The organism is Sporocytophaga myxococcoides (assembly GCF_000775915.1).
Lineage (GTDB): Bacteria > Bacteroidota > Bacteroidia > Cytophagales > Cytophagaceae > Sporocytophaga > Sporocytophaga myxococcoides_A.
In genome coordinates this window covers 346,030-461,372 of sequence record NZ_BBLT01000003.1, presented here as the reverse complement: position 1 = coordinate 461,372, position 115,343 = coordinate 346,030, and the positions used below count along the sequence as shown (strand labels likewise).

The following is a 115,343-nucleotide window of genomic DNA, read 5'->3' as shown; positions in this document are numbered from 1 at the left end:
AATCAAATGCTTTCTCAGATTTTTATGGCAGGTTTTGAAATTGCAGAAGTTACTTGTCCAACTAAATATTTTAAAGAAGCTTCTTCAATCAACTTTAAAAGAAGTTCTATATATGGCTTAGGAGTATTGAAAGTTTCTCTGACTCACTTCTTCCACAAGCTGGGAATTATCAAATCTCCCATTTATTCAAAATAAATCATTATCAGGGTAAACGGCGATAGAATAAAAAGCCGTTTTTCCCTCCTATTTTTTCAACTCCCGGAGCTTTTTCCAGGTCTCCTTCACGTCCTACTTTGGTTATAAAATAGGCTGGCTTGTCTAACTTTCCTGTTAACAAAACATTTAAATCAACGGGATTTCCATTATTATATCCAGGTTTTCTTTGAGAATAGAAATATTGAGCATAACTCTTATACCCGACTACTTCAACATATACATCCTTTCCTTGCAAGCTTTCAAAAAATTCAATGGCAGCTGCCTGTGAATATTTTTCAACTTTGGGAACTACCAATGCCATTGACAGCTCTATAACTATCATTGTTGAACAACAGATTAGAATTGCTGCACGGGTAACCTGGTCCTTTGATAAAAGCACAAGAGCAACGATAACAGCAATCAGGTAAAAGGCCCCTGCAAGAGATTCAAAGCCGGACCAATGAACTACAGCATCCATGTTCGCTCTCGCAAAACGGTCTGGAAATAATTTATCCAGAGGTAATTTATCCTTAAACTTATAGAACAAAGGAAGAAGGATTAAAGCGAGGCTTACAGTAATGCCAATAACACCAAAACTTATATTAAAATACTTTTTTAAGCGCAACTTTCTGGTATCTATTTTATATAGGGCATAAGCAGCTAAGAAAGTAATCGGGAAATAACAGAAAGAAGAATAGTGCACTATTTTAGTTTTTACTATGGAAAACAAAATAAGTACAACTAAAAGAGAAATGGTTATCCATAACTTCAAATCCTTCTGTCTGTACGTGTCAGTATATACTTTACCAAATGATTTATAGACAAACAAGGAAGCTGGAAAACAGCCTAGTAACAATACTACAAAATGATAGTAAAACGGCCCCCCGTGGCCTGCATCCTGGGTTTTGAATAAACGAATCTGATAGTCTATAAACTCTTCAATAAACCAAAAACCGTTTTTAATAATTTCTAAGCCAAACCATAGAAAAGCAACCAGGCCTGCAGTAAAGAAAAACATCGCAATTTCTGTAAACTTGAAAACACCCGGCTTTCTTCTAACTGCCATAAAGGATAAAGAAACAAGTATAGCTATCAGCATTGCAACGGGGCCTTTAGTCAATACGCCCAGGCCGATAAAAATTCCGGCTAACAAAATTTCAACTCTTCTTTTTCCTCCTTTCTGATAATCCTCTGAAGCTACTAAACTCAGAAAGTAAATTCCCAGAAATATACAAAGGTTAAATAGTGGGTCAATAATTCCGGATTTAAAATAAAAATGGGGCAAAAAGGATCCGGCATAAAACATTACCCAGAACAACCCAAATTTTAAATCAAACTCTTTTGTTCCTATTTTAAAGATAGCAAGAAGAGTAATAATACCAATTATGGCATTCGGGAAACGCGCTGCGAATTCATTAAATCCAAACAAATGCATGCTTGCTGCTTGCAACCAGAAGAATAGTGGAGGCTTCTCCCAGAAAGGCTGGTAGTTGATTTGAACCCGGAAATAATCCCCGCTAAGAATCATTTCCCTTGAAGACTCTGCAAAGTTTATTTCATCCCAATCAAATAGATGCACACTCCCCAGAAACGGTAAAAATAAAACAGCCCCGGCCAGAGCAATTATAAGGTAATAGGGAAGATAACGCAGATACATAGATCTAGGAGTTTAGCTTATAAATTGGTTTATCGGCAAAAGGCTTATTCTTAAGACTGCTGTAATTTTCAAAATAGTAAATAACAATAACAGAAATCAATACTCCTATAGCAGCACCAAAGTATGTATCAATAAAGAAATGCTGCATCATATAAACCCTCGAAAGTGTAACCATAAATGCCATTACAAAATAAAATACCTGAACGATTTTATTCTTAGCAAAATAAGCGAGTACTATAAACAAAGTAAACGCGCCGGAAGAGTGTCCGGAAGGAAAGCTATGAAGGGAATATATTTCTATATTTTCTATATAATATAAATCAGGAACATCCTTCAGATAAGCTTTAGGTCTTAATACATCACTAAAAATTGTACGCTTTAGGCTTTGAACAATAATAGTGCTGACTATTAATGAAACACTAGCAACTATTCCATAATAAATCTTTCTGAAGAAAAGGATTATAATAATGCAGATAGGAAGAATTCCTTCACCAAACATTGTTATAATCTGGAAAAATTCGTCAAGGAATGGTGTGTGAAACTGATTGACAAAAATCTCAATCGGACCTTTAAAAAAAAGGAATAAGAGAACAGCTCCTGTTATTAAATACAGTAGAAATAAATAAAAGAAATATCCCGTATTTTTCAATACGTTTAACAAAGCGCTGCTCTCAAAATATATGTATAAACTAATTTATTCTATTAGCAGAAAGGCTAATTCTCATCGTTCTCCTCTTCAATATCATCTTCCTCTGTGATGGGATGACCTTTCTTCAAATCTTCTCTTCCTCTAAGTTTCTTATCATCAACATTCTTATCAAGGAAGTCATTAACCTTGTCCAGATCAAAACTGGATACAATTTCTCCAAACGTATTCACTCTGATATCAAAACCATCGAGTTCTTTATTTACCTTTGGTTTTTCTCTTTTAGCTGCTTTTCTTTTAGCCATAGCTTTAAGCTTTTACATGTTCGCTGAGAACCTGCAAAGCTGAATCTATCCGACTAACTGTTTCTTTAACTCCTAACACCTCAATAATCTGCATCAAGTCAGGACCAGAACCTGCTCCTGTAATTGCCAATCTTAATGCCTGAAGCATTTTACCAATCTTGACTCCGTTTTTATCAAGCACTTGGTTGAGTAAATCTTTTGCTCGATCTGCGCTTACTTCAGATTCTTTTTTCAGTTCGTCTTTAAACTCAACAATGATGTTCACAGCCTCATTGGTCCACTTAGAATTAACCACTGCCGTGTCATAATGTTCAGGTTTATTGAAGAAGAAACGGCCTTCTTCCCAGAAGTCTTTAGGGAAGGTAACACGTTCTTTTAACAATTCGATGATTCTGGAGATTTTAGAAGCATCAAACTTTATCCCCTTAGCATTTAATTGTCCTGTAAGATAACCTGATAATTCTTCTGCAGTTTTTGCCTTAAGATACTGTTGATTGAACCATTTAGCTTTATTAATATCGAATTTGGTACCTGATTTTCCAATTCTTTCTGGACTAAATGCTTGAATCAATTCTTCCATGGAAAACAACTCCTGTTGGGTACCTGGGTTCCAACCTAAAAAAGCAAGGAAATTAACCACAGCTTCAGGTAAATAACCTTCCTCTCGGAACCCTATAATTTTTTCAGTCTTACCATCTTCAGGATTTGTAAACTCCCAATTTAAAGGGAAAATCGGAAACCCATGTTTCTCCGCATCTCTTTTACTAAGCTTTCCATTACCATCTGGTTTCAACAGAAGTGGAAGGTGCGCAAACTGAGGCATAGTTGATTCCCACCCTAAAAATTTATAAATAAGAACATGGGTAGGGGCACTTGGCAACCATTCTTCACCACGAATTACATGTGTAATACCCATTAAATGATCATCAACTATATTAGCCAGGTGGTAAGTAGGCATTCCATCGGACTTCATCAGAATCTTGTCATCCAGAGAAGAAGAGTGAACCATTACCCAACCTCTGATCATATCGTTAAGACGAATTTCTTCTTTTCGGGGAACTTTTAAACGAATTACATAAGGATCTCCGGAAGCCAGTCTCTTCTTCACTTCATCTTCAGGAAGAGTAAGTGAATTTTTCATTGTAGCTCTGGTTATCGCGTTATATTGAGGAGAAGCTACTTTCGCTGCTTTAAGTCTCTCACGCATTGCATCCAGCTCTTCAGACGTATCAAATGCATAATATGCATTGCCTTCCTCCACAAGCTTTAATGCATACTGCATGTATAAAGCCTTTCTTTCCGACTGACGATATGGTCCATTAGGTCCTCCCTCCCTTATTCCTTCATCAAGCTTGATTCCAATCCAATCCAAAGCCTCCAGAATATACTCTTCAGCACCTGGTACAAAGCGATTTTGATCAGTATCCTCTATTCGGAGTAACATTTTTCCATTATGCTTCTTGGCAAAAAGATAATTATACAATGCTGTTCTGACACCACCTATATGCAGTGCTCCCGTTGGGCTCGGAGCAAATCTCACTCTGACTTCTCTTTCCATATTCCTATATCCTCTTCGGTATTATTTTAACAAGTAAATTAAATTTAAGATTTCTCTTAGTTATTCTGTCACAGCGATGCAGGAAATCTCAACATTAGCGTCTTTTGGCAATCTGCTCACTTCAACCGTTTCTCTTGCCGGAGGCTCTGAACTAAAATATTCTCCATATACCTGATTGACAGCTACAAAATTATTCAAATCCTTTACGAAAATGGTAGTTTTTACCACATTAGAATAATTCAGGCCTGCGGTTTTTAAAATTTCTCCGAGATTTTTCATTACCCTGTGAGTTTCTTCCTGAATAGTTTTGTTATCCATAGCTCCTGTTTCAGGAATCAATGCAATTTGTCCGGAAATATACAAGGTATTGCCAGCTTTAACTGCCTGGCTGTATGGTCCTATCGGGGCAGGGGCTGATTGACTGTTTATTATTTTCTTGGCCATAATTTCTGAATTAGGGTCTAAAAATAGCTTAAAAAAGTTTTTTATCCGAAATAATGACCCTTTAGATAAAAAAAAAGGGAACTTTTATGTTCCCTTTTTCTAAAATTTTATTCAACTGTTACTGACTTAGCCAGATTTCTAGGCTGATCCACATTACAGCCACGCATCACAGCAATATGATAGGATAAAAGCTGGAGCGGAACCACAGATATGATAGGCATCAAAAACTCATGTGTTCCAGGCACTTCGATCACAAAATCTGCCATAGCCTCTATTTGTTTATCCCCTTCGGTAACAATAGCTATTACTTTTCCCTTTCTTGCTCTGACTTCCTGAATATTACTTACAATTTTTTCATAAGTCTGATCTTTTGTAGCTATAACCATTACAGGCATTTCTTCATCAATCAGGGCAATTGGACCATGTTTCATTTCAGCTGCAGGATAGCCTTCTGCATGGATATATGATATTTCTTTCAACTTGAGAGCTCCTTCCAAAGCAACAGGGAAATTAGCTCCTCTTCCAAGATAAAGGAAGTTCCTTGCATCCTTAAATATTGAGGAAATATATTTAATCTGCTCGTTAGTTTTCAGAGCTTTTTCGACTTTCACTGGAAGATTTTCCAAATCAACCAAAAGCTGATGAAACAGACTTTCTTTGATAGTCCCTCTTCGATGACCAACAATAATAGCCATCATTGTAAGCACTGTAACCTGAGCTGTAAACGCTTTTGTACTTGCAACCCCGATTTCAGGACCTGCATGCAGATACGCTCCCTCATGTGAGGCTCTCGCAATTGAAGAACCTACAACATTACAAACTCCAAATATAATCGCTCCTTTCGCCTTGGCTAGTTCAATAGCTGCCAGAGTATCTGCAGTTTCTCCACTTTGAGATATTGCAATTACAACATCCCCTTCTTTAATAATGGGATTTCTATATCTGAATTCAGATGCATATTCCACCTCAACAGGTATCCTGGCAAATTCTTCAAAAATATACTCCGCCACAAGCCCTGCATGCCATGATGTTCCACAGCCAAGAATGATGATTCTGTCAGCATTAACAAGTTTATTCAGATACTGCCTGATTCCTCCAAGTGCTAAATGAGCTTGTTCAGAAATGACCCTTCCTCTGAGACAATCCTTAATTGATTTTGGCTGCTCAAATATTTCCTTGAGCATAAAATGCTCATACCCCCCTTTTTCAATCTGATCTAGCTCAAGATCAAGTCTCTGTATATAAGGAGTAGTCTGAACATCTTCAATAGTCTTAATACTTAATCGTCCATCTTTAATTACTGCAATTTCAAGATCATTAAGATAGACAACCTCATTCGTATATTCAATGATAGGAGACGCATCAGATGCTATGAAAAATTCACCTTGGCCAAGGCCAATTACCAATGGGCTTCCTTTTCTTGCTGCGATCAGTTGATTCGGATCGTCTTTAGAAATAATAACAATAGCATAAGCCCCCACTACTTTTGTAAGAGCAAGCCTTACCGCTTCTTCAAGAGAACATTGATTGTTATCTCTGATATCCTCTATGAAATGGATAAAAACCTCTGAATCCGTCTCACTTAAAAACACATGTCCCCTTTGTTCCAGATCCAATTTAAGCGAGGCATAATTTTCAATGATTCCATTATGGATGATAGCAAGTTCTCTTTTACCGGAAAAGTGCGGGTGAGCATTCACATCATTAGGAACCCCATGAGTAGCCCAACGTGTGTGACCTATTCCTATATTACTATCAACTTTCTGATCTTTTAGGTATTCTTCAAGCTCGCTTACTTTACCTTTCTTCTTATAAACATTCAGGTTACCGTTTAAAAGGGCTATTCCAGCACTATCATATCCTCTGTATTCAAGTCGCTTAAGACCTTTTATTAAAATCGGTGTAGCTTCTTTATTTCCAACGTAAGCAACAATTCCACACATCTTTCTTTCAATGGGGGGTTAAATTAACAGATCAGTTTTTATTCTAACTTGATTTTACTTTACGATCGTATAATATATGTTCAATTTTATTCGATCAGCTTCTATTGAAGGGTCATTTTTCAAAACCGACCTGTCAAGACTATAAAAATTCAGTGGCCCGCCTTCAACTGTTCCATCATTATATTTTAAAATAGTCTCCGAAGCACCCACTAAAAATGGTCTCAATACAATTTTTTTATCTGCCACTGCCTGCAGATATGATCCAATGGAAAATTTATAAAGCTTATTCACGTAATCAAAATAAGAATTGGCAGGATTTTCTGTTCCATATTGGTACACACCATTTGCCTGAACAGCTGCTGAAATATTGTTAAGTTTTAACATCTTTCCATTTTCACCTGTCTGATATAAATTCATACGAGGTATAGGATAACCAAAAGAATTGGTTTGGTCAGTTTTTATTACAATTTCAGCTTTATTAATAATGATTTGCTCTCCTTCTTTCATTTCCGTCAGAAAACTTTCCAATCCAGGGAAAGAAAGCTTTGTCATTACACCTGTCCCTGCCTGTGCATAAGACAAGTTTCCGGTAATTGCAGCCCCATAACTTTGGTTGCCCAATCCTGCAATCGGCGTTCCCGATCGGTCAGCTTCTATTGTATAAAATTTTGGATTATTATAAGTGAAGTTTAAAGTTACCGAGGAGTAAGTCTGATCATTATGATAATAAATCCTTATTCCGCTAAATGTAGTCGAACCGGGAGCCAAATAAAATCGCCTAACTACAGCATCCTTATTTTCTGCAACTAAAGCAACTCCTTTGCAGTAGTTCAACAAAGCAGCATCTGAAGTAATTCCATTTTCAATAATCCCTTTTGCAAATTGTTCATCTAAAAGCCTGACAGTATATGACGAAGGCACTGATTTATTAGCAGGGAAGTTAAATGTTGCCAGTTTTTTACCTAAATCATAAGGAATTTCAGGAGATGTAGCTTTATAAACAGCAGCAGAGTCCAATGTTCCGCTCAACTGATATACAGAAATAGTCTGGTCTACCCGACTGGCACTAGTAGTATCTCCAAAATAACCACTTGGAAGCAACGAAAATACAGCACTATCAAATACTGGATTGTTACCAAAGCCGAAACTTCCTGCCCTATTATATCTTAATTGCCCAAAAGTTTTGGCAGTTATTCTTCCAAAAACAGGATCTTTTGACTGTCCGACCAGGCCATATACGTTAGTCAGTACGGAAGTATTTGAACTATTTACCGTAACTATTTTAGAGGTAACTATTGAATCATTAACTAAAACCGTGCTGGTCTGGGCAATTAAAGAATCATTAAACTTTAAATCTGTCTGTAAATCAGGAGGCTGTAAGCTATACCCTATCCTTGACGGCTCTTTTTTACAGGAAAAAATAATAAGGGCTGCAAGTAAAAACAGCAGCCCTGATTTTTTAGTTAATAAGTTCATTATAAAAATTATAGTAGCTTTCAAAATTGTCATCTTCCTCCAGGACATTAATTTTCTTTTCTTTTTCGAAGCTGTTAAAAAGTTTATTCAAACTTTCGCTATAGGATTCTTCAGCCTTTAAAACTGCGTCAGCATACTCAATTCCCATTTTCACAAAACCTTCAAAATCAGCAGATTTTAAATGAGAAAGCATTTTATCCTCAATATCAAGCATTTTAACTTTTTCCAGCAAGTCTTTATCAAACTTATAATTAAACGAATTATTATAAATTGTAAATACAGACTTAGTAGCTTTAAAAACGGGATCTTGTTTGTATCTTGTTTTAAGGTAAAGAGGGATTAAACTTGTCATCCAATCATTGCAGTGGATTATGTCAGGTGACCAGCCAAGTTTTTTTACAGTTTCGAGAACGCCTTTACAAAAGAAAATTGCTCTTTCGTCATTATCCGGATAGAATTTATTTTCTTTATCAACGAAGACATGTTTTCTTTGAAAATAATCCTCATTATCAATAAAATAAACCTGAAGTTTTGCATTAGGGATTGAGGCAACTTTGATAATCAGTGGTTTCTCTTCATCGCCGACTGCGATGTTGATTCCGGACAACCTTACAACCTCATGCAATCTGTTTTTTCGTTCATTGATCACTCCAAATCTAGGAATTAAAATCCTAATTTCCATCCCCTTTTCCTGCATTGCTTGTGGCAGCTTCCGAACAAAATCCGCTACCTCAGTTACCTGTAAGAATGGATTTATTTCGGCTGCAACATAAAGAATTCGAAGTCTAGACATATTTTGCGAGAGATTTGGTTAAAATCAAACTAAATAGTTTACGGGCCCACGAAATTACAAAATTTTTTCTCAATTTTCAAGGAATTTATAGTATTAACTGCTTATTTTGCCCAATTTTATTTTGTTTATATCGTGATATGGAAATAATTAAGGAACCTTCTGAACTACTTAAATATATTAAAAGAAGAAAACCGGAATATAAAAGTATCGGTTTTGTACCTACCATGGGTGCACTTCACCAGGGGCATATCTCTTTAATAGAATGCTCCAAAAGGGAAAATGATTTTACCATTTGCAGCATATTCGTCAATCCAATTCAGTTTAATAACGCACAAGACTTCATTTTATATCCAAAAAATTTGGAAGAAGATTTTAAAATGCTGGAAAATGCCGGATGTGACCTTCTATTTATGCCTTCTGCTGAATCAATGTATATTGAGGAGCCAAGGATAAAAATTGACTTTGGTTCTCTAGAACTTGTTATGGAAGGGAAATTCAGGCCAGGGCATTTTAATGGAGTTGCAATAGTTGTCGCAAAATTATTTCATATTGTACAACCTGACATTAGTTATTTTGGACAGAAAGATTTGCAGCAATATTTAATTATAAAGCAAATGGTGAAGGATCTTACTTTTCCTATAGAGCTCAAATCATGCCCGGTAATAAGGGAAAAAGACGGACTGGCAATGTCTTCAAGGAATCAGCGCTTGACGCCAAAAGGAAGAAACGTAGCTGCAAAGTTAAATGAATCGCTCCTGCTGGCTGCCAAACTGCTAGAAAACTCTTCTGTTGAAAATACGAAAGCCAAAGTCAGAGATTTTTACAAAAATATAAAAGAGATAAAACTAGAATATTTTGAAATTACTGATAGTGAAACTTTAATGCCTATAAAGGATGTTAAGGAGCACAAAGGAATTGCGATATGTGTTGCTGCATACGTTGATGGCGTTCGCCTTATAGACAATATCTTAATTTAAATTTACAATCAAAGTTACCATACCTCCTTTTTAGCGAAATGCAAATTCAAGTATTAAAATCAAAAATTCACAGAGTAAAGGTTACTCAGGCAGAGCTCCATTATGTAGGAAGTATTACCATAGATGAAGACCTGATGAATGCCTCTAATATAATTGAAAATGAAAAAGTTCAGATTGTAAATATTAATAATGGAGAACGCTTTGAAACCTATGTAATTACGGGCCCGAGAGGAAGTGGAGTGATTTGCCTGAACGGCCCTGCAGCCAGAAAAGTACAGGTTGGTGATATAATTATTATTATTTCGTATGCGGGAATGGACTTCGAAGATGCTAAAATCTGGAAGCCTACCGTTATATTCCCGGACCAGAACAATAAACTTATCTGATATTCATGTCTTCGCTTATTAAAAATATAATTAAGTACTCTTTAACACTGGCTTTAGCTGTTGCTCTCGTTTTTTATGTCCTGAGCACAGTCAACGTTACAGAAATGATCAACAAAGTGAAACAAGCAAAGCTTTCCTGGGTAATTCTTGGCGTCTCAATTAATCTTCTTAGTCACTTTTCAAGAGCCAGAAGATGGAACCTTCTTTTGGAGCCAATGGGATATAAACCCAAAACAAGCCGAACCTTTGTAGCTGTAATGGTCGGATATTTCGCCAATCTATTTCTTCCAAGAATGGGGGAAATCTCCAGATGCGCAGTATTAAAAAGAACAGATCATGTGCCTATTGACAAAGCTTTTGGCACAGTCGTAGCAGAGAGGGCTTTTGACTTCATTTGTCTAATCGTACTTATAGGCCTATCACTGATACTTGAATTTAACAGGCTAACGACTTTTTTTTCAGAAAAGGTATTTAATAAAACAACTCCTACAGCGGAAGCAGGTCTTATCTCAAACCCGTTTCTCTGGGGAAGTGGAATTTTGGGGCTATGCGCCATTTTTTTCGTAATTTTTCTAGAAAAAATTAAAAATTTAATTATTTATCAAAAAATACTGTCATTTATCAAAGGCGTACTTGAAGGGATTTTCAGCATCAGGAATTTAAAGAGAAAAAACGAGTTTATTTTTCATACAATCTTTATCTGGTTATGTTATTATTTTATGACATACCTGGTATTCTTTTCCTTAGAGGCTACATCCTCCCTCAGTCCAGCTGCTGGCTTAGTATTATTAGTTGTAGGAGGGCTTGGCATGTCAGCTCCTGTCCAGGGCGGTTTTGGTGCATTCCATGAATTTGTAAGCTCAGCACTGGAGGGATTTTATAATTTAAGCAAATTAGACGGATTAGCATTTGCTGTAGTAATACACACCTCCCAGACTTTAGCAGTAATTATAGTGGGAGGAGCTGCAGTAATAGCTGCCCTTTTTCTATCAAGAAAAACACAAATTGATGACCTCAGATAAAATACAAACCTGGGAAAGCATTATCCCAGAAGTAAAATCATGGAAGGAAAGTGGGGAAAAAGTAGTTTTTACTAATGGTTGCTTTGATATTCTTCACCTTGGCCATGCTGATTATTTAGAAAAATCCAGATCACTGGGAGACAGACTTATTGTTGGAGTAAATACGGATGCTTCAGTAAGAAAATTAAAAGGTCCGGAAAGACCTGTCAACCCCGAATATGCCAGAGCCCGCCTGCTTGCTGCATTGGAATTTGTGGATGCTGTCATTTTGTTCGATGAAGACACGCCTTTTGAGCTAATTAGTCATGTAATTCCTGACATTTTGGTCAAAGGAGACGATTATAAAATTGAGAATATTGTTGGTGCGGATATTGTTATAAAACATGGAGGTGAAGTCAAAACCATTAATTTAGTTGATGGCTTTTCTACCACCGGAATTATTGGAAAGATCAAAACTCATAACAAGTAAAAAATCCATAGTCAACAATGTTATATGTTATTGCTATTGTCACTATGCTGGCAAGCTGGCTGGTAAGTGCACGCCTTAAAAGTAAATTCAGTCAATATTCACAGATTCCTTTGCAATCTGGTGTGAGTGGTCAGGAAGCTGCCCTACAAATGCTGCGGGGAAACGGAATTAATGATGTAAAAATCATCTCAGTAGAAGGAGAACTTACTGACCATTACAACCCAGCTAACAAAACCGTAAATCTTAGCCATGATGTCTATTATGGTAGAAATGCGGCAGCCGTTGCCGTTGCTACCCATGAATGTGGACATGCTGTGCAACATGCTACTGCATACAGCATGCTAAAATTTAGATCTGCACTGGTTCCGGTTCAAAATGTCAGTGCCCGAATTCTCAACGTAATCATGCTTGTATTGGTCTTCGGCGGCGTTCTGGCAGGAGGAACAGGTGTTTTGCCCTATGTTTTACTTATCATAATTGGTTGCAATCTTGTACTAACACTTTTTGCGGTTATTACCCTTCCCGTAGAATTTGATGCAAGCAGAAGAGCACTAGCCTGGACAGAAAAATCTGGTATTGTTACCACCAGAGAACATGAAATGGCAAAAGATGCATTATGGTGGGCTGCAATGACTTATGTAGTAGCTGCAGCAGGAGCAATGGCACAGCTGTTATATTTCCTTAGTCTCTTCATGGGTAGGAGGAATGATTAAAACACAAAAAAGTACACTGTAACCAAATCAAAAAATTCCAAAAGCGATTCTCAGAAGAATCGCTTTTTTTTATTCAAACTTTAATCCAATTCTTTTAAATTCCGTTATTTAACGAAACTAACACCCTAACAAGAAAAAGTATGGATTTTCAGTTGACAGAAGAGCAAAAAGCAGTACAGCAAGCAGCAAGAGATTTTGCCCAAACAGAGCTTTTACCTGGCGTAATAGAACGTGATGAACATCAGAAATTCCCTGCAGAACAAATAAAAAAACTGGCAGAACTAGGCTTTATGGGCATGATGGTAGATCCAAAATATGGCGGCAGCGGTATGGATACGATTTCTTATGTTCTGGCAATGGAAGAAATTTCTAAAATAGATGCATCTGTTTCCGTATGTATGTCAGTTAATAATTCTCTTGTTTGCTGGGGTTTAGAAAAGTTTGGAACAGAAGCTCAAAAGCAAAAATACCTCATTCCTCTTGCTAAAGGAGAAATCATAGGTGCATTTTGTCTTTCAGAGCCAGAAGCAGGATCAGATGCTACATCTCAAAGGACTACAGCAGAGGATATGGGTGACTATTACCTTTTAAACGGCACTAAAAACTGGATAACAAATGGCAACACCGCCTCTGTTTATATAGTCATTGCTCAGACTGACAAAGAAAAAGGACACAAAGGAATCAACGCTTTGATTGTAGAAAAAGGGATGCCAGGATTTGAGGTTGGAAAAAAAGAAAACAAATTGGGAATCAGAGGTTCTGACACACACTCTCTGATGTTTAATAATGTAAAAATTCCAAAAGAGAACAGGATAGGTGAAAACGGATTCGGCTTCAACTTCGCAATGAAAACCCTAAATGGAGGAAGGATCGGAATAGCATCCCAGGCATTAGGTATTGCATCTGGCGCATTGGAATTTTCATTGAAATATGCACAGGAAAGAAAATCCTTTGGCAAGGAAATTTTTCAACATCAGGCCATTCAGTTTAAGCTCGCTGAAATGGCTACCAAAATAGATGCCGCAAGAATGCTCTGCTTTAAGGCTGCCTATCTGAAAGATCAAGGTAAAGATTATACCAAAGCAGCGGCAATGGCAAAACTTTATGCTTCAGAAGTTGCTATGTATGCAACAGTAGAAGCTGTTCAAATCCATGGAGGATATGGTTTTGTTAAAGAATTTCACGTGGAAAGACTTATGAGAGATGCAAAAATCACCCAGATTTATGAAGGGACCTCAGAAATTCAGAAAATTGTAATATCCAGAGATTTATTGAAAAATTAATATTTTAACTATTTTTTTTAATTTTTCAATATTGATAAAATATTATTCAACATTAATTATTGAGAAAATTATTTGATATTCTTTTTTTTATATATTAGATTTGTACAAATTTGAAAAAATAAGGAATTATATTTTTTTCATATTTTTTTACAAATAAAAACAGGAATCAGGTAATGGAAGATTATAACAAAATCATCGAATCCCTGGGTGTTCGATTTATAAAATCGAAGAATATTAAAATTCTTCAATCTCTAACAGTTGAAAACTTTTATGATGTAGGTAATACGATCTACCTGCTTCATAAAGGAGAAATCTCTTTTGGAGATGAGAAACAAAAAGTTAATGAGGGTGACCTTCTATTTATACCTGGAGGAAGGCTGACTTCTGTAACCTACGGAAAGTTCAACCCTATGAAGTTGACTAATGAAGATTTGCTGAATAACAGAGACAAATTCTTCAGTTCATTAACAGACAAAAGTATCATTGGACAAGATGAAGATTCTTTCAGTTATATCACTTTTGAAGCAAAGGTATTTGATTCGGTTAACTTTTTTGCCTCCCTTGATATTCCTGCATTTATCATCAGCAACCAGCCAAAACTTGCTGAATATATCATTGAGACCATCAAAGAGGATCTTTCAAATAATCCAGGTAAAGAAAGGGTAATAAAGCTAAATACTGAACGTGTTGTAGTTGAAATCATCAGATACATTCTGGAGAAAAGATTATTTGTGGAGCAACTTGCAACAAATAGTACATACTTCAAAGACCCTCGTCTTATCGATATTTTTGCATTTATTAAGAAACATCTTGGAGGAGATCTGTCAAATAAAGTACTGGCTAATGTGGCAAACGTTTCGGAAGATTATGTAGGCCAATACTTCAAAATGCTTACAGGGATTAACCCTCAGGATTATATCGAATATCAGAGAATGGAGATGGCAGTAAACCTGCTTAGGACTTCTAAAAAGAGTATTCGTGAAATAGGAAGAGAAGTAGGATACAAAGACACCGCTTACTTCTGCAGAAGGTTCAAGATGATGTTTGGAATACCAGCGGGAAAAATGAGAAGAAGAGAGTCTCTTATGAACATATAAAAATAAAAAGTCGCTTGTTGAACAAGCGACTTTTTATTTTATGCAATTTTTGTTCTAATGATTTTTTTCTTGTGAAGCATTCAGCTCTCTTTTCATTGCAGCTATCTTACCAATTAGTCCTGGATTCTTTTCGATAGCATTACCTACAACTATTACATCAGCTCCTGCTTTCATTATCTTAACTGCAGTTTCTGCATCTCTTATCCCCCCTCCCACAATTAAAGGCAGATTTACATTCTGGACCACCTGCTCTACCATCTCTCCACTTATCGACCTTAAGGCTCCACTACCACCTTCCAGGTATATCAGCTTTAAACCAAGCATCTCGCCTGCAATAGCTGTACAAGCAGCTATTTCCGGCTTATCATACGGTATCGGAGTAGTATTACTGATATAAGAAACTGTTGTAGGCTTTCCGCAATCAACCAGCATATATCCTGTAGATATAACTTCCAAACCAGACCTTTTAAGTAAAGGCGCTGCTACCACATGTTGCCCTATGAGATATTCAGGATTTCTCCCTGAAATCAGGCTTAACAACAATATGGCATCAGCATTGGGATAAATCTGAAGGTTACTTCCCGGAAATATTGCAACAGGAATTGAACTTTGATTTTTTATAATGCTAATGGTCCTCTCCATATCACCACTAGTCATAAGACTTCCACCAATGAAAAAATAATCTACACCTTCTTCCTCTGCGGATCTGACAATACTCAGACATTTTTGATCATCAATTTTGTCCGGATCCAAAAGAACTGCAAATGATTTTAACCCTTTTTTTTTCTTTTCTATTAAGTCTTGATACAAAAAACTCATTTTTTAATTTCTATACCTTTAAGATAAGCGTTTAGCTTCTCTTTTACGATGGACATGAGGAAAAGCAATATCTGATCTTTAATCATTCTTACAATTTCAGACTCTTTTCCAGGCTCTCTGAGGACCACCTCTGTAACGCCATTTCCAGATTGCCTTATCACTTTTGGCTTTCTGGATGAAAAAATTCCTCTGGTTACAAGGTACGCTACTGCAAATGCACCTCCGACCAAAAGAAGCCCCATTCCGATTTTTTTTGCCTCAGTTGCCATAGAAGAAATTTTTTTATCCATTTCCTCTTTGTGAAAATCTGTTTCCTTAAGCAAAATCTCCCTTTGCCTATGGACATCCTCTAAAATATATTGTGGACTCTTCATGGATTACTTTTTGGTGAGAATATGTAACAATAAATCCCGGATCTTCCGGTGTAAAAAGCCTTTAGTAATATTGGATGCGAGTATTATTACCACAAGAAAAAAGAAAACAGTCATGACCACATACCCCATATAACTGCTATCAAGCAAGTAATTCAAATAACTTCCAAGCGCTAGACTAAAAAATAACAGCATCATTAAAAACATAAATGCAAGCAAAAAAAGAATTGAGAGTGAAGCAACTATATTAGATGCTTTCTCCATCATTTCCAGCTTAAAAAGCTGTATACGTTTATCAACGTATCCTTTTATATTATCAAACAATCCTTCCAACTTGAGAAATTTTAAAAAGGCATTTTCCATGAATTGACAAAAATATCCGTTAGTAAGTTAATAACTTTTCTGTAAAACTTATGTTAAAAAAAAGAATCAACAATTTGTAACGGAGGCATTCCTGGAAGTACGTTTAATCTGTTTTTCCCATTTATTACAAAATTTAAAGTTACCCCATAAGTTGGGGTAATAATATTAAGCTTGTCATTTGCCCCTGCATTTGCAGATGGGTAATAGTTAGTATCTCTTAAAGCAAAAAGCCCGATATATATACCTTTTATTGCTTCAAAGTAAACATCGATCCTTAAAACAGTTTTATTGATAAATCTCTTTCTAAATATGGAATATTCATCTCCCCCAATTTCTCTTATCTTAAAAGCTCTATAAGAAGCCATAAAACCAAGCTGCCTCTCTTTAACCTTTATAGATTTATGAAGCCCCCCAAGCAATGCAATCATTCCCAGGTCATTTACAGGTGCATTTATATGTTTTCTATACTCCAGAGTTGCTAATTTTATAAAGTCAATATTTTTAATTTTTCCTTGATGCTCAACATTAAATCCAGTATACGACAATCCATTTACCTGACTTCTTGCTAATTTCTGACTTAATCCACCCGACCATTTTTCAGAAATCTGAAATTGAACACCTATACCTAAATCCACTGAATTTAATTTATTAAAAGGAGAAAAATCTCTGATATAGAATCCCTCCTGATAACTTCCACTACTCTCAATATAAATATAAGTCCCTGATTGAAAATAGCAATTACCTGAAATGGAGGCTCTGAATGTATTAGGATGATAGAATTTTGAAACACCCTGTGCCCCAACCTCTGTGCTTATATAAATGAAAAAAATAATTATTAGGTACCGCATATTCAAAGATAAAACAAAAGACCCTCATTTTTTATTGTGAAAAAATGAGGGTCCCGAAAATTTATTTTACAAATATTAATTAGAGTCAGAGTCATTATCTGAATCTGAATCAGAAATTTTTAAAGATTTTCTCTTATGTCTTAACACTTTAGCCTTTACATAGAATATAATTTCCTCAGCAATATTTGTCACATAATCTCCTACTCTTTCCATCTTTCTGATAATGGTAAGAAAATAAATTGCTTGCATAACCTTCTCAGGATCACTCTGATTTTTAAGATAATCAGTCATGATCTGATTTGCATTAAGATTTATTTCATCCATTAGCTCATCTTTGGAGAATAAAGTTCTCGCCAGCTTGGTATTATCTGTTTCAAAAGATTCACTAAGAATCGAAAGCATTTCAAGTGCTGTGTCTGTCATCTCTTTGAATCTTATCTTTTCTATAAGATCCGCATCATAAGAATTTTCACACTTGGTAACGTACTGAGCTATTCCCTTGGCGTTATCACCTATTCTCTCAAGATCTGACACCATTTTAAGTGATGCCACAACAAATCTTAAATCAATTGCAACAGGATTAAACAGAGCAAGGATATGTTCTCCTTTTGCATCTATTTTAAGTTCACTACCATTTACCCGCTTCTCGTTTTTGATTACTTCTTTGGCAAGATCTTTATCAAAACTATAAAAAGATGAAATAGCCTTGTCAAGCTGACCTCTCACAAGATAGGTCATATCTATAAGTTCGCTTTTTAATTCGCCGAGTTCGGTTTCTAATAGATTCATTGTTGCTCTTTTGGTTGTATATAACGTTAAAAATTAATTTTTGATTAACCAAAACGTCCTGTTATGTAATTCTGTGTTCTTTCTTTCTTAGGGTTTGTAAACAGAGTTCTGGTATCATCATATTCTATAAGGTCTCCCATATAAAAGAAGGCAGTCTTGTCACTGGTTCTGGAAGCCTGCTGCATATTATGAGTTACTATAAGAATAGTATAATTAGCTTTTAAGCTGTAAATCAATTCCTCTATTTTTATTGAAGATATCGGATCAAGAGCAGAAGCAGGCTCATCCATCAATAAAACAGACGGCTCTACAGCAAGGGCTCTTGCTATGCACAGTCTCTGTTGCTGTCCTCCTGAAAGTGCCAAAGCAGATTTTTTGAGTTTATCCTTTACTTCATCCCAAAGTGCTGCACCTCTTAAAGAGGATTCTACTTTTTCTTCAATGAGAGCGTTATCCTTAACCCCATTAACCCTGAGGCCATAAGCAACATTTTCGAAAATAGATTTTGGGAACGGATTAGGCTTTTGAAACACCATACCTACGGTCTTTCTCAACTCATTCACATTGATTTTGGGGTGATAAATATCAACTCCCTCTATCATAATCTCCCCTTCAACGCGGGCATTCTCAATCAGGTCGTTCATCCTGTTGAAACATCTGAGGAACGTGGACTTTCCGCATCCGGAAGGGCCGATCAACGCTGTTACGGTATTTTTCTTGATGGAAAGAGTAACCCCTTTCAATACATGGTCAGAACCGTAGTAAACGTGGACGTTCTTGGCTTCAATTTTCATGATTTATATTCCAAAGAAATTCTTTCAAACAATAATTTTACCACTTTACTTTTTTCTGCCATTTATGTCTTATATAAACGGCAATTCCATTCATAATAAATGTTATACTCAATAAAATGATAATGGCTGCTGCTGCATTCTCAGAAAACTCTTTCTGTGGTCTGCTCACCCAGTTAAATATTTGTATGGGCAGTACAGTAAATGAATCCATAACACTTTCAGGAACGAAAGGCACAAAAGTAAGAGCTCCGATTACTATCAGAGGAGCTGTTTCTCCAATTGCACGGGAAAGAGAAAGAATTACCCCTGTGAAAATTCCTGATACTGCTGCCGGCAGTACCTGATACCAGATGGTTTGCCATTTGGATGCCCCAAGAGCATAAGATCCCTCTCTGATGGAATATGGAACAGCTTTTAAGGCCTCTCTGGTAGATACGATTATAATTGGCAAAATTAATAAAGACAAGGTCAATGCACCAGTAAGAACGCTCTCCCCAAGTTTCAAAGCACGAGCAAAGAGCTCTAAACCAAGCAGACCATAGATAATAGAGGGTACACCTGCCAGGTTTGCTATATTAATTTCTATAATGTTTGAAAGCCTGCTTCTTTTATTATACTCTTCAAGGTACAAACCTGCTGATATTCCAACAGGAAAGGCTATAACAGCAGTAAGAACCATAATCCAGAGCGTGCCTACCCATGCAGTATAAATACCTGCTCTGGCGGCTCTTCTACTTGGAAGGCCCATAATAAAATCCCAATCCAGACGACTTAATCCTCTGTATAAAACATCACCTAATAATAACATTAATACTACAACTCCAATGAGTGTGCAGAAAAGGCCAAAGTATTTGAATGCCTGATCCTGGTATTCATATACTCTTGTATTGCTAAAATACTTAAGCCTTTTTTTAATCTTACCTTTTCCCTTTTTGCCCATTTCCTATCTGTGATGTTTCTGAAATTTTTTCTTAAGCCAAAAGCTTATATTATTTAATATAAGTGTAACAACAAATAAGGTCATACCGACAGCAAAAATGGTCCTATACTCCACACTATCATGAGGTACATCTCCCAGACTCACCTGTACGATATAGGTAGTCATGGTTTCGATAGGAACAGTAGGGTCAAATGTAAGACGAGGTTGCTGACCAGCAGCAATGGCTACAATCATTGTTTCTCCAATTGCTCTGGAAATAGCCAATATGATAGAAACCGAGATCCCTGAAAATGCGGAAGGAACAATAACCTTCCAGGAAGTTTGAAACTTAGTAGCTCCGAGAGCAAAAGAGCCTTCTCTTAAAGATTTAGGCACAGCATAAAGTGCATCTTCACTTAAAGATGATACCAGAGGTAAAATCATGATTCCCATTACGATACCGGGCGATAAAGCATTAAAGCCTGCAAGTGTGGGAATTACCTTCTGAAACATTGGAGTAACAAATACCAGAGCGAAGTAACCATAAACTACAGTGGGTACTGCAGCAAGAATCTCCAGCATTGGCTTTACGAGATTTCTGACTGTTTTGTGTGAATATTCGCTAAGATAAACAGCTATTGTAAGTCCCAGAGGAACTGCTACAATAGTTGCAATTAGTGTGGTAAGCAACGTTCCTGATAGCAGTGGAAGAATTCCAAATCTCTGATTGCTGAAAAGAGGAGTCCATTCTGTGTCTGTTAAAAACTCAATCAGACTAACTTCTTTGAAAAACCCAATGGTTTCAAAAATTAAAACTCCTATAATGCCTACAGTCGTGAATATTGTTAGCAGACTGCAGGCCAACAAGAGTTTTTCAATAATTGTTTCTCTAAGTTTCATTATAAATAATTAAGAAGTTCTGATTATTTCAGAACTTCTTCAAGTTTTACTCCAACTGTTGATTCCTTATTAAGGAATACTGAACCTGTCTTTTTCTCTTTGAATCTCTTCTTTACCAATTCGTAGACTTCTTTGCTCAAAGGAATATATTTTGCATCCGGCACCAGTTCTACAGCATTGTCTATGTAAAAGTGTACAAAGCTATCCAAAGAAGAATTTGACTCTGCATTATTTTTATTTACATAAATAAACAAAGGTCTAGACAGAGGTTGATAAGTACCATTCATTACAGTTTCATCAGATGCAAGTATCGGCCCTTTTCCGTTCTCGTCATTCTTATCATCTATAGGAATAAGCTTTAGTTTCTCTTTATTCTCTGTAAAATAAGCGAGACCGAAATATCCTAATGCAAATTTATCAGTAGATATACCCTGTACGAGAACATTGTCATCTTCACTGGCAGTATAATCGCCTCTGCTGGCTTTAGTCTTTCCAATTATTGCCTCTGTAAAATAATCAAATGTTCCGGACTCATGACCAGCTCCAAAAAGATGAATTTCTTCATTTGGCCAGTTTGGTCTGATCTGATTCCATTTCACTATTTTGCCCTGGGCTTCGGGTTCCCAGATTTTCTTCAGTTCTTCAACGGTGAGATAGTCAACCCAGTTATTCTGAGGATTTACAACAACTGCCAACCCATCATAGGCGATTGGTAATTCAATATACTCAATCTTGGCTGCTTTACAGGCGCTGTCTTCAGATTTTTTAATCGGCCTTGAAGCTTCTGCTATATCAATTTCTGAACGTACAAACTTCTTAAATCCTCCGCCAGTTCCTGAGACTCCGATTGTTACTTTCACTTTAGGATTTTCAACCCTAAATTCCTCTGCTGAAGCTTCTGTAATAGGATAAACAGTGCTAGACCCATCGATCTCGACCGTACCGGTAAGTTTTTCCGAAGCTTCTTCAGAATTTTTTTTAGGACCACATCCCCAAAAAGATGCAGCAATTACCGAAAATATAACGGCGCCGCTAAAAATGATTTTTCTCATAATTGATAGCAAATTAGGCAAATTTAAATATTCGAATGTTAAGAAATTGTTAAGCTTTTTTAATCCAGAAGTTGTCATAATTTATTTCCTCATTGTAAAGTCTTTACAAAAATGATGTGGATAAATTAAAGATTATTCTAATAATTGAACTGTAATTGAAGTCTCAAAAGATTTCCTTTTTGATGATTGTTTGGCTTTTTTGAATCTTCGAACGTGCGGTCTGACATCATGTAAGCTATAGTAAACTCCAAAGCTGAATTAATTTGATATTCAACCCCGAATTCAAGTTCTTTAGCAACATAACTTCTTGCATCCTGCTCAATTTTTTTTCCTCCGTTATAATATTGGGCTCTTAGATAAGGTATAAAAACCATTTTTCTAACCTTTTGCAGGAACATTACCTGAGCATATCCTCCGTCAAGAGGTCTTCTCTTTACTGAAAAAACACCATTATCATTTGTGAATCTAGGTCCCATGCCCCAGTTGTACTCCACCTGAAAACCTATTGGCTGAGGATAAACGACTATGTATCCGTCGATTCTCTGTTCTTGAATATTGGTAGGTGACACGACATCCACATTTTTAATTTCTTTTGTATTAAAATATCCTGTAAAGCCACTTACTCCTGCTTCAATGTATTGGCCGGAACTAAGCTTGAAAGGATAAGAAGCTTTAGCTATAACGTGCTGGGCATTTCCATACTCCAACCTGTTCGTTGTCTGACCGTTAAAGAATCCGCCCCCCAATACTCCATAATCCCCAGATCCTTTTAGCCCAGAAGAAACAAGATACTTGTACCTTTCTTTTATCTTTGGAGGGGTAAAGTAAAATAATACCGCCATATCCCGCTCGTTGTACATACCACTATTAATCGCATCAGAACGATCAAAAGCTATCCGGTTTTGACTTGACTGCACATTATCAAATCCAAAAGGAACTTTACTCAGACCAACTCTGGCTCTTAAAGATTTAGACTCGTTAAGAAATATATCAGCATAAAGGTCTCTAAGTTGAAGGAAATTCATTCCATTTACAGAAGATGCGGAACCGTTAATTAAGGAATTGGTAGCAAGGTCCGTCTGGATATACATATAAACTCTAGGATGAATATCACCATAAAATGTAAGACGAGCTCTTCTGAAAAACAACCCTCCTCCATCACCAATAGACCTATCACATTGATCACACTTTAGCTGGCCATTGGTCTCGAGCAACCTATTATAACGTATTTGGGTATATCCTCTTAATGAAAATGTCTCATACCATTTTTTCTTGGTTTCTTTTACTTCAACAGACTTTTCTTGTTTGTAAGCGGATGAATCAGACGCGTTTTGACTGAATAATACAAATGGTGTAAATAAGAGAATAAAAAATAGGGCACTTAACTTCTTGTTCATAATTTTTGGTGGCTAATAAAATCGAGAACAAATTTTGAAATAATAATTGACCTTAACCACCCTCTAACACAGTGTTAACTCAAGCTTAACACTGGCATTACAATTACATAATATATAATTAACAATTTCTTAACATTGAATTTATCATCACTAACTTTCAATCAATTACAACTTCTCAAAAAATCCCTGTACCAAAGTCCTGATTCTTTAATAGTTCGTTTCTGAGTATCAAAGTCAACATGAACAATACCAAATCTGGGATGAAAACCTTCAGCCCATTCAAAATTATCTGTAAGTGTCCAGATAAAATAACCTTCGACGTTTACCCCTTCTTTCTTTGCTCTCAGCACTTGTCTTATATTATCCTGAATGAATTTAAGCCTTTGAGAATCCCGAACCTTCCCATCAAAAATAACATCATTAAAAGCAGCTCCATTTTCAGTCACCATCAATCTCTTGATATTCGGATATGCCTGAAATTTCTTAAGCATGTGGTAAATCGCTTCCGGGTAAACCTCCCATTTCATCAATGTATAGGGTACTTTTCTTTCCTTTGCCCCTACAATACTTGCCTGTAAATAGGGAGTCCACCAAGAGTATTTAACAATTTCCCTTGTATAGTTCTGTATCCCGATGAAATCAAAATCGAAAGGCATATTATTTTCATCATCAGCTTTAATGAACTTTTCTACATTGAGCAAAGGTTTTCTAAGTTCTTTTGGATAACCCAGGCCAAGTATTGGCTCTACATAGAGGCGGTTCAACAAAGCATCTACACGAATGGCTGCTTGTACATCTTTGTCCCTTTCTGATACAGGCTCTATGTAAGAACATGAAAATGTAGTACCAATCTCAGCATCTTTAACTAACTCCCTCAGCCTTCTGCCTCCTTCTCCCATAGCTAGAACTGCATGATGCATTGCCGGAACAAAATTTTTCATTCCTCTTCTACCAGGTGCATGAATACCAAGGAAATAGCCTGCACCAGTGAAAACCATTGGTTCATTTAATACCATCCATTTTTTTACCCTATCCCCGAAATGCTTTGCACATAATTCAGCATAGTCACCAAACCAATAAAGGATGTCTCTGTTTGTCCATCCACCCATCAATTCCAGTTCATGAGGAAGATCCCAATGGTATAAAGTTACCCATGGTTCAATTCCCTGAGAAAGGCAACAATCAATTAGTCTGTCGTAGTAATCGATTCCTTTCCTGTTCACATAAAAATGACCAGAGGGAAGTATTCTGGGCCACGACAATGAAAATCTGAAGTTGGGAATATTTAATAATTTCAGCAAACTTATGTCCTCGCTGTAGCGATTGTAAAAGTCGCAAGCAGTGTTACCCGTATGTTCATTAAGGACATTACCTTTTTTATTGGTAAATATATCCCATATTGAGTGGCCCTTGCCTTCTGCATCATGGGCACCTTCAATCTGATATGCAGAAACAGCAACACCCCAGCAAAACTCTTCCCCAAAATCTCTTCTTTCCAAAATTTATCCAACAGATCTATTTTAAACTAATGGCATTCTCCAATACCTTATCAATAATGTTTTCTGTAATATCAGGATATTCCACTTTGACTCCACGCTGTTTACCAACCCAATGAACTATTGTTTCCAGGTGTTTTTTCTTTAATGATTTAATAACTGGAATTCCCATTGACATAAGCGCCGCAGCATTATAGTGCTGTTCATACTGATTTTTCATTGGAATTACCATCAGTTTCTTACCCAGGTACAATGCCTCGGCAGGAGTTTCAAAACCAGCGCCACAAAGAACGCCTTCAGACGAAGCAATACTTTTGACAAATGCTTCATTATTGATAGGTTTGATGTTCAGATTTTTTTCTTTCCATGGCTTTTTGGAATGTTTAGAAAACACTTCCCATTTTACATCTTTCACCTTCGAAAGCACTTTAATCAACCGTTCGTCATTATAAGCAGGAAGATATACTGTATAGTGCCCGTTATTGCAAGGATCAATTTCTCTTACTTCCTTTCTGATCACCGGAGTGAAAATATTCTCGTCAAAAGCTTCAAAATGAAATCCATAATGATGAGTGGCGGGGGCATATTTTTTAAGGATAAAACTTCCCAGATGGTCTGTATGATCAGGTTTAGGAACCTTAGGAGAAAGGACTGCAGATTGATGGCTAAGCGCTATGCATGGTCTCCTTTTCAGATGACAAGCCCAGGCACTCACAGGTTCAAAATCATTAATTACTATATCGTATTTTTCAATAGGAATTTCCCGGAGCTCGGAAAAAAACTTCTTACTATTATTCTTTAAATAAGTATTTATAAGATCTACCCCCCCAGATTTTCCGAATATAAAACTCAAACCCTGATATTTATATTTAACTGGATAGGGCAACATTACATCTGCTTGAATGCCACTTACCAGGATGTCTAGATCACCTCGGCTTTGTAATATAGGGATAATATCGCGGGCACGACTTAAATGGCCATTTCCGGTTCCCTGAATAGCATATAATATTTTCATACAGGTATTAGAAAACGTCTTTTTATCTTGCTGCCTTTCAGAGCAAAATAAAGGATAGTAACACGGTACTGTAATACAACAGATTGTAGTCTTATGTATAATTCAAATAGTGTTTTCATATGTTTAAATTATAACCGCTTATTGTTTTTTTTCTTATCTCAATTTCTGCTTTCAAATGGATAATGTCCATATCAAATAAATCCGTTCCTTCTTCTTCCTCTTCTTCAGCGATGTCCTCAGCAAGGCTATAATCCGCATAGTGAATGATATTCCAGTTCCCTTCAAAATCTTCTACTAATGCACTGAGGCTTTCCACCCAATCACCTGAATTCATATAGATTGTTCCATTAATATTTTTTATAGCCGGCTGATGAATATGTCCGCAAATAATGCCATCACATTTTTTAATTTTAGCAAGACAAATGATTTCATTTTCAAACTCAGAGATATAGGAGACTGCTTTCTTTACCTTCCCCTTAACTGCCTGAGATAAGGAATAGTATGGCAAGCCTCTTTTCATGCGATAGCTATTATAGCGCTGATTGAGCCATAACAGAAAGGTATAACCAATATCGCCAAGCTTAGCAATCCACTTAAGGTTAGTAGTTACTGAATCAAAAACATCACCATGAACAACATAAAATCTTTTATCACCGGAAGTGATGATGTAATCTTTTTGAACAGAGATATTACCAAATCTGAAAGGGATAATGTTATCCAGAAAGTCGTCATGATTTCCCCTGAGGTATATGACTTTTGTGTCATACTTTTCGATAGCTCTAAGTATCCTTTTAAAGAATTTGGTATGATGTTTTTTCCATGCTCCAAACTTTTTCAGTTGCCATCCATCAATAATATCACCGTTGAGAATGAGTTCATCACAGGAATTATATTTTAGAAAAGAGGTAACCTCTTTAGCCTTGGACCCTGAAGTTCCAAGGTGTATATCCGAAATTACGATGGTTCTGTAATGCATAACCACTGTTGTTTATTTGAATAACAATAAGGACAAGGAAAAGCATGTTAAGAAAAGACTATAATATCATTAAGTTTGGGTAAACTCTATTCACTGCTCTCAAACTTGTAGCCAATACCCTTAATGGTGTTAATGTAATTTTCGCCAATTTTCTCTCTTATCTTCCTGATATGGACATCAATTGTTCTGGAGACTACAAAAATGTCATCTCCCCAGATTTTCTTAAGCAGATCATCTCTGTTAAAAACTTTATTGGGGTGAGAACACAGAAAGAAAAGAAGCTCAAACTCTTTTTTAGTCAGTGCAACCTTCTCATTGTTTTTCAGGACTGTATAACTTTCTTTATTGATTGTTATGTCTTTAAATGAAACAATTTTCCCACTTTTTTCTTCTATTAATCCCCTTTTGAAAATTGCTGAAATCCTACTTAATAGCGCTCTAGGCTTGATAGGTTTTGTAATAAAATCATTACCACCTACTTCAAAAGCAGCAACTTCAGAATATTCTTCCGAGCGGGCTGTTAAGAAAATAATGTGCGTGTTCTCTGTACCCTCCATAGCCCTGATTTGTCTGCATGTCTCAATTCCATCAATTGTGGGCATCATTATATCTAATAAGATCATGTCAGGAGCAAAGGATTTAACACAATTTATCGCATCCTTACCATTGCTGGCAGATTTAGTCAGATAGCCTTCTTTCCTGAGGTTGTAATCCAATATTTCGACAATGGCGGGCTCATCGTCTACTATAAGTATTTTGTATTTTTTGCTTTCGTTCATGCCTCTTTTCTGGATGGCATGGTAAAAATAAATACAGGATGTTCCCTTAATATTACTGAAGTATTAAGGAATTGTTAACTGGTCTCTTTTGTGTTTATTTATGAGCCAATTCATTCAGCTTAATATTAATTCAATACCATAACCCTTGCGAAATATTTTTTATTTGCAGTCAACACTTGCACATAATATTCACCTGAAGCAAGGCTTAATTCGGCGAGGTTAAGCTTAATAGATTTTCCACACAAAAGAGCCATGTTCTTCCTGAAGATGATCCGATTTCTCTCATCATATAAAGTTACTGTAACTATTCCATTTAAATATCCTTTAAATCTCATCTGAATTTTATCTGAACTAGGATTTGGAATAGCAACCATTTCTCCGGCAAAAGAGCTTTCTTTAACAAACACAGGATCATCTTCAATCTGAAAGATTTCTATTGCATTTACCTGAGGGTTTCCTTTTTGTCTAAAAAAATTTATATTTAAAATCTTATCATCTACTTCGACTACACAAGTTTTTTTCATAGCCCTCATACCTGCCTCCGCATAAATGTCAAAATTTTCAAGCGCCATTAAATTTTCTACTTTAACATGAAAAATTTGCTGGTCTGGTCCCGTTACTTCTCCATTGACCTTTTGAGCAAAATAAAGATTTACTTTATACTTTCCGTTCTGAGGAACTGGAAATTTCATGATCAAGGATTTATTTTCTAGTAAGCTAAGTCTATTGTCTCCAAAAAGTAAATCCGGTGCACCGGTTGGATTTTCACCGGTCCACATATTACTTCCAGTTGTATAATTCGCACTGTTTGCATCAAGATAAGGGGCCGGAGCTTCCTGCATATCTGCAGCCCATTCCATTGGAAGATCTTTAACAACCGGTCCTCCTGAATTAACCCTGTAAAGCATTTTATTTACCAGAATCGTAATATATATTGTGTCGCTGCCACCATAACTATCAGAAGCTATTATATACACATTCTCAAATACTCCTGTCTCCATCAACGGTGTAAGAGAAACAGATGCGTTACCTCCTCCAGTATAGGTAAGTTTGGCAAAGGCAGGCAGATTTGCCCCGACTATGGATACAGTTTCTTCATCGCAAAACGTCATTGATGTATCCAGCGTCTCTCCCTGATCAACTTTCAGCAACATGTACTTTTCACTTACAAATGGGTTTTCTTCCAAGGATATACCTCCGATACCAGCCATGGAAGAATAACTTCCAAAGAAACAGACAAGTATCAATACTAAAAATTTAGTTAAAAGATTTGTATCCATAGTATTCTATCCAAAGTATTCAAGGACTAATAGAAGAACCTGATGAAAATGAATTTTGTTAGAAGCGACTGTTTAAGTCTTAAAGGACAAGGATTTGATAAGAAAACTAATGAAATTGAAAAATTGAAAAGGGGTAGATAATTAAGTAGAGAGGGGCTAAAAAAAATAATTTTATATGCTATCTACAAAGAATTAAACCAACAGGCTTTCACCGTTATAGTTTCAAAATCTGTTCATATCTAAAACAACAGTTTATATGATCGTTAACTAGTCCTGCAGCCTGCATGTACGCATAACAAATAGTAGATCCAACGAAAGTGAACCCTCTCTTTTTTAACGCTTTGCTCATTGCATCACTTTCTTTGCTAGTAGCTGGCACCTCACTAATACTCTTTCTACTATTGACGATCGTTTTATCTCCTACAAAGCTCCATATATATTTATCAAAGGAACCAAACTCCTTTTGAATTTCAAGGAAGGCTTTGGCATTTTTAACAGTTCCAAAAACTTTGAGTCGGTTACGAATAATAGAAGGGTCCGATAAAAGCTTTTCAAGTTGAGCATCTGTCATTTTCGCAACTTTATTTACATCAAAGTCCGCAAAAGCTTTCCGGAATGCCTCTCGCTTATAAAGGACTGTTTTCCAGCTCAATCCTGCCTGAAATGTATCCAAAACAAGAAACTCAAAATGTTTCTGATCATCATGAACAGGCACTCCCCATTCCTCATCATGGTATGCAACCATTAATGGATCATTTTTCGTCCATCCGCATCGGTTTTTCATATTCCAAAGTTTCAACAATTAATTAATTACTTATGACCTCCACAGCATTTTAAAGGCCAGAAAAGCACTATGGTAAACTTATGATTATATACCTGAAAAAAGGTAAGTTGCATACCCTAACTTACAATTATGTATGCTAAAATTACTGGTGAAGATTCTTAAATACAATTACTTCCTTGAAATAATGATCTTTTAATTTTACTTTAGCTCTTTGATCTATTACATTTTATCATTAATTTCAATAGATTTTTTTGAATATTTAATAGGGAAAATATTTCAGGAAATCAATCACCCAGAACTGGGCAATGAATTATAATCTTTCTTAAGATCAGTTAAAAATTACATAACCTCTGAACAGCTAAGAGGGCAAGGTATTTAAATCTGAAACAAAACCTTGACAATTGGATATTAACAGAAGTATTTTTTATATCCATTGAGATTAAAATAAATGGATAATTTATAATAAAAGGCTATTACTAAATAGAGGATTTAAAAATCAGGTTTATGATGCATGCTTTATATTATTTCTTACTTTTCGCGAGTAGTCTCATTACATTCTTTCTGCTTTTTCCGTTTCTAACAGTTCTTGTTTCACTGTTAGTTAGAGAAAAAAAATTTCAGAAAAGCTCTGAGCAAAAGGATTTCGGCATTATCATAACTGCTTATAAAAATTTACTGATCACACGTCCACTTATAGAATCAATACTTGAACAGGGATATGACACTTTCCAAATATACCTTATTGCAGATGATTGTTCTGCAGAGCAGATATTAACCATTCCTGAAAACCCTAAACTCAAAATCTGTCTTCCGCCTAAAAAGCTTGGGTCTAAAGTCCGTTCCCTTATTTTTGGAATGAGCCAGACCATCAGAAATCATGATGCCATAATAGTTATGGATGCAGATAACCTTATGCATCCTGATTTTCTTACTGTTGCCAACAATTATATGGGTGCAGGATATACTGCTATTCAGGGAAAAAGGGTTGCTAAAAACCTGGATTCTACTACTGCCTGTCTGGATGCAACAGGCGAACTATATTTTAACTACACTCAAAAGCTTGTACCCTGGATATTAAACTCTTCTGCAAATATTGCTGGCTCCGGGATGGTAATCGAAACCGAACTCTTTAAGAAATACCTCTCCTCTCCGAGAATTCGTGAAAACAGTGAAGGTCTCATTATTGCGGAGGATAAAATTCTTCAAAATTTTCTGGTAGGGAATAACATTCAGATAGCATTTGCAAAAGATGCCCTTGTTTATGATGAAAAAATATCCAAATCAGATCAATTGGTAAGACAAAGATCCAGATGGCTTAGATCATATTTTGAAAACACCCAATATTCTCTTCAATTGATTCTATCCGGAATAGAAAGATTCTCTTTCAATAAATTCTTTTTCGGCATTATGACATTATCTCCGCCGCTTTTTATTCTTATTTTCTCCTGTGCAATTCTATTTGTCATAAATCTTTTATTGTTCCCTCCACTTTCAATTATGATGTTTTCAGGGGGGGGTATCTTTGTTTTGAATTTTTTATGGGTACTTTACCTGGGAAATGCGCCTAAAGCGATATGGTCAAATCTTTATGGCATACCGGCATTTATAACCTATCAGGTTCTGGCACTTTTCACCATGAAAAAAGCTGGCAAGGACTTTCTAGTTACCGAACAGGTAAAAATGGTTTCCCTTAAAGAATTAGAGGTCGAAAGAGAGAAAAATCCGGTTCAACAGGAATAAAAAAATTCAGAGAATAGAATCTTCCTGAATTTGTTAAATTCGTCCAGTAGGGCATCATTGATAAAGGGCCTGTTGCAACAAGGACAATTTTATGATTTTTGACTTCAGACTTAAGGTATTTTATACAGTTTCTCAAAAACTAAGCTTTACTAAAGCCGCTCAGGAGCTTTTCATTTCACAGCCCGCCGTTACTAAGCATATCAAAGAACTGGAAGAACAAACCGGGTTGGCGCTTTTTAAAAGGCATGGGAACAATATTACCTTAACTCCTGCAGGACAGGTATTATTAAAACATGCCCAACAAATTTTCAAGGTTTATGCAGCACTTGAAAATGATCTTTCCCAACTTCAAAATCCGGAAAGCGGAACAATAAGAATAGGAGCCAGTACTACACTTGCACAATATGTTTTACCAAAAATATTGGCACTCTTCAAGGCTGCGCATCCTTCCATTCAGCTTCATTTTGTAAGTGGTAACAGTGAATTTATTGAGCAACAGATAATCTCAGAACAAATAGATGTTGCTATTGTGGAAGGTATTTCTCATCATCCTCAAATTGCCTATGAGGCATTTGCGAAAGACGAAATTGTTTTGGTCGCTCATGCGAAAAGCAAAATAGGGCAACGGGGAGAATTAAAGCCAACTCAATTAACAACATTGCCACTTATACTCAGAGAGCAAGGTTCCGGAACCCTGGATGTAATTTTAAAAGCTTTGGATAAAGATAAAATAACGCTGAAAGATCTTAAAATAGAACTTCAGCTTGAAAGCACAGAAGCAATTAAACATTATCTTCTATACTCTGAATCTGCAGCATTTATTTCTATTCATGCAATAGGAAATGAGCTTAAAAACAAAGAACTCGTTATTCTGGAAGTTAAAGGGCTAGACATTTACAGGACTTTCCAATTTATACACCTTCATGGAAAAACGTCCAGACTTACAGACCTTTTTAAAAGATTTTGCAATAGCCATTATAACTTTTAGTTATCCCATATAAGTTTTTTTGATTGGTAAATTATCTAGGAATCATTCAATTTTGTTTCATAAACAAGGAGGAAAAATGGCTATTTTAATTACTGAAGAATGCATTAACTGTGGGGCTTGCGAGCCCGAATGTCCCAATACTGCGATTTATGAAAACGGTGCGGAATGGAATTATTCAAAAGGCACAAGTCTTACGGAAATTGAACTTGAAGATGGGGCTCATATTGATGCGAGTTTAATGAATGAGCCTATTTCAAATGATTTCTTCTATATAGTGCCTAATAAATGTACAGAATGTACAGGTTTTCACGAAGAGCCTCAATGCGCTGCAGTTTGTCCTGTAGACTGTTGTGTGCCTGACCCTGATTTTCAGGAAACTCAGGAAATATTACTAGCCAAAAAAGCCTGGCTGCATAACGAAAATTAAGCTGCTCCAATATAGTCCGTGGTTGCATATGCAATTGCGGACTTCCTTTTAATTCCAGTTAAGTTGCGCTCTTGAATTCCAATATGTCCTGGGCTCTTCCTTGAAACTTTCTAAAATTGCAATATCCTTGTCATCCAGCACAATTTTTAATGATTCTACATTCGATTTCAATTGTTCCTCAGTCGATGCCCCACTAAGGACTACATTAGCCCAATCCTGATTTAATACATATGCCATAGATAAGGAATCAATTCCGCACCTATATTTAACAGCCAGCTTATCTAATATTTCCTTTTTATTTTTAAAAGATAAGTCCACATTTCGATTGGTCAGTCTACCATTAGCCAGCACTTCCTTTACAATGATTCCACAACCATTGGCTGAAGCTTTTTTCAGAACATCTGTTGAAGATTGCTCAAGCAAGTTCCACGTTACCTGAACTGACTGAAAAAGCCTGCCTCCGCCACTTTGAATATTCAACGCTTTATCCAGCGTCTCACCCTGACCAGTACCACTCAGTGAAAGGCCGATTATTACCCCTGATTCCTTTAACTGCCACAACTTCTCAAGAACTTCTTTATTATCAAGAACTCCACTGTCTAATGTGGCCGAATGAATATGATAGACTGATAGATAATCTCCTAATAGCTTTTTAGATTCAGGATACTGACGAGTAAGCACATCAACAGAATGTTCTTTCACTTCATGCTTTTCAGCATTAACTTTCCAATCAGCCGTATATGTATAACCCCATTTGGAACCAACAATAAAATCCTTCCTTTCCCTGTTTCCTTCTATCCAATGAGACAAAAATTCTTCTCCTCTGCCATAACTCCTTGCCACATCAAAGTACCTGATTCCAAGTCTATAAGCGAAATCCAGCATTTTTACTGTCTGTGATTGCATCGCTTTAATATCATAATCAAAGTTAAGATCCTTCCCATGTCCGATATTGATATAACCCGGCCTTCCTAATGCAGCAAGCCCGAGACCTATGCGAGATACCATTAACCTCGTTGAGCCAAATCTTATTAAGTCCATTTTCACAAAAATAACTAAAGAAGTTTTTATCTCTTCACATGGCTTTTTAAAAGGATAAAAAAATGGACGCTAAAACCTTAAAATTCTAATTTTTCTTTACAGGATCATAATGCCTAATATTTTTTTTCAAAATAATTTTATATGGTTCAATGTAGATTTTATCCATCTTCGCTTCCGGTTTATCTAGTCTTCAAAACCGCAAACCCAGATAAAAAAAGAAGTGTCTTACGTCTTCCAACTACCTGATGCAAACTTTAATTTACAATTTCCGGTATCCCCATCGTTGCCTTAACATTATCAACTTCTTTAATCTTGAGAAAAGGTTTAATTATATTTATAGTAACATTCTGTTTTCTTGCTATTTGTGCACTTCTTTGGAAAGAATATTTTAGATACAGCCTTCCAACAAGTGTCCCATCCAACTATAAATTTGTAAATGCAGGGCTTTATACCTCTTTATTCAAAGAATATAAAGATCCAATACTCCTTCATTTTTTCAATCCTAAATGCCCATGTTCGAAATTTAACTCATCATATATTCAATCTCTGCATAGGAGATACAAAGATCGTATAACCTTTTTTGCTGTTGTTGAACAAGCCCATATAAAAGATTATAAGGACCAATTCGACTTCAAACTCATTACAGATGACGGCTCCATTGCAGATACCTTTGGAGTCTATGCTACTCCACAAGCTGTAATCCTTAAAGACGGTAAATTAATATACCGGGGGAATTATAATAAGGCACGTTTTTGCACTGACAAAGACACTTATTTTCCAGAAATCATACTAGACTCTTTATTAAACAACAAGCAATTGCCCAATATGCCTTCGGCAGCGTCTCAAGCATATGGATGCAATCTTAACTCAGATCTTAATTTCATTACTACTCCATGATTACTTCTAGTAAAAACTCTGCAGAACTTGTGAATATCAAACCTCAATTTCTCAGTTATTCTCTTATTTCTTTATTTATACTTGGACTTGCTCTTTCATTTGTATACGATACATTTCTGATTGCCATTATAGTAGGATCTTTGAATCTTATCATGTATTTCTCAACTTTGACTCTGGCTCCAGACAAATTATGGTATCAGTATGTTGGAAGTTTATCTTTGGGAATTTTTATGGCCCAGTTTATATATCAGATGCATGGTATGATTGAAATGCATTTCTTCGCATTTATTGGATCAATCATTCTTATATACTATAGGAACTGGAAGAATCAAATACCCTTGGCGATTTTAGTCATAGTTCATCATGCCCTTTTCGGATACCTGCAGTATACTGGCATGAAAGAAGTTTACTTTACCACCGCAGACTACATGCCTTTAACCACCTTTATTATCCATGCATCACTTGCTGCAATCATTTTTTTTCTATGCGGATATTGGAGTTACGAATTTGAGACATCTGCGAAAATCAGTCTTGCTTCTAATGCAAAACTTACAAGGCAGCTAGAAATTATAAATAAAGGAATCGAATTTGCTGAAAACATTGCAAACGGCAACCTGGAAAAGGAATTTAAAGCTGAAGAAGAAGACAAGCTAGGATTGGCGCTGATAAGGATGCATAAATACATATCCGAAGCAACCCAAAAGACCGAAAATGAAAACTTTGTAAATATTGGTATTGCCAAAATATCCGAGTTAATAAGAGCTAATGACAAAAAATTAGATGACTTGTCTGATAAAGCAATTTCATTTCTTACAAAATATATTGGGGCCAATCAAGGATCACTTTTTATATTAAACGATTATGAAAACGATAAGTATCTTGAATTGATGGGCTGTTATGCTTACGGACAGAAAAAATATATTAAAACTTCAATACTTCCAGGAGAAGGTTTAGCTGGTCAATGTTACCTTGAAAAAGACCTTATCATTCTATCTGATGTACCAAAGGACTATATCCGGATTACCTCTGGCCTTGGGGAAGCTTTGCCAAGATTTGTTGTTATCTGCCCTCTTATGGTAAATGATACGGTTTATGGTGTAATGGAATTTGCCTGTTTCGAAAAAATAGAAAGTCATAAAATCGAGTTATTGAAAAAGGTCGGTGAAAGTCTGGCCGCTTCTATCACTTCTTTGAGGACTAATCTTCAAACCCAAAAGCTGCTTCACGAGACCCAGGTCCAGACTGAATCTATGCGTGAACAGGAAGAGGAGCTGAGACAAAATCTGGAAGAACTCAATGCTTCTCAGGAAGAACTTTCCCGAATTGTATCTATATCCGAAAATCAGAGAGTAGAAATGGAAATCCGAGAAAAGGTTTTTAGTCTTACAACTATCCTTTCAGAATCAGATCTATACGGTAACATTACTTTGGCAAACGAAAAGCTTTGCGAAGTATCCAAGTATTCAGCGGAGGAACTTATTGGCAAACCTCATAAAACATTCCGACACCCTGATATGCCACCAGAGCTTTTCAAAATCTTCTGGTCAACTATTAAAAGGGGAGAAACATTTCATGGCATCATTAAAAATAAAGCAAAAGACGGAAGTCATTATTGGGTAGATGCTCATATCGTTCCCGTCTTTGATGAAAATGGTAATCTCAAAAAGTATATAGGAGCAAGATACCATATTACCAGTGATGAATTTGCTGAAAAGATGTATAACCTGCAAGCTCAAAGATTAGGACTTCCTTTAATTACAGACTCTCAATACATTTAATAACGTCCACTTTCAATTTACAGATCTTCATAACAAAGAAGAAAGTAGCTTTTCATTTTGAAAATATGCAAATTAGAGCTAGCAATAGTTTTTGCATTCAGATGAAAGGTAATACAAACAGTAGTGACCCTTTAAAAAATTTCAGAAACTTCCTGACTTTTGTTGCACCAGGTCCTGAAGAAGAAACGGAGACTTTTTTAAAGCTTTTAAAACCTGTCAGAATATACAAAGGCGAATATTTCATATCTGAAGGACAAATACCAAGAAAGTTTGCATTCATTAATAAAGGCCTTTTCAGATATCTTTATATTGATAAAACTGGAAAAGAGTTTACCAAAAACTTTTTAACAGAAGGGAAATTTATTGTTTCCTATTCAGCAATGATTGCTCAAAAGACTTCCTTATTATACATAGAAGCGCTTGAAGACAGTGACATTCTTGAAATTGACTATAACCAATGGCTTGAGGTAAAAAAAAGACATGAATGCTGGAGTGTGCTTTTAATTGCAATGCTGGAACATGCATTCTCCGTAAAAGAAAAAAGAGAACGAGACCTGCTTTTGCTTGATGCCAGAGAAAGGTACATAGACTTTCTCAATGAATTTCCAACACTGGAAAGCCGCGTAAAGCAACATATGATAGCCTCCTACCTAGGAATATCTCCAATATCTTTAAGCAGAATAAGAAAAAATGAAAATCATTAACTTAGGTTAATTTTTTATCAAATATTTTTCCTGTTTTTGCATTCAAAACTAGTAATTGAAAAATGCAAAAAGGAGATATTGTACTAATAACTGGCGGCAGCTCCGGGGTAGGGCTTCAGCTAGCAAAAGATCTTAGTCAAAGAGGTTGCAAAGTCCTCATTTGCGGTCGCTCTTTAGAAAAACTTCAACAGGCACAAAAAGAAATTCCTGGAATAGACATTTTCCAATGTGATCTTTCAAAAATAAAAGATTGTAATGATCTATGTAATCGGATTACTGGAAAATATCCTGGCCTTAATATTCTAATTAACAATGCAGCGGTTGTCAATAAAATAGACTTCAGGACGGATGAGTCGGCTATACCCAAAGCTGTCGAAGAATTTAACACCAATATAATGGCTCCGATAAGGCTAATCAAAGTACTTTTACCAGTAATCGAGAGCAATAAGCGGCCTCAAATTATTAATATATCTACAGGACTGATATATGCCCCTAGAGAAATATATCCTTTTTACAATGCGACCAAAGCTGCCTTACATTCCTTTACCCAGGTTTTAAGAATGCAATTAAGAAAATCATCGCCTGTTAAAATTACTGAGGTAATATTACCAGTTGTAGATACCCCATGGCACAAAGGCAATCCACCTAAAATGGCTATGCCTGTTGATAAAGCAGTTTCTGAAATATTATCCAAACTTGAAAAGGGACAAACGGAAATAAGAATAGGTAAAGTTGAACTACTCCATTGGCTTTCGAGAATTGCCCCAGAGCTTGCGATCAAAATGCTGAACAGAGCTACCAGCTTAAAATAAAAAAAGGGAAGATGTTACCTTCCCTTTTTTACAAGTTTTATGAACCAAGCTCATTGACAGCAAGCCATGCCATCAAACCGGAACCAGTTTCCAGAGCGGATTCTTCTATATCAAAAGTAGGAGTATGCACTCCAGAAATTATTCCTTTAGCTTCATTCCGAACACCCAATCTATAAAAACAAGCATCTATCTGCTGAGTATAGTAAGCAAAATCTTCAGATGCCATCCATAAATCAAGATCGACAACATTCTCTTCACCAAGAAAATCTGTAGCAAAAGATTTAAGTCTGCCCGTCAATTCCGGCTCATTTCTTAAATAAGGATAACCATTAAGGACAGTAAATTCGCACTCCCCTCCCATTCCTTCCGCGATACACTCTGCCATTTTTTTCATTTTGGTATGGGCATCTTTTCTCCATTTCTCATCCAGCGTCCTGAATGTACCTTCAATCTTCACCTCATTTGGAACAACATTGGTTGCGCCATTGGCAATAAATTTACCAAAGGAAAGAACACAAGGTAGTTTAGGATCACAATTTCTGCTGACAATTTGCTGTAATGCAATGATGATATGCGAAGCAATAAGAATCGGATCGATGTTTTTATCAGGCATAGCAGCATGACCACCTTTTCCTTTTACAGTTACATAAATCTCATCAGCACTTGCCATATACATACCAGAGCGGAAGCCAACTTTTCCTGCCGGTATCGAAGGCATTACATGTTGACCAATAATGTTTACCGGTGCAGGATTTTGCAATACTCCAGCTTTAATCATCAAAGAAGCTCCACCAGGTATTTTTTCTTCACCAGGTTGGAAAACCAGTTTTATAGTACCCTCGAATGAATCCCTTACCTCTTGTAATATTCTTGCAGAACCGAGCAAGGAGGACGTATGTACATCGTGGCCGCAAGCATGCATTACCCCTACATTCTTCGATTTATACGGAACCTCGTTTGCTTCTACAATAGGAAGCGCATCCATGTCTGCTCTCAGAGCGATAATCTTTTTCTCTGGATTTCTTCCTTTTATAAGCCCGACAACTCCTGTATCCGCAACGCCTTCCTGAGTTTCAATTCCAAAACTTCTGAGCTTTTCGGCAACATACTTACATGTATTAAACTCCTCAAAAGACAATTCTGGGTTAGCATGCAAATATCGTCGATCGTTTATAGTATCTCCTGCATACATTGCAGCCAGCTCTTTTATTCTTGGAACAAGACTACTCATAAAAATTTACTCTTTGACAATAATGTTAATCTGATCAGGCACAATTTTAGCTTCCGGGAATTCCTCTTTCAACTTTACATAAAGATTGTTTGCCTCTATTCTGTTAAAACAATCACCTACCTTTACTCTGAAAGTAGGTTGTTTATATTGTGCATATATATCTGCATCCGGAAGTATCTTATAAATACGCTCTCTTACCTTTCTTGATTCCTCGCTACTGTTACCAGAATAAACAAGAATTCTGTATCCCTGAGCATTCTTTATACCCCTATTTCTTGCTGCAACAGAATCGACGCGGGCATCTGCAGTTTGAGCCGCATTGGAAGGAGTACTGCTATTTCCTCCATTTGCAGGAGGTGTATTTTTGGAATCCTTAGAAGAAGGCTTTGGTGCTGAATCTGCATCATACTTTGGCCTGAAAGAAGTCAGATCCTCCTTGAACATACCTTTGGTCGTATCCTGCTTCATCTGAGTTTGACCTTTGGCACAACTCATCAGAACAAATACAACACTAAGCAAGCCAAGACGGCTGATAAGTTTTTTAGTCTTCATCAATGATAACACATTTATTGTTGTTGATATCATCTTCAACAGTTTTAAATTTCACATCCTTCTTAATGCTACCGTCATTATACTGAACAGACACTCTATCGTTACGCCCCGCTACTTTTTCCGATTTTACAGGTAAAACTTTAGGCTGCGCAGGCTCCGACACTGCAGCTGACTGTCCATTTCCTGAAAGAACGCTTCTTGCTTCATCTTTATTTTCCTTCAGGTTCTGAACAGGTCTAGGATGTCTTGCTTCCTGAACCTCCTCTGCCTCTCTCACTGGCAAATCAGCTTTGTAAAGGAATGACACTGTATCTTCATTTACTTTGCCAAGGAAACCTTTGAACATCTGGAATGCTTCAAATTTGTACACGAGCAAAGGATCTTTCTGCTCAAATACTGCATTCTGAACAGATTGCTTCAGATCGTCCATATCTCTTAAGTGCTCTTTCCAAGCCATATCTATAAAGGCAAGTGAAGCATATTTCTCAACAGAAGTAATCAACTCTCTTGAGTTTGGAGCAACCAACTTTTTCAGATCACCGGATACATTGATACTTCTTCTGCCATCAGTAAATGGAATACCGACAGAGGTAACTTCTCTTCCTTTTGTAGCTTCAATTTCCTTAAATATAGGTAATGTTTTTCCAACAAGATTCTGAGCCTTATCAGTATAGAATTTCAATGCTTCTTTATACAATCTATCTGTTAAGACATCTGTTTTAAGCTTGCTAAAGTCATCCTGAGAGATGCTTGAGGCGAAGCCGAAGGTGCTATGAATATTAAGTTTAAAGTCTTCGTAATTTTCAACTGCCTTGCCATTTGTTACGATATTCTCGGAAAGGTCATAAATCATAGTCAGGATGTCAAGCTCCAAACGTTCTCCAAATAAAGCATTCCTCCTCCTTGTGTAAATCACTTCTCTTTGAGAGTTCATTACGTTATCATATTCAAGAAGTCTTTTTCTGACACCGAAGTTATTTTCTTCAACTTTTTTCTGAGCTCTTTCAATAGACTTGGTAATCATTGAATGCTGAATAACTTCACCTTCTTCAAGACCAAGACGATCCATGAATTTCGCTATTCTATCCGAACCAAAGAGACGCATCAGGTTATCTTCAAGACTTACAAAGAACTGCGAAGACCCCGGATCACCCTGACGACCGGAACGGCCGCGAAGCTGTCTATCCACACGACGGGATTCATGTCTTTCAGTTCCAATAATTGCCAAACCTCCAGCATTTTTAGATTCCACAGTAAGCTTAATATCCGTACCACGACCAGCCATGTTAGTTGCGATGGTAACAGTGGAAGCTTTACCAGCCTCTGCAACAATCTCAGCTTCTTTTTGGTGGTATTTAGCATTCAATACCTGATGTTTGATGTTGCGAAGCTTAAGCATCCTGCTCAACAATTCGGAAATCTCAACAGATGTCGTACCAACAAGAACAGGACGACCCTGCTTTGTCAACTCACTGATTTCATCAGCAACGGCATTAAACTTTTCTCTTACCGTTTTATATACTTTATCTTCTCTGTCGTCTCTGACAATTCCTCTGTTTGTAGGAATGACAACCACATCAAGTTTATAAATCTCCCAAAACTCACCAGCTTCAGTTTCTGCAGTACCAGTCATACCTGCAAGCTTATGATACATTCTGAAATAGTTCTGAAGCGTGATGGTAGCATAGGTTTGAGTAGCCTCCTCTACTTTCACATTTTCTTTTGCCTCAAGAGCCTGGTGAAGACCATCCGAATATCGTCTTCCTTCCATCACACGACCAGTTTGCTCATCCACGATCTTAACCTTATTTTCAACGATGATATAATCTACATCCTTTTCAAATAAAGCATAAGCTTTTAGCAATTGCTGAATGGTATGAACACGCTGAGATTTGTCTGAATACTCTTTTAACAATGTCTCTTTCTGGGTAATTCTTACTTCTTCAGGCAGAGTCTTGTTGCTTTCTATTGCATCAAGCCCAGTAGCAATATCAGGAAGGATAAACAAGTTAGGATCCTCACCTTCGCCAGTGATAAAATCAATACCCTTTTCAGTAAGCTCAATGTTGTTATGTTTTTCATCAATCGTGAAATACAAAGGTTCATCTGCCTCGGGCATTAATTTGCCATTTTCCTGCAGGTAGTAGCTTTCTGTTTTCTGCAGGATGGTTTTAATACCCATTTCGCTGAGGTATTTAATTAAAGGCTTAGCCTTAGGAAGACCTCTGTAAGCTCTGAAAAGAGCTAGTCCACCCGCTTTCTCATCACCTTCTGCAATTTTCTTTTTCGCCTCGACCAGGTAATTGTTAACAATTTTCTTTTGCGCTTCAACTATCTTATAAACGCGAGGTTTTAGTTCATAAAATTCATGTTCATCTCCTCTTGGAACAGGACCGGAAATGATCAATGGTGTTCTTGCATCGTCAATTAACACAGAGTCGACCTCATCGACCATGGCATAAAAATGCTCTCTTTGCACAAGATCTTCGGTATCTCTGGCCATATTATCTCTCAGATAATCGAAGCCAAACTCATTGTTAGTACCAAATGTAATATCAGCACGATATGCCGCAGCGCGCTCTTCGGAATTTGCCTCGTGCTTATCTATACAATCTACAGAAAGCCCATGAAATTCATAAAGAGGCCCCATCCATTCAGAGTCCCTTTTAGCAAGATAATCGTTAACCGTAACTATGTGAACACCCTTTCCAGCAAGTGCATTAAGGTATGCAGGGAAAGTAGCAACAAGAGTTTTACCCTCACCAGTAGCCATCTCTGCAATTTTACCCTGGTGTAGCACAACTCCACCAATGATCTGAACATCATAATGGAGCATTTCCCAGGTAATTTCAACACCGGCAGCAACCCATTTATTTTTCCAATGAGCCTTATTCCCAACAATTTCCACACCTTTTCTTTTCGCAGCAATTGCCTTATCCATTTCGCTGGCTTCTACAACGATTTCCCCATTTTCTTTCCATCTTCTTGCCGTTTCTTTAACCACAGCAAAAGCAGTAGGAAGAATTTTCAGCAGCACAGCTTCAAGATCTTTGTTTCTCTGCTTCCCAAGCTTGTCTATTTCGCCAAAGGTTTTCTCCTTTTCATTAATATCGAGATCCGGATTATCAGCGACTTGTTTATGAAGTGCAGCAATCTGATCATCCACAGATTTCAAATCACTTGCAATGATCGCTTTAAGTTCTGCAGTTTTAGCTCTTAACTGATCGTCCGAAATCGATTTTAACTTCGCATATTCGTCATTTACCAACTGCACGTATGGTCCCAGCTCCTTCAAGTCCCTCTCCGATTTGGTACCGAAAATTTTTGTTATTCCTTTGGCTATTAATTCAAACATTGAGATAAATATTTAGAATGCTAAATTTAAGATTTTAATACAACAACTGATAGTTACTCTGTATTAGATTTTTATTATGCCTTCAAAAACCTGTTTTGCGGGACCAATGAGGTATATATCTTTATAACCTTTATCAGCTTTTTGGAAAGAAATACTTAGGTCTCCGCCGAGTGTAGTCACAGGAACGGGACTTTTCATTCCCTGCAAAGATGCCACCAGTGCTGAGGCGGTAACACCTGTTCCACAGGAATAAGTTTCATCTTCGACTCCACGCTCATAAGTTCTTACCCATAACCTGTCGCCGTCTTTTTCTATAAAATTTACGTTCGTCCCTTCTTTTCTGAAACGCTCGTTATTTCTCACTTTATACCCTTCGTCGTACACCGCAAACTCTTTGATCTTTTGCACATATTGTACATAATGAGGACTTCCTGTATTTAAAAAATAAAATCCATTCCCTTCCTCCACTGCATCCACATCAATCATTTTAAGATGAACCAGTCCATCTTTAATGTAAGCGTCATGCGGACCGTCAATAGCCAGGAAAGAGGTTTCACTACCAATCACCCCCATATCACTGGCAAACTGAACAATACACCTTCCGCCGTTACCACACATAGAACTTTGATTCCCGTCAGAATTAAAATAAACCATCTGAAAATCATAATCAGGGTGCTCTTCAAGGAGAATAAACCCATCTCCACCAACACCAAATCTCCTGTCACATAGAAACTTAACAAGATCAGTATTTGCAGTATCAAAGAATTTCTTACGATTATCAACCATGATGAAATCGTTTCCTGTTCCCTGATATTTAAAGAATTTTAAATTCATAAAAAATTATAAACATATCTACCGGCACAAATATAGGTATTAACAAGGTAGAATACTGTAAAGTTTATCCGGGATTAAGCATTAAAAAATGTAAATGTTAATATACTCATCAGAAATTAATCATCAACAATGGATTTAAACAATAACATGATTATTAAATGGCTTACCCATATTTTGAGTTTAAAGCAAAAAAGCCGGCTCTTAGAGACCGGCTTTTAATTTTTTTCAGAGGAAGACTATGCTTTAGCTTTTGGAGCTTTAGCTGCTTTTGGAGCAGCAGGAGCAGAAGTTTTTGCTTTATCTTCAAATTTTTTATCCTCTTTGATTCTTGCAGCTTTACCTTCTTTGTCTCTCAGATAGAATAATCTTGCTCTTCTTACAGAACCTTTTCTTACTAATTCTACCTTTTCTACTGAAGGGGAAAGTATTGGGAAAATTCTTTCTACAGCAACTCCACTAGAAATTTTTCTTACAGTAAATGTTTCACCGTTAGTGTTAACATTTTTCCTTTGAATTACTGTTCCTTGGAATAGCTGAATTCTTTCTTTATTTCCTTCGGTTATTTTAACGTGGACAGTGATAGTATCACCAGCGTTGAAAGCAGGAAGAGCAGTTCTCTTCTCTTTTGATTCAGCTTCCACAAATTTTATTAAATCGCTCATAATAAATAGAGTCTAACGGTTTTTCAAAAACGGATTGCAAATATAATAGCTAATTATTGCAATTACAAATATTAAAAATATTTATTCACATTCACCTCAAAAAAAGCTCATCATTAACCTTCTTCTGAGAAATGTTTATTGTAAAGATCTGGCCTTCTGACTTTTGTTCTTTCAAGTGCTTGTTCAGTCCTCCACTTTTCGATTTCTGCTTCGTGTCCGCTGAGTAAAACATCTGGAACTTTCCAGCCTTTATATTCTGCCGGCCGAGTAAAAACGGGCGGAGCAAGAAGATCGTCCTGAAAAGAATCTGTCAGAGCTGAAGTTTCGTCAGAAAGCACTCCTGGAATCAACCTTATGATTGCATCCGAAACTACCGCCGCAGCCAGTTCACCCCCTGAAAGAACGTAATCACCAATGGTCCATTCATGTGTAATCAGATGTTGGCGGATTCTTTCATCTACGCCTTTGTAATGACCACATAGGAGGATGATATTTTTGAGAAGACTAAAAGAGTTAGCTTTTTTCTGGTCAAACTTTTCTCCGTCAGGAGTCATATAAACAACTGCGTCGTACTTCCTTTCAGCCTTAAGCTTCTGAATACACAAATCAATTGGTTCCGGCATTAAAACCATACCAGCTCCTCCTCCAAAAGCATAATCATCTACCTGCCTATGCTTAAATGGAGAAAAATCTCTCAGATCGTGCACATGAACTTCTACCAATTGTTTATCCTGAGCTCTTTTTAATATTGACTGAGCAAAAAAACTATCCAGAAGTTTAGGTAGACAAGTAATAATGTCAATCCTCATCATCAGGCTCTCCTTCCTCGGAAAGATAAACATCCATTAATCCGGCAGGCAGGTTAACATATACAACTTTCGTTTCCTGATCCGCACTAAGAATGATATCATCATGTAAAGGAATTAACACCTCCTGATTCTTATAATTCATCTCAAGGAGGTCATGACCGGGAAGTTCAAACACATTAGATATTACACCTAACTTTCCAAGGGTTTTATCTTCTACCTGATACCCGATAATGTCATGGTAGTAAAACTGTCCTTCTTCCAGTTCAGGAAGATTTTCAAGGGGCAGATAAAGAGAAGTATTGATTAGACCTTCAGCAGTTTTAAGATCGACATCTTCAAACTGGATAATAGCCATATTGTCTTTGACAATTCGGATGGAATCAATAAAAAAAGGAATCAGTTTTTGGTTTTTCTCCAAAAAAACTGATTCCAATTCTTCGTATTCGTAAGGATCATCAACGTCGAATTTTATTGCGACTTCACCCTTGACCCCATGCAGTCTGGTAATCTTTCCTAAAATATAACAGGATTCCAGATCCATTGCTTAAATACTTATTCAGCAGATTCTGCAGCTGGGGCTTCACCTTCTGCAGGAGCAGCAGGAGCAGCTTCAACAACTACAGCTTTTGCTTTGATTGCAGCTTTTCTAGCTTCGTTTACTTTAGATTCTGCATCAAGTTTAGCTTTTTTCTCAGCAGCTTTTTTCTTCTCAAGCTCGGTAGCAGCACCACTAACTTTAGATTCTTTGCTCTTCAACCATTCATTGAATTTCTTATCTGCCTGATCTTGAGTAATTGCACCCTTGTTAACACCGACTTGCAAGTGTTTTTTCAGCATAATCCCTTTATCAGAAAGCAGCGTTCTTGCTGTATCTGTAGGTTGAGCACCTGTTAAAACCCAATAAAGAGCTCTCTCTTCATCAAATTTAACAATTGCAGGGTGAGTATTTGGGTTGTAAGTACCCAATTTTTCAATGAAGCGACCATCACGTGGTGCTTTTGAATCAGCTACTACTATATCATATAGAGCAAGCTTTTTGCGTCCGCGACGCGCTAATCTGATTTTTACTGGCATAAAATAAGTTATTAGTTGAACTGATGGAACACGTCCATCTTAAAACCGAACCACAAAAGTATACTTTTTTTGCTAACGAGCCAAATTTTTTGAATTAAAGCTGAAAGCTGAAGGCGAAAAGCTTAAAGTAATATGAGTTAAAAGTCGAAAGTCTAAAGTTGAAAGTTAAAGAATTGCTTTGGTAATGATAGAAGATCCTGAAGTCCTGCTCTTAAAGGAAAGCATTTTACTTTAGAGCTTTTTTTACTTTAGACTTTTAACTTTCAACTTTATGCCTTCTGCTTTCTGCTTCTTCATTTATTTTTTAATTTCAAGATATTATAAAGTAAAAAGGAATAAAGAAAATTATGGAACTCTGTTTTGCGACCAACAACAAGGGCAAACTTGCTGAAATAAAGCATTTATTATCAAATCAATATACAATTCTCAGCCTACAGGATATTGGATGCTATGAAGAACTTGAAGAAACCCAACCAACCATTGAAGGAAATTCTTTACAAAAAGCATCTTATGTGTATGAAAAATATAAAATTAACTGCTTTGCAGATGATACGGGGCTGGAAGTAAATGCTTTAAATGGGGCTCCGGGAGTCATTTCTGCCAGATATGCAGGGCCAGACTGTTCTCCTGAAGACAACATGAATCTTCTTTTAAAAAACCTGGAAGGGAAAACGGACAGATCAGCTACATTCAAAACCGTAATCACATTGATTATCAATGGAAACTCATATACATTCACAGGTTTTGCAGATGGCATTATTCTAAATGAGAAAAAAGGAGCACAGGGCTTTGGCTATGACCCTATTTTCCAGCCAGTAGGTTTTTCAAAAACTTTTGCAGAAATGTCCTTGGAGGAAAAGAATCCTATTAGTCACAGAGGAAGAGCTGTAGCAAAACTGACCGCTTTTTTGAAGGACCAGGTTTAAATTTTGCAAAAATATTTTAATCTAATATATGAATTCACCTTATATAATAGGTATAACAGGAGGAAGTGCTTCGGGCAAAACCTTATTCATAAGGACACTTATGAGGCATTTTAGAGATGAGGAAGTTTGCCTCATTTCTCAGGATGAATATTACAAAAAAATTGAATTGCAGCCATTGGACGAAAAAGGTATAGCCAATTTTGACACGCCATTTTCAATTGACAATGAGCAGCTGGCTAAAGATTTAAAGGACCTGAAAGAAAACAAGGTGGTATTTAAAGAAGAGTATACTTTTAATAATCCTGCCCTCTCGCCTAAAATTCTTACGTTTAAACCTGCTCCGGTTATCATTATTGAAGGGGTATTTGTATTCTATCATCCGGAAATAGCTAAGCAACTGGATCTCAAAATATTTGTTGATGCAAAAGAAACAGTAAAACTTAAAAGGAGAATTACCAGGGACCAGGATGAAAGAGGATATTCAATAGAAGACGTTTTATATAGATATGAATATCATGTATCACCCACCTATGAAAAATATATTGAGCCTTTCAGGCATGATGCAGACCTGGTGATTCCCAATAACATTGGATTTGAGAAAGGCTTGGAGGTGGTATTGAGTTTTATAAAGTTGAAAGTTAAAAGCTAAAAGTCGAAAGTAAAGATCGAACACCAGAAGATGCGTGCTGAGAAATTATTTATAAAAAGTAAAGCTCAAACTAATCAGTCTGAGCTTTACTTTAAACTTTATACTTTTGACTTTCAACTTATTTCACTTTCCCAGCAATTTCTTTTTGCTTTTTCTCTTCGATCAGATCCGCGAAAGTTACATTGTAAAGCTCTATAGCTTCAGCGATAATCTTGAAAGCTTCCTGTTTGTGAAGGAATCTCTTTACAATCACCTTTTTCTGTTCAAGGTTTTTATAATCTTCAAAGAAACGCTTCATTTCTACAAGCGTATGAGGAGGAAGCTCTTCAATATCATTGATATAGTTAACGGACATATCATTTTTTGCAACCGCAATAATTTTGTCGTCTTTCTCATCGTTATCAATCATTTGCATAACACCGATAACTTTCGCCTCTATCAAAGTTAGAGGATCAACTGCCACTGAGCTTATAACCAAAATATCTAGAGGATCATGATCATCGCAATAAGTTTGTGGTATGAAACCATAATTTGCAGGATAGTGAACTGCTGAGAACAACACTCTGTCCAACTTTATCAGACCACTTTCTTTATCAAGCTCGTATTTTGCTTTCGAGTGTTTAGGAATTTCAATAATACTTTGTACTACTTCAGGACTTTTATCCCCGTAGCTGACGTCGTGCCAAGGATTAAACATAAAACTAATAATTTAAAAGTTAATGACTAAGGCCATATTAAGGTTCAAATATACCAATAAAGTTATACTTATAAGGACAAATAAACTTAAAATATGAAATACTGTTTTGGCAGATTAATAAATTCTATATACTTTTGCAGGCCTGAATTGTATGAAGTTTAAAATCAACATATTAAAGTTTTTACTAGGAATCGCTTTGGCCTTCCCTCTTTTGGCTTATAATATTACGGTTAAGCCAACTGATGAGATACAAAAGGAGTCTTCAGTAAAAGATGTTGCGGCCTCAGATGATAACACCGGAAAAACCATTATCACTTCCTTTGAGGCTGTTATACCATTTGTACAGATAAATTTACACCAGGACATTTTCTTTGAATTTTTATCACCTTTAATAATACTTCAGAATCATTTTGAAGAAAAAGTTGATTTGCCTGATTATATCAATAAATATTTCAGGATTCTCCTACAACTAATAATTACTCCTCAGGCTCCTTAGTGCCTTTAATCTAATCCATTATTCTGGATTAAATGCTATAAGAATCCTATGATTCTACAATTTCATAATTAAAATCACAATAATTTATACTAAAAATGAAGAACAAAAATGTCATTGTCACATTGACAGTCATAATTTCTCTTCTGTGCCTGTACTTTTTATCATTTACTTTCATTGCACAGAGGAAGCAGAACGAGGCAGTAAAATTTGCCACAGAAAAAGATGGCACGGTTAATCTTGAAAAGAAACAGGAATTTCTTGATTCTATTTATGACAAGCCAGTTTACAATCTGTTTGGCATAAAATATACTTACAAAGAAGTTAAAGAGAATGAGCTTGCTCTTGGCCTTGACCTTCAGGGAGGTATGCACGTTACACTTGAGGTTTCACCGGTTGAAATACTTAAGGGGCTCGCAGGAACAAATGCTAAAGATCCTAAATTCCAGGAAGCACTTAAAATAGCAGGAGAAAGATACAAAGGCGGCAAAGATGATTATACAGCTCTTTTCTTCGAAGCTTACAAAGAAATTGCTCCTGATAAAAAACTGAGCGACATATTTGCAAACTCTGCAAATAGTGGAAGAATCACTTACAAAAGCTCTGATTCCGAAGTAAAAAAAGTAATCAACACTGAGGTTGATGATGCAATTGACCGTTCATTTGAAATTCTTAGAAACAGGATTGACAAATTCGGTGTAATTCAGCCAAACATTCAGAGAATTCAAGGAACAGGAAGAATTCAGGTAGAGCTACCAGGTGTTGAAAACCCACAAAGAGTAAGAAACCTTTTACAAGGTGCCGCTTCACTTGAGTTTCTGGAGGTATACCACATGCCGGAAGTAATTCCATATCTTAACCAGATCAATGATTACCTTCTTTTAAAGGAAAAAGATGCTAAAGCGCATAAAGCTTCTGAAAAAACTCCTACTTCTGAAGCCGCTAAAAATCTTCTTACAGATGGGGATTCTACAGCCACTGCTAAAAGCGACACTTCAGTTGAAGCTGACACTACTGCAAAAGCTGACACTACTCAGAAAGCTTCGGCCATTTACAGCCTGTTAAGATCAGGGTATTCTTTGAGATATGAAGTAAAAGATACTGCTAAAATCAACAGAATATTCAGCGATCCAAAAGTGCAAGCGATGATACCGTCCAACATGCGTTTTGTCTGGGAGCAAAAACCATACAGAGACGAGCAAGGTGGGAACACTCTGGAGCTTGTACCTGTAAAGAAAAGCAGAACCGGAAAAGCTGGCTTGACAGGTGAGGTAATTACAGATGCAAGAGCTGACGTTTCAAGTAATGCCAAGAGTTATGAAATCTCTATGAGTATGAATCCTGAGGGAGCAAAAAAATGGAGAAATATTACCAGAGAAGCTTCCAGCGATCCTAAAAATAAGAGAAGAGTCGCAATTGTACTTGATGACTATGTAATCTCTGCTCCTGTAGTACAAGTTGAGATTCCTAACGGACAATCTTCTATCACTGGTGACTTTACAATAGAAGAGGCAAGAGACCTTGCCAGTAAACTAAAAGCGGGTAAACTTCCTGCCCCTGTAAGAATTGCAGAAGAAACAATCGTAGGACCTAGTCTTGGTAAAGAAGCTATTGACTCTGGTTTGAATTCTATGTTAGCAGGTATGATCATAGTAATCCTGTTCATGGTTCTATACTATTCAAATGCCGGTCTTGTAGCAGATATTGCACTTCTTTTCAACTTATTATTTATAGTGGGCGTCATGGCTAATCTAGGAGCCGTTCTGACACTTCCCGGTATTGCAGGTATATTGCTTTCCATAGCTCTTGCCGTGGACGCAAACGTACTTATTAATGAAAGAGTTAAAGAAGACCTAAACGAAGGCAAAAATCTTGAAACTGCTCTAAACAGCGGCTACCGCAATGCGTTCTCTGCTATTATTGACTCGAACGTAACGACTTTGATTAAAGGTTTTGTTCTTCTATACTTTGGAACAAGCCTGATCCTAGGTTTTGCAGTAACGCTTATCATAGGTATTTTCTGTTCACTCTTTACTTCTGTCTTAATCACCAGAGTAATCTTCAATATGAGAAAGAAAGGGGAGTGGAGCTTCTCTAACAAATTCTCAAAAAATCTTTTCAAGACTACTACATTTGACTTTATAGGAAAGAGAAAACTATATTACACTATTTCAGGACTTATCATTGTTGCTGGAATTATTTCAGTTTCAATAAAAGGCTTTAACCTGGGCGTTGACTTTAAAGGAGGAAGGACTTTTATCGTTCAGTTTGAAAAACCTGTAAGTACTGAAGATGTTAAGCAAAACCTTCATGATGCATTTGGCACTTCTCCTGAAGTAAAAACCTATGGCTCCAACAACAAGCTAAAAATCACAACTAGTTACCTGGTAGATGACGATTCTGACGAAGCACCAATCAAAGCTGAGCAAACACTTAATGACGGACTTTCTAAAATCTCCGACAATAAAGCTACAGTGTTAAGCGCTTCGAAAATCGGACCGACCATTGCGGATGACATTAAAACATCGGCCATACTTTCATTAGTGGTTGCTATAGTGCTGATGTTCTTATACATTCTTATCCGTTTCAAAAAATGGCAATTTGCATTTGGAACAGTGGTTAGCTTATTCCATGTGGTACTTGTTGTAATCGCCCTATTCTCTATACTTGATGGCATTGTCCCATTCTCTCTGGAGATTGACCAGACTTTTGTCGCAGCAATTCTTACAGTGATTGGTTACTCTATCAACGACTCTGTCGTTGTATTTGACCGTATTCGTGAGTTCCTTTCAGTGCACAGAGGAGACAAAGCACAATCTCAGGTTATTAACAACGCATTAAATGATACATTGAGCCGTACCATCATCACTGGTATGAGTACTATCTTTGTAATCATTATCCTGTTTATATTCGGTGGCGAGTCTATCAAAGGATTCTCTTTTGCAATGTTGATTGGTGTACTTATCGGTACTTATTCATCACTTTGCATTGGATCTCCAATTCTTGTTGACTTTGCAAGCTGGGAAGATAAAAAAGAGCCTGCGAAAGAAGCTTCTCACGTTTCTTAATTTAGGCTTATATCAACTAAACGAAAAAGGCAGTCCCGAAAGCGACTGCCTTTTTTATTGCTCAATACTATTTAAGACAGTTCACTTAAGCATTATTTTTGGACAACCATAATTCATCATGTCTATAGATTTTCCCGACATTCCCCATGCAGGAAAAAGCTTAGATATCTCCTAGAATCATTCTTACTACCCAAAATCCGGATAGGCCCAACATCCAATTCTTTTTTATAAGCAATAGATTATTATACTGTGAAATGAAGATATAATGGATTATAAACTAAGTGAAGATATATGCAGATAAGGTAATGCAGCAAAAAATCAATTCAACACAAGAATATTTATCTTATCCTTATCATTGATTACAATAATATAGAGGCCTATTGGCACAATTTCTCCTCTGGAATCGGTACCATCCCAAATGCCCGGACCAATAAGTTCTTTAATAAGTTTAAGGCTCTTATCATAGATCTTAATTTTTCCACTTGCCAGAATTGAATAATAATCTCCCATACCGTCACCGTTAGGTGTTATTACATTATCGCAATCTTCAGCATTTGGTATCAGGATATAATTTTTTAATTCAGTAAGACAACTATTCTTATCTTTTATTATCAGATCATAAACACCAGGCTTTAACTCATCAATTTGAGTTGTCGTGTACCAAAGGGACTTCACCCCTTTTGTGACAAGTTGATATTTAAACGGACCGTTTAGTGCGGAGGAATTTAAATTTTCAATAGAGATCACTGCCCCCTCCCTACATGAATTTGAAACAATACTATAATTATATGTTGTGGAAGATGCTCCACATTCAGAAACTTTAAGTGAAACCGTTTTGAAAATAAGTCTTAAGCTTTCAAGCCCAGGAGTTGAGTTGACAACCTCTGCTATATAACTTCCCTCCTGACTCTTTTTGATTGATTTCAACAAAACTGAATTGCTTGTCGTAGTATCAAAAAAGCTTCCATCTTTTTTCCAGAAATATCTACTACTATTTATCTGAGCATCTCTTTTAACGGAAATTCCCACTTCGTCCCCTACTATAGCACTTACATTTGTAAAATCATTTATAGTATCCTGAGGATTAAAAATGAAAACAGAAGCAAATGAAGGATGAGCTACTTGTGGAATAATATCTGAAAAGCTTATATGATTATGATCAAAGGCCGCGACAGTAAGGGATGTTTTAGTGGAAAGATCAGGAATAGATATTAATTTATTACTTGCTGCATTTAATAACATGAGCTTATCCCCTGGAGGCAATACTGGGAGCATTGTCAAACTGTTATTGTAAAGGTATAAACGCTCAAGGTTGATCAGATTTACAAATGAAGGTAATTCTGAGATAAAATTCATTGCCAGATTAATCTCAATAAGATTTGTACTTCTGGATAGATCCGGCACTGATTTAAGATTATTAAATGAACAGTCAAAGATCTTAAGGTTTGGAGAATTCAACACAGATGAAATAGCTTCTATTCTATTTCTATAACAGTAAAAACTTTCCAGATTTACCAGACCTGAAAGGTCCGGCATTAAGACAATTTTATTAATACTACAGTCGAAGTACGTTAAAGACGTTAAGCCGGAAAGATTCGGCAACACCGATAAATTGTTAGACTTAACATCAAATACCTGAAGGTTTTTTAGGTGACTAATTTCCGGAAGCTCTGTAAGACCGCACTCTTCAGCCCACAGATGAGTAAGACCTTTTAATGCATTCAGTGAAGGAAGTTTTTCGAGAGTATTTTTACTGCAGTTAATCTGGAGAAGATTAGTAAAATATTCCAATCCTGAGAGGTCCCTTATTCCCATACCCATGCAGCTGATTGTCCCGGCAAAGGAATTAGCAGAGGCTATTATTAATTGCTTTTGATTATTTAATAAATAAGGGTAATTTTTATCTAAATAATCTCTGAAAGCAGGATCCGGAATAGTAAAATATTGTTGAGCATTTGCCGGATCTTTTGGCAAAAGTACAAGTAAGAAAAACAATATTTGTATTAACTGCTTCAAACTGATTAATAAATTAAAATTTCTCCTCTTACTGTATTCCCATTCTGGTATTCTAAAGAGTAAATATACACACCAGGAGCGGAAATTCCTCCGGACGAAGTATGCCCATCCCAGGTAAACTCCTGTCCTGAAAAAACATTAGCGCTAAAGACCACTATACCTGCACGATTCCAGATAGTTACCCCCCCCTCACCTTCAACTTTCATATTAATGGTTTCACCATATCCTGGATTAAAACTATATGTTTGCTGTGCTTTTCTGCATTCCTTGAGCCCTATTTCCACAAGATCTTTCACATGCATCAGACATCCATTTGCATCTTTAACACTTACAGCATAATTGCCTGAAGGGAGATTTGAAAATATATTTGATGACTGCCACAAGGTATCTGCGGCCTTACTTGATATTCCATAAGACAATGGAGTTAACAGATTCGAAATTTTTCCTACAATCAATCTTCCATCTTTTTTATCAACACATGCAGGCTCAGATTTGACCTTAGCCTGTATTGTTTTTACAGCACAACGAATTTCCACTTCCAGAGGAAGTAATTCAGTTTTATCCTGGTCGTCCTTAACAATTATTGCTGGTTCATTATCAGAGTTAAGTAATGCGTCTACATCAGCAGGTGCTTCTGAATGCTCGCTTTCAGAAAGTTTTGCAATACCTCTTAACTTATTACTATTCCCCTCCACCTTTTTATTTTTTGTTGAAATTGTAACCTCATTCGGAATAGTACCAGCTAACTGGACATCAGAATTTTGATTAGACACTATCTTATCAGAATCTACGACTACTTTATACTGCTTCACTGCTTTATATCCAAGCGCCATATACAGCACGAAAGCTGAAACAATCAGAGCGAATCCTCCAAACAGTAATAATTTTCCCTTACTTAATGAATTTTGATTACTGTTTACCCTCCCGGATAAAAAATCTTCATCCATCATTGACTTCAAAGAATACAGTCGATCGCCGAGAATCAAATCATTGGCAAGCTTCTGATTTTCTACCAAAGTTTTGAATTCAGCATCTTGAGCAAGTCTCAGATTAAAGCTCTCCTTCTCAGATTTAGTAAGAGTATCCGAGAGGTAGCGATCTATAAGTTCTAATGTTTCCTCCCCGATGTTCATGATTTCAAAAGGTCTTTAATTTCTTCATTAGCAGATATCAACTCAAGAAGTTTCTGCTTGCATCTGTAATTCTGTGTTTTGGCTACATTTTCATTCAAAAAGCCCATCTTCTCTGCAATCTCTTTCATATTCAACCTTTCATAAGAAGAATAAGAAAGCAATTCCCTGCATTTTTCCCCAAGCTTTTCGAAGACAGCTTTATATGCCATCCATTTTTCACTCATAATGAGTGTTATAAGAGGATTATTACTTGTTTCTTCAAACTGTTCAAGAAGATCTGCATCTACTTCTCTGTTAAGCTTCCTGATTTTGTTGATCCAGACATTCCTGCTGATTCCCATTATAAAGGCGCTTAAGTCTACTATTCTGTCATATTTATTCTCAATAACATATTTATAGAAGATAATAATAGATTCCTGAAATACATCTTTACAGTCATCTATGCATCCGCTATTGCCGGAAACATACTTTTCCACCTTAGGATAAATTTCCTTGTACATCCACTGCAACACTTCTCTGTCATTACCCTTCCTGATGTTTTCAGCAATATGTTCCAGACTGTATTTCAAGATATTTTATTTTGAAAAGCTTTAATATAACTAGTACAGACAAGCAATTACAAAGTAACACGTAACTCGTCGATTTTATAAGAATGTTGGTTTAGCTAACTCAAACTCAAGCTGCTCTTCACAATCCCATATCTCATTTATTTATCTGATACGTAAACTTTTATTTTTATATTCTCGTCTGTAAAATAAAATGTTTTTATCCTTTACAAAACAAGACTTCCTGATTCTTAAGACGGTACCATCTGCTTAGAACAACCAATAAAAGTCAGGAAAAAGAAGTACTTTAGCGAATTAGACAAATCCAAGAAATAATTTACCATAAAAAAACAATTTGGGAATAAATCAAAACGATAAATTGATATAAGAGTGAGGTTCCTTTTGGTCTACATATCGTTAGTTTTTATCTATTACTCATCTAATGCTCAGGACGCTTACATTTATCCATTAAATTTTCTACGTTTAAAAAATAATTACATTTTTGAAAATCCTGCTGCTTCCACTCTGACAGAAAAGGGAGAGATAAATTTATTTCACAGTGCCTTTTCAGGACTATTAAACAATGTAGGAATAAATTATCTGGATGCCTCTTATAGTTTGGGTAAACCAAATGATACACCTATCCATACCTTCGGAATTACTATTCATTCTGAATATGAAACTGAAATATTAAAAAGAAACCGATTATATCTGCGCTATTGCCGAAGCATACAACTCAGCTCTTCAGTTAAACTGGCAGCTGCGCTTCAGGCAGGTGTTTTTAATTATCTGGTCAAAAGCACTCAAAACAGTTCTGGCAACTCCTCTGCAATTCCCGATGCATCTGTAGGTCTGTGGCTTGCCGGAAGAAAGTTTAACATCGGGATATCAGGCGTTCAGTTACTCGCTTCAGAAATAGAACCGGTATATAGAACTTATGCATTGGGCAGATACTTAAATCTGTTTATGGATTACAGAAAAGAAATCTCTGCCAATACAGACTTGGTTCTGGGAATGAAACTTTATAAAGGAAAAGGTTATTATGAAGGCTTATGGATTTCGGGAACATTGGAGTTTATGGATAATTTCAGTGCAGGTTTTAACTATATATGGAAAAATGGCCCAGTAATTTCTTTGGGAATAATAAAGTTCAACTTTTTAAAAATCCGTAATGATTTATACTTTTCATATTTTCACCCGACAAGCACGAACCATCTTGCAAATACAGGCAGATATGAGGTCAGCATCCATATTTATCCCTTTAACGTAGGAGAAAAAGATCAGCCTCATGATGAGGACATAGAATAATCCTGGACCTTTAACATTGCTGTGCAAGTTTAAAAAAAAGGAGTAGTTTGCATTTTCAAAAAGATATTTTAAAACTTAAATAAGATCATATGTTGGACCAAATCATTCAACTTGGCAAAAACCACCTTTCGGATACATTGATGAACAAAGAAAAATTGACTAGCAAGCAGGTAAATGACACATTTGATCTTGCCAAAGGTTCGTTCTTTGATACTTTAAAAGACCAGGCACTATCCGGTAACCTTTCTCAAATAAAAGACCTGTTTAATGGTAATAGCTCTGCAGGAGGATCTCTTTCTACATTGGCCTCTAATAAACTTGCAGAACAGCTCTCCTCAAGATTGAATATGTCTCAGACACAAGCTCGTTCAATAGCAAATATTGTTATTCCTGCACTGATCAGTAAATTCAGCAGTAAGGAAACTGGAACAGCAAACAGCAGTGAGGACCTCTTGAAACTATTCGGTATAAATGCTGGTAATATGCTTGGTGGCTTAAGTTCTAAGCTAGGTGGATTTTTCAGCTAAAAAAATTTGCGGATAGGTAAAACTTACCTCTCCGCAAACCTCTTAATGGCTTTTAATTACTTTTGAATACTCAATCTCTTCTCCACAAACAACTTTAATCAGGTACATACCTATAATTAGGTCAGGATTACACACAATCATTTCATTATTGCTGATACCCAACTTTTGATAAACAAGTTTTCCTGTTATGTCAAAAAGATACAAATCAGACATATCAACTGAGGGATTATTAATATATACACCAAACTCTTTCATAAATGGATTCGGGTAAACTGCTATTGCCAAACCCTCTGAATGTAAAGAATCCTGAGATAAAAGACTCACCCTGTCATTGGCATTACAGTTATTTGAGCTTCTTTTAGGATCTGTTGTACTTTCCTCTGAGAGAAATTGGCCCAAGTATCCAGGATTATCATTTGAACTTTGATCGATAAGTGTTTGACCATTTTTTTCTCTGAACCTCCAATAACCGACAAGCCCTTCAGTAGATGAAGAAAATATCACCCCCAGATCCCGCAAAATTTCTACGCCAGTCCTTGCTACATTCCAAAGCTTTACTTCCCTTACATAACCGTTTGCAGGAATGCTTTGTCCAGCATCACAACCAATCAATACAGAGGTTAAAGAACTTAATATATTTTGCCCCGAAACATATTTGGAATATCCTATTATGTTTCCATCCAGATAAAACCTTATCACGAAACCCGATCCTGATTTAGTTGCGCTAACAGCTATGGAATAGCACTTTCCAGCATAAAAATTTACATTCACATTATTTTTCTTTGCGACTTCACTTAAAACGGTTTTACCACCGACAATTAATCCAAGACGGTTTTCATCAGCTACAAAAAAACGAACACCATTTGTAGTGTCTTTTTCATAAATAACAGTTTTTGATCCATACATAGGATTTAAAAGTTTCATTTCAGCTTCTATTGAGAAGCCAGCCTGAAAATTATAAGAGGAATTATGGGGAATTGTCAAAACATCAAGCTTTCCTTCAGGAGCCGAATTAAAAGTCACCCCGTATAAGTTCTCAACTTTTCCAGGTCCTGATTCCCGGACAGGATCATCAACGCTCACATTTTCATTTTCACCTAACCACCCATGATTTTCATAAGGGCTATCACTTATAGCATATTGGCTTCCATTACACTCATTAAAATTCCAGGAACCAATTAATCCAACTGTAGAATAAGTAAAGCTCTTTTCCAGATTATTAGTAAGCTGCATTTCTGATCTTGCTACATTCCAAAAACGCAAATAATCCATACTACCAGTAAAAGAAGACACCCCGACACCAGCCGCTGGATCATACCCAATGTAAAGATTACTGGAAGCAGCAGATAAATTAATATTATAAACCTTTACCCCTACGGCATATCCATCAAGATAGAACGTAAATCTATTTCCTCCACTTCTGGTCAAAGCCACGTGATACCAAACTCCATCTCCACGCAATTCGGACAAACTTATGGTATTGCTTTCAAGGTATATACTATTGCCCATTACATCATAAAAACTGAACACAAGTTTTCTTGTCAGATAGTTATAGCCAAACATGTATCCGTTGCTAGTATTTCCGAAAGCTTTAGTTGATAATATTTCTAAAACTCCATTATCTATTGAAGCTACATTCAACTTTATCCTTGCCTCAATAGTAAAATCAAAATCTCCAGGATTAAAAAATGCAGCATTTGAAACAGAAACTCTTTGAGGAGCCGCAAACCTAAGAGCTCCTGTACCAATAAATGTGACGGAGCTATCAGCACCTGTCCTGAAAAAACCAGAGCTATTGAATGCTTCAATTCTTACCCTGTAATTGTTGCCATGGGGAATATTAGGAGGCAAAATAGCCACGATTTCTCCAGGTAATGTACCCGTTGAACCCAAAACAATTTTCTGAGGGCCAAAATAGCCATCAGGTCCCGAAAGAACAGCATTATAAGTAACATCCGGCGGGAGTCCCACACTTGACCCATTCACATTAATAACAAATGTATCACCCAAACATTTGTTATCAATAATTATTGGTTCAATTGAAAGCAAAAACTCAGTAACAAATTCATATGCCCCTATATCAAATGATGTCCCCTGCCCTGTCCGAACAATCCCCTTTATATCTTCTGCTAGACCATAAGATGAAACTATATTTGTTCCTTTATCAATAGCAAGACTACTATTGGATGTAAGGCTAAAATCTTTATTCAATGGATCCTGGAAATTAAAAGCAGTGATTAGGTTATTTACATTAGCCTGTTCAACAGATGTTATTAACGATCCTCCCTTTTTAACAAGAGAATAACCTGAGGGTATACTTGCCCCTAAATTGTTATAAACATAGGCATTAATCTTATTGGTAGCAGTGCCCACTTCCTGAATCTTTATACCATCATGAGATGGGTTAATAATAGTATTATTCAGCACATAAAAAGGTTTTGCTTTAGACTCAGCATTATTTGATCCAATATATATACCATTGTCCTTGGCATTAACAACAACATTGTTATAGATATAAATATTTCCAAGGCCCACACAAACAATTCCATTCTGAGTATAGCTATCTTCAGGATAGGCATAAATAAAATTATTATAACAGCGACCTGAAAATCCGGATCCAAGCTGTATTCCATTATTCTGAAATTGCGCAAAAGTCTGAAGCCTTCTTCCAAAACCATCAATCCGATTATTGAATACATATCCTCTTCCTGATGAAGTAGCTCCAACCTGAATTGCTTCCGCACCAGCGTTTACAATAATATTGTCGTAAACAAAAACACTATCCAGGCTATGCTGTGTATTTCCAGGCATCCAGTTAGTATTTCCTATATACATACCCTCTGCTTCAGTATTGTATATATAATTATCATGAATAAAAATGGCTTTCATTACAAAAGCCGAAGGATTGTTATTACCACCTGAAATTCCCAGCAATGCATTGTCTGTCTTAGCCATCAGACCACAAAAACCGGAGTTTCTAATTTCAACATGATCCACTTCCACATTTGTAGTCGTATCACCTAATACAAGCGATATATGTGCTCCATTAAGCACAATACCATATTGATCAGAAGACCCTGTACCCGTTAACTTTAAATTTTCACTGTTAAAAAATTTAAACGCATACCCATAAGTCAAAGGAATATTAAATACAACCTGAGCAGAACAATTTTTGAAAACATAAGGTGCATTAATACCTCCATCTGTTGAACCATTGAAATTCCTGATCATTAATGGAACTATTCTGTTTCCTGACTGGAAACAAATAGTGCGTTTATTTTTGGGGAGTGCTGTAACAGAAAGAGTGTTCCTGTCAATTATAGTTGAACCTAAAGGGATAGTATAATCGCACCCACAAGACTGAGCAAAAAGACCTCTGCAATAAGTCATTAATACCACTAATAAAAGGCACGATATACTCCTGGGAAAAGAACCTGGTTTTGCCATAATTTTCTTTTCATTCAGATATCTTTTCCAATAATCAAAAGTACTGTTTGTATTCATAGCCTTTAAATAGTTAATGATCAGATTTAAAAGGATTAAGAATTAAAAATGTTTAAATCCCAAAAACAAATCTCACTAACTTTCGATATCTGATCTTTCTATACCGATAGACTTAAAAGTTTCCGATTTTAAATTTATTACTTGCTCTGATACCAAGGCCTAGGTCTCTTTCTAAAATAAATAAGTCATTTCATAAGCAAGTCTAATCTTAAAAAAAATCATTATATTAATTTCTGATTACAAATGAAGAATTATAAAAAACTGTAATGAAGACATCCCAAAGTATTCCAACAGGAAATGAACTATAATGGAGCATCTTTGGAAATAAAAAAATATAGTTTTGTTCCTACAATAAATATCGGTTTTAGTTTCTAAACAAAATGTCCGATATTACATTAATTGCACCTAATATCAATATAAAAATGAAAGCAGCATATTATACACAATATGGTAGTCCGGACAATTTTTCTATAAAGGAAGTAGACACTCCTTTTCCTGGTGAAAATGATTTGCTGGTTGAAGTACATGCCACAACTGTAAACAGAACTGACTGCGCCATACTAAAAGGCTCCTTGTTGATGCGCCTATTCACCGGCTTATTTAAGCCAAAGAAATCCATACCGGGAACAGACTTTGCAGGAAAGGTTATAAGTACGGGGAAGAATGTTACCCAATTTAAAAAGGGAGACCGAGTATTTGGCTTTGATGATATGGGACTTTTGTCTCATGCACAGTTTATGGCTGTCAATAGCAATAAAGCAATTTCGCATATTCCTGAAGGCTTATCCTATGAAGAAGCAGTGGCTTCTCTTGAGACTGTCCACTATGCAGTAAACTTTATAAATAAAATCAAAACACATCCCGGCCAAAAGGTATTAATCAATGGAGCCACAGGCGGAATAGGTTCTGTGCTTGTCCAACTGTCAAAATTTTATGAATTGAATGTAACTGCAACCTGTCAAACTCAACATATCGACCTTGTGAAGAGTCTAGGAGCTAGCAAAGTAATTGTTTACACAAAAGAGGATTTTCTTAACACTGAAGAAAAATTTGATTTTGTATTTGATGCTGTCGGAAAGAGCACCTTTGGGAAATGCAAAAGCATATTAAAAGATGGGGGCATATATATATCTTCAGAGCTTGGCCCCAATGCAGAGAACCCATTCCTTGCGCTTATCACAAAATTTACAGGAAGTAAAAAAGTTATATTCCCAATTCCCTTTGATCCTAAGTCCAGCATCAAATTCATCCTTGATTTGATTGCTATAGGAAAGTTCAAGCCAGTGATAGACCAGAGCTATACTCATGATGAAATACAGGAAGCATTCAGGTATGTAGCTTCCGGACAAAAAGTGGGGAATGTAATACTATCGATTTATGAGAGTACTAACTAAAGGTAATTAAAATCAATTAACATAATTGCCCTTCGCTGAGGCTAATAATATAGTTAAAAGGTGAATATTGTGAAAAATATTTATACCCCATTACTTCTTATTTCCTCAATAATCAATTCCAAATTTTCAATATAGCCATCATCCTTCAAGTCTCTTTCGCTATTATATTTTCTTGCTTCTGAAAATATTGTTTCCATATTTAATTCTAGAGACATCAAAACATCTGTCCAAAAATTTTTTCGCTCCAGATCGGTATGACATGGACCATCTCTGGAATCTTTGAACCTGGATGGATCGATCACAAATAGATCATCATACTCAATACCAAGCGTTCTGGCCTTGCTTTCAACTTTATCTCTTTCTTCCCAATTGTCAAACCAATGTTCTCCAAAATCATTATCCATGCAAAAATATCTACCGATCCAAACAACTTCATTCCACTCTCTTAGTCCCAACCTGCCTGATATTTCTTTATAAAGCGGATCGATAACAAAAGAATCTATTTCAGGTAAATAGTTGAAAATTTTCACTTTTTTCATATGAAGCTATTTATAGATTTATTTATCCAATACACTCCCGTTAAAATCCTGTCTTTTTCTCAATTAAAAATTTCCCAAAAGAAAACTTTAACTACAGACACTTTAATTTGCCTCACATAGTATTCACTCCTTCAGTAGAAACACATACAAGTTCGTTTTCATTCTCAGAAAAATGATTGCTATCTGATGCTCAGGAAATATATAAACTTTTGAACGTGGCTATATACAATTTGTTTTGTATTAGAGGATTTTACATTAAACCTTTAATGTATTAATGGTAAAAGTGGATATATTAAAATCAGGAGATAACAGTGAATTTGATAAAAAAGATCTGAATGAAATGGAAAGACACATTACTACTCCCAGAGATGTAAATGCATATAAAGGGAAAAATGATAAACATAAAGAATCTAAAGAACTAACTACAAACATTAAGAATTCCAATAAGGAAAGTAAAGATATCGAAGTAGAAAAATCGGTAAAGGAGCTCCCCGATATTGTAATCGATATCCCGGAACTAAAATTAGAACAAGTCAATATCCAGGCTAAAAATCTTCAAGCTGAAGTTTCCATGAATACAAGCTTAAAGGAAATGGTAAATATGAATTTTGGAGTAGAGGCCCAAATTGGTTCACTTCATATTAAAATAGATAAAGCCAGAACCGAGGCACATCTTAGATTTCGACTTAAACGAGTAAGAGGGATATTAAACAAGACTGTTCAGACTTTAGTCAAGAACATTGGAACTTTAAAAACTCATCTTGTTGATCAATCTTCAGATAAACCATTAAGTAGATTGGATGGCGAGGAATTAAACAAAAAAGAAATAGAAGAAGCCATTCAATCACGTGTTACAAAATCATTTAAAAAAGATGAATAATATGGAAGAAATGAATTTAAATGACAATAAAGGAAGCACATTAGTAGATATAATTAAACCGACCTGCTGAGGGATCACACAAGTATTCGGAACATAATGGCGGTTTCCCAGAATTGAACCATTAAGAATTTACTGAGACTGTTTAAAGATTAGAAAATGTCAAACGATAAGCCAAATACTAAATCAACAGAAAGCACAGAACAGGAAGAAGCCACTCATGTTCAAGCTGATACTGACAATAATACAGATGTAATTCTGGAAGTACCATCTATTAAAGCTGAATCTGTCAACATGGATGCAGAAAATTTAAAATTTTCCATATCAGTCAAAGCACAGCTCTCTAATTTCTCAAACATTGAAATTGGAACGGACATACATGTTGAAAAAATAAAACTGGATATAAATTCCCTTGAAGCTGAAGCACTCTTTACTGCAAAACTGAAAAAAATCGAAACAATCTTTATTAAAGCTCTAGAATCAATTGACAAAAATCCGGATATAGCAAATTGTAATAATAACTCAGAGGGAGACGAAGAATAAAATCTAAATAACAAATGAAAAATTAAAGAATCTGACTTATGAACAAATACAATGATTCTGATATATTAATATATGCAAAGGCTAAAATGAAGTACGTCAATGTTATCAAATCAAGTGAGGTAGTAGTTGATCAATTCAGTAATGTCAGACATGAAAAAGAAAATAAAAACATAAGAATTAATGCCCCTGCCGAATTGGAAGAGGGAGAGGAATATAAAGACACAGTTGTCGGAACTATCAGAGGAGTATCTATTAAAAATGATTGACGATACTAAGTTCGGAAATTTCTGAAAAGTTACATTAAGATCGAACTTTATTCTAACACCTTTACTTGAAATTCCCTGGAAACTAATTTAATAAATAAATTATACAACTAATAATAATATCAGCTATAAACCAAGATTTCAACTTTTATGCTAAAAGTCCATACGTTAAAATTTTACTATTGCAATGTCAGGTAAACAAATCGGATCGGTTCCCGTCCTTTAAACACATCGGTGCAATGAAAACTTTACGAGGTTATTGCAAATATATCTATCTAATAATCAACAAATACCGCAACAACAAAGTGTAAAGCAAACTTTAACATTTACCCTCACCGAATTTTTCATTAACTTGTATAAAAATTAAACTAAAACATTTTCTACGAAAAAAATTTTTACTGTTTTCTCAATCATGTTATCTGTTTATGCTGCCCAAGCACAACCAGAACTTAACTCTTTTAGTAGCATTAAGGCCGGCCAAACGGTAAAAGCATAAGTTAAACAAGTCGACGTATCTCCAGGTAATGCAGGAGCTAATCAACTCTGGGATTTTTCGAATATAACCTTTGAAGGCACCCCAACTGAAACCAAGGTTGTAAGTCCATCAAGTACGTCATATGCATCGTCTTTTCCAACAGCGACCCATGCGGAAACAGGTGACAATGTGAATTATATATATTATAAAATGACTGACAAAGAGCAGACACTGCTTGGTCAACGTATAACCTCCACTCAAGGATCTGCAACGGTAGTATACACCAACCCATTGACCATTGCAAAGCTACCTTTAGCTTACAATGGAACAACTTCAGATGACTACAATGCAAATTATGTTGCAAGCGGTCTTCCTATGACCCTATCAGGAAGTGTATCCACAACATACGATGGTTATGGAACGTTAAAAACCCAGTTCGGAACTTATAATAATGTTGTTCGTTTAAAAGCCACCAAAATTGACAACAGTGAATTTTCCGGAGCGACTACAATATTAAAATCTGTTTCTTATGCCTATTACATACCAGGTTACACCACCTCGCTTTTTGCTATTACAGAAATAACTACTTCCATAAAAATGGAAGGGATGGGTGAGGTAAAAATGGGCACTACAAAAGCTGCATACTTGTATGATCCATCATTCCTTACTTCCAATAAAAATGCTTATCTGCAAGATTTGAAATTATCTGTTAGTCCTAATCCTGCCTCTGACATTATTTCTCTAGACTTTCAAGATCTTTCATCTGATCATTATAAAATCAGAGTTACAGAACAAGACGGTTCAACAGTGTTAGAAGACAATATTTTTGCATCAAAAGGAGAAAGTCATAGTATTAATCTCTCTGAACTAAAAAGTGGTCTTTACTTCCTGGAAGTTTATTCTTCAAATGGAAAAACTGTGAAGAAAATTGTAAAAATGTAAGTTTGACTTATTTTCACATGAGAAAAAGCCTGTTACAAAAATGTAACCGGCTTTTTTTATTTAAAGGCTAAGGTGATTTAATTTTGATGTAGTCTAAATGATTTATCATGCCATTCATAATTTTCTTCATAATATGAATTTAGTTTTTTACAAACCTTCTTACTGATTATAAAAAAAGAATGAACAGACAAGGGATTATGCAGTGTTCTGTTTTGGTTAATTCCCTTAAGTATCTTAATTGTTAGGTATCTTTCGGTCAATATTTTTTTAGATACTCCCCAATACCAGCATTATGACTAAACTAGATGTGAGCTTCTGGATAAAGTAGAAAGAGCCACCCGGAAAACCTTCATCTTATTGACAGCATTAACTTTGTATCCGCAAACCCAAAATTATTAACATTTAAAACTAAAAAGATATGGCTGAAAAATTATTTCCAAATATACTTGTTATTGGTGGTACAGGCACTCAGGGAGGCAATGCTGCAAGAGAGCTTTTAAAACATGGGCATCGCGTCAGGGTTCTGGCAAGAAATCCGGAATCACTGGCAGCGAAACGATTAGAACAACTAGGAGCGGAAATTGTACAAGGTGACCTTCGAGAGCAAGCCACACTTGTTTCTGCGATGAAAGATGTTACTGCTTTATTCTCCGCTCAATATTCAGACCCTAATGATACGTCCATCGAGCTTCGTAATGCTTATAACATGGTACATGTCGCTAAAGAAACAGGAGTCCGACAAATCATACACACTTCAGTGATAGGCAGTAATATTTTCCCGAGATGGAAGAAATCTCCTTTACTTTCTAACCTTTGGGAAATCAAATATGAGGTGGAGGAGTATATTAGGCAGGGAGGTTTTCAATATTGGACTATCTTACATCCAAGTTTTTTTATGGAAAATTTTGCTGAACCGCTCTCAAAATATATGGCTCCTGAATTAAAACAGGGTAAGCTCTTTGGCGTATTACATCCGGAAACTCCTATAAAACTGAACTGTGGTGAAGACACCGCCAGATTTGCAAGGGGAGGATTTGAAAACCCTGGAAAGTTTAATGCAAAAGACATTAACATCGCCTCAGAGGAACTTTCTATGGATCAGGTAGCCACTCAATTAAGCGAAAAGCTGGGAAGAAAAATTACCTATGAAGAAGTAACTGTGGAAGAAGGAGTAAAACGGGGACTTTGGGAAGGTACAGCTCAATCACATCATTGGATGAATGAAGTTCCCGGATTCGGATTTGATTTGAATGAAACCTTATCCTTTGATATTCCTCTGAAATCTTTTGAACAATGGATCACAGAAAACAAAAGCTCAATATAAACCATCATTGACAGGGAAAACATTAGCATAACAAATTGGACAACCTACCAAAAGATAAGTCAGATTTTGTAGTAAGTTTAGGTCACTAGACCGACACGATGTTAAGACCATCAAAAAAGGAAGATATTTTATTCAGGCATAATGAGAGAGAGACTTTGTACTATCTTACAAACCCTCTCTCCTGTATGCCTCATATACAAAAAGATCATATTCTGGCATACGTCTATTCCGGGGAGTTATGGATTCAGGAAGGAGACAAAAATCTTATTGCAGGACCTCAAAGTACTGTATTCATAAGGAGGAATCATCTCATCAGATTTTTGATCAAAAATGGACAAGACGAAAAGATTCAGATTGCCCTCTTGGTACTGAACAGAAATGTCCTGATACATTTTTACCAGCAATTGAATAAAGCGATTCTTCCAGAAACTAATGAGGGCTTTAAAGTTAGTTTCCTGACAATCCCTTCAGAGGCAGAGACAGAAAGTTTTTTTCTTTCTTTAATTCCCTACATCAATTCATCCAGACAACCAATTGATAAGATAATGGAATTAAAGCTTACAGAGGCAATTCACATACTGCTACATAGTGATAAGCGTGTTGCCTCTACCTTATTTGATTTTGCAGAGCCCTGGAAACTTGACATACTTGACTTCATGAATAATAATTTTATGTATGATCTTTCTATAAAGGAAATTGCACTTTACACTGGTCGAAGTGTTGCCACCTTTAAAAGAGATTTCAAAAAGATCAGTGAACTCTCACCCCAAAAATGGATCATTAAAAAGAGGCTTGAATATGCACAGCAAAAGTTAAAAGAAGGCAAGAAGGTTTCCGATATCTATTTAGACCTTGGGTTTATAAGTCTCTCGCACTTTTCAACCGCATATAAGAGAGAATATGGAATTGCGCCGACGAGGGGGTGAAGGGAAAACCAGCAATTGAGCGAGTTTTCTAAATACTTTACTCACTGCTTTATATTTAGATCAGGCTCGCTTTTTTGTTAACTCTAAACACTACAACAAACATTATTATATCATTACTTATAATATTTCAAAGAAAGCCCGCTCTACAAAAATTGATTATTCATAAAATTCTACTCTTTAGTATTTTTTCATGTATTACCACCTTGATATCCTTTACAATTATTCTGAAAATTTCGCCATCTGAATGTATCTTATTCTTATCTCCTTTTTTGTTCACTTTAACATTTTACAATTCAAAGCCATCGAACTAATTTAAAAACCAGCCATCACCCATAAACAAAAGCATTAATAGTTAACGGATTACACTATAACATTCACCCCATGCTATAGTTATAGTGCAGATCTTAAACCTTTAACTAATCTATAATTTATACAAGTGAATACAAATTATATGCTTATTCAAACAACTCAAAACTATATGGAAATGAAAAAACTTACCCTTTCGGTCAGCATGTTACTGTGCCTGATTTTTTTCTCAGGTAATGTTCAAGCTCAGGTACCATGTCTTTCTGCAAATTCCCAAACTAATTCAGTAAGTGGAATTTGTTTCGGTTGCTCTGTTACAAACCCTGGAAACGCTGTAGACAATAGCACAACATCGTTTTCAGTTTTAACCAACATGTCTCCTCAATTAGGAAATACAGAGCAGAAAGTTAGATTTCCTGTAACAGGTCAGGCTGTAGATAGTATCAGAATATTGATCTCCTTCTCAAGTCAAATTTCAAATGTAGCATTCATTTCAAATGTTTTTGTCGCAACCTATATTGGTAACACATATAACAACGACCAGGTAGCTATTACCTCTGCAAATGCTAACTTAAGAATATTGATCCCAAGCCCCAACTTCCCCCCTCCTGACTTACGATTTGCTATTGTTACCATTAAAGCGAGTCAAGCCTTTGACAGAGCACAAATAATGATTAAACCAGGGACTGATCTTCAGACTCAGCATGTAAATGTACACTATGCCTATATAGTAGTACCTTCACCCACTGTAGCTGCCAAAGTAATCAACCTTTGCGGATATGGTAAAAATGCTACCTTAAAGGCAACCAATCCTACTGGTGTAACATTTAAATGGTACCTGCAACCAACAGGAGGTCTGACTGTCCACACAGGAAGCTCATACTATTTAAGTTCTGTTACTCAATCAAAAACTTATTATGTTGAATCTACAAAATACGGATGTGCAAACTCACCTAGGACGCCGGTATCTGTTAACGTTTCTAACATTCCTGATGCGCCGGTATGCAAAGGAGATTACATATGCAGTGGAGAAAGTGCAACTATCTACGCTTCATCTCCAGGTTCTGCCATCAACTGGTATACGCAATCCACTGGAGGAATAGCACTAGGCAGTAACAGTCCCTATACTACGATACCATTAACCTATAACAAAATTTACTATGCAGAAGCGATAAACAGAGTAGGATGCAAAAGCCAGGATAGATCTCCAGCACCCGTAACAATATTGAAAAAGGGGCAGCCCATTATGAAATGGTCTCATGGTCTCGCCAACAAGCAAGCGATTAAACCATTAATAACTAATGATGGCTATATAGTCGGTATAAATTATAACGGAAACATTGAGCTGATAAAATATGATACCGATGGCAACCAACTATGGTTGAGAATTTATGGAGGATCTCAGGACGACAAAATTTCATATCTGATTCAGGCTGTAGATGGAGGAATTATAATAGCAGGCACTACAAAGTCGAGCGATGGGGACATTACCGATGGAAATAATGGAGAATATGATATTTTCCTCTTGAAAGTAGATGATAATGGTAATCAACAATGGAATAAAACCTATGGTGGTAGCAAAAATGAAGAGCTAATTGATATTATTGTAACTCCGGAAAATAATTATCTCATTGGAAGCAACACATTTTCTAACAATGGAGATGTGACAGATGGAAATAATGGAGCAAGCGATTATTGGCTCTTGGAAATCGACGCATTTGGCAATAAGATTTGGAATAAAACATTTGGAGGATCAAATGATGACAAACTTGTTAAGGTGTGTTCAGTGCCTAATGGCGGATATATTGCAGCTGGAAATTCAATTTCAACTAATGGAGACATAACAGATCATAAAGGGGCTGAAGATTTTTGGATAGTTAAAACGAACAATTCAGGGACTAAACAATGGGCCAAATCTCTTGGAGGAAGTAAGGAGGAAGAATTAACCAATGTGCTAATAATGGCCGACGGCACTTATCTCCTTGGTGGCATGACCCAGTCAAGCAATGGAGATATATTGAATTACCATGGTGTTCAGGACTGCTTTGTCGCAAAACTAGATAAGTCAGGAAATAAAATCTGGGCTAAAGCATATGGCGGAAGTGACGTTGAATTCTCCTACTCAAAGGTAATCTTATTACCAGCCGCAAGTGGAGGTTTCACTATGGCAACCGTCTCCAGTTCTGATGACGGTGACATAAATGCTTCAAATAGTTTTGAAGGGCTTTGGATATTTAGAGCAAATAGTCTGGGGATTATAACGTCTTCACGAGTATATGCTTCCGCCGTGATTAGTGGTGACATATTAAATATTTCAGGCGGAGGACTGTTAGTTGGTGTGGCAACCAGAGAAAACATCACCGATGTTACTACACCACCACATGGACCCGAATTTCTTTTTTATGACCATTGGATCTTCCAAACAGATCAATACGGAAACATCGTGTGGGATGGGACATACGGTTCTTCCTATGAAGATTTTTTCGGTACCATACAAACAACTCCTGACGGAGGAATATTGCTAACAGGTACTGGCGGGCGATTTGATGGAGATATAAACGGGCCCGCAGGTTTTGGAGGTGCTTGGATATATAAGCTAAAAGACGATGCCGGTTGCGGCAGTTTCAGAACAACAAGCTCCTTTGAAAGCAACGATGTTATGGATGCCACAAATACTGCTCCATCTCTTAATATTGCCTATCCTAATCCATTTTCAGATAAACTGAATTTAAAAGTAAATCTTGAGGCAGAAGCAACCGTAGCTGTTAAGATTTATAACGAGCAAGGGCTTGAAGTCAGCAGCTTCAATGGTAACTATGGAAAAGGGGATAATGAAATCAACATGAACACATCTGAATTGAAGGCTGGACTATATTTATGCAAAATAGTTCATAGTGATAAAACTTATAGTTTGAAACTGGTGAAATATTAAATTCAAACAACAGAGAATATTTCCGGCTTTTGCTTACAACAAGGCCGGATTATTCTTTGAGAGGATGCTCAATTAGCTTTGTGACATATATTCGGAAAAGTTTACCAACCAGGTATCTATCACTCAAAGAAAGAAAAGAATTAACAGGATAAAACGATTGTCAGGGAAGATACTTCATTGGCTTATGAAACATAAATAAAGCCCCTTCCATTTAATCAGAAAAGGCTGCCCTCCTGGAGAACAGCCTTTCTTTTACTTATTATTGCGTATGAAAAAATCAGAAAGGATATTGGTTTGACTCAATCAGATATGCAGCCAGTCTTCTTCTTGCATCTTTGGTATTGTATGGATTCACTTTCGTAAATCTCTTCAAGCCCATCAGCATCATTCTTTGCATATCACCTTCAGACATTGCGTTGATAGCATTTTTACCTGCTATGTTTACTTTGTCTGCAGCATCATTCAGATATATCTTAGCGATTTCGAGTGCATGTTTTGCTGCCTCTTCACCTTTAATGTTTTTCAGCTTTTCAGCTCTCAATAAAGTTGATTCTGCTATATAAATAAGGATTGCTATATCTGCAAGGTTCATTACAATTTCCTGCTCATAAGCAAGCTTGTCCATATATTTCTGAGCAGCTGCTCCAGCAATCATCAGCAATGCTTTTTTGAAATTTTTGATAGTTTTTTTCTCAGCAGCAAGGAAACCATCATCATCGTTTCCGAACTCAGGAATTCCTGTCAGTTCTTTCTGAACAGCCATTGCAGGTCCCATCAGATCAATTTCGCCTTTCATAGCTTTCTTCATGAACATATCAAGCGTAAGCAATCTGTTGATCTCGTTGGTTCCTTCAAAGATCCTGTTAATCCTTGAATCTCTGTAAGCTCTGTCCATCGGATAATCCGCTGAGAATCCGTATCCACCAAATATCTGTACACCTTCATCTGCTACGTAATCTAAGGCTTCAGAACCGGCTACTTTAAGAATAGCACATTCAATGGCAAACTCCTGAGCAGCTCCAAGCAATGCTTCTTCTTCAGACTTACCCTCACTCATGAGCTTCTCTTCTGCAGCATTAATATCCGCTCCTGCCCTGTACATTGCAGACTCTACTGCGAATATTTGTACTGCTTGTTCAGCCAGTTTATGCTGAATAGCACCGAAATTTGCAATCGGTTGTTTAAACTGAACTCTTTCCTTTGCATACTGAATAGAAAGAGTACTGGTTCTCTTAGAAGCGCCAATAGCTGCACCAGCCAACTTAATACGACCAATGTTCAGGATATTGAAAGCAATCAGGTGACCTTTACCGATCTGACCAAGGACATTTTCTGCAGGCACTTTGCAATCGTTAAAGAACACCTGACGCGTACTTGATCCTTTGATACCCATTTTATGCTCTTCATTCCCAAGCGTTACTCCCGGACCTTTCTCTACAATAAAACCTGTAAATTTATCCCCATCAATCTGAGCAAACACAATAAACACATCTGCAAAACCGGCATTGGTGATCCACATTTTCTGACCATTGATGATATAATGTTTTCCATCCGGAGTCAACTCAGCTTTTGTCTTTGCAGCAAGAGCATCTGATCCTGAACCTGGCTCAGTCAAACAATAACTGGCTTTAAGCTCACCTGTAGCAAGTTTCGGAAGATACTTTTGCTTTTGAGCATCTGTTCCGAAATATAAAATAGGTAAAGTACCGATTCCTGTATGTGCAGCTAGTGCTACTGCAAATGAATGCCCTCCACCAACAACTTCTGTCATCAAAAGAGAAGTATTAAAATCTTTTCCGAAGCCATTGTATTTTTCAGGAATGGAAGTTCCCAGCAAACCCAGCTCACCTGCTTTTACAAGAAGAGACTCCATTAGTCCTGGCTCCTGAACATCGATTTTATCGAGGAAAGGAAGTACCTCAGTTCTCAAAAAATCTTTTGCCATGTCGGCAATCATCTTTTGCTCTTCATTAAACTCTTCAGGGATGAATATGCTATCGGCATCAGTTTCTTTAACAATGAACTCGCCTCCTTTGATTTTCTTAGTTAGTGTCGTCATTTTCTTAATAGTTAATATTTGTATTAAGTCTTAGGTTTAAAAATATTCTATCAGGACTTCATCCTAAGTCCTCCTCTTTAAGAGAAGGACTATATTTTTTTACAGCATCTCGAATATGCCGGCAGCACCCTGGCCTGTTCCGACACACATGGTAACCATGCCGTATTTTTTATTTCTTCTTTTCAATTCATTGAAGATCTGAACAGATAGTTTTGCTCCTGTGCATCCCAGAGGGTGACCTAAAGCTATAGCTCCACCGTTGACATTTACTTTGTCCGGATTAAGTCCTGTTTCTCTGATTACAGCAAGAGATTGGCTTGCAAAAGCTTCGTTCAATTCAACAAGATCAATATCATCAAGCTTCATACCTGCCATTTTCACTGCCTTTGGTATGGCATCGATCGGACCGATACCCATAATTCTTGGTTCTACACCTGCTGTAGCATAAGATACCATTCTAGCAATTGGTTTTACATTCAGCTCTTTCACCATTTTTTCAGACATAAGCAATACAAAGGCTGCTCCGTCTGAAGTCTGAGAAGAGTTACCTGCAGTAACCGATCCGTTTGCAGCAAATACAGGTTTTAGTTTATTCAGAGAAGCTATGTTTGTATCAGCCCTCGGACCTTCGTCATTGGCAACTACATATTCTCTGGTCTTTTTCTTTTCGTTCTCGTCAAGGTAAGTTTCCTTCACAGTAATGGGAACGATATCATCTTTAAACAAACCGTTCTTGATAGCATTTAATGCTTTCATGTGAGATTGAAAAGCAAAGGCATCCTGATCTTCTCGTGAGACTTTATACTGATCTGCAACAGCTTCAGCAGTTAATCCCATTCCCCAGTAGTAATCTGCATGCTCTTTTGTTAATTCGTAGTTTGGAACAATTTTCCAACCACCGAAAGGAATAGGACTCATACATTCAGCGCCACCGGCAATGATACAATCTGCCATGCCTGCACTAATTTTAGCATGAGCGATTGCAATGGTCTCAAGACCCGAAGCACAGTATCTGTTTACAGTCATACCTGGAACCTTTACTGTGTTTAACCCCATCAGAGAAATCATTCTTCCGATATTCAATCCCTGCTCAGCCTCTGGTGTTGCATTACCAACAATCACATCATCTATTCTTTCCTTGTCAAGACTGGGAACAGAATTAACGAGGTGTTTTATTACTTCTGTTGCAAGATCATCGGGACGAAAAAATCTGAACACCCCTCTCGGAGCTTTCCCTACTGCTGATCTGTAACCTGCTACTATATATGTATTCATAGTCATTGGATTTAAAGTTTAAGAAATTTCATTAAAGCGCCCTTAGTTTCTAAGCGGTTTACCTGTAGTAAGTATGCTTTGGATTCTTTCAAGCGTTTTCTTTTGTCCTGTAAGAGAAAGGAAAGCCTCTCTTTCAAGGTCAAGGAGATATTGCTCAGAGACAAGGGTTGGAGCAGAAAGATCTCCGCCACACATGATATAAGCAAGTTTTTCAGAGATCAGCTTGTCATGCTCGCTGATATAGCGTCCGGAAACCATTGAGTTGGCTCCGGCAAGGAACATACCAAGACCATTTTTACCTAGCACTTTAATATCTCTTCTTTGCTTAGGCTGAGTATATCCTTCTTTTGCAAGTTCCAGTACTTTAGTTTTAGCATCTGTAATAACTCTGTTAGCATTTACAGTGATTCCATCCTGAGGTCTCAGGTATCCCATTCTCTTTGCTTCGTGTGCTGAAGTTGCCACTTTTGCAGTAGCAATGTTCATATAAGCATTCTTTAAAGAGTTCAACTGAATATCCCCTTCTTCATAAGCATCAGATACTCTCAGTGTCATTTCCTTTGTTCCACCACCGGCAGGGATCAGACCAACTCCAAATTCTACAAGACCTATATAAGTTTCTGCATGTGCCTGAATAGCATCTGCGTGAAGGCTCATTTCACAACCACCTCCAAGCGTTAGTCCATGTGGACAAACAACCACGGGGATTGAGGAATATCTCGCTCTCATCATAGTGTTTTGGAAGGTACGGATCATGAAATCGATTTCATCATATTCCTGTTCGATCGCATACATTAAAAGAAGAGCAAGGTTGGCACCTGCAGAGAAATTAGGTGCTTCATTGGCAATTACAAGACCAACATAATCCTTTTCCGCCAGATTAATTCCTTTGTTAATGCCTTCCACAACTTCACCTCCAAGTGTATTCATTTTGGTATGGAACTCAAGATTCAAAACTCCATCTCCAATATCATATAGAGAAGCTCCTGAATTTTTCCATACTACTTTATTTCCTTTAAGGTTTTCAAGGATAATAAAGTCTTCTGTTCCCGGAATTTCTTTATACGACTTTGAAGGGATGTCATAATACCTTCTCTTTCCGTCTTCTACTTTATAGAATGATTTGTTGCCTCCTGCAATCATATCATAAACCCACTGAGCCGGTTTTTTACCAAGCTCTTCCATTACTTTAAGACCTTTTTCAAGACCAACAGCATCCCAGGTTTCGAAAGGACCAAGCTCCCATCCGAAGCCCGCTTTCATGGCATCATCTATTCTGTATAATTCATCGGAAATTTCAGGAATTCTGTTTGTAACATATCTGAAAATTCCTGCAAAAGATTTCCTGTAAAACTCCCCTGCCTTATCCTGACCAGCAAGCAGAACTTTCATTCTGGTTTTAAGGTCATCTATCGTTTTGGTTTGCTCAAGGGTTGGGAATTTTACTTTTTGCTGAGGAGCATAATCCATTGTCTTTAGGTCCAGAGAAAGGATCTCTGTTTTTCCTTCAGCACTTTTTGATTTCTTATAAAAGCCTTGTCCTGACTTATCTCCATACCATTTCTTCTCATCCATTACCTTCAGATAATCCTTTAGTTTAAAGGCATCTTTAGACTCATCATTTGGAAGACCTTCATAAAGATTGTTGGCTACTTTTATCAAAGTGTCAAGGCCAACAACATCTGCAGTTCTGAATGTTGCCGATTTTGGTCTTCCGATTACCGGACCGGTAAGTTTATCTACTTCATCTATATTGAGATCCAGCTCACCCATTACGTTCAATACCTCCATAATGGAATAAATTCCTACTCTGTTTGCAATGAAAGCAGGAGTGTCTTTACATAAAACAGTAGTCTTACCGAGAAAAAGATCACCGTAATGCAACAGGAACTTTACAACTTCAGGATCAGTCTTCTGAGTCGGTATTATTTCAAGAAGTTTTAAATATCTTGGAGGGTTGAAGAAGTGGGCACCGCAGAAATTTTTCTGAAAATCTTCACTTCTGCCTTCAGCCATTAAATGGATAGGAATACCAGAAGTATTAGAGGTAACAAGAGTTCCAGGCTTTCTGAATTTTTCTACATTTTCGAAAACAATCTTTTTAACATTCAGATTTTCTACAACAACTTCAATGATCCAGTCATAATTTCCAATCTCCTTCATGCTATCATCGAAGTTCCCTGTGCTGATTCTCTTCTGAAAATCCGCATCATATAATGGTGCAGGGTTTGATTTAATGGCAGTTTGTAAGGCATCGTTAACGATCCTGTTCTTTACCACTTTACTTTCTAAAGTTAAACCTTTAGCTTTTTCTGCTTCATTAAGTTCTTTTGGTGCGATATCCAGCAACAACACTTCCACTCCGATATTTGCGAAATGGCAGGCTATTCGTGAACCCATCACACCAGAGCCCAATACAGCAACTTTCTTGATTTTTCTGGTCATACTAAAAAGTGTTAGTGTTTTCGGTTTTATTATTATTATTATAAATTTCTTTGTGATCGATAATACTATTTATTTTTTCTGCGACTTCAAAAAATACTTTTAATTTTTCCTCGGGAATTTCCTCACGCACAGCCTGATTAAACCTTCTGACAACCTTCTTAGCCATCTCTTTTTTCTCTTTGCCCTTTTCAGTCAGAAATATTTTCACAAGCCTTTTATCCTTTTTATCCTGGACTCTTCGAATTAATTCGCTTTCTTCCAGACTTTTCAGCATGCGGGTCAGACTTCTCGGTTCCATACCGATCATAGGACCAATTTTGGTAGCTGGGGTCCCTTCTACAGTATCTATATACAAAAGAACATAACCTATTGACGCTGTATAGCCGTATTTTGCAGCCTGTTCATTGTACAACCTGGAAATCGCATGCCAGGTAGTCTTTATGTGGAAACAAACCGTTTGATAGGGCTTCATAATTCTGCTTTTTGGATAGAAACGAATTATTCTAAAAAATGTTATGCATGCATACCATTTTCCAACAAAACAAAATCATTCAACAAATCATTCTTTTCTCCCTTAAATGCGTTTAATTTTGCAAAAAAATAGTTCAATGGAAAATTCGATTTTGCTGATTGACTGCCCTGACGAAAAAGGGCTGATTTTTAAGATAACAGGGTTGTTGTACAAAAACCATCTTAATATTATAGAAAACTCAGAATTTGTAGATAAAAACAGAGGTTGGTTTTTTATGCGGACTCAGTTTACAGGTTTTTTTCCTGAAAAACCTCTTTTGGAAGAACTCCGAGAAATACTGCCTACAGGTGCCACAATTAAGCTCACCCAAAAAGAACGAAAAAAAGTTGTACTGATGGTTACAAAGGAACACCATTGCCTCAGTGACTTGCTTGTGAGAAATTATTTCAATGACCTGAACATGTCTGTTGAAGCGGTGATCAGTAATTACATGATTCTTGATAAGTTAGCATCAAAGTTTGACATTCCTTTTTATTATGTAAGCCACGAAAACAGGTCAAGAGAGGATCACGAGAAATACATTCATCAGGTACTTTCGGAGCTTGACTTTCATTACATAGTGCTAGCCAAATATATGCGTATTCTTTCGCCGGACTTCATAGCAAAATATCCAAATAAGATCATCAACATCCATCATTCGTTTCTTCCCGCATTTGTAGGAGCAAGTCCTTATGCACAAGCTTTTGAACGAGGAGTAAAAATCATTGGCGCAACTGCACATTTTGTAAATGAAGACCTTGATCAGGGACCCATTATTGCCCAGAATGTGCTACCGGTAGCCCATTCGCATAGCGCAGCAGACATGGCCCTTGCAGGAAAAGATGTTGAAAAAATAGTGCTGGCAAAGGCTTTGAAGCTTGTGTTTGAAGAAAGGGTTTTTGTAAGCGGAAATAAGACTGTGATATTTGACTAATAACTTTTAAATAAAATGAAATACATTTTTTCAACAGTTGCGATTTTAATTACTCTTTCAATTAATTGTTTTTCACAAAAGAGAGATAAAGAGAACTATGAAGAGCTTAAGTTTCTAGTAGGCCAATCTGTTTTAAACCTTCAATTTGATTATCAGGGAATGACGGTAGGTGAAAAACCTGAACAATTGTACATAGAAGAAAAGAGAGATACCAAAAACTCCAGAGCTGAAGGTTCAGGAAATAAATGGGAACATGATTGGGAATTCAATAAAAATGAAGACTTCCCAAGAAGATTTACAGTACTCTTTAATAAACACCTTGCCAAAAAGAATTTAGTAGTAGGTAAAGACAGTAATGCAATCTATACACTGACTGTAAAGACATTAAGAATTGAGCCTGGTTTTCACACTGGAACTTTGGCAAGTTCCCCAGCCTTGGCTGATCTAGAGTTTATTTTTACCAAAACTGACGAACCAGAAAAGGTTCTTTGTAAACTAAGAATAAAAGGTGTGGAAGGCTCCGCTGGTTTTGCTTCTTTTGATGCAGGTATGAGAATGCAGGAATGCTATGCAAAAGCAGGTAAAATATTAGCAAGTTATATTATGGATAACGCGTATAAAAAATGATAGAGCCTGGCTTTGCCACCGCTCCAGGGTTTATTAACAATCCAGCTTCAGTAGATTATGAATTTCGATTTATTGGAACCAATAATCCTGAAAAAGCCCTACTTAGATTGAGGATAACAAATGTTGCAGGTGATGCTCAGTATACAGAATATCATGTATCGGCCCGAATTCAGGAATGCTATAATATTTCGGGTAAGCTTGTCGGAAAATATATTAATGAGTATCTGTTCAGATAGTTATGTTTTCTTATAGTTGCCACAAAATTTTTATGGCAACTATTCCTTTAAGGAAATTCTCAACTCCTAACTTTTATATGTAAATAACCCAATTAATGCATGTGACAAAATCCTCTCCTTCAGAAAAATCTCTCATTCCTGAAAATTTCTCTCCTGTGCAATACTCCGATTCATTTACAACAGCATTCAAAAGCAACAGATCCCTTCATGTCGATGATCTGGTCTATGCCTTTTTCGACACCTCCCCAAAATGGATTGAAAAACTATTTATTCTCAGAAATGCAATTGTAAAAATGTTAGGCTTAAAAGTTTCTGAGGTAAATGACAGAAAACGTCAAAGAGAGCTCTTTAAAGTTGAGAAGGGTAATAGCCTTGGTTTGTTCAAGGTTTTTGATAAAAGTGAAAACGAAGCGCTTCTCGGAGAAGATGACAAACATCTGGATTTTAGAATTCTGTTTCATCTTATTAATAAAGGAGATAACCATTATGTATTCACCCTTACTACGCCGGTAAGATTTCATAATGCCTTCGGAAGATTCTATTTTACTATTATTAAACCATTCCATCAATTCATTGTACCGGCTATGATGAAGAATATAATTAAGAAAGTAACGACCGATAAAAACTGAATACTCTTGATTGTCCGTCTGATTATTTAAATAAAAATCATTGGTTAATCCTGATTTCAAAAAATATTTTTTCCTCCTGTATCTTTTTCTCCTTTCTGCATTATGAAACCGAAGATGAAATTCTTCAGTCATGACTTAAAAGCGGCGCGCCATTATTATTTGTGGAAACTTAATACTATACTAATATGGCAGGATCTAAAGAAACACCAAGACAAAAGATGATAGGTATGATGTACCTCGTCTTAACTGCATTGCTTGCTCTTCAGGTAAGTTCAGCACTGATATACAAATTCCAGTATCTCAACGATAGTCTTGAAAAGACTGTATCAGAAACAAAAGACATCAGCAGTGAAAAACTTAGAAACATTGCTTCTGCAGTAAAACAGAAAGGCAATAAAGCCGATGAAGTAAAATTAAAGGAAGAAGCCGAAGTCATCTCCCAAAAGACACGTGATCTTGTTACTTTCATAGATAACCTTAAAAAGGATATGATCACCAGGACCGGCGGACTGGAAGAAGATGGAAGTCTCAAAGGTGCAAAGGAAGAAACAGAAGTTGAAGTGATTATGATTGGTGCTGCGAAAAATGGTAAGGCTTATGAGCTCAAGAAAAAATTGAATGATTATGTCGCTTTTGTCAACGAAAGGTCTGATAAAAAATTTGGAGCCATTGCACTTGATGCATCCGAAGATCCTCTATTAAAAAACAATCCGGACCAAAGAAACAAAGATTTTGCAGAATTGAATTTTGGTCAGACGCCATTAGTCGCAGCTCTGGCTGCATTAAGCGAAATGGAATCGAGAGTGGTAGGAATAGAAGCTGTTGTTCTGGATGAGAAAAGCAAAAAGCTTGATGCAGATGAGCATAAAGTGGACAAATTAATACCAATGGTAAGAACGGGCACAAAAATAATTCCTGCAGGTATGAAGTATGAAGCTGATGTATTTATGGGAGCTGTGATGTCCTCCGCAAAACCAAATATCCATATTGGGGAATCAACCCTTAATGTTGATGACAATGGAATAGGAAAATATTCTTTCACAGCCAGTGGCGGAAATTATGTGAACGGTGAAATAAAGAAGACCTGGACAGGAAAAATTAAAATGAAAAATCCTGATGGAACAGATACCATTTATAGTATTACAGAAGATTATATTGTAACACAACCAGTTATTCAGGTTCAATCTGGTAATCCACCAGCACTTTATAAAAATTGCAGCAATAAGTTGAATGTTCAGGTACCTGCTCTTGGCAATAATTATAATCCGGATTATAGGGTAGATGGTGCAAGCTTTATAAAAGGAAGTAGGAAGGGAGAAGTAACGATAATCCCATCAGGAAGCATACCTACTATTTCTTTAAAAGTAAGCAGCAATGGCTATTATATTGGAGAAGAAAAGTATCTTGTAAGACTTATTCCACCACCAACAGTTGAAGTAAGGGTCAATGGAAAGGTTGTAGATCCTCGTATGGGAGTAGAAGCAGTAACAGTTAAGAACATTAGTGTAAGAATTATACCCAACCCTGATTTCCAAAAATTACTTCCGCAAGAATCTATCTATACTATTACTGAATGGGCTATGACTGTTGGGCGTGGAAGAAGGGGAGGTCCTGCAAAAACTTTCAAATCGGCTACCATTAGCGTTAATGACATTAGTACACAACTTAATGCGAATGACAATCTAATTATTGATATAAAACAAGTTAAAAGAAGAAATTACAAGGGAGAACTTGAAGATGTGAAGATGCCTGATAAACCTGAGGTGGTAACTCTTTACTAACATGTGAAAGAGAAAGAGGACCGTTAGGGCGGTCCTCTCTGCTTTTTTTAGGGTTACTTTATTTGACAGTTATATCTTTGATTCGAATTTCGTGATAATATATCAATTTACCTAATTCTTTTAAAAAAGGATAACCATTTTCTTTATACTCGTATCCTTCTTCACTTAAAATATCTTTGCTGTTGGTGTATAAAACAGCAGAAACAAAAAATTCAACATCCTTCTCTTTGTCTTGAATATAGGCACAGTCAGCGATGAAACCATAATCAAAACCTGCTTTGTTATAAATTCTTAATCCACTTGGAAGAGTATCTTTAGATGCCCCTGCAAATAAAAATTTCTCCTGAGTGTCATAAATCTTTTCATTATTCATCCATTCTAATATACCTGCTTCTCTTGGATAGTATCCTAAAGCTGACTTAAGAAATTCGAAATCTTCTGAGCTGATATTGAATCTGTTTTCCAGGGCTGTTTCTTCAGGGTATATAACAGATATAAGCATCCTATGCGCTTCACTGAGTGGAAAGTTGTTACTGTTATGAAAATCCTTCGCTACTCTCACAAACCTTTTTCCGTCCATATAACCTGTTCCGATTTTTGTTTCTTTAGTCGGATTATACAACTTTTTCCTACAGGTTACTTTCTCTCCATTATATAAAGTTTTACCTAGACTATCAGTGATAATGTATGGCCCAGTAGTTCTGCTATCTTCAGCACTTCTGGCAAAAAACCTCTGAATTATTCGTGTCTTTTTATAGCCCAGTTGTTCCAGTCTATGATTGATATATTCCTGCCCAAGAAAATCATAAAGACGGTTAAAAGCATTCTTATCATTGAGAACCAGCATTCTTATGATATTTTCACGGATAGTCGAAGGTTTTTCTTCCTTTGAAACATGGGGAGCAAGGATCTTCAGATAAGAATCTTTGGAAAGACCGCCTATATGAAGGCCATTTATTTTTTCCAGAGCAAGAGCAGCTATCGGAAGTTTAACAAGAGTAGCCGGATAAAAATACTCATCATCATTAATCCTGAAATCAGATGCAACGAACGTCCGTTTGCCATCAGAATTTTTCCGTACCTGAGTATAAGCAACCTGAACCCTGAATTTGTAGGGGTGTTGAACCACCCTTCTGATTGCAGCAGTTGTATCTTTATGCAGAAGAAGAGTAATATTTTCATCCTGAGCAAAGGCTGTAACAGAAGAGAAAAGCAGCGATAATAAAACACCGTTGAAGATCACTTTACTTTTCATCAGTTATAAACATTTTGTTTATTCCTTAATCAGAAATTACTTACAAATGTTTAAACCTTAGTGTGTTTTATTAGTACGACGATTATATTCAGTTGCACTAACCAACCTTAATGTTAAAAGGCAATTTAAAAAGTCACATTGACTCAAGCTAAACCTGCATAGGTTCGTCAATCTTTAAAGTGTCTTGGTTCCTTTGCTGTTCAAGACTGTCCTTATATGGCCTTTCCTTTTGAATATCACTTGTACAACCCGTTATTAATATTGCAAAGGCAGAGAAATAATAAAAGAGTTTATTTGCTTTCCACATAATTAATTATAAAAATAGGTTTATAACTTTTAGGGCATATCTATGACTTCTCTCTTATGATTCTTTCTATCGACGATAAAATAAAGTAAAACACCAATTGCAACCGTAATGAGTCCTGCAAGAGATGCTTCACTCTTTTCTTTTCCAAGATAAAATAACATCCAGCACTGTTGCAGAATAAAAATAACCGGAACGAATGGATATCCCCATGTTCTGTATTCCTTCTTGTTCCCATATTTTTTTTCCATTCTCAGCCTGAATATAAAAACTCCTGCAACTGTAAGGGTTGTAGATAAATTGATGGTAAAACCTATATAAGTAATTACAGACTCAAATGTAGATGTATAAATTAGTGAAAGCGCAATAAAAGACTGAAGCAGTATTGCAATCCATGGTGATCTAAATCTATTGTTAACTGAAATTTTCTTAAGAGCGGGATAATCTTCCCCCATTGTCTGAGACACTCTGGGTCCGGTGATTATCAATGCATTTACAGAGGCTATCAGACCAAGTGAGATCAGCAGGGCCATCATTTTTCCACCAACTAAACCAAAAACCTTTATTCCTGCGATGAAACCAATCTCCACTCTCCCTGCAAGGTCCTCAACAGGTACGTTATAAAGAAAAATAAAATTCAAAAATAAATATAAGACCAACACAATCAATGTACCGAAGAATAAAGCCTTGGGGAGATTTTTTTCCGGTTCTGAAACTTCACCTGCTATATAAGCTGCAGAATTCCATCCTGAATAAGCAAAAGAGGCATAAATAAGTGATACAGCAAAAGCTGGATCCATAATAGCAGACAAGTCTGGCCGGGAAAAGGATAACTGAAAGTGCTTCGATTCCACAAAAAAATAACCCGCAAATATGAATGTGATGATAAGAACTACATTAAAAATTGTGGCAAGGTTATGAAATCTGCTGCCAGTTTTTAAACCAAAAAGATTAAGCGCGGTGAGACCAGTTATAAGACATGTGGCTAATAAAGCTTTATCCATTTGATTAATTTTGGAGATATAAAAACCAAATGCCATCGCAGACACTGCAATAGGAGCTGCAAAGCCTACTGTCAGTGAAATCCATCCACTCATAAATCCAACAATCGGGTGATAAATTTTTGAGAGATAGTGATACTCACCTCCTGATCTTGGCATATGAGTAGCAAGCTCAGCATAGGTAAGGGCACCGCAAATAGTTACTACTCCACTTATTAACCAAAGCAAGAGCAAGGCAGAAACCGATTTTATACCTGCTGCCTGAAATCCTAGTCCGGTAAATACGCCTGTTCCTATCATGCTTGCCACAACCACGCATATAGCACTGATAAGACCTATTTTATTTTTCCCGTTACTGCCCCCATTTCCCATATACCATTAGAGATTATAAAGACCTTCAATTTTTAAAACCATAATCCAAGCATAAAATAAAACATCCTTAACGAAATCCACAACTTCATATGTATTAGTGGCACTTTTTCTTTACTTTTTAAGTGCAAATAAGATTAGAAGAAGATGGTGGGAACAATAAAGAAAACACTGAGATACCAATAGAAAAAATTATTAAAGGGGCCTACACCTATGTGAATAGAATGTATCACCTGAATTTTTCCAGAACAAACTGGACTCTGTTTTTAATGATTTTTATGAAAAAAAGGACCATAGACTGCATGGTCCTTTATAAATTATACTTGAGAAGAAGTTATTTTATCTGCAGATCGGCCTCTCCTATTTTGTGTCCGTCTGAATATAGTTCTATAGTGTAGGTCCCTACTTTATATGAGCCACCTTTCATATAATAGAAAGTTACAGTCTGTTTAGTATTATCGAAATGAATAGTCTGATTTTCAGTAAAAGCCAGCTCCTTTCCCTCTGCTTTAAAAAAACCACCACCACTGGATAGATCAAAAAGTACCACTCCGCTTGGTTCTATCAGACGCATAGTCAGATTCTTTTTATCCTTTCTTGCTACAATGTTATCAGCTAAAACAAAGGTAATCTTAAGTTTATCAACATTCTTTGCTTTGTATTGATCCTTTTCAAATTCTTTACCTTTCGCATTTATTGCAGTTACCTTAATATTTTCAGCTTTTAAAATTGATGCTTGCGCTACTTTTTCTTCAAGTTCTTCCCTTGTTACATGAAGATAATTCAAAGAATCTATCATCTGCCGAGTTCTTTTTGTCAATGTCTTAACATTAACCTTCAATGAATCGCGTTCTCTTTTGAGTGCAGTGATCTGATTATCTTCTTTGGCAAGTTCTGACTTAAGCCTGGTTATCATCTGTTTCATATGACTTATTGCCTTGCCATTTCCTTTCCGAACTTCTGCAATGAACAGATTTAAAGAATCAATTTTTTTATCTAGAGAATCCTTCGTCAGACCAAGCTCCTCACGTTCCATTCTGATTCTTTCATAAGCCAGAGCAAGCTCATCAAGTTCCTGAGTTTTTAAAGAATGGCTTGTACTATCAGCTTCCATCTGCTGACTTCTGATTTCGAGCTCATCACTAAGCTGCATGTTGGAATAAATCAATGTACAGATTACTCCAATTAAAGCAACAATAACAAGGACAAGTATAGTTTTAGAACTATCCTTTTTCGGGCGTTGTCCACCAGTATTGCCAGTATTTTCCATAACAGTTTTTCACCTATATAAAACAAACTTTTATCGCCCCTTTTAATAATTTTATGGAGAAAACTAATGAATATTTTATTAATAATAAAATTTAATGCTTCACTTAGACCTTTATCTTTACTCTGATTTATAAATAATTATGCTAATCAGGAATAGGAAGTCCGGGATCTAAATCGAAGAATTCAATTACATTAAATAAAATTCATAAAATGTAAATATGTTTGATCAAGACAGACCGGAAATAATCCGGAAAAAAATCCAAATAAAGTTTTAATCGTTAGAAGAAACAATTTAATTAGGACATGATTTTAAAGGAAAGGTTTTCTGTTATGTACTGAGAATCTTTTTTGAAGAAAATATTTTTATGAATCGATTTGATATATGTGTGATTGGGGGCGGCCCTGCCGGATATGCTGCTGCAATGAGGGCTTTGGACCTCAACAAGAGAGTACTTTTTGTTGAAAAAAACAAAATCGGAGGGGCAGGAGTTTACAATGGAGCACTATCATCCAAAACCTTCTGGGAACTTTCCAGAGATGTATCTCTTGCCAGAAAGAGGCTTCAAAAATATGCATGTACAGAAATAAAGGTAGATTTTAAGGAAATTCTTAATGATGTTAAAGAAGCCATTTTTCTCAGAAAAGTGCAGCTTGAAACCCACATTCTTCTGCTTCAGAGAAAGAAAAAAGACCTCTTTAGTTATATCAAAGCAGAAGCCAGATTAGTCTCTGCCAACGAAGTACTTCTCAAAAAAAGTAATGGCGATGAGGAAATTATTTCAGCTGATAACATAGTGCTGGCAACCGGAAGCAGACCCAGAAAACTTGCTCACATACCTATAGATGAAAAAATAATAGTAACTAGTGATGGCATAGAATGCTTTACTGACTTTCCGGAAAGTATGGTAATTCTCGGAGCAGGAGTAATAGGTTGCGAATGGGCAACTATATTTTCCAATTTTGGAAGGACAAAAGTAAATCTGATTGACAAAGCAGACCGTATCCTGCCCTTTGAGGATGAAGACATTTCCCTCACAACACAAACAAACCTTGAGGATAATGGTGTTACCATTCATAAAAACTCACAATTGGTAAGGATGGAAATAAAAAACGGTAGGGTAGAATATGAACTCCGATACAAAGACGGTCGTTCTGAAATATACAATGTAGAGAAAGCGCTTGTTTCAGTGGGTAGAGTTCCAAACACCGAAAACCTTGGCGCCAAGGAAGTAGGAGTAGTAATTAATGACAATTGTACTGTTGTCAATGAAGACACGAGAACAACCGTGGCAAACATATATGCAGTAGGAGATCTTACCTCGGATTTTGCACTTGCCAACGTCGGTGAACTTGAGGGCAGACATGCTGTGGAAAAAATGTTTGGTCTTAATCCTAAACCACTGACCTATAAAAACATTTCAACCATCATGTTCCTGAGTCCGGAAACCGCTGGCGTAGGAATGAATGAACAGGAAGCAAGAAGCAAAGGAATACCTTATCGGGTCGTAAGTATCGACTATAGTCTGATACCCAGAGCCATAGCAATGAGAAATACGAATGGCTTCTTTAAAATACTTGTAACCAATGATGAGGAGATGAAAATCCTCGGAATGCGCGCTGTAGGAGTGCATGCATCAAGTGCTATTCAGGCTGTGGCTTTATTAATATCCATGGACAAAGGAATTGAAGAACTTGCTGAACTAATACACCCCCACCCTTCGATCATAGAAGGCATCCAAGAATGCGTAAGAATGCTTAAGGGAAAATCCATACTGAAGCCAGAGATTTTCAAGGACATGCTTAAGTGCAGAGGTTGCAATGAGAAAGGCGAATATTTCGAGCTGGTGCAAAACGATACATTTACAAAAATATAATCTAAAGATAAGAGAGGACAAAATAAAGGAATATAGCCCTCTCTTTTCCTTTAAGCCATTTTTATTAGGCAGAAACTCCTGACTTAAGCTTTGCATTTAAGATAAAAGTAACGCCTGTTAATGCTTTAGAAACAGGACAGCCTTTCTTAGTGTCTTCCGCGAATTTTAAAAATTCACTTTCAGAGATTCCAGGAACATCAGCAATGCAGTTAATCTCGATAGTTGTAATGCTAAAACCATCTCCCACCTTTTCAAGTTTCACTTTATCCTCCACGTGAACCTTTACAGGTGTAAATCCTGAAGTAGCAAGACCATGGCTTAGAGCCATAGCAAAGCAGGCAGCATGAGCGGCGCCAAGAAGTTCCTCAGGATTTGTACCCTTTTCATTTTCAAAACGACGGGCAAAATTGTATGTAGCGTCTTTTACCAGACCACTTTCAGTATTGATGGAACCAGTTCCTGATTTCAAATCGCCTTTCCAGGCAGCATTTGCAGTGCGTATCATAATATTGGATTTTTTAGGTTAAAAATTTGTTTTAAAACTGAATATGGGAATTATACAACTTAAATTGTAACCAGAATAAATTTATTTGGTTTGTCAGATCAGAATTCTTTTATAAATTCATCGCAATTAACAAAAATAAATAAACCTACAAAAAATATGTCATTACGTTTAGGAGATATCGCACCGGATTTTACGGCGGAAACAACCCAGGGAACAGTAAACTTCCACGAATGGATAGGAAATAGCTGGGCTATTTTATTTTCACACCCAAAAGATTATACTCCAGTGTGTACGACCGAACTTGGAGCCGTTGCTAAAATTAAAGGTGAATTCGATAAGAGAAATACAAAGGTAATAGCAGTAAGCGTAGATCCACTTTCTGATCACAATGGCTGGATCAACGATATCAATGAAACTCAGAATACCAATGTTAATTTTCCATTAATTGCTGACCCTGATAGAAAGGTTGCAATTCTTTATGATATGATTCACCCAAATGCAAGCGAAAATGTAACTGTTCGCTCTGTATTTATCATAGGCCCAGACAAAAAAGTTAAGCTTATCCTTACTTACCCTGCAAGCACAGGAAGAAATTTTGATGAGATCATCCGTGTTCTTGATTCACTTCAATTAACTGCAAACTACAGTGTAGCTACTCCTGCAAACTGGAGAGACGGACAAGATTGTATCATCGTTCCCGCAGTAAAAGATGAAGATATTCCTGCGAAATTCCCTAAAGGTGTAACAAGGATAAAACCTTACCTGAGATACACTCCTCAACCTAACAAATAAGGTTAAATCAATTATAATTACATAAAAAAAGCTTCTCAAAAATTGAGAAGCTTTTTTTATGTCTGAACTGGGATTCGTGGGATTAAGAGATAGACAGGATTGCATCCAATCTTAAAATTAAAAGTCCTGGTAAAAACTATGATAGGATTTAAACAGGTTCTTTCTTAAAGTTAAAATAAGGATTTCGGCCTTAAGCTTTCCGATTTTTTACTTTAAACGTTCGACTTAAAACTTATAACTTAATTTATTTCTTCTTATATTCTCTGTTCAAGCCATCGACAAGCTCTTTAGTTATATCCAGACTATCTGCTCCAAAAACCACTCCAGGTAGCCCTTTCTGATAAGTAAGGATGTAGTCAAAATTATTCTCTCTTGACAGCTTATTAAAATAACCATAAAGCTTATCCATTAATTGCTTATTTAACTCCTGTTGCTGAATGGCAAATTGCTCTGATCTGTTTTCTTTAAGTGCCAATAACTCCTGCTGAGCGGCTGTTAATTCTCTTTCCTTAGATTCTCTGTGCTGTTCCGTCATTGCTCCTGCATTTTTCTGATAAAATTCGAAATCTTCCTGAAGCTTCTGTTCCTTTCTCATCAACTCATTTTCAATCCCTCTGGCTTTTGTTTCCATTTCTCTCTGAATCTTTTTGAAAAATTCATATTTGGCAGTAAGAGAGTCATAGTTAAAGAAAACTATCTTTCTTGCGTTTGGAACTTTCGGCATTTCAATATTTGCCACACTAATTGTATCTTCTGATTTTTCTTCAGGAGCAGCAGATACCTCACCAGGCTGCTTAAAATGAAGATAAAAAAGTACAGCAACTGCCACTATTAATAATCCATTAAGTATAAGAGAAATTTTAACAAGGTTATTATTCATTATTTTGTTCTTTAATTATTTCTAAATCTTTACAAACTAATTCCACTTATACAATATTCGCTATTATTTCATTAATAAAAAAAGCTTCCATCTAAATTGAAGGAAGCTTGGTAAATACTGAAGGAATTTAAACTTTTACCCTTCCTGCACCTGCCAATTGTATTCTTTCCCATCAAAGATTATTACTGCAGGACTCATATCTGTAAAATTTACTTCTATGCCTGTCTTGATTCTGTTATTCCTGCGAATAGATACATCATTGACAATTTTCCAGGAGTTCATTTTTACAAAATCATTCCCTCCATCTCCAAAGGTACTACCTGCTCCTAATATGTAAACATTCGGATCACCCTGATGAAGGATAAGTAAGCCTTTATTCCCTGTTTGCTTTTCAATTACAAGAATGGCGATATCATTGCGCATGTCTCCGTTCAAATCGGCTTCAAGATACGCAGGACGCAGATAGTCAGCCAATTCAAATTTATCTTTTAACCCTTTTCTTTCAAAGTCCTTTCTTGCCCATTCAGGCAGCTGTGAAGCATAACTTAACACGCTGAAAAACAGACAAGATATAGTCCATAAAATTTTCATAGTACTTAAATTGATATTACTGCTTTTACTACTTCCGGCCACAAGAGGTTTTTAAATGGTAAATTATTCTATTTAAACCATATAAAAAAATCCCGCTTATGGGCGAGATTTTCAAAGATGGTAGCTATTTAACTTATCTATGCATATTTATCTTCTGAAATAAAATCAATATCATCAATCGGAACTTCCTTTGTTAATGAGTTTGAGAGAATCGTAAGCACCTTTTTAGTCCCATTATAAATGGATTCAAGTTTGCCACGGATTTGCTTTCCGTACATTCTGAAAGTAGGAGAATTTGTTCTGATACACAACAAAACATCCTTTTCAAATAGCTCCTCTGTTAATTTTTTAAAGTCTAACATAAGGCTGGTGGTTTTTATAATTTAACCTGGTAAAAAAATACTTTGTTTTAAAGCACAGTGGCTTACAGGTGCGTAAAATTGGAAAAAATCAATTCAGAAGCAATGATTTACAATGATTTAATTTATACCAATTGAATAATAACAATAAAAAAACTTATACACATTATTTCTTCACCACTTTCTCTTTCCGGATAGGAGGAGCCATAAATTCTGGCCCCACAGGATCCTTTATATTTTCCTTAATAATATCGTCAATCCTTTTTAAATCTCCACTGCTAATTTTCCATTCGGAAAGATTTTTAAAAATATTTAACTGATCAGGAGTTCTTGCACCCAGAAGGGCTATGGATACACCGTTTTGAAGGATCCATTTGATAGCCAGCTCAGCAACAGTTTTCCCATAACGCTCTCCTGCAAACCGGTTCAAATTATTGACGGCATCCAGATATTGACTAAATCTTGGTTCCCTGAATTTCGGGTCTGATTTTCTAAGATCATCTCCCTTAAATGTAGATTTAATATTCAATTTTCCGGAAAGAAGCCCCCGACAAATAGCCCCATAGGTCATAACGAAAATATTGTTTTCAAGACAATATGGCAGTTCTTCTTTCTCTATTTCTCTTTCAAACAGATTATATGGAGGTTGAGAAAAATGAATCGGCGAATGACTGCCAAATTCAAGCATCTGATCAGTGTTAAAGTTGCTTACTCCAATGGATAGTATCTTGCCGCTTTTAAAAAGATCATACATAGCTTCTCCTGTTTCCTCTAAAGACACCAAAGCATCGGGCCAATGAACATAATAAATATCAATATAGTCAGTCTGAAGCCTTCTTAAAGAGTCTTCAACCTCCTTGTTTATTCTTTCTCTGGAGGCATTTCTGAAAACCTTACCATCCTTCCATTCCAGACCACATTTAGTAGAAATAACTATTTCACTTCTGTTATTTATTTTTTTAAGAGCTTTGCCGACAACTTCTTCCGAAAAACCAAACCCATAGACAGGAGCCGTGTCGATAAGGTTTACCCCCAGATCTATGGCCTTTACTATAGTATCTATAGATTCCTGTTCTACAGAACCTCCCCACATCCATCCACCAATAGCCCAGGTGCCCAATCCAATGCGCGAAGCGTTTTTATTAATAACAGGCAGATAAGTACTTTCCATATTGCTTCAATGTCTATCTCCTAAAAATCAAAAGTTCATAAAATTGTTTAAGGCAACTTTTACAAATTGAAAAAAGCAAACCGCCATCAGGATTTTCTCCATGATTTAACAAAGACTTCAAAGATTTTATTTGGCGTAAGTAAAAATGTATTTACCTTTAAACGCACAAAAAAATAATAAAACTATGGACTTTCCTACTTTCAGGGACTTTGTAATAAGATTTACCGGGCAAAGCAGAATGATTGCAAGGAAATATTTTCGCACCCGCCTCGATGTTCTCAGCAAAGAGGATATGTCTCCTGTTACAATTGCCGACAGAGAAATTGAAGATCTTTTCAGAAATGAAGTTTTAAGAAAGTTTCCTGGACATGGGGTATTCGGAGAAGAATTTGGTGAAATAAAAGGTTCCTCTTCCTATTATTGGGTTATAGACCCCATTGATGGCACCAAAAGCTTTATTCACGGAGTACCTTTATTCTGTACCTTGATTGCATTAATGAAAGATGATGAGCCCGTTTTTGGAGCTATTCATAATCCAATTCTGGATGATCTTGTATTAGGAGATGGAACATCCGCATATCACAATGGAACAAAAATAAGCCTGAGATCATGCGATTCTTTAAGCCAAGCCACATTACTTACCACTGATCCCCTTGGAGCTGAAAAATACAGAGAGCCCAACGGGTTTGATAACTTAGCCAAAGCATGTAAGCTTTACAGAACATGGGGAGATGCTTATGGTTATTATCTTGTCGCAACAGGATTTGCAGATATTATGATAGATCCGAAGATGTCTAAATGGGATATCATGGCTTTGATTCCAGTAATCAAAGGAGCGGGAGGAACTATCACAGATTACTATGGAGAGGATCCGGTAAAAGGAGACAGCATTGTGGTCTCCAATCCTTCAATTCACAAAGAGATAATAAATTATTTAAAACCTTAAATTTTACTAACCAGGTTTTGAAAGGTCGTTTTCAAAACCTGGTGATTTATTTTACAAAAACTCTTTTTTACTGCTTAATGACATTTATGGGAAGACCTTTCTGCCATTCATTGTCAATATAAAGTTCAATGGCGTATTTTCCCGGCTTCTTGAATTCCAGGTTTCCAAGATTAATAGCAAAGTTTATTGTAGAATAATTAGCTACGCTTTTAGATACATCTATATTCCCTTCAATTGCCGGATATAATTCAATCCCCTCTTCATCAATCAGCTTTATTTTAAATTCGTGAACACCCGATTCCTTTTCACTAAATCTTAACCTTCCTGCAAGGGAACAAGCTGCATGCGTAAACGGATATACTGAAGAACTTATGCTATCAAATGTTCCCACTATTACCAACTTACCATTAAAATCCTGTGCGTGATCGCATAGGGTAAAAATTTCTATTTCCATATTATAATTATTAAATAAACCCTTTCAGCCAGTTGCCCAGATCAGCTATGACATCTTTATTGTACCAAAGCTGAGCAAAGGCTATAAACAAAAAAAACATTGCCAGGGAATAACCAAGCAATAGTCCTGATGTTCCTCCTCCACTTACTTTCTTTGAACTCTTTATATAATTTCTGGATGCCGACTGGATATACTTTTCCAGAAAATGAAATACGGGATAAAATACGGCTATTGCAAGAATCATTGAAAGAAGTACAGAAACATATTTGCCATGACCGTTCTTCCAACTGTCAATATAATTGTGTGCAATTTCCTGAACGAGTTCGGCGAAAAGAATAGCAAGTGAGAATACTGCAAAGTTGTTTAGTTTCCTTTTAAATTGTGACATGCCTATACATTTTATGACAAGGCATTAAAATATAAAAAAATAACTAAAGTCCAAAATTATCTAATTTAGATCCTAAATCATAACCCTGAAGTAAGTCAGGAATTCTGCTTCATTACCTCTATCCTTTTTCGAAGCGGCTCTAGTACGCTTTGTATAATTTCATTCAGTTCAGCAAAATGAGACACGATAATCTGAATGTTTTCCGAATTGCGGCCGTTTTCCTCAATAGCTGTTGCCAGCTCTTTAGCTCTTTCCATCTGAACTGGAATAACTATATTCTTAAGTCTATGAGCATTCGTTTTAATTGCAGTATAATCCCGCTCTTGTATAGCTTCTTTTAGGCTCTTCAGCCTATCTGGCGCCTCATCCAGAATCAGGTTTACCATATTAATAACAAATTCTTTATCTCCCTCTGATGTTTCCTCTAGGAAGTTTAGGCTGAATAAATTTGAACTTGTATCCATCACAGTCTTTGAATAGGAATTTATAAAACCAGAATCGGTAAGTTTGTAAATTGTTTGCAATAAATTTTCTTTATCAAATGGCTTGGTTATGTATGCATCCATGCCTTTCCTCCGGTATCGTTCCTCTTCAGACTTAGAGACAAAAGCTGTAAGCGCTATAATAGGCACTTTGCTTTTAACCGGATCTTTCAGTTTTCTTATTTCTTCAGTTGCCTGACATCCATCCATTAAAGGCATTTGGACATCCATTAAAATGATATCAAAGTTATGCAGCTTCACTTTTTCTACAGCTTCGACACCATTATTAGCAATATCTACTGAGTGTTCTGTTTTCTGAAATACCTTCAATATTAAATTCTGATTCAGAACAGTATCTTCAGCGAGAAGTATTTTCAACGGCTTTACTTTCTTTGGTAAACTCTTTATTCCCCTTTCCGGGGTGGCCATTCCAATTACATTTTTATCCGCAGCCTTTTTGAACTTTAACTTGAACGAAAACACAGAACCCTTTCCAGGCTCACTTTTTACCATAAGGGTGCCACCTTGAAGCTCTATCAGATGACGGGAAATCGTTAAACCAAGACCTGTACCGCCATACCTCCTTGTTGTATCGGCTTCGGCCTGAGTAAAGCGCTCAAATATTCTGACTAGCTTTTCCTTTGGAATACCAATGCCTGTATCTTCCACTTCAAATAAGCAACTGAAATGGTCTCGTTTTACGTCGAGTAAATGCGTTATTACCTTTATCTCTCCCTTTTCTGTAAATTTTACTGCATTGCCGATCAGATTAAGTAAAATCTGGCTTAACCTTGCACCATCACCTATCAAGCCTGATGGAATTGTTGGATCGTGATAAAATGCAATCTTAAGATTTTTCTCCTTTACTTTTTGTTCAAACAATTCAATAACAGAGCGTATGATTCCAGCAACATTGATTTCACTTTCTACAAATTCAACCTTTCCTGCTTCTATCTTTGAAAGATCAAGAATGTCATTGATAATTACCAGTAAGTTGCGACCGGCAAAATCTATAGAGGAAACAATTTCCAGTTGCTCTTCGCTCAGGTCTGTTTCCTTGAGCAATTGCTGAAAACCTATAATAGCGTTTAAAGGTGTTCTGATTTCATGGCTCATACTGGCAAGAAAGACATCTTTGGCAGCATTAGATTGCTCTGCCGCAGTTTTTGCATTAGCCAATTCACTGTTTAATTGATGCAACTCTTTTTCTGCTTTTATTCTTTCAAAGTTTTCAATAGCCAAAGCTACAATTCCGGCAATAGAAGAAGAAAACACCTGGACTTCATAAGACCAGTTCCTTTTATTTCCTATCTGCTCAAAACATAACATCCCGGAAATCTCACCACCAAGCCTAATTGCCACATCAAGAGTAGAAGAAATTCCCAGCGGTTTTAAATAAATATCTCCAAGTTCGGCAGTTCTCGGGTCAGTGAGGGCATCATTAGCATCTATGGTGTGAAAATTTTCTAAAGCTTTGAAGTAATTGGAATTGGGAGTTTTTTTAATTGGTTTACCGCTTATCGTATCATTCTTACTTTTAAGATAGATTATCTTAGGAAAAATTTCTTTCTTATCTTCAGAAAAAAACCAAATACCGCACCTTTCAACATCAATAACTTCAGCACATGTAGAAAGGATGGTTTTAAGCTTCTCATCCAAAGGAAGATCTATTTCCATACTTGTAAGGTTCAGAAGCGTCTCCTGAAACTTTATCATTTGGGCCACTCTCTTCTTGTCAGCCTCTTCCATCGCCTTTCGTTCCGTAATCTCAGTGGATATCCCACAAAGTCCATAAACCTTTCCATTATTATCTTTTAACGGATACTTAACAGTAATAAAAGTCTGAGGATACCCGTCTCTCTCAAGTTTTTCTTCAAATGAAACATCATGTCCACCTCTGAAAACTTCCTGATCATGTTCATATAATGGCAAAGCTTCTTCTCTGGGCAGAAATTCAAAATCTGTATATCCTATAACCTTATTCTTTTCAACTTTGTACACCTGTTCAAAATTTTTATTGATAAAAATATATCTACCATCAAGATCTTTAGCAAAAATACTAGCTGAAGAATAATCTATCATATCCTGCAATTGCTGCCTGGCTGTATCAAGGTCCAACTGTATCTGCTTGCGTTGTGTAATATCTCTGACAACAGCAACGGCGCCAATCACCTGGTTATTTCTATCCTTTAATGGTCTTGCTGTTATGCTTATGTATGTTAATACATTATCATGAGTTTTTAAAAGCAATTCCTGGTTGTTAAACTCCTCTCCCTTTACTGCTTTAAATAAAGGGATATTTGTATAATCAAGAGGTGTAGCTTCTCCTGGCAGGAACATGTCATAGTTACTTCCCAATGCTGATCTTGGATGAGCGATGAGCAGGCCTCCATGTTTTTTCTCAAATGCAGGATTCCATAGCATAAAATTAAGATCATTGTCTACAACCAACACTCCGTCTCCCATGCTATTAAGTATAGAATTCAGAAGATAATTATTTTCTATAAGTTCCTTGTCTCTTCTTTCAAGCTGATTAAGCATTTCATTAAACACCAGAGACAAAGTTCCTATTTCATCTTTTCCTTCAACCTTGGCATGATTTCCGTAACTACCCTCTTTGCTTACTTTTGCCATCACTGATACCAGTCTGAGAAGTGGAGCTGAGATATATTTTTGTAAAAACAAAGCTATAAGATATGCCAGCAACATTCCTATTCCCAGAAAGAAGGCCGCGATCTGGATTTTCCTTTTTATTACAGCATCGAGCTGAGTCAGCTCAGCCCTGATACATACCATTCCAATTGTCTCACCATTATCCAGCTTAATCTCATGATAGATATATAAATAACCTTCTTCAAACTCGACAGACGACTTATCTTCAAGATGAAAGTTAAAATCCCTGCTCCCCCTTTTGGAATATGATGCAAATACCTGATTGTTTTTATCAAGTATCTTAGCGTTGGAAACATCATCAACAACTACAAGATCTGAAAGAATAGAACTGGCTGCTTCATTATCAAGAAACTCAAGGGCGGAAATACTGCTTGAGCCTATTAACTGTGCCATAGAGCTAAGGCTATTTACTTTATTATCTTTATATTCTCTGACATCAGCAAAAACAAAGGCGGCACAGCATAGGGCAAGTACAATAAGACAAGTAAAGAACTGAAGAAAAATCAGTTTATTTCTTATTGACAAATCTCTGATTTTTGGCAAATGGAAAGCCATATTTATTTTCCCTTTACTTTCCTATCACAACAGCATGTTGCAATAATTGTGAACTCACTCCTAGGCCGGCTTTTTCAACAGCCACAAGATTTACTTCAAATCTTATTTTACTTTCCGAAAGAAAAAAATTTATACAAGCCCCTTTTTCACCATAACCATCTTTTTCTGTTACAATAAGCGTTTCTCTTCTTTCGAATTTGTTTAATATTGCCTGTAAAGGAGTTGTACTATCTCTTGAGACAAACAATATCTGGCAATCATCAATTTCATTAAGGTTATCGAATTCTTCCACACTAATCTCCCTGTTCCCGACTGCTACATTTTCAGCAATATCAATAAGATTTGCTGTTAGGGGAGTATCTCCTAGAATTGCGATTTTAAACTCCTCACTGTTCTTCAGCCCTCCCCAATCAACATACTCTGTAAAACGATATATAAAAGCTGCTTTTAAAGAGTATTCTCCCTCTTGAATTATATCACAAACTTTACAGACATCATTCATCAATTCATCATTGTGAACACCTATCAAAAATCCTGTACAACAGAACATCACCAGCGCCAATTGAATCATCAAAACCTTCAGAGTTCGTTTTTCATTCGATGGCATTACATAAAGCGATGACTGATCATTTATCATTTAATATTAACTCCTGGTTAAAACTCACCTATCTTCTTTTGTCTATCCATTCAATGTATCCTCTTACCTAATTGAACTTCAGGGTTAAACAAGGTTCCAATATTAATGTTTGTCATTATCTTATCATTCTTTACATTATGATACTACCCTTGAGGAGCTTAACAAATTTATATCAATAAGGTTAAGCTCCATTATAATTTGACATCAATGCTAGTAAAGGATCTGTTTTGTCTTACAAATTTTTTCTTACTACTACTTTTTATTCAGACTTCAGATCTCTTTGCTCAAAAGCTTTCATTTAAAGACACTTTACAGTCTTCTTCAGAAAAGAAACAAAAATTAAAAGAAAACGATCCAGTATTTAATTCAGATACTGGCAGAACAAATAAAAACTTATGGAGTCTTTCCATTGATGAGTTGATGGATACTAAGGTAGCATCAGGTTCTTTTCTTGAACTTGACATGAGAAATTCCGCTTTCAGTCTTTCCATAATATCCAGAGAAGAAATCGAACTTTCAGGAGCCCGGCATCTAAGTGAATTACTTGAAATATATGTTCCCGGATTTCAGTATATGTATAATAAGTGGTATGGGATAATTTGGGGAATGAGAGGTGTGGCAGCAGACAGAAACTCAAAATTTATTTTCCTGATAAACGGGCGAAAGATGAATACAGAGGCACGAGATGGGGCCAACATGGAACTGGATCTTGGAATGCTTGGAGACCTTGATCGGCTGGAGGTGATCCGAGGGCCATCCGGTCTTATTTATGGTTCAGGAGCAATATCGGGAATCATCAATATGGTAACAAGGAAATATAAGCGAGATGAATTTATTGCTTCCACTACTCAGGGAGCTTGGAGCGGAGAGTCTTACTTTCACCAGTATGAAGGCTGGTTAGGAAAATCATTACTAGGTAAAAAAGATGCTTCAATAGTTCTTTCAGGTGGATACAGAGTGAGTGATGGAATCGGACAAGAAAGAGCGCGACTGTATGGAAGACCTAGTTATCCTTATCCTGAGTTCCTTGACAATCCCCCTCCTGATGGTGTGCCCGCCTCAGGAAGCCCATGGTCGACTCCAGGAAATGTAAGATTCAGTGTAGATTTTAATTATAAAAGATTCAGGCTATATAGCCGATATACCCATCAAGTTACCAATGCCTCCGGGTTCTTTATAATCGATCCATGGCCTGATTTTATTGGCAAAGACCCTTTTGCTCCAGATAGAATCATAGACGGTAAGTTTGAAAATATAAATGGTTGGTACGGAAATATTGAGCCAGGAAATGTAAACAGAAGACAATATGTAGTTAACAACATAACGAATCAGCTTACATACACCATACCAACAAAACATGATAATACAGTTACGCTCTTTGGAGGCCTTGATTTCAATACTACCCGGATACAAGTGGAAGAGCTTAGAGGATATTCCCAGTCCCCCCTGATACACATACCTATCCTGGAAACATTCGGTGAAAGAAGATACAGCCTCGGGGGACTTTATCTTATGAAAAATGTTCCCCGATTACAATGGGCAATTGGGTATGAGTTTAGATTGTTTGATATAGGAAAGGATATGTCTGGAAGAAATAGTCGCAATGAGATAAAAAGCCATCCCGTTGTATCTAATGTTGTGTATATTAACAATGCTGTTTTTTCCGAAGCAAAATATAATCTCACTGAAAAGTTCGACTTACTAGCTGGCCTGAGATATGATATACACACCAGAACTGCTTTTATCGGAGGCGTTGTGACACCCAAAGCTGCCCTTATATTAAAACCCGATAAACTAAACTCAATAAAATTCATCTATCAAACTTCTGCCAATAATGGAAGTGCGGACAACTATGAATTTAACAGAAACAGTTTCAATGATTTAGGGCAGCCTTACACAACCTATCATTATGAAAGTCCTTTACAACGTCCCACTCCGGGTACACCTATCATTCCTCCCGTAACTGTTGAAGAATTGCACAAGTTAAAACCAGAACGCTCAAGCTCTTTAGAAATAACATCTATGCATACAATAGGAGATGACAAAATCAATATCAGACCTTCTGTATCATATAATACAATCAAAGATCTATTGCTCTGGAATCAGAAACTATTCAGAATCGTAAATTCCGGATATTACCACTTCGTTAATCTGGAAGTGGACTTAACATATAAAACCAATAACGTTTCAATTGGAGCAAATCACGTATATTCAAGAGTGGTCAGAACCAATGTAATGAAACAATACGAGTATTTTTATCTTGTGGTATTTGATGGTTTTGATTCTATTTCAACCGATGGCAAAATGTATCAGTATTTACCCAAACCTTTAGAAAGCCAGGCTCATCCTGGAACCGACTCTGTAAGACAAAATGCTATTAATGCAGTAAGAGATCAAATAACTGTTGACGGAAAAAATTTTCTTAATCTGAATACCAATATTACCAAGCTCTACCTGAATTATAAACCAGCCACATGGATAAGTATCCATACAGATTTCCGTTTATTCTGGGGCCTTACAGGCAGGAAAGATGTTCATCAGTACGATACGACTAAAATCAACAACCCTAACCTGAATGATTATGCAAAGGATTATGTAATTAACAATAAATTTCCATTTCTAGGAATTGAAGATCATTTAATGGTCAAGTGGGACGCAGGTATAAATATTCGTCCTGGCAAAAATTTACTCATAGCATTTTATGGCTATGATCTTCTTGCCTGGGTCAACCGACTTCAGACTCTGCGCTGGCAGCAAAGCGCAGATATCAGAGAACAAACAGATCTTTATAGTGTAGATTATTCTTTCTTTTCATTCAGAGTAGATTATAAATTTGGTTTGAAAAACTGACTATTCAAAATGCTTCTTCTTTAAAATACAATATGAAACCAACGATATATACTTGTCTTACAATCATAATCATTTTTAATTCCGTCAGAAATCGCAACTCAGATTATGCCAAACTTACAAATGGATCTAAAACTGACACTGCCACCTTTGCTGCAGGTTGCTTCTGGGCGACTGAAGCTGCATTTGCACAGATAAAAGGAGTACAAAATGTAATTTCAGGATACTGCGGTGGTGACAGCTCAGATGCTACTTATGAAAAAATAGAAACAGGAAAAACAGGACATGCAGAATCTGTTCAGATATATTATGATCCTGCAATAATATCTTACGACAAATTACTGGACATCTTCTTTACGGCTCATGATGCGACACAACTTAACAGACAAGGACCTGATATAGGGCCACAATATCGTTCAGAAATCTTTTATACAAATCTTTCACAAAAAAACCAGGCAGAGGAAAAAATCAGATACCTTAATAAAACAAAGTACAATCAAAAAATTACCACTCAGATTGCACCTATGATACATTTCTATGAAGCTGAACCTTATCATCAGGATTATGTCAAGCATCATCCTAATGAGTCATATATAAAGAATGTTTCTTTACCCAAAATCAACAAAGTAAAAAAAGACTTTAGTGAATATCTGAAATGATATTTGGCATTATCATGACAACCAATAGATTTGTTTAATAATTACCAATTCAAATCTATGACAGATAATATACATTTTGTTCAGGCTGATCTTTCTGACAGCAAGCAATTTGAAGATTTCTGGAGTCTTCTGAATGAATATGCTAGTGATATAATGGGAGGGGGAGCAGCATTACCGATAGAAAGGAAGGAACAGCTCAGAATGCAACTTCCGGAAGTAAGAAATTCCTATATTCTTATCGCTTATATTAATGACCAGCCTGCAGGACTTGCAAATTGCTTTACGAGCTTTTCAACTTTTAATGCTGCTCCACTTCTCAATATTCATGATTTCGTCGTAAAAGAAAGTTTCAGGAATAAAGGAATTGCACTTGCAATGCTTAATCAAATTGAAAAATATGCTCGGGAAAAAAAATATTGCAAACTCACTCTGGAAGTGCTTGAAGGTAATAAAAGAGCACGACATCTATATAACACTTTTGGATTTTCCTCATATGAGCTTGACCCTATGCTGGGTAAGGCTATTTTTCTTGATAAGAAATTAAAATAAGTTTTTTATAAAGCAAAGCGGATAATTGCCTACAAGTTTTATTTGAGCCAGTAAATAATTATCTTGGACAGCATTATACTTCATAAAAACGAAATTCATCCGAATTAATAACCCGGAAAAATAGTTTATTAAATACCTTCTTCAATCAAAATAGCATAATGGGTGACGACGCTACATTGAACTGGTTGGGAACCTGCGAGATTTGCGGACCGCCTCGCAATTTTTATCAGGGACTCCGCCAGCTTTTTTTAATCTCCTCTATAAATAAGATAGACAGGATTACAATTCTAGAAGAAACTGGATTATCAAAGATTATAGTTAATCAGCAGGACATTTAAAACGTACACTACAATCATCACAGATTAGTTTCAACAACAACCTCAGGAATATTCGGATTCAAGTAGTTAGAAACTTCAATTAAATTCCCGTCCGGATCTCTGAAATAAATAGATCTTATTCTTCCCAATGCACCGGTACGCTCTACAATACCAGTAATAACAGGAACATTTTTCTCCTGCAACTCTTCAACTACCTGCATAATAGGTGTGGGAGTAATAAAACAGAAATCTGCAGACCCTGATAATGGTTTAAGGGCTTTAGGTTCAAATTCATTTCCTGAAAGGTGCAGATTAATTTTTTGATTCCCGAATCTTAATGCAATCCTTCCACCAGAAAAAGTAACTTTTTCCATTCCTAATACATCCCTGTAAAAATCAGATGAAACATCCAGATCTTTAACTGTTAAAACAAAGTGATCAAGATGGCTTATTTTCATATCTCAGCATCAATTATTTAAATAACTACTCAAATCCCAAATTGATTTTCAACTATACTGATAATATATATGGAGAATTTCTGAAGAAAATTCTAAATACACTGCCTTCGCCTTCTTTTGTTTCAACCTCTATTTTTCCGCCTGAGTTATCAATAATTTTTTTTACCAGATATAGGCCAACTCCTGTACCTTCTACATGGTCGTGCAACCTTTTAAACATCTGGAAAATCCTAGATTTTAAATGCTCCTTCATACCAAGACCATTATCCTTAAATTCTAATATGCTATAATCCCTGTCAACCGTACATTTAATGGTGATGCGCGATTTCCTTTCAGGACTTCTGTATTTAAGAGCATTTGTCAAAAGGTTATATACGACACTTCTGAAATTTGATCTGGAAAAACTAATAGAAGGGCAATCATTAATATCCAAAACTATTTCAGCATTGGCCTCCTGAATCTTGTTTTCTATGCTTAACTCAGTCTCTTCTATTATCTCTTTAACATTTATATAAGAAACATCTTCCACAAAATTTTTCTGAATTTTGCCTATTTCTGAAAGATCTTTAATAGTTACCTGAAACCTACCTACTGAATCTTTGATGAGAGAAACCACCAACTTTGTCTCCTCGCTCAGAGTACAGTTACTTTCCTCAAGTGTTTCCACCAAAGAAGAGACCAGACCTTCAATATTAGTAACAGGAGCTTTTAAATCATGAGAAGCTGTATAAATAAAGTTATCAAGATCATTATTTATTTTTGACAATTCCTTGTTCTTTTTCTCCAGATCCCTTTCATACCTTATACTTTCCGTAATATCCAACCCCATGGCTACAACTCCTCTCACTTTACCATTTTCGTCAATATCAGGGATGTAAGTTATCCTAATATTTGAGTTATTGAAACCAACTTCTTCCTTGTTGAGCACATAATCAAACGTAATATTTCGCTTTTCTCTTATTGCCTTTTCAAAATGAGCATAGAATATAGCTGAATTCTCCACACCGACAACATCAGAAATAGATTTACCGATAATCACTTCCCCATGAGGGAAAAGTCTTTTGTAGTAATTATTGGTAAAAATATATTTTTTATCCGGAGTGATGTACGATATAAATGCAGGAACAGCATTTGTGATAAGGTTTAATCGATACTGGCTCTCACTGAGCTTATCTGCAAGTGTTTTCAACTCATTTTCCTGTACCTTTTTATTTGTTATGTCTTGACTTGTTCCTATAAATCTAAATGGTTCACCTTTCCCTTTAAAAAAGACTTTGCCTCTAATCCTGATCCAACGCAGCAACCTATCTTCGTATCCTATTGTCCTGAACTCTACATCTATATCATCCTTTCGCTCTCCTCTTAATGTAGCCTCTATAGCGGATTTTACATATGCTCTGTCTTCAAGATAAATACCATTAAGAAACACCTCGTAATTAACCTTTGCATTTTTGCTTAATCCAAAGAAACGTTTACTTCTTTCATCCCAAACAAACTCTCCGGACAAATCAGTAATATCCCAGATTCCAAGATCAGCAGCTTCTATTGACAATCTCAATCTGTCTTCACTTTCCAGAAGTTTTTTCTCAATGGTTACTCGATCAGTGATATCTATAGCAACGTTAACTGCTCCCGTAACCTTTCCCATATAATCCTTGAGAGGGCTAAAATGAGCCTCAAAAGACTTATCCCCTATTTTAATTATTTTAGCAAAAGCTTCCCCTTCCAGAGCTCTCATTGCACTGGCAGAGAGTTCTGGAAGATACTTTAACTCTTTAAGAGAAATTTTTCCGGATCCATTCTCGTTGTCCCTTATATCAGGCATCAATGTATTACCTTCCGCAAGCACAACGTTACCAGCCTTATCCAGAGACCAAATAATAATAGGAGCATTATTTACAACATACCTTAATCTTTCTTCCGTATTCTTTTCATCAGTTATATCCCTCTGTGTTCCCCATGCTCTGACCAACTTACCGTTTTCAACCACTCCCTGAATATTATTCAGGATGTAAACAATACGACCCTCATTGTTAATTTCCAAGGACTCTGCATCTGTAAGGTTGTACCCTGACTCTATAAATGAATTAAAGTATCCATAAGGCGAAAAATTCGCAAATGACATTATATCCTGAAGTTTTTTGTCCAGGACAGCTGAGACATCTTCATAGCCATGCATTTTTGCCATACGCACATTGCATTCAGCAAAATATCCGAAAGAATACAATAGTTCAATTTGCTTAGCTACTGGAAGATCCACAGGTATCCCGTCAATACCATTTAATTCAAGTCTCCAAATGCCCTCTGAGCTTTGATTTATGAAAGCTTTATACCTTTCTTCACTTTCTAAAATCTGCGCTGTTCTGGCCCTTATAATATCTTCTAGATTATCATTGCTTTCTTTAAGAAGCTCTTCTGTCCGCACCAGCTCCTCATTACTTTCTTTTAATTGTTCATAGGCATGTGTCAACTCCTGATTCTTCCTGAGAATTTCTTCATTCTGAATATCCGAAAAGTATTCTATGGCTTTTACGGATTGAAAAGAATAAAAATTTTCTATTTCATTAACAATTTCCAGCGCTTTCTTCAAATTTTTAGTGTATAAAGGCAGAAACTTTAACAAGATACTTTTTCTACCCTTTTCCAATAATGCCATATCGACAGGACTAACGCCTGTTCTTGGAATAACAAGTTTATCCTCCTTCCACTCTTCAAGTCCTGCAATTATACCATCCACAGCGGTTCCTTCAATAAAATTCTGAAGATATTCTACAATATATCTTTTAGTAATATTAAATTTCTCTTCTAGAGTATGTTTTTTGAAGAACTTCAGTAGGGGTAATTGATTATCTTGAGAAGCTTCCATTTCTGCTTCCGTAAAGGCGTCCAAAAAGTTCTCGTATATAAACCGGGCATAATCCGCAAGGCAAGACAATTGTAATTCTTTTAATGCCATTCCACAATTTCCCTCTCTTTATTATATAACCCACTATACATTACTATCCTCTATCATAAAACATATAAAAATCCCCAATATGTTCTTTTCATACTCAAAAAATAAGGAGATCCATAGTTATGAAATCGTAATAGACTAAAAACAAAAAAGACTGCTTTTTTGATAAAGCAGTCAATTCCTTTTAAGTATTATTAAAAACAATTAAACCATCAATAAATTTACTCACCCAGAATAGACCAGGATTTAATCTTCTTTCTTCTTTTCAAACCAAAGCCTTCAATAGCGTATTTTTCCAAATGGGCAATTGCCTCATCTATAGAATCAGTGAAAAGAAAAAGTTTTAAATCGTCAGGATGAATAGTTCCGGCTTTAGCCATATATTCAAAGTGAGCTATCAAATGTTTATGAAATTCTGTTCCAATAAGTACTACAGGGAACTTTTTCACTTTATTAGTTTGGATAAGTGTCAAAGCTTCAAAAAACTCGTCCATTGTGCCAAGCCCACCAGGCATTACCACAAAGGCATAGGAATACTTTGTAAGCAGTACTTTGCGCACAAAAAAGTAGTCAAAGTCAACCCATTTATCAAGATAGGGATTTGGATGCTGTTCCATAGGAAGAATAATATTACAACCGATAGATTCTCCTCCGGCTTCCTTAGCTCCACGGTTAGCTGCTTCCATAATGCCTGGCCCCCCTCCGGTCATTACTGTAAATCCCATTTTAGCGAGACAACCACCTAAAGTTCTGGCCTGCTCATAAAAAGGGTGATCCTCCTTGAATCGTGCTGAACCAAATACCGTTACGCAAGGGCCGACAAAATGCAGCGTACGAAATCCTTTTATAAACTCCATAAGGATTTTCAGAGTAAAAAAGAACTCCCATTTTCTTGAATGCGGACCTTCTAAAAATATTTTTTCTTCATTTTGATCATTAAGCTTTTCCTGGTTAACAGGAATTACATTCGCTTTATTGATTTCATCTCTAATATCACTTTTCATCTCTTACAAAATAATATATTAAAATTGCCAATACCCGGAAAGTATGAAGCGGGTTTCAAACCAGGACAAAAATTATTCCTTAGTTATCATTAAAACGATAAAAAATCAATTTTTATGCAGAAGAACAGAATATGTACTTCCCTGGTTGTAACAAAAATAATCTGTAAATCATTCATTTGAGAATTTCAACAATAGAAAAATAAAAAGGCTGCCTATTGAAAGACAGCCTTTTTATTTACCAGCCAGAATTTTCTTCTTGATTTTCCTGGTTTTCCTCCTGATTCATTTCATCAGGATTTTGTTCTTGATTTTCAGGAGGAAGCTCATAAGTGTCATCATTATTAGTAGGCTTCTCTTCTGGCTTCCTATTCTTCCATGTTTCAGTCCCTTTAGGTCCATCATACTGCTCAGGAGGAGGAAGTCCCTTTTTGGACTTATGTCTTCTTGGCATTGTAGGGCTATATTGAAGCTTTATCATGGCCATTCCATAGCCATCATTTTTATCGGCCCTGAAATCATCAATATAATCAGTGAAGGTAATTCTGTATACAAAATCTGTAATGATGGTAACACGTGGACTTATTGTAAAAGACAACCCAAGACCGACAGGAAAAACTACAGTATATTGAGGATAAACTCTTCTGATTTTAAATACTGTATCGGTATATGGACTAATTTGTTCAGCACGAGACGTAAACCCAAGCCCCCCCATTCCGGCAGAAACAAAAGCTTTGAACACCTTTGGTTTTCTCGTTCTGTCTCTTGCCACTCTAATGACATCATCTATGAAATATAATCTCCCATAAACATCTACTTCATATCCGGTAAAGTTAAATGACAAATTTCTGTTCGGGTAAATATTATCCTCTCCTTTAATTTTAAGATAAGTAAAATCAGCACCAAACATCACTCTCGGCCAAAGTTTATAATTTGCTCCTATGCTAAATGCTGGTGATATTTTACCACAGTCAAATATCTTGCAAAGATCTCCATTATACCCTGCAACGCCAGCTCCAATGCTGATATTTAATGGGCCCCGGAAATAATAGGAGTCAAAAAATCCCGAATATTCAATAGTTCTTCTGCGTTGTGCTTCAGAAGAGAAAGAAATCAGTAGAAATGCTAGCAGTGCAATAAAGGATCTTTTCAAGTCCATTTTCTAAATTTTATAAAATCAAATTTATAAAAATAATCATTCGGTATCAATTTAATAATAAAATTATGGATTTTGGGAAGACTTTCCGAACACATAAAATTAAAAAAAGGGCTGCCCTACTCTCTGGACAGCCCTTTTTTATACAAAATCAAATCTTTTAATAAAGAAGGTTAATATATCCTTCAACGTATTTCTCCTCTTCTTTCCATGTAATTACCTTAACCTTATAGACGTAAACATCACTGTTCTGTTTCTGACCTTTAAATGTTCCATCCCAACCTTCGTTGATATCATCGGTTGAGAAAATCTCTTGACCCCATCTGTTAAACACCTTATATTCAATTAATTTCTTAATACCCCAGCCTTTAACATAAACTTTGTCGTTTTTAGTATCACCATTAGGTGTAAAGGCTGATGGAAGTTTTACAAAAGTTTCAGGCTTAACAGTGATTTCAAATTTATACGGATCTATAAAACAACTATAAACGTCTGTTACGATCAAATTATAGGTAATATCCTCCAGAGGTTGTGCTTTTGGATAAAAACAATCTGTACAACTTAACCCAGATTCCGGAGTCCAGCTAAACTTATATACAGGGTCTCCATAAAGTGGGAGCGTAGCTATATCCCCGATAACAATCGTTGTATCCCAATCCTGCATGTCAATTCTGTGTACAACTAGTCCAGTGACTTCAGTGAAGTCTGTACAACCACTGGCAGTATCTGTTTCTACAACTTTATATAAAGTTGTATAATCAGGGCTCGCAATAGGATTTGCAATATTTACATCACTAAGGCCATCAGCAGGAGACCAATGGTATTTACTTCCCGGATGCTCATTTTTAACTTTTAATTCTATTCTCTTTGGTTTAGTTTGTGAATCAAAACACATAGTGTCTCCCTCTGCTATAACTTTAGGATTTGGATAAACAACTGCTACTTTCGTCAAAGTATCAACGCAGCCCAGTGTACTATTCCTAATAGTTAAAGTTACATCATACTGACCAGGAGTCGTGAACTTGTGGGCTGGCTCTGCAGTTACGGAGTCTTCAGCTGTACCATCTCCAAAATTCCATTTGAACTTATCATTATTAATTGAAGTGTTTTTCAAATGGAACGGACCATCATTAAAACAAATGCTTGTATCCAATGGCTCTGACTCACGCTCAAATCTTGCTATAACTGGATGAACAAATACATCTTTCTCAAATGCCCTGAAACAGCCCCCTTTCCAACTTGTTAATTTCAGCTTGGCCTTGGATATATTGTTCTCAGGGTGTGTTGTAAATTTATGGGTTACATGGTCAACATCACTGATGGTATCTCCTTCAAAGTTCCATTCCCACTTTTTAACATCAATTGTATCGACAAGGGAAAATGTGATCTCCTCATCAAGACAAATCGTATTCTTTGACATAATGAAATTACCTTCAGCATTTTCCGCTCTGAAATATCCAGTGGTGTCATCAGGACAGCCGTTCTCTGTAACAACTTTTAATTTAATATAGTGATCACCTCTTGGAAAAGACCATGATGGAATCGGAGGATTCTTGCTATTATCCCATGAAGGCTGGTTATCAGCTTCCCAATATTTCCGTAAAATAGGAGAATAATCATCAGTAGCTTTTGATGAATCTCTCAGTACAGGGCTTATATCTGCACAAATAACTGCAAGTGTATCAATAGTAAGCGAAGAAAATTTAGCTTTAGGATAAGATTGAACACTGATGTATTCAAGACTATATCCAGAGCAGCCAGATCCTTTCTCCGTATAATTAAGTGATACAGGATACCTGCCAGATTCTTTATAAACCACTTTATGAGCAATTCCTGTTGTATCCGGACCAAATCCCATATTCCATAAGAAATCCAGAGACGACCCACCCGCTGTAAAATCAAATGCTTTTATTTCTACTGTGTCACCAACACAAATCCTAGGATTTAACTGAATTGTTGTTACAGGAGTATATAATTGAATAGAACTGGAATAAGTTTCTTTACAACCTAACTGATCCGTCAGAGTTAATGAATACCCTATAGATCCACTTGAGATACCCTTTTTAAAATATCTCGCTACCGAATCTCTGAATGTTGTATAATCTACTATTGTATCATTTAAAAAATTCCACTTCCAGGCCACAATAGTAGTATCAGCAACTGATAAGTCCGCAAAAGAGACACCGTTAGGAAGGCAAATTTTTTCTTTATTCGGCTTTGCATCAACAGTCATGTCATAAATTTTTATTCTAGCTGTAGCCGTATCCTTACAACCATTTACATCTTCCACAATCAGCCTAACTTTGTGCTCTCCCGCTTCAGAGAAAAGAAAGTTTGCTGCCGGATTACTTGTTGTTCGCGGGAGCATATCTTTCATCGTAGGAAACTGCCAAGTATAACCGCGATGGCATGAAGCATAAACATCCTGTGAAAGCGAAGCATTTAATATATGATTAGAAGAAATACAGTATAAAGAATCTCCTTCTTTTTCATAAGAAATAAAAGCTTTCACAACCCTTGGTGTAACTGTTATAATTTCAGTTTTAGCTTTACAACCAAAACCATCAGATGGGGTTGCTGTCAACTTCACCTGATAATCTCCAGATTTCGCAAAATTATAAACCTCCTTAACAGATGTCCCTGCCGGTCCCTCACCAAAATCCCATGAAAGCTGAGCTGCCCCTAGTGTATTTGAGGTAAAAGTATACTTTAACGGATCGTTGCACAAAGCTAAATAATCTATTTTCGGGATAGCACCGTTAACTGTTACTGCATTGGATTTCTTAACAGTAGAGATACAACCATTATAGTCAACACTCAGAGACACATCCTGAGGACCCACCACATTATTATACGACCAGGATGCATCTTTTAAATCAGAGCAATGGAATGACCTGTTATCCTCAGTCTGAAAGTGGTAAGCATCAATATAGCTAGGTGGGTTTTTAACCGAAAATGAGACCTTTTCACCTGGACAAACCTGACTTGGTGTAACGGTAAAATCAAGTTGAGAGGCGACTTTTTCACCCACCTCAATTTTTACAGCATAAGACGTATCTACACATCCCTTCAAAGTTGTAACAACCAGACGAGCATAGTAGACTCCAGGAGTATTATAAGTGAATGAAACATCATTAGAATCTGTCCTGACTACAAAACTTTTCTGGTCGTCACCAAACAACCATTTCCAGCTTACAATCGGGTTTTGGGGAAATGTTTTACTTGAATCAGAAAATACAACAGTCAACGGACCGCAGCCTTTAGTTTTATTTGGAACAAAACGAGCATTAGGAATGTATATCGTATCTGTAGTCTGATCTTCTGCACTGCAGCCCGTGATTAAAGATGTCACTTTAAGATGAACACCTTTCACCTCCAATTTATTTATACCATAATATAAAGAATCTGAAATACTTTTATAGGTTTTGGTTACCGTTGCTGTTTTATAAGTAACCAGATCATCAAATGACCAATTATAACTCAAATTCTTTTCCGAAGAGATAACTTTATAAGTTATAACTGAAGGGTTCGAACAGTTAAAATCCGGAGTAGATTGAATTTTCGCTTCAAGTTTTTGAACATAAACATTTACACTTGCAGTATCATAACACAAACCATCTTCCGAGCGCACAGTTAATTTAACTTTGTGCCAACCTCCATCTTGAAAATTAACCCCAATGCTGTCTTTGTAGTCAATGAACATATACCCCCCTCCGGTAATCTCCCATGCTAAACTTCCAACAGATGTCGTTCTAAAAATCACCTGATCAATTACACAAACGGTGTCTTTGTTAGTCTGAATATTTGCTACAGGCTTACCAACAGATATTGCTTTATCAACCTGGGAAGAACATACAGGAGCATCCTTGAAAGACATTTTAAGTCTTGAATAATACTGACCTTTTGTATAATCCTGAGGTAATGGATCTTTTTCTGATGTTTTATTACCATTTCCAAAGTCCCAGTTCCAGTCATAAACAAGATCTTTCTCTAGAACGGAGACATTTGCAAAGGAAACTTTCAAGTCATTCTCACAAGTAAAAGTAGATCCCGGATCCGTTGTGAATGCAGCTTGAGGTCTGTTGTAAATTTTTATTGGATCTTCAATTATACCATTATCATTACAAGTCGAAAAATTTGTTGTGAATGTCAGAGAAATCTTATAGTTCCCGGCTGCAGAATAAGCATGAACTACACTATCACCATATGCTCCGTACCCATCGCCAAAAACCCAATAATATTCTGAAACCTTTATAGCTGGATCCATAACCATACTATTTTTAAATTTAATATCTGCAGAAGGACAACCAATAGCTGGCTCGGCAACATAAGCAGGTACAGGTTTCTGATACACCGTTATATCAACACTTCCCAAAACAGGTCCACCTTTTGACTCACGAAATGTAGCAGTATATTTACCAGGATTTACATACTGGTTCGAAGGCTTCTCTTTATCAGAAATAGCACCATCACCCATATCCCAATAATAGGTGGAACTAGTTGCCGGGGCCTCAAAACTTACAGTTAATGGAGCACAACCTTCTGTCGGACTTGTAGCTCTTTGAGCTAATACATTCAATGAAAGAGCTGAAGCGAGTAATAAGAAAAATAAAACTCTCATTTTATAAAAAAGATAAATATAAAATACTTTGTATTGAGATTGTAAAGTTAGTAAAAAAATAATTAACTTTGACGTAAATTTTTTTATTATATTGTAAATAAATTCTTTTAATAAAGTGAAAAAATTATTTCTTCTGCTGGCATTTTTATTGGCCGGATTCAATGAAGCATTTATTAATCCTTCGTTTTCCAAGTCAATATCGGGTGATACGATCAAACCTCTCACTAAGGTAAATAAAGAGTTCTTAATTGTTGCTCATATTGTAAGAAAACAAGATGGCAGCGCTGGAATAACTCCCACTGAGATATCATCAGTTCTGAATCAGGTTAATACTTTATTCGCCCCTATTGGTATGTCCTTTACTTTATGTCAGACTGATTATATAGATAACTTTCAGTATGATTCACTTAATGGTATAGGTCCTTCAGTACAAAACCTCATAATCGATTATATGGATGAGGTTGCTGTTCAATATAATATTGAGCGCAGAATAAACATGTACTTTATGTCAGAATTCATCAATGCCTATGCCCCATATTGCGGCTTTGCAGGTGACTATATTGTTATCAAAAAAGGGTGCAATACTCTAACAGTTGTAGCACATGAATTCGGTCATTACTTTGGCCTTATGCATACTTTTGCAGGCAATGGAACAGAACATGCTGATGGGAGTAACTGCAACGACGCTGGTGATAAAGTTTGTGATACTCCAGCCGATCCTTTTAATGAAGCATCCCCTGATAGCTATTATGACAAATCTTCTTGTCAGTTTATTTATAAAGGAAGAGACGCCAAGAACCAGTTCTACTCTCCTGATCTTGGCAATATCATGAGCTATTATACAAGCTGTGTCTGCCCTAAATTCACGCATGGACAGCTTGAAAGAATGGCCCAATATTATAAGCAAATTCAACAAAGACCGGAGGAGTTTTTACCTTGGTAATATAGACCTTTTAGAACTTTTCAATAATGAGATTTTTATCTTTAATAATTATCCTAATCGCAAATGTTTCATTAAGCTTTGCTCAGGATATACACCTTACTCAGTATTATACAAACAATCAATTGTTAAACCCGGCATATACCGGAAATTATACAGGAGATTACAAGGCAATTATTAACTACCGCAGCCAATGGGCGCAAGTAAATTCTGCCATCAAAACTTCTGTCTTTTCTATTGAGAAAAATCTAACAAAATTTAACAAAGGATTTGCGGCGGGATTAATCATAAATAAAGACTATGTATCTTCTTACCACCTTAATACGAACAGATTTTATCTGTCCGGAAGTTATACAACCGAGATTAAAAAGAACATTATAAGGGTTGGACTTCAGGCTGGAGGGCTTTATAGAAGCATTAACTATAGTGATCAGACCTTTCCCGATCAATGGGATTATAATTCAGGGAACTTTGACAAATCAATAGAATCAGGAGAACCAAATACTAATAACACTAAAGCTTTCGCAGATGTAAACGCAGGAATTGCCTATATCAGAAAATTCGGCAACAAAAAAATCAGTGCAGGTTACAGTACGTTTCATATAAACCGTCCTAAATATGGCTTTATCAATAATGACGAAAGACTTGCAATGCGTCACGTAGGAAATGCAGCATTAACTTTTTATATGAAAAACGGGTTCTCAGTAGTTCCAAACTTTCTTTACATGAGATCTGCCAAAGCAACTGATTTTATTATTGCAACCAATGGCTATAAAAAAATTAACAGTGAATTAATATTGATGTTGGGCGCCGGATTCAGAGGCTCAACAAACAGTGATGCTTTCCTTGCAATTTTCGGCCTTCAGTATAAAAGGTTTGAATTTGGGTTCAGCACAGACTTTAACATTTCTGAATTAAGCAAAGAAACCAAAAACAAAAACGCATTTGAGTTCTCTCTGACCTATACTACCCCGTCAAGATTTGGTGGTAAAGCCACAATTCC

At 36.4% G+C, this 115,343-nt stretch carries 104 protein-coding genes (2 of these 104 only partly in view); 42 read left to right on the top strand and 62 right to left on the bottom strand.

The genetic code is table 11. The annotated features are described in order from the left end of the window. Positions 1 to 195: the 3' portion of a glycosyltransferase family 2 protein gene (locus tag MYP_RS09820; RefSeq protein ID WP_045462228.1), read on the top strand. 549 nt of this gene lie to the left of the window's left edge; the window shows 195 of its 744 coding nt (coding positions 550-744); its start codon lies off the left edge, out of view; its stop codon occupies positions 193 to 195. A gap of 7 nt (positions 196 to 202) precedes the next feature. Here MYP_RS09820 and MYP_RS09815 read toward each other — a convergent pair whose 3' ends face one another. The 8 genes from MYP_RS09815 to MYP_RS09780 all read right to left on the bottom strand — a co-directional run bounded on the left by MYP_RS09815 (position 203) and on the right by MYP_RS09780 (position 9,017). Then, complete coding sequence (locus MYP_RS09815; RefSeq protein ID WP_045462225.1) at positions 203 to 1,852, bottom strand: ArnT family glycosyltransferase; 1,650 nt, start codon at positions 1,850 to 1,852, stop codon at positions 203 to 205. 4 nt (positions 1,853 to 1,856) lie between these two features. Next, a complete protein-coding gene (locus MYP_RS09810; protein ID WP_045462222.1) occupies positions 1,857 to 2,501 on the bottom strand; it encodes a phosphatase PAP2 family protein in 645 nt (214 codons plus the stop codon). A 65-nt stretch (positions 2,502 to 2,566) separates the two neighbouring features. Continuing rightward, on the bottom strand, positions 2,567 to 2,803 hold the full coding sequence (locus tag MYP_RS09805) for a hypothetical protein (RefSeq protein WP_045462219.1): 237 nt from the start codon (positions 2,801 to 2,803) through the stop codon (positions 2,567 to 2,569). 4 nt (positions 2,804 to 2,807) lie between these two features. Further along, the gene (gltX, locus tag MYP_RS09800) at positions 2,808 to 4,361 is read right to left on the bottom strand and encodes a glutamate--tRNA ligase (RefSeq protein ID WP_045462216.1); all 1,554 of its coding nucleotides are present in this window, start codon (positions 4,359 to 4,361) and stop codon (positions 2,808 to 2,810) included. Positions 4,362 to 4,421: 60 nt separating this feature from the next. Then, entirely contained in the window at positions 4,422 to 4,805 is a 384-nt protein-coding gene (locus MYP_RS09795) for a RidA family protein (protein WP_045462213.1), read from the bottom strand. 107 nt (positions 4,806 to 4,912) lie between these two features. Next, a complete protein-coding gene (gene glmS, locus MYP_RS09790) occupies positions 4,913 to 6,748 on the bottom strand; it encodes a glutamine--fructose-6-phosphate transaminase (isomerizing) (RefSeq protein WP_045462211.1) in 1,836 nt (611 codons plus the stop codon). Between the two features lie 54 nt (positions 6,749 to 6,802). Further along, complete coding sequence (locus MYP_RS09785; protein ID WP_045462208.1) at positions 6,803 to 8,224, bottom strand: DUF4270 family protein; 1,422 nt, start codon at positions 8,222 to 8,224, stop codon at positions 6,803 to 6,805. Continuing rightward, positions 8,208 to 9,017 (bottom strand): glycogen/starch synthase, encoded by an 810-nt coding sequence (locus MYP_RS09780; RefSeq protein ID WP_045462205.1) that lies wholly within the window; start codon positions 9,015 to 9,017, stop codon positions 8,208 to 8,210. The genes MYP_RS09785 and MYP_RS09780 overlap by 17 nt, the downstream gene beginning before the upstream one ends. 137 nt (positions 9,018 to 9,154) lie before the next feature. Between MYP_RS09780 and panC the strand changes: the two genes are divergently transcribed. The 7 genes from panC to MYP_RS09745 all read left to right on the top strand — a co-directional run bounded on the left by panC (position 9,155) and on the right by MYP_RS09745 (position 14,964). Then, complete coding sequence (gene panC, locus MYP_RS09775; RefSeq protein ID WP_045462202.1) at positions 9,155 to 9,994, top strand: pantoate--beta-alanine ligase; 840 nt, start codon at positions 9,155 to 9,157, stop codon at positions 9,992 to 9,994. Between the two features lie 38 nt (positions 9,995 to 10,032). Continuing rightward, positions 10,033 to 10,380 (top strand): aspartate 1-decarboxylase, encoded by a 348-nt coding sequence (gene panD / locus MYP_RS09770; RefSeq protein WP_045462199.1) that lies wholly within the window; start codon positions 10,033 to 10,035, stop codon positions 10,378 to 10,380. Positions 10,381 to 10,385: 5 nt separating this feature from the next. After that, positions 10,386 to 11,402: a lysylphosphatidylglycerol synthase transmembrane domain-containing protein gene (locus tag MYP_RS09765; protein WP_045462196.1), complete on the top strand. Its 1,017-nt coding sequence runs from the start codon at positions 10,386 to 10,388 to the stop codon at positions 11,400 to 11,402. Beyond that, positions 11,389 to 11,871 (top strand): D-glycero-beta-D-manno-heptose 1-phosphate adenylyltransferase, encoded by a 483-nt coding sequence (gene rfaE2 / locus MYP_RS09760; protein ID WP_045462193.1) that lies wholly within the window; start codon positions 11,389 to 11,391, stop codon positions 11,869 to 11,871. Before MYP_RS09765 ends, rfaE2 begins: the two co-directional genes overlap by 14 nt. Positions 11,872 to 11,888: 17 nt before the next feature. Beyond that, the gene (locus tag MYP_RS09755; RefSeq protein ID WP_045462190.1) at positions 11,889 to 12,584 is read left to right on the top strand and encodes a zinc metallopeptidase; all 696 of its coding nucleotides are present in this window, start codon (positions 11,889 to 11,891) and stop codon (positions 12,582 to 12,584) included. A gap of 140 nt (positions 12,585 to 12,724) precedes the next feature. Next, positions 12,725 to 13,867, top strand: coding sequence for an acyl-CoA dehydrogenase (locus MYP_RS09750; RefSeq protein ID WP_045462187.1), 1,143 nt, complete (start codon positions 12,725 to 12,727; stop codon positions 13,865 to 13,867). A gap of 173 nt (positions 13,868 to 14,040) precedes the next feature. Further along, positions 14,041 to 14,964 carry an AraC family transcriptional regulator gene (locus tag MYP_RS09745; protein ID WP_045462184.1) on the top strand — a complete coding sequence of 308 codons (924 nt, stop codon included), beginning with the start codon at positions 14,041 to 14,043 and terminating at the stop codon, positions 14,962 to 14,964. 54 nt (positions 14,965 to 15,018) lie between these two features. Here the strand turns inward: MYP_RS09745 and MYP_RS09740 are convergent, their stop codons facing one another. From MYP_RS09740 to MYP_RS09665, 16 genes are all read right to left on the bottom strand, one after another. Continuing rightward, positions 15,019 to 15,783, bottom strand: coding sequence for a geranylgeranylglyceryl/heptaprenylglyceryl phosphate synthase (locus MYP_RS09740; protein WP_045462181.1), 765 nt, complete (start codon positions 15,781 to 15,783; stop codon positions 15,019 to 15,021). Further along, entirely contained in the window at positions 15,780 to 16,073 is a 294-nt protein-coding gene (locus MYP_RS09735; RefSeq protein ID WP_156140464.1) for a hypothetical protein, read from the bottom strand. The genes MYP_RS09740 and MYP_RS09735 overlap by 4 nt, the downstream gene beginning before the upstream one ends. Positions 16,074 to 16,160: 87 nt before the next feature. Beyond that, the gene (locus MYP_RS09730; RefSeq protein WP_197060047.1) at positions 16,161 to 16,487 is read right to left on the bottom strand and encodes a phage holin family protein; all 327 of its coding nucleotides are present in this window, start codon (positions 16,485 to 16,487) and stop codon (positions 16,161 to 16,163) included. Between the two features lie 83 nt (positions 16,488 to 16,570). Continuing rightward, positions 16,571 to 17,365 (bottom strand): hypothetical protein, encoded by a 795-nt coding sequence (locus MYP_RS09725; protein ID WP_045462172.1) that lies wholly within the window; start codon positions 17,363 to 17,365, stop codon positions 16,571 to 16,573. Between the two features lie 75 nt (positions 17,366 to 17,440). After that, complete coding sequence (gene phoU, locus MYP_RS09720) at positions 17,441 to 18,154, bottom strand: phosphate signaling complex protein PhoU (RefSeq protein ID WP_045462169.1); 714 nt, start codon at positions 18,152 to 18,154, stop codon at positions 17,441 to 17,443. A 44-nt stretch (positions 18,155 to 18,198) separates the two neighbouring features. Beyond that, positions 18,199 to 18,948, bottom strand: a complete 750-nt coding sequence (gene pstB / locus MYP_RS09715; RefSeq protein ID WP_045462166.1) for a phosphate ABC transporter ATP-binding protein PstB — start codon at positions 18,946 to 18,948, stop codon at positions 18,199 to 18,201. 37 nt (positions 18,949 to 18,985) lie between these two features. Then, positions 18,986 to 19,888, bottom strand: coding sequence for a phosphate ABC transporter permease PstA (pstA, locus tag MYP_RS09710; protein WP_081990463.1), 903 nt, complete (start codon positions 19,886 to 19,888; stop codon positions 18,986 to 18,988). A gap of 3 nt (positions 19,889 to 19,891) precedes the next feature. Beyond that, positions 19,892 to 20,767, bottom strand: a complete 876-nt coding sequence (gene pstC, locus MYP_RS09705; protein ID WP_045462164.1) for a phosphate ABC transporter permease subunit PstC — start codon at positions 20,765 to 20,767, stop codon at positions 19,892 to 19,894. Positions 20,768 to 20,790: 23 nt separating this feature from the next. After that, positions 20,791 to 21,819, bottom strand: a complete 1,029-nt coding sequence (locus MYP_RS09700) for a PstS family phosphate ABC transporter substrate-binding protein (RefSeq protein WP_045462599.1) — start codon at positions 21,817 to 21,819, stop codon at positions 20,791 to 20,793. A gap of 137 nt (positions 21,820 to 21,956) precedes the next feature. Next, complete coding sequence (locus tag MYP_RS09695; protein WP_045462161.1) at positions 21,957 to 23,216, bottom strand: porin; 1,260 nt, start codon at positions 23,214 to 23,216, stop codon at positions 21,957 to 21,959. 161 nt (positions 23,217 to 23,377) lie between these two features. Continuing rightward, positions 23,378 to 24,715 carry a GH1 family beta-glucosidase gene (locus MYP_RS09690; RefSeq protein ID WP_081990462.1) on the bottom strand — a complete coding sequence of 446 codons (1,338 nt, stop codon included), beginning with the start codon at positions 24,713 to 24,715 and terminating at the stop codon, positions 23,378 to 23,380. 16 nt (positions 24,716 to 24,731) lie between these two features. After that, positions 24,732 to 25,727 (bottom strand): glycosyltransferase family protein, encoded by a 996-nt coding sequence (locus MYP_RS09685; protein ID WP_045462155.1) that lies wholly within the window; start codon positions 25,725 to 25,727, stop codon positions 24,732 to 24,734. Between the two features lie 115 nt (positions 25,728 to 25,842). Next, positions 25,843 to 26,703, bottom strand: a complete 861-nt coding sequence (locus tag MYP_RS09680; protein ID WP_081990461.1) for a UDP-2,3-diacylglucosamine diphosphatase — start codon at positions 26,701 to 26,703, stop codon at positions 25,843 to 25,845. An 86-nt stretch (positions 26,704 to 26,789) separates the two neighbouring features. Continuing rightward, the gene (locus MYP_RS09675) at positions 26,790 to 27,482 is read right to left on the bottom strand and encodes a response regulator transcription factor (protein WP_045462152.1); all 693 of its coding nucleotides are present in this window, start codon (positions 27,480 to 27,482) and stop codon (positions 26,790 to 26,792) included. 125 nt (positions 27,483 to 27,607) lie between these two features. After that, positions 27,608 to 28,762 carry a malectin domain-containing carbohydrate-binding protein gene (locus MYP_RS09670; RefSeq protein WP_045462149.1) on the bottom strand — a complete coding sequence of 385 codons (1,155 nt, stop codon included), beginning with the start codon at positions 28,760 to 28,762 and terminating at the stop codon, positions 27,608 to 27,610. A gap of 214 nt (positions 28,763 to 28,976) precedes the next feature. Next, complete coding sequence (locus MYP_RS09665) at positions 28,977 to 29,546, bottom strand: DNA-3-methyladenine glycosylase I (RefSeq protein ID WP_045462594.1); 570 nt, start codon at positions 29,544 to 29,546, stop codon at positions 28,977 to 28,979. A gap of 504 nt (positions 29,547 to 30,050) precedes the next feature. Here MYP_RS09665 and MYP_RS09660 point away from each other — a divergent pair. The 3 genes from MYP_RS09660 (at position 30,051) to MYP_RS09650 (ending at position 32,701) form a co-directional block, all read left to right on the top strand. Next, positions 30,051 to 31,286 (top strand): glycosyltransferase, encoded by a 1,236-nt coding sequence (locus tag MYP_RS09660; RefSeq protein WP_081990460.1) that lies wholly within the window; start codon positions 30,051 to 30,053, stop codon positions 31,284 to 31,286. 91 nt (positions 31,287 to 31,377) lie between these two features. Continuing rightward, positions 31,378 to 32,274: a LysR family transcriptional regulator gene (locus MYP_RS09655; RefSeq protein WP_156140463.1), complete on the top strand. Its 897-nt coding sequence runs from the start codon at positions 31,378 to 31,380 to the stop codon at positions 32,272 to 32,274. Between the two features lie 76 nt (positions 32,275 to 32,350). Beyond that, a complete protein-coding gene (locus MYP_RS09650) occupies positions 32,351 to 32,701 on the top strand; it encodes a 4Fe-4S dicluster domain-containing protein (protein WP_045462588.1) in 351 nt (116 codons plus the stop codon). Positions 32,702 to 32,749: 48 nt separating this feature from the next. On the opposite strand, the gene MYP_RS09645 is transcribed toward MYP_RS09650, so the two are convergent. Further along, positions 32,750 to 33,742 carry an aldo/keto reductase gene (locus tag MYP_RS09645; RefSeq protein WP_045462143.1) on the bottom strand — a complete coding sequence of 331 codons (993 nt, stop codon included), beginning with the start codon at positions 33,740 to 33,742 and terminating at the stop codon, positions 32,750 to 32,752. A gap of 312 nt (positions 33,743 to 34,054) precedes the next feature. On the opposite strand from MYP_RS09645, the gene MYP_RS09640 reads away from it, so the two are divergent. From MYP_RS09640 to MYP_RS09625, 4 genes are all read left to right on the top strand, one after another. After that, entirely contained in the window at positions 34,055 to 34,639 is a 585-nt protein-coding gene (locus MYP_RS09640) for a DUF6436 domain-containing protein (RefSeq protein ID WP_052430065.1), read from the top strand. Then, positions 34,636 to 36,417 (top strand): PAS domain-containing protein, encoded by a 1,782-nt coding sequence (locus tag MYP_RS24915; RefSeq protein ID WP_052430064.1) that lies wholly within the window; start codon positions 34,636 to 34,638, stop codon positions 36,415 to 36,417. Before MYP_RS09640 ends, MYP_RS24915 begins: the two co-directional genes overlap by 4 nt. Positions 36,418 to 36,482: 65 nt before the next feature. Beyond that, positions 36,483 to 37,121, top strand: a complete 639-nt coding sequence (locus MYP_RS09630) for a Crp/Fnr family transcriptional regulator (RefSeq protein ID WP_231570026.1) — start codon at positions 36,483 to 36,485, stop codon at positions 37,119 to 37,121. 62 nt (positions 37,122 to 37,183) lie between these two features. Beyond that, entirely contained in the window at positions 37,184 to 37,933 is a 750-nt protein-coding gene (locus MYP_RS09625; RefSeq protein ID WP_045462137.1) for an SDR family oxidoreductase, read from the top strand. Positions 37,934 to 37,970: 37 nt separating this feature from the next. On the opposite strand, the gene MYP_RS09620 is transcribed toward MYP_RS09625, so the two are convergent. From MYP_RS09620 to MYP_RS09585, 8 genes are all read right to left on the bottom strand, one after another. After that, positions 37,971 to 39,164, bottom strand: a complete 1,194-nt coding sequence (locus MYP_RS09620; RefSeq protein ID WP_045462134.1) for a M20 metallopeptidase family protein — start codon at positions 39,162 to 39,164, stop codon at positions 37,971 to 37,973. Between the two features lie 6 nt (positions 39,165 to 39,170). Continuing rightward, positions 39,171 to 39,716, bottom strand: a complete 546-nt coding sequence (locus MYP_RS09615) for a hypothetical protein (protein ID WP_156140461.1) — start codon at positions 39,714 to 39,716, stop codon at positions 39,171 to 39,173. Further along, positions 39,706 to 43,071 carry a preprotein translocase subunit SecA gene (gene secA, locus MYP_RS09610; RefSeq protein WP_045462128.1) on the bottom strand — a complete coding sequence of 1,122 codons (3,366 nt, stop codon included), beginning with the start codon at positions 43,069 to 43,071 and terminating at the stop codon, positions 39,706 to 39,708. Before secA ends, MYP_RS09615 begins: the two co-directional genes overlap by 11 nt. Before the next feature lie 63 nt (positions 43,072 to 43,134). After that, positions 43,135 to 43,905, bottom strand: a complete 771-nt coding sequence (dapF, locus tag MYP_RS09605; RefSeq protein WP_045462127.1) for a diaminopimelate epimerase — start codon at positions 43,903 to 43,905, stop codon at positions 43,135 to 43,137. A gap of 236 nt (positions 43,906 to 44,141) precedes the next feature. After that, positions 44,142 to 44,567, bottom strand: a complete 426-nt coding sequence (gene rplS, locus MYP_RS09600) for a 50S ribosomal protein L19 (protein WP_081990458.1) — start codon at positions 44,565 to 44,567, stop codon at positions 44,142 to 44,144. A 113-nt stretch (positions 44,568 to 44,680) separates the two neighbouring features. Continuing rightward, on the bottom strand, positions 44,681 to 45,376 hold the full coding sequence (gene trmD / locus MYP_RS09595; protein ID WP_045462125.1) for a tRNA (guanosine(37)-N1)-methyltransferase TrmD: 696 nt from the start codon (positions 45,374 to 45,376) through the stop codon (positions 44,681 to 44,683). Next, entirely contained in the window at positions 45,366 to 45,917 is a 552-nt protein-coding gene (gene rimM / locus MYP_RS09590) for a ribosome maturation factor RimM (protein ID WP_045462123.1), read from the bottom strand. The genes trmD and rimM overlap by 11 nt, the downstream gene beginning before the upstream one ends. A gap of 11 nt (positions 45,918 to 45,928) precedes the next feature. Then, positions 45,929 to 46,450 carry a 30S ribosomal protein S16 gene (locus tag MYP_RS09585; protein ID WP_045462121.1) on the bottom strand — a complete coding sequence of 174 codons (522 nt, stop codon included), beginning with the start codon at positions 46,448 to 46,450 and terminating at the stop codon, positions 45,929 to 45,931. A 347-nt stretch (positions 46,451 to 46,797) separates the two neighbouring features. Between MYP_RS09585 and MYP_RS09580 the strand changes: the two genes are divergently transcribed. Both MYP_RS09580 and udk read left to right on the top strand, forming a co-directional pair. Further along, positions 46,798 to 47,376 carry a non-canonical purine NTP diphosphatase gene (locus tag MYP_RS09580; RefSeq protein ID WP_045462120.1) on the top strand — a complete coding sequence of 193 codons (579 nt, stop codon included), beginning with the start codon at positions 46,798 to 46,800 and terminating at the stop codon, positions 47,374 to 47,376. A 28-nt stretch (positions 47,377 to 47,404) separates the two neighbouring features. Further along, positions 47,405 to 48,025, top strand: coding sequence for a uridine kinase (gene udk, locus MYP_RS09575; RefSeq protein ID WP_045462118.1), 621 nt, complete (start codon positions 47,405 to 47,407; stop codon positions 48,023 to 48,025). Positions 48,026 to 48,143: 118 nt separating this feature from the next. Here udk and MYP_RS09570 read toward each other — a convergent pair whose 3' ends face one another. Then, entirely contained in the window at positions 48,144 to 48,722 is a 579-nt protein-coding gene (locus MYP_RS09570; protein ID WP_045462115.1) for an inorganic diphosphatase, read from the bottom strand. Between the two features lie 151 nt (positions 48,723 to 48,873). Between MYP_RS09570 and MYP_RS09565 the strand changes: the two genes are divergently transcribed. Both MYP_RS09565 and secDF read left to right on the top strand, forming a co-directional pair. After that, entirely contained in the window at positions 48,874 to 49,218 is a 345-nt protein-coding gene (locus MYP_RS09565; protein WP_045462112.1) for a hypothetical protein, read from the top strand. Between the two features lie 95 nt (positions 49,219 to 49,313). Further along, positions 49,314 to 52,283: a protein translocase subunit SecDF gene (secDF, locus tag MYP_RS09560; RefSeq protein ID WP_045462109.1), complete on the top strand. Its 2,970-nt coding sequence runs from the start codon at positions 49,314 to 49,316 to the stop codon at positions 52,281 to 52,283. A gap of 318 nt (positions 52,284 to 52,601) precedes the next feature. Here the strand turns inward: secDF and MYP_RS09555 are convergent, their stop codons facing one another. The 3 genes from MYP_RS09555 to MYP_RS09545 are packed head-to-tail and all read right to left on the bottom strand — an operon-like array spanning position 52,602 to position 56,001. Continuing rightward, on the bottom strand, positions 52,602 to 54,299 hold the full coding sequence (locus MYP_RS09555; RefSeq protein ID WP_045462106.1) for a hypothetical protein: 1,698 nt from the start codon (positions 54,297 to 54,299) through the stop codon (positions 52,602 to 52,604). Positions 54,300 to 54,304: 5 nt separating this feature from the next. Beyond that, complete coding sequence (locus MYP_RS09550) at positions 54,305 to 55,432, bottom strand: hypothetical protein (RefSeq protein WP_045462103.1); 1,128 nt, start codon at positions 55,430 to 55,432, stop codon at positions 54,305 to 54,307. Beyond that, positions 55,429 to 56,001 carry an RNA polymerase sigma factor gene (locus MYP_RS09545; RefSeq protein WP_045462100.1) on the bottom strand — a complete coding sequence of 191 codons (573 nt, stop codon included), beginning with the start codon at positions 55,999 to 56,001 and terminating at the stop codon, positions 55,429 to 55,431. The genes MYP_RS09550 and MYP_RS09545 overlap by 4 nt, the downstream gene beginning before the upstream one ends. Before the next feature lie 366 nt (positions 56,002 to 56,367). Here MYP_RS09545 and MYP_RS09540 point away from each other — a divergent pair, with 366 nt between their 5' ends. Next, complete coding sequence (locus MYP_RS09540; protein WP_045462097.1) at positions 56,368 to 57,285, top strand: type IX secretion system membrane protein PorP/SprF; 918 nt, start codon at positions 56,368 to 56,370, stop codon at positions 57,283 to 57,285. Positions 57,286 to 57,374: 89 nt separating this feature from the next. Further along, positions 57,375 to 57,812 carry a hypothetical protein gene (locus tag MYP_RS09535; protein ID WP_045462094.1) on the top strand — a complete coding sequence of 146 codons (438 nt, stop codon included), beginning with the start codon at positions 57,375 to 57,377 and terminating at the stop codon, positions 57,810 to 57,812. A gap of 42 nt (positions 57,813 to 57,854) precedes the next feature. Here MYP_RS09535 and MYP_RS09530 read toward each other — a convergent pair whose 3' ends face one another. Further along, a complete protein-coding gene (locus tag MYP_RS09530) occupies positions 57,855 to 61,316 on the bottom strand; it encodes a LamG-like jellyroll fold domain-containing protein (protein WP_045462091.1) in 3,462 nt (1,153 codons plus the stop codon). A gap of 380 nt (positions 61,317 to 61,696) precedes the next feature. Here MYP_RS09530 and MYP_RS09525 point away from each other — a divergent pair, with 380 nt between their 5' ends. Further along, complete coding sequence (locus tag MYP_RS09525; RefSeq protein WP_231570025.1) at positions 61,697 to 62,710, top strand: NAD(P)-dependent alcohol dehydrogenase; 1,014 nt, start codon at positions 61,697 to 61,699, stop codon at positions 62,708 to 62,710. 80 nt (positions 62,711 to 62,790) lie between these two features. Here MYP_RS09525 and MYP_RS09520 read toward each other — a convergent pair whose 3' ends face one another. Further along, positions 62,791 to 63,249 (bottom strand): hypothetical protein, encoded by a 459-nt coding sequence (locus MYP_RS09520; protein ID WP_045462088.1) that lies wholly within the window; start codon positions 63,247 to 63,249, stop codon positions 62,791 to 62,793. A 283-nt stretch (positions 63,250 to 63,532) separates the two neighbouring features. Between MYP_RS09520 and MYP_RS09515 the strand changes: the two genes are divergently transcribed. The 3 genes from MYP_RS09515 (at position 63,533) to MYP_RS09505 (ending at position 64,935) form a co-directional block, all read left to right on the top strand. Then, positions 63,533 to 64,129: a hypothetical protein gene (locus MYP_RS09515; protein WP_156140460.1), complete on the top strand. Its 597-nt coding sequence runs from the start codon at positions 63,533 to 63,535 to the stop codon at positions 64,127 to 64,129. Between the two features lie 156 nt (positions 64,130 to 64,285). Further along, entirely contained in the window at positions 64,286 to 64,669 is a 384-nt protein-coding gene (locus MYP_RS09510) for a hypothetical protein (RefSeq protein ID WP_045462082.1), read from the top strand. A 38-nt stretch (positions 64,670 to 64,707) separates the two neighbouring features. Beyond that, positions 64,708 to 64,935, top strand: coding sequence for a hypothetical protein (locus tag MYP_RS09505; protein WP_045462080.1), 228 nt, complete (start codon positions 64,708 to 64,710; stop codon positions 64,933 to 64,935). A gap of 534 nt (positions 64,936 to 65,469) precedes the next feature. Here MYP_RS09505 and MYP_RS26735 read toward each other — a convergent pair. Further along, entirely contained in the window at positions 65,470 to 65,595 is a 126-nt protein-coding gene (locus tag MYP_RS26735; RefSeq protein WP_262506748.1) for a hypothetical protein, read from the bottom strand. A gap of 22 nt (positions 65,596 to 65,617) precedes the next feature. Here MYP_RS26735 and MYP_RS09500 point away from each other — a divergent pair, with 22 nt between their 5' ends. From MYP_RS09500 to MYP_RS24910, 4 genes are all read left to right on the top strand, one after another. Further along, on the top strand, positions 65,618 to 66,349 hold the full coding sequence (locus MYP_RS09500) for a T9SS type A sorting domain-containing protein (RefSeq protein ID WP_156140459.1): 732 nt from the start codon (positions 65,618 to 65,620) through the stop codon (positions 66,347 to 66,349). 418 nt (positions 66,350 to 66,767) lie between these two features. Next, a complete protein-coding gene (locus MYP_RS09495; RefSeq protein WP_045462075.1) occupies positions 66,768 to 67,673 on the top strand; it encodes an NmrA/HSCARG family protein in 906 nt (301 codons plus the stop codon). A gap of 98 nt (positions 67,674 to 67,771) precedes the next feature. Next, positions 67,772 to 68,599 (top strand): helix-turn-helix domain-containing protein, encoded by an 828-nt coding sequence (locus tag MYP_RS09490; RefSeq protein ID WP_045462072.1) that lies wholly within the window; start codon positions 67,772 to 67,774, stop codon positions 68,597 to 68,599. A 484-nt stretch (positions 68,600 to 69,083) separates the two neighbouring features. Then, the gene (locus tag MYP_RS24910) at positions 69,084 to 71,837 is read left to right on the top strand and encodes a T9SS type A sorting domain-containing protein (protein ID WP_197060046.1); all 2,754 of its coding nucleotides are present in this window, start codon (positions 69,084 to 69,086) and stop codon (positions 71,835 to 71,837) included. A gap of 277 nt (positions 71,838 to 72,114) precedes the next feature. Here the strand turns inward: MYP_RS24910 and MYP_RS09480 are convergent, their stop codons facing one another. From MYP_RS09480 to MYP_RS09465, 4 genes are all read right to left on the bottom strand, one after another. Continuing rightward, entirely contained in the window at positions 72,115 to 73,896 is a 1,782-nt protein-coding gene (locus tag MYP_RS09480) for an acyl-CoA dehydrogenase family protein (protein WP_045462069.1), read from the bottom strand. A gap of 99 nt (positions 73,897 to 73,995) precedes the next feature. Then, positions 73,996 to 75,171, bottom strand: coding sequence for an acetyl-CoA C-acyltransferase (locus tag MYP_RS09475; RefSeq protein ID WP_045462066.1), 1,176 nt, complete (start codon positions 75,169 to 75,171; stop codon positions 73,996 to 73,998). Positions 75,172 to 75,213: 42 nt separating this feature from the next. Then, positions 75,214 to 77,616 (bottom strand): 3-hydroxyacyl-CoA dehydrogenase/enoyl-CoA hydratase family protein, encoded by a 2,403-nt coding sequence (locus tag MYP_RS09470; RefSeq protein ID WP_045462063.1) that lies wholly within the window; start codon positions 77,614 to 77,616, stop codon positions 75,214 to 75,216. Between the two features lies 1 nt (position 77,617). Then, positions 77,618 to 78,088, bottom strand: coding sequence for a MarR family winged helix-turn-helix transcriptional regulator (locus MYP_RS09465; RefSeq protein WP_045462060.1), 471 nt, complete (start codon positions 78,086 to 78,088; stop codon positions 77,618 to 77,620). Between the two features lie 136 nt (positions 78,089 to 78,224). On the opposite strand from MYP_RS09465, the gene purU reads away from it, so the two are divergent. The 5 genes from purU (at position 78,225) to gldM (ending at position 82,334) form a co-directional block, all read left to right on the top strand. Next, positions 78,225 to 79,061 carry a formyltetrahydrofolate deformylase gene (gene purU / locus MYP_RS09460; protein ID WP_045462057.1) on the top strand — a complete coding sequence of 279 codons (837 nt, stop codon included), beginning with the start codon at positions 78,225 to 78,227 and terminating at the stop codon, positions 79,059 to 79,061. Positions 79,062 to 79,076: 15 nt separating this feature from the next. Continuing rightward, the gene (locus MYP_RS09455) at positions 79,077 to 79,688 is read left to right on the top strand and encodes a hypothetical protein (RefSeq protein ID WP_045462053.1); all 612 of its coding nucleotides are present in this window, start codon (positions 79,077 to 79,079) and stop codon (positions 79,686 to 79,688) included. Next, positions 79,685 to 79,924: a hypothetical protein gene (locus tag MYP_RS09450; RefSeq protein ID WP_045462050.1), complete on the top strand. Its 240-nt coding sequence runs from the start codon at positions 79,685 to 79,687 to the stop codon at positions 79,922 to 79,924. The genes MYP_RS09455 and MYP_RS09450 overlap by 4 nt, the downstream gene beginning before the upstream one ends. Before the next feature lie 95 nt (positions 79,925 to 80,019). Beyond that, positions 80,020 to 80,553, top strand: a complete 534-nt coding sequence (locus MYP_RS09445; protein ID WP_052430062.1) for a DUF2867 domain-containing protein — start codon at positions 80,020 to 80,022, stop codon at positions 80,551 to 80,553. Between the two features lie 185 nt (positions 80,554 to 80,738). After that, positions 80,739 to 82,334 (top strand): type IX secretion system protein PorM/GldM, encoded by a 1,596-nt coding sequence (gene gldM, locus MYP_RS09440; protein ID WP_045462047.1) that lies wholly within the window; start codon positions 80,739 to 80,741, stop codon positions 82,332 to 82,334. A 58-nt stretch (positions 82,335 to 82,392) separates the two neighbouring features. Here the strand turns inward: gldM and MYP_RS09435 are convergent, their stop codons facing one another. The 4 genes from MYP_RS09435 to MYP_RS09425 form a co-directional block, all read right to left on the bottom strand. After that, the gene (locus tag MYP_RS09435) at positions 82,393 to 83,589 is read right to left on the bottom strand and encodes a serine hydrolase (protein ID WP_045462044.1); all 1,197 of its coding nucleotides are present in this window, start codon (positions 83,587 to 83,589) and stop codon (positions 82,393 to 82,395) included. Between the two features lie 148 nt (positions 83,590 to 83,737). Next, positions 83,738 to 83,896, bottom strand: coding sequence for a hypothetical protein (locus MYP_RS26070; protein WP_156140457.1), 159 nt, complete (start codon positions 83,894 to 83,896; stop codon positions 83,738 to 83,740). Between the two features lie 29 nt (positions 83,897 to 83,925). Further along, complete coding sequence (locus MYP_RS09430; protein WP_045462041.1) at positions 83,926 to 85,266, bottom strand: APC family permease; 1,341 nt, start codon at positions 85,264 to 85,266, stop codon at positions 83,926 to 83,928. A 331-nt stretch (positions 85,267 to 85,597) separates the two neighbouring features. Further along, positions 85,598 to 86,533 carry a hypothetical protein gene (locus MYP_RS09425; protein WP_045462038.1) on the bottom strand — a complete coding sequence of 312 codons (936 nt, stop codon included), beginning with the start codon at positions 86,531 to 86,533 and terminating at the stop codon, positions 85,598 to 85,600. Between the two features lie 364 nt (positions 86,534 to 86,897). Between MYP_RS09425 and MYP_RS09420 the strand changes: the two genes are divergently transcribed. Continuing rightward, a complete protein-coding gene (locus MYP_RS09420; protein WP_045462035.1) occupies positions 86,898 to 88,406 on the top strand; it encodes a dihydrolipoyl dehydrogenase family protein in 1,509 nt (502 codons plus the stop codon). Between the two features lie 64 nt (positions 88,407 to 88,470). On the opposite strand, the gene MYP_RS09415 is transcribed toward MYP_RS09420, so the two are convergent. Further along, positions 88,471 to 88,911, bottom strand: coding sequence for an OsmC family peroxiredoxin (locus tag MYP_RS09415; RefSeq protein ID WP_045462032.1), 441 nt, complete (start codon positions 88,909 to 88,911; stop codon positions 88,471 to 88,473). Between the two features lie 156 nt (positions 88,912 to 89,067). On the opposite strand from MYP_RS09415, the gene MYP_RS09410 reads away from it, so the two are divergent. Further along, a complete protein-coding gene (locus tag MYP_RS09410) occupies positions 89,068 to 89,703 on the top strand; it encodes a peroxiredoxin (RefSeq protein ID WP_045462572.1) in 636 nt (211 codons plus the stop codon). 244 nt (positions 89,704 to 89,947) lie between these two features. Here the strand turns inward: MYP_RS09410 and MYP_RS09405 are convergent, their stop codons facing one another. The 4 genes from MYP_RS09405 to MYP_RS09390 all read right to left on the bottom strand — a co-directional run bounded on the left by MYP_RS09405 (position 89,948) and on the right by MYP_RS09390 (position 92,704). Beyond that, complete coding sequence (locus tag MYP_RS09405; protein WP_045462029.1) at positions 89,948 to 90,583, bottom strand: OmpH family outer membrane protein; 636 nt, start codon at positions 90,581 to 90,583, stop codon at positions 89,948 to 89,950. A 135-nt stretch (positions 90,584 to 90,718) separates the two neighbouring features. After that, positions 90,719 to 91,174 carry a hypothetical protein gene (locus MYP_RS09400; protein WP_045462026.1) on the bottom strand — a complete coding sequence of 152 codons (456 nt, stop codon included), beginning with the start codon at positions 91,172 to 91,174 and terminating at the stop codon, positions 90,719 to 90,721. Positions 91,175 to 91,311: 137 nt separating this feature from the next. After that, a complete protein-coding gene (locus MYP_RS09395) occupies positions 91,312 to 91,536 on the bottom strand; it encodes a hypothetical protein (RefSeq protein WP_045462022.1) in 225 nt (74 codons plus the stop codon). Between the two features lie 163 nt (positions 91,537 to 91,699). Next, on the bottom strand, positions 91,700 to 92,704 hold the full coding sequence (locus tag MYP_RS09390; protein WP_045462019.1) for an aldo/keto reductase: 1,005 nt from the start codon (positions 92,702 to 92,704) through the stop codon (positions 91,700 to 91,702). 184 nt (positions 92,705 to 92,888) lie between these two features. Between MYP_RS09390 and hisN the strand changes: the two genes are divergently transcribed. Then, positions 92,889 to 93,650 carry a histidinol-phosphatase gene (gene hisN, locus MYP_RS09385; protein ID WP_045462569.1) on the top strand — a complete coding sequence of 254 codons (762 nt, stop codon included), beginning with the start codon at positions 92,889 to 92,891 and terminating at the stop codon, positions 93,648 to 93,650. A gap of 67 nt (positions 93,651 to 93,717) precedes the next feature. On the opposite strand, the gene MYP_RS09380 is transcribed toward hisN, so the two are convergent. The 4 genes from MYP_RS09380 to MYP_RS09365 all read right to left on the bottom strand — a co-directional run bounded on the left by MYP_RS09380 (position 93,718) and on the right by MYP_RS09365 (position 98,839). Then, positions 93,718 to 94,104 carry a DUF6941 family protein gene (locus tag MYP_RS09380; protein WP_045462016.1) on the bottom strand — a complete coding sequence of 129 codons (387 nt, stop codon included), beginning with the start codon at positions 94,102 to 94,104 and terminating at the stop codon, positions 93,718 to 93,720. Between the two features lie 10 nt (positions 94,105 to 94,114). Continuing rightward, positions 94,115 to 94,492, bottom strand: a complete 378-nt coding sequence (locus MYP_RS09375; protein WP_045462013.1) for a hypothetical protein — start codon at positions 94,490 to 94,492, stop codon at positions 94,115 to 94,117. Positions 94,493 to 94,587: 95 nt separating this feature from the next. Beyond that, positions 94,588 to 98,202 (bottom strand): PAS domain-containing protein, encoded by a 3,615-nt coding sequence (locus MYP_RS24905; RefSeq protein WP_052430061.1) that lies wholly within the window; start codon positions 98,200 to 98,202, stop codon positions 94,588 to 94,590. A gap of 13 nt (positions 98,203 to 98,215) precedes the next feature. Continuing rightward, positions 98,216 to 98,839 (bottom strand): YfiR family protein, encoded by a 624-nt coding sequence (locus tag MYP_RS09365; protein WP_045462010.1) that lies wholly within the window; start codon positions 98,837 to 98,839, stop codon positions 98,216 to 98,218. Positions 98,840 to 99,046: 207 nt separating this feature from the next. On the opposite strand from MYP_RS09365, the gene MYP_RS09360 reads away from it, so the two are divergent. From MYP_RS09360 to MYP_RS09350, 3 genes are read left to right on the top strand one after another with little or no spacing between them, the layout of a single operon-like run. After that, positions 99,047 to 101,689: a TonB-dependent receptor plug domain-containing protein gene (locus tag MYP_RS09360; protein WP_045462006.1), complete on the top strand. Its 2,643-nt coding sequence runs from the start codon at positions 99,047 to 99,049 to the stop codon at positions 101,687 to 101,689. Positions 101,690 to 101,721: 32 nt separating this feature from the next. After that, entirely contained in the window at positions 101,722 to 102,345 is a 624-nt protein-coding gene (gene msrA, locus MYP_RS09355; RefSeq protein ID WP_052430060.1) for a peptide-methionine (S)-S-oxide reductase MsrA, read from the top strand. A gap of 57 nt (positions 102,346 to 102,402) precedes the next feature. Next, positions 102,403 to 102,894 (top strand): GNAT family N-acetyltransferase, encoded by a 492-nt coding sequence (locus tag MYP_RS09350; RefSeq protein WP_045462003.1) that lies wholly within the window; start codon positions 102,403 to 102,405, stop codon positions 102,892 to 102,894. Positions 102,895 to 103,249: 355 nt separating this feature from the next. On the opposite strand, the gene MYP_RS09345 is transcribed toward MYP_RS09350, so the two are convergent. From MYP_RS09345 to MYP_RS09325, 5 genes are all read right to left on the bottom strand, one after another. Further along, positions 103,250 to 103,669 carry a VOC family protein gene (locus MYP_RS09345; RefSeq protein WP_045462000.1) on the bottom strand — a complete coding sequence of 140 codons (420 nt, stop codon included), beginning with the start codon at positions 103,667 to 103,669 and terminating at the stop codon, positions 103,250 to 103,252. A 52-nt stretch (positions 103,670 to 103,721) separates the two neighbouring features. After that, the gene (locus tag MYP_RS24900) at positions 103,722 to 106,625 is read right to left on the bottom strand and encodes a PAS domain S-box protein (RefSeq protein WP_052430059.1); all 2,904 of its coding nucleotides are present in this window, start codon (positions 106,623 to 106,625) and stop codon (positions 103,722 to 103,724) included. Positions 106,626 to 106,843: 218 nt separating this feature from the next. Continuing rightward, positions 106,844 to 107,626, bottom strand: coding sequence for a TIGR00730 family Rossman fold protein (locus MYP_RS09335; RefSeq protein WP_045461997.1), 783 nt, complete (start codon positions 107,624 to 107,626; stop codon positions 106,844 to 106,846). A gap of 235 nt (positions 107,627 to 107,861) precedes the next feature. Beyond that, positions 107,862 to 108,782: a hypothetical protein gene (locus tag MYP_RS09330; protein WP_052430058.1), complete on the bottom strand. Its 921-nt coding sequence runs from the start codon at positions 108,780 to 108,782 to the stop codon at positions 107,862 to 107,864. A 157-nt stretch (positions 108,783 to 108,939) separates the two neighbouring features. Then, positions 108,940 to 113,400 (bottom strand): T9SS C-terminal target domain-containing protein, encoded by a 4,461-nt coding sequence (locus MYP_RS09325; RefSeq protein ID WP_045462552.1) that lies wholly within the window; start codon positions 113,398 to 113,400, stop codon positions 108,940 to 108,942. Between the two features lie 115 nt (positions 113,401 to 113,515). Between MYP_RS09325 and MYP_RS09320 the strand changes: the two genes are divergently transcribed. Both MYP_RS09320 and MYP_RS09315 read left to right on the top strand, forming a co-directional pair. Continuing rightward, positions 113,516 to 114,343, top strand: coding sequence for a M43 family zinc metalloprotease (locus MYP_RS09320; RefSeq protein ID WP_156140455.1), 828 nt, complete (start codon positions 113,516 to 113,518; stop codon positions 114,341 to 114,343). Between the two features lie 26 nt (positions 114,344 to 114,369). Then, a protein-coding gene (locus tag MYP_RS09315; RefSeq protein WP_045461991.1) for a PorP/SprF family type IX secretion system membrane protein crosses the window boundary here: on the top strand, positions 114,370 to 115,343 show its 5' portion. 16 nt of this gene lie beyond the right edge of the window; only the first 974 of its 990 coding nucleotides appear in the window; the start codon lies at positions 114,370 to 114,372; its stop codon lies beyond the right edge, outside the window.

Excerpts from the sequence above, each read along its gene's own strand:
- MYP_RS09475 (WP_045462066.1), bottom strand. The coding sequence starts at position 75,171 with ATGAATACATATATAGTAGCAGGTTACAGATCAGCAGTAGGGAAAGCT.
- MYP_RS09430 (WP_045462041.1), bottom strand. The coding sequence starts at position 85,266 with ATGGGAAATGGGGGCAGTAACGGGAAAAATAAAATAGGTCTTATCAGT.
- MYP_RS24905 (WP_052430061.1), bottom strand. The coding sequence starts at position 98,202 with ATGGCTTTCCATTTGCCAAAAATCAGAGATTTGTCAATAAGAAATAAA.
- MYP_RS09505 (WP_045462080.1), top strand. The coding sequence starts at position 64,708 with ATGAACAAATACAATGATTCTGATATATTAATATATGCAAAGGCTAAA.
- gltX (WP_045462216.1), bottom strand. The coding sequence starts at position 4,361 with ATGGAAAGAGAAGTCAGAGTGAGATTTGCTCCGAGCCCAACGGGAGCA.
- MYP_RS09465 (WP_045462060.1), bottom strand. The coding sequence starts at position 78,088 with ATGAAGCCCTATCAAACGGTTTGTTTCCACATAAAGACTACCTGGCAT.
- MYP_RS26070 (WP_156140457.1), bottom strand. The coding sequence starts at position 83,896 with ATGTGGAAAGCAAATAAACTCTTTTATTATTTCTCTGCCTTTGCAATA.
- MYP_RS09700 (WP_045462599.1), bottom strand. The coding sequence starts at position 21,819 with ATGAGAAAAATCATTTTTAGCGGCGCCGTTATATTTTCGGTAATTGCT.
- MYP_RS09725 (WP_045462172.1), bottom strand. The coding sequence starts at position 17,365 with ATGCGGTACCTAATAATTATTTTTTTCATTTATATAAGCACAGAGGTT.
- MYP_RS24900 (WP_052430059.1), bottom strand. The coding sequence starts at position 106,625 with ATGGCATTAAAAGAATTACAATTGTCTTGCCTTGCGGATTATGCCCGG.
- MYP_RS09685 (WP_045462155.1), bottom strand. The coding sequence starts at position 25,727 with ATGAAAATATTATATGCTATTCAGGGAACCGGAAATGGCCATTTAAGT.
- MYP_RS09435 (WP_045462044.1), bottom strand. The coding sequence starts at position 83,589 with ATGAAAAGTAAAGTGATCTTCAACGGTGTTTTATTATCGCTGCTTTTC.
- MYP_RS09630 (WP_231570026.1), top strand. The coding sequence starts at position 36,483 with ATGCAAATTAGAGCTAGCAATAGTTTTTGCATTCAGATGAAAGGTAAT.
- MYP_RS09425 (WP_045462038.1), bottom strand. The coding sequence starts at position 86,533 with ATGGAAAATACTGGCAATACTGGTGGACAACGCCCGAAAAAGGATAGT.
- secA (WP_045462128.1), bottom strand. The coding sequence starts at position 43,071 with ATGTTTGAATTAATAGCCAAAGGAATAACAAAAATTTTCGGTACCAAA.
- MYP_RS09570 (WP_045462115.1), bottom strand. The coding sequence starts at position 48,722 with ATGTTTAATCCTTGGCACGACGTCAGCTACGGGGATAAAAGTCCTGAA.
- hisN (WP_045462569.1), top strand. The coding sequence starts at position 92,889 with ATGGACTTTCCTACTTTCAGGGACTTTGTAATAAGATTTACCGGGCAA.
- MYP_RS09680 (WP_081990461.1), bottom strand. The coding sequence starts at position 26,703 with ATGCATTACAGAACCATCGTAATTTCGGATATACACCTTGGAACTTCA.
- MYP_RS24915 (WP_052430064.1), top strand. The coding sequence starts at position 34,636 with ATGATTACTTCTAGTAAAAACTCTGCAGAACTTGTGAATATCAAACCT.
- MYP_RS09510 (WP_045462082.1), top strand. The coding sequence starts at position 64,286 with ATGTCAAACGATAAGCCAAATACTAAATCAACAGAAAGCACAGAACAG.
- MYP_RS09445 (WP_052430062.1), top strand. The coding sequence starts at position 80,020 with ATGCATGTGACAAAATCCTCTCCTTCAGAAAAATCTCTCATTCCTGAA.
- MYP_RS09585 (WP_045462121.1), bottom strand. The coding sequence starts at position 46,450 with ATGCCAGTAAAAATCAGATTAGCGCGTCGCGGACGCAAAAAGCTTGCT.
- MYP_RS09450 (WP_045462050.1), top strand. The coding sequence starts at position 79,685 with ATGATAGAGCCTGGCTTTGCCACCGCTCCAGGGTTTATTAACAATCCA.
- MYP_RS09795 (WP_045462213.1), bottom strand. The coding sequence starts at position 4,805 with ATGGCCAAGAAAATAATAAACAGTCAATCAGCCCCTGCCCCGATAGGA.
- MYP_RS09395 (WP_045462022.1), bottom strand. The coding sequence starts at position 91,536 with ATGTTAGACTTTAAAAAATTAACAGAGGAGCTATTTGAAAAGGATGTT.
- rplS (WP_081990458.1), bottom strand. The coding sequence starts at position 44,567 with ATGAGCGATTTAATAAAATTTGTGGAAGCTGAATCAAAAGAGAAGAGA.
- MYP_RS09535 (WP_045462094.1), top strand. The coding sequence starts at position 57,375 with ATGTTGGACCAAATCATTCAACTTGGCAAAAACCACCTTTCGGATACA.
- MYP_RS09620 (WP_045462134.1), bottom strand. The coding sequence starts at position 39,164 with ATGAGTAGTCTTGTTCCAAGAATAAAAGAGCTGGCTGCAATGTATGCA.
- MYP_RS09380 (WP_045462016.1), bottom strand. The coding sequence starts at position 94,104 with ATGGAAATAGAAATTTTTACCCTATGCGATCACGCACAGGATTTTAAT.
- MYP_RS09525 (WP_231570025.1), top strand. The coding sequence starts at position 61,697 with ATGTCCGATATTACATTAATTGCACCTAATATCAATATAAAAATGAAA.
- rfaE2 (WP_045462193.1), top strand. The coding sequence starts at position 11,389 with ATGACCTCAGATAAAATACAAACCTGGGAAAGCATTATCCCAGAAGTA.
- MYP_RS09325 (WP_045462552.1), bottom strand. The coding sequence starts at position 113,400 with ATGAGAGTTTTATTTTTCTTATTACTCGCTTCAGCTCTTTCATTGAAT.
- MYP_RS09655 (WP_156140463.1), top strand. The coding sequence starts at position 31,378 with ATGATTTTTGACTTCAGACTTAAGGTATTTTATACAGTTTCTCAAAAA.
- panD (WP_045462199.1), top strand. The coding sequence starts at position 10,033 with ATGCAAATTCAAGTATTAAAATCAAAAATTCACAGAGTAAAGGTTACT.
- MYP_RS09365 (WP_045462010.1), bottom strand. The coding sequence starts at position 98,839 with ATGATAAATGATCAGTCATCGCTTTATGTAATGCCATCGAATGAAAAA.
- gldM (WP_045462047.1), top strand. The coding sequence starts at position 80,739 with ATGGCAGGATCTAAAGAAACACCAAGACAAAAGATGATAGGTATGATG.
- panC (WP_045462202.1), top strand. The coding sequence starts at position 9,155 with ATGGAAATAATTAAGGAACCTTCTGAACTACTTAAATATATTAAAAGA.
- MYP_RS09650 (WP_045462588.1), top strand. The coding sequence starts at position 32,351 with ATGGCTATTTTAATTACTGAAGAATGCATTAACTGTGGGGCTTGCGAG.
- MYP_RS09405 (WP_045462029.1), bottom strand. The coding sequence starts at position 90,583 with ATGAATAATAACCTTGTTAAAATTTCTCTTATACTTAATGGATTATTA.
- purU (WP_045462057.1), top strand. The coding sequence starts at position 78,225 with ATGGAAAATTCGATTTTGCTGATTGACTGCCCTGACGAAAAAGGGCTG.
- MYP_RS09490 (WP_045462072.1), top strand. The coding sequence starts at position 67,772 with ATGTTAAGACCATCAAAAAAGGAAGATATTTTATTCAGGCATAATGAG.
- phoU (WP_045462169.1), bottom strand. The coding sequence starts at position 18,154 with ATGAATCTATTAGAAACCGAACTCGGCGAATTAAAAAGCGAACTTATA.
- dapF (WP_045462127.1), bottom strand. The coding sequence starts at position 43,905 with ATGAATTTAAAATTCTTTAAATATCAGGGAACAGGAAACGATTTCATC.
- MYP_RS09420 (WP_045462035.1), top strand. The coding sequence starts at position 86,898 with ATGAATCGATTTGATATATGTGTGATTGGGGGCGGCCCTGCCGGATAT.
- MYP_RS09375 (WP_045462013.1), bottom strand. The coding sequence starts at position 94,492 with ATGTCACAATTTAAAAGGAAACTAAACAACTTTGCAGTATTCTCACTT.
- MYP_RS09410 (WP_045462572.1), top strand. The coding sequence starts at position 89,068 with ATGTCATTACGTTTAGGAGATATCGCACCGGATTTTACGGCGGAAACA.
- MYP_RS09470 (WP_045462063.1), bottom strand. The coding sequence starts at position 77,616 with ATGACCAGAAAAATCAAGAAAGTTGCTGTATTGGGCTCTGGTGTGATG.
- MYP_RS09345 (WP_045462000.1), bottom strand. The coding sequence starts at position 103,669 with ATGAAAATAAGCCATCTTGATCACTTTGTTTTAACAGTTAAAGATCTG.
- MYP_RS09675 (WP_045462152.1), bottom strand. The coding sequence starts at position 27,482 with ATGAACGAAAGCAAAAAATACAAAATACTTATAGTAGACGATGAGCCC.
- MYP_RS09480 (WP_045462069.1), bottom strand. The coding sequence starts at position 73,896 with ATGACGACACTAACTAAGAAAATCAAAGGAGGCGAGTTCATTGTTAAA.
- glmS (WP_045462211.1), bottom strand. The coding sequence starts at position 6,748 with ATGTGTGGAATTGTTGCTTACGTTGGAAATAAAGAAGCTACACCGATT.
- pstC (WP_045462164.1), bottom strand. The coding sequence starts at position 20,767 with ATGAAACTTAGAGAAACAATTATTGAAAAACTCTTGTTGGCCTGCAGT.
- MYP_RS09500 (WP_156140459.1), top strand. The coding sequence starts at position 65,618 with ATGACTGACAAAGAGCAGACACTGCTTGGTCAACGTATAACCTCCACT.
- MYP_RS09530 (WP_045462091.1), bottom strand. The coding sequence starts at position 61,316 with ATGAATACAAACAGTACTTTTGATTATTGGAAAAGATATCTGAATGAA.
- MYP_RS09360 (WP_045462006.1), top strand. The coding sequence starts at position 99,047 with ATGCTAGTAAAGGATCTGTTTTGTCTTACAAATTTTTTCTTACTACTA.
- rimM (WP_045462123.1), bottom strand. The coding sequence starts at position 45,917 with ATGGATCTGGAATCCTGTTATATTTTAGGAAAGATTACCAGACTGCAT.
- MYP_RS09755 (WP_045462190.1), top strand. The coding sequence starts at position 11,889 with ATGTTATATGTTATTGCTATTGTCACTATGCTGGCAAGCTGGCTGGTA.
- MYP_RS24910 (WP_197060046.1), top strand. The coding sequence starts at position 69,084 with ATGAAAAAACTTACCCTTTCGGTCAGCATGTTACTGTGCCTGATTTTT.
- MYP_RS09745 (WP_045462184.1), top strand. The coding sequence starts at position 14,041 with ATGGAAGATTATAACAAAATCATCGAATCCCTGGGTGTTCGATTTATA.
- MYP_RS09765 (WP_045462196.1), top strand. The coding sequence starts at position 10,386 with ATGTCTTCGCTTATTAAAAATATAATTAAGTACTCTTTAACACTGGCT.
- MYP_RS09495 (WP_045462075.1), top strand. The coding sequence starts at position 66,768 with ATGGCTGAAAAATTATTTCCAAATATACTTGTTATTGGTGGTACAGGC.
- MYP_RS09805 (WP_045462219.1), bottom strand. The coding sequence starts at position 2,803 with ATGGCTAAAAGAAAAGCAGCTAAAAGAGAAAAACCAAAGGTAAATAAA.
- udk (WP_045462118.1), top strand. The coding sequence starts at position 47,405 with ATGAATTCACCTTATATAATAGGTATAACAGGAGGAAGTGCTTCGGGC.
- MYP_RS09670 (WP_045462149.1), bottom strand. The coding sequence starts at position 28,762 with ATGGATACAAATCTTTTAACTAAATTTTTAGTATTGATACTTGTCTGT.
- MYP_RS09750 (WP_045462187.1), top strand. The coding sequence starts at position 12,725 with ATGGATTTTCAGTTGACAGAAGAGCAAAAAGCAGTACAGCAAGCAGCA.
- MYP_RS09815 (WP_045462225.1), bottom strand. The coding sequence starts at position 1,852 with ATGTATCTGCGTTATCTTCCCTATTACCTTATAATTGCTCTGGCCGGG.
- MYP_RS09400 (WP_045462026.1), bottom strand. The coding sequence starts at position 91,174 with ATGAAAATTTTATGGACTATATCTTGTCTGTTTTTCAGCGTGTTAAGT.
- MYP_RS09780 (WP_045462205.1), bottom strand. The coding sequence starts at position 9,017 with ATGTCTAGACTTCGAATTCTTTATGTTGCAGCCGAAATAAATCCATTC.
- MYP_RS09520 (WP_045462088.1), bottom strand. The coding sequence starts at position 63,249 with ATGAAAAAAGTGAAAATTTTCAACTATTTACCTGAAATAGATTCTTTT.
- MYP_RS09660 (WP_081990460.1), top strand. The coding sequence starts at position 30,051 with ATGATGCATGCTTTATATTATTTCTTACTTTTCGCGAGTAGTCTCATT.
- MYP_RS09645 (WP_045462143.1), bottom strand. The coding sequence starts at position 33,742 with ATGGACTTAATAAGATTTGGCTCAACGAGGTTAATGGTATCTCGCATA.
- pstA (WP_081990463.1), bottom strand. The coding sequence starts at position 19,888 with ATGGGCAAAAAGGGAAAAGGTAAGATTAAAAAAAGGCTTAAGTATTTT.
- MYP_RS09740 (WP_045462181.1), bottom strand. The coding sequence starts at position 15,783 with ATGAGTTTTTTGTATCAAGACTTAATAGAAAAGAAAAAAAAAGGGTTA.
- trmD (WP_045462125.1), bottom strand. The coding sequence starts at position 45,376 with ATGAGGATTGACATTATTACTTGTCTACCTAAACTTCTGGATAGTTTT.
- MYP_RS09330 (WP_052430058.1), bottom strand. The coding sequence starts at position 108,782 with ATGGACTTGAAAAGATCCTTTATTGCACTGCTAGCATTTCTACTGATT.
- MYP_RS09350 (WP_045462003.1), top strand. The coding sequence starts at position 102,403 with ATGACAGATAATATACATTTTGTTCAGGCTGATCTTTCTGACAGCAAG.
- pstB (WP_045462166.1), bottom strand. The coding sequence starts at position 18,948 with ATGAAAATTGAAGCCAAGAACGTCCACGTTTACTACGGTTCTGACCAT.
- MYP_RS09550 (WP_045462103.1), bottom strand. The coding sequence starts at position 55,432 with ATGAACATCGGGGAGGAAACATTAGAACTTATAGATCGCTACCTCTCG.
- MYP_RS09615 (WP_156140461.1), bottom strand. The coding sequence starts at position 39,716 with ATGAAGACTAAAAAACTTATCAGCCGTCTTGGCTTGCTTAGTGTTGTA.
- MYP_RS09565 (WP_045462112.1), top strand. The coding sequence starts at position 48,874 with ATGAAGTTTAAAATCAACATATTAAAGTTTTTACTAGGAATCGCTTTG.
- msrA (WP_052430060.1), top strand. The coding sequence starts at position 101,722 with ATGAAACCAACGATATATACTTGTCTTACAATCATAATCATTTTTAAT.
- MYP_RS09785 (WP_045462208.1), bottom strand. The coding sequence starts at position 8,224 with ATGAACTTATTAACTAAAAAATCAGGGCTGCTGTTTTTACTTGCAGCC.
- MYP_RS09390 (WP_045462019.1), bottom strand. The coding sequence starts at position 92,704 with ATGGAAAGTACTTATCTGCCTGTTATTAATAAAAACGCTTCGCGCATT.
- MYP_RS09625 (WP_045462137.1), top strand. The coding sequence starts at position 37,184 with ATGCAAAAAGGAGATATTGTACTAATAACTGGCGGCAGCTCCGGGGTA.
- MYP_RS09415 (WP_045462032.1), bottom strand. The coding sequence starts at position 88,911 with ATGATACGCACTGCAAATGCTGCCTGGAAAGGCGATTTGAAATCAGGA.
- MYP_RS09455 (WP_045462053.1), top strand. The coding sequence starts at position 79,077 with ATGAAATACATTTTTTCAACAGTTGCGATTTTAATTACTCTTTCAATT.
- secDF (WP_045462109.1), top strand. The coding sequence starts at position 49,314 with ATGAAGAACAAAAATGTCATTGTCACATTGACAGTCATAATTTCTCTT.
- MYP_RS09735 (WP_156140464.1), bottom strand. The coding sequence starts at position 16,073 with ATGGATAAAAAAATTTCTTCTATGGCAACTGAGGCAAAAAAAATCGGA.
- MYP_RS09695 (WP_045462161.1), bottom strand. The coding sequence starts at position 23,216 with ATGAACAAGAAGTTAAGTGCCCTATTTTTTATTCTCTTATTTACACCA.
- MYP_RS09335 (WP_045461997.1), bottom strand. The coding sequence starts at position 107,626 with ATGAAAAGTGATATTAGAGATGAAATCAATAAAGCGAATGTAATTCCT.
- MYP_RS09580 (WP_045462120.1), top strand. The coding sequence starts at position 46,798 with ATGGAACTCTGTTTTGCGACCAACAACAAGGGCAAACTTGCTGAAATA.
- MYP_RS09665 (WP_045462594.1), bottom strand. The coding sequence starts at position 29,546 with ATGAAAAACCGATGCGGATGGACGAAAAATGATCCATTAATGGTTGCA.